Source organism: Streptosporangium lutulentum, from assembly GCF_030811455.1.
Taxonomy (GTDB): Bacteria; Actinomycetota; Actinomycetes; order Streptosporangiales; family Streptosporangiaceae; genus Streptosporangium; species Streptosporangium lutulentum.
Genome location: NZ_JAUSQU010000001.1, coordinates 8,013,523 through 8,128,865 on the forward strand (window position 1 = coordinate 8,013,523; position 115,343 = coordinate 8,128,865).

The following is a 115,343-nucleotide window of genomic DNA, read 5'->3' on the forward strand; positions in this document are numbered from 1 at the left end:
GGGGGGCAACCGCACCTCCGGGCAGGGCAGCGTCCTGGGCGGCAACCAGATCGTGGCGCCGATCAACATCCCGATCAACGTCTGCGGCAACGCCGTGGCCGTCCTGGGTAACGCCTTCGCCGGCTGCAAGGGCGGCGCCGTGGTCAGGAACTCGGGCGGCGGCAGTGGGGCCGGTGGCAACCGTACGAGTGGTGACCGCTCGATCCTGGGCGGCAACCAGATCGTGGCGCCGATCAACGCGCCGATCAACGTCTGCGGCAACGCCGTGGCCGTCCTGGGCGACGCCGCGGCGGGTTGCCTCGGCGGTGCCCACGTCGGCGGCCCGTCCGGGCGTCCCGGCGGTGGCCGGAACGGTGACGGCCCCGGCGACTGGAACGGTGGCGGCCACGGCGGCGACTACGGCCACAGGATCGGCAAGCACAGGACCAGCGGCCTCATGTCCTCCTTCCCCATGGCCTCCGCCTCCGATGCCAAGGACACCGGCAGCGCCTCCCGGCAGGCGTCCGATGTCGCCGCGCTGCCCGCGTTGCCCGCGCTGCCCCTCATCGAGGAGCTGAAGGGCGCGGCCGCCATGCCGGAACTGCCCATCGTGGGAGAAGCGCAGAAGGTGGCGGGTCTGCCCGCCACGCCGGGGAGTGCCGAGGCTCCGACCTCGCGGGACTCCGTGACCGAGTCGGCCCCTTCTTCCCCGCTCGGCGGCGTGGTTCCGCTCGGCGACGTCGGCCTGATGAGCGCCGCTCAGCCCGCCGGTATGACCGGGATGAACTCCGGCGCGCTGTTCGCTCTCGTGCTCGGCGCCACGGCCGCCGCCTCCGCGACGCTCTTCGCGACCACACGCCGCATCCGCTTCGGCAGGAAGTAAGGCATCAGTAACTCACTGGACATGTCTCCTCAAGATCTATGAGGGAGACGCACAGACGCTTTGCCGGTAGCGAGGAAGGGTAGCCGCGTCCCTCGGGGTGCGACAGCCCCTCGACCGGTTGAGCACAGAAGCTTTGCCCGTTCCGGGGGCGCGGCCCGGGGCGGGCAAAGCCATGTTCAGGGTCACATCGTCCTGGCCACACGTATGATCTTGCGACGCAGTCGAACGTCCCGGCGGCCGTCGGGATACAGTCGCAGACGGTCGAGTTCCCAATCACCGTATTCTGCATGTTCGGTCAGTATCCGCCTGGCCGCGTCCCGGGAGGTGCCTCGCGGAAGGTGGAGAACCAAGTAGGAGTAGTCGAGCACAGCGATTAGTCTCCGAGGGTGAGCTGGGGGACGTCGATACTCATAGGGCTTTATTCTGCGTCCTTGCGGCTTTCCTTGGGAGTGCCCCCGACCCAGATCGGGTAACCCGAGTGAAGGAAAACGGGGAACGAATGCGAACAGCGAGGTAGGAAGCAGCGTGCCAGCCAAGAACGGCAACGCCGGCGGAACCCGCCTGGTGATCGTCGAGTCGCCTTCCAAGGCGAAGACCATCGCCGGGTACCTCGGCCATGGCTACATCGTGGAGTCCAGTATCGGGCATATTCGCGATCTCCCCGAGAAGGCCGACGACATCCCGGAGAAGTACAAGGGAGAATCCTGGGCACGCCTGGGCGTCAATGTAGATCATGGGTTCGAGCCGCTCTACGTTGTCAACCATGACAAGAAGGCGCAGGTGAGCAAGCTCAAGCAGCTGCTCAAGGACGCCGACGAACTCTATCTCGCCACTGACGAGGACCGGGAGGGCGAGGCGATCGCCTGGCACCTCCGCGAGGTGCTCAACCCCAAGGTGCCGGTCCACCGCATGGTCTTCCACGAGATCACCCCGCGGGCGATCCAGGAAGCGGTGTCCAATCCGCGTGACCTGAACCTGAGGCTGGTCGACGCCCAGGAGACCCGGCGCATCCTCGACCGCCTCTACGGCTACGAGGTCAGCCCGGTCCTGTGGAAGAAGGTCAAGCCCCGCCTGTCCGCCGGTCGTGTGCAGTCCGTGGCGACCCGGCTGGTCGTGGAGCGCGAGCGCGAGCGCCTGGCGTTCACCAGCGCGAGTTACTGGGACCTGCAGGCGCTGTTCGACACCGGCCGCGACGAGATCCCGCACGAGTTCACCGCCACGCTGACCGGCGTGAACGGCAAGCGCATCGCCCAGGGCCGCGACTTCGCGAGCAACGGCACGCTCAAGGGCGCCGATGTGCTCCACCTGGACGAGCAGGCCGCGCAGGCCCTGGCCGGACGGCTGGGGAGCACCGCGTACAAGGTCGACTCCGTCGAGCGCAAGCCGTACACCCGCAAGCCGTACGCGCCGTTCAGGACGACCACGCTGCAGCAGGAGGCCAGCCGGAAGCTCGGCTTCTCCGCGAAGTCCACCATGCAGGTCGCTCAGCGTCTGTACGAGAACGGCTTCATCACCTACATGCGAACCGACAGCATCACGCTGTCGGAGACCGCCGTCGCCGCCGCCCGCAGCCAGGCCATCAAGCTGTACGGCGCGGCGTACGTGCCCGACAAGCCGCGCGTCTACGCCAGCAAGGTGAAGAACGCGCAGGAGGCGCACGAGGCGATCCGCCCCTCGGGCGAGGAGTTCCGGACGCCGGGCGAGACCGGGCTGAGCGGCGACATGTTCCGCCTGTACGAGCTGATCTGGCAGCGGACCGTGGCCTCCCAGATGAAGGACGCGGTCGGCGAGTCGGTCACCGTCAAGGTGGGGGGCACGTCCAGCTCGGGCGAGCGGGTCGAGTTCAGCGCCTCCGGGCGGACCATCACCTTCCACGGCTTCCTCAAGGCCTACGTCGAGGGCGCGGACGACCCGTCCACCGACCGCGACGACTCCGAGAAGCGCCTGCCCAACCTGGCCGAGAACGACCGTCTCACCGCCGCCGGGCTCAACGTGCTGTCGCACGCGACCAAGCCGCCGTCCCGGTACACCGAGGCTTCGCTGATCAAGGAGCTGGAGGATCGGGAGATCGGCCGCCCGTCGACGTACGCGTCGATCATCGGAACGATCCTGGACCGCGGCTACGTGTTCAAGAAGGGCACGGCCCTGGTGCCGTCCTTCCTGGCGTTCGCCGTGGTCAACCTGCTGGAGCAGCACTTCGGCCACCTCGTCGACTACGACTTCACCGCCGACATGGAGAAGGTCCTCGACGACATCGCCAACGACCGGGCGGAGCGGGTGCCCGAGCTGCACCGTTTCTACTTCGGGGTGAACGGTGACGAGGGCCTGAAGGAAATGGTCACCGACCTCGACGAGATCGACGCCAAGGAGATCAGCTCCTTCTCGATCAGGGGCACCGACATCATGATCCGGGTGGGCCGCTACGGCCCCTACCTGGACCGTGACGGTTCCCGGGTGAACGTGCCCGAGGATCTGGCCCCCGACGAGCTCACGGCCGAAAGGGCCGAGGAGTTATTCTCCCGTTCCACGGGCGATCGGGAGCTGGGCAAGGATCCGGTCTCCGGTCACGTCATCGTGGCCAAGGACGGTCGCTACGGTCCCTACGTGACCGAGATCCTCCCGGAGGAGGCGCCGCCGGCCGAGGGCAAGAAGAAGACGAAGAAGGCCGACGCGGTCAAGCCGCGCACCGGTTCGCTGCTCAAGACGATGAGCTTGGACACCGTCACGCTTGAGGACGCCCTGCGCCTGCTCTCACTGCCCAGGACGCTGGGGGAGCTCGAAGGCCAGGAGGTGACGGCGCAGAACGGCAAGTTCGGTCCCTACATCAAGAAGGGCACCGACTCGCGTTCGCTGGCGTCCGAGGACGAGATGTTCACGATCACCCTGGAACAGGCCAAGGAGCTGTTCGCGCAGCCCAAGGCCCGTGGCAGGGGTCGCGCCGCCGCCGCGCCCCCGCTGCGCGAGCTCGGTGAGGATCCCGTCTCCAAGAAGCCGATCGTGGTCAAGGAAGGGCGTTTCGGCCCGTATGTGACCGATGGTGAGACCAACGCCTCCCTGCGCAAGGACGACGAGGTCGAGAAGATCACCACCGAACGCGCCGCCGAGCTCCTCGCCGACCGCCGCGCCCGTGGCCCGGCGCCCAAGCGTCCTACCCGCGCGAAGGCCGCGAAGGCCAAGGCCTGAGCGGAGGAAACCGGCCGGAGGGGCCGGGCACGCCGGGCGAAAACTGCCGAGCGGGCTCAGCGCTCCAGCCCACGGAAAGACCGCGAGGTCACGAGCTCGCAGGGGCCCAGGGGCCGGTGAAGCCCCGAGGCTCTGCGGTCCCGGAGTCCCGAGGTCCCAGAGCCTCAAGATCGAAAGATCTTGAGGCTCTGGGATTTTGAGGGAACGCATCCGACATCCCGGTCGTTCTTCGCAACGCCGCCGGGTACGGCCGGCGAATGCGAGGGGCGGGTCGTTTCGATGGTGGGCTTCGTGGCGCTGGTCCTCGGGGTGGTCGCGCTGGTCCACTACTACCTGTGGCACCGCCTGATCCGTTCGACCACGCGGCCCGGGCGGATCCGCCGGGTGCTGACGTGGATCCTGGTCGGTCTCGGGGTGCTGGCCCCGGTGACGCTCATCGGTTCCCGCAGCGAGTGGGGGCATTCTCTGGCCTGGCCGGGGTTCTTCTGGCTCGCGGTGATGTTCTACCTGTTCGTGTTTCTGCTGGTTCTGGAGATCCCCAGGGCACTGGCCGTGCTGACTCTGGGAGTGGTCGAGCGCGGGGCCGGCCGCTGGAACCCGTCGGCGGTCGTGGCCCGCCGCATGGCCCGGACCGCGGCCCTCGCCGATCAGTCCGCCCCCGCCGGCCAGTCCGTGCGGGCCGATCAGCCCCTGCCCGCCGAGCAGCCCGTGCCCGTCGCCCACGCGGGGCGACCGGCCGAGGGCTCCGAGGCGGGGCCGGACCTGATGGGCCGCAGGCTCTTCATCGCGCGCACCGCCGCCGTCGTCGCCGGGGCCGGAGCGCTGACCGCGGTCGGGACGGGGATCCGAACCGCTCTGGGCGATCCGGTGATCGAGTCGGTCAAGGTCACGCTGCCCAAACTGGATTCCCGCCTCAGCGGCCTGCGGTTCGCCGTGGTCAGTGACATTCATCTCGGTCCACTCACTGGCACGCGGCACACCGAGCGGATCGTCCGCATGATCAACTCGCTGGAGGCCGACGTGGTCGCCGTCGTCGGGGATCTGGTCGACGGGACGGTGGCCGAGCTCGGTCCGCTGGCCAGGCCGCTGAGGAGCCTCGAATCCCGCTACGGGGCCTACTTCGTCACCGGCAACCACGAGTACTACACCGCCAACGGCCCTCAGGAGTGGATCGAGGAGCTCCGGGGGCTCGGGATCCGTCCGCTCGGCAACGAGCGTGTCGAGATCGCTCACGCGGGGGCCGTACTCGATCTCGCCGGAGTCAACGACGTCAACGGCGCCGCCTCGGGCGACGGCCCCGACTTCGAGCGGGCGCTGGGCGGCCGGGATCGTTCCCGTTCCACGGTCCTGCTCGCCCATCAGCCGGTGCAGGTCGTCGAGGCGGCCAGGTACGGCGTGGACCTCCAGCTGTCCGGTCACACCCACGGCGGGCAGATGGTCCCCTTCAATCTGGTCATCCCGCTGCAGCAGCCGATGGTCTCCGGTCTCGGCGAGATGGACGGCACCCAGGTGTACGTCACCCGGGGCGCGGGCTTCTGGGGCCCGCCCGTCCGAGTAGGATCTTCACCCGAAATCACCCTTTTGGAGATCCAAAACTAGAAATTACCGAAAGCTTGGACGGCGGGGATTTGTTTTCGCTCGCGTGACCTGCGGACTGCGGGCCGAACGTACTACCCTCGTGCGACGACAGCCGGGTATATCCGCCCGGCCAGTGTTTTCACCGCCCGGCGAGCATCTGGATACGCTGACACTATGACCACCCTCGGCCGGAACACCGCGCGTCGCAAGCCCCCCCACGTGCTGGCCAATGCGCCGTTCCGCAAGCTGTGGACGGCCATGTCGGTGTGCAGCCTCGGAGACTGGCTGAACCTCCTGGCCCTGACCGCCCTGGCGGGCAACCTCACCGCCGGGGAGGGCTACACGTTCCAGAGCCTGGCCATCGGCGGCGTCTTCGTCGCGAAGATGCTCCCGGCCATCCTGCTGGGCCCGCTCGCGGGGGTGTTCGCCGACCGGTTCGACCGCCGGCTGACGATGTTCTTCTGCGACCTCCTGCGCTTCGCGCTGGTGCTGTCGATCCCGTTGATCGGCAGCTACCAGTGGGTGATCATCGCCACCTTCCTGGTCGAGTGCGTCAACCTCTTCTGGGTCCCGGCCAAGGACGCCACGGTGCCCAACCTGGTGCCCAAGGAGCGACTGGAGGAGGCGAACCAGCTCAACCTCCTGGTCACGTACGGCACCGCCCCGATCGCCGCGCTGCTGTTCGCGGCGCTGTCGGTCGCCGACGACGCCCTGGCCAACCTGGTCCCGTTCCTCGCGGGACGCGACACCTATCTGGCCCTCTTCATCAACGCGCTCGCGTACCTCGTCTCGGCCTTCATCATCTTCTCGCTCAAGGACATCCCGAAGAGCACCCGAGGCGCCGCGATCTCCACCCCGTCGGTGCTGCGGCAGATCTTCGAGGGCTGGCGGTTCGTCGGAGGCAACCGGCTGATCCGGGGCCTGATCATCGGCATGCTCGGCGCCTTCGCCGCCGGTGGCGCGGTGGTCGGGGTGGCCAAGATCTACGTGGACGCGCTGGGCGGCGGTGACGCGGCCTACGGCGTGGTCTTCGGCGCGGTCTTCGCCGGCATGGCGTCCGGCATGTTCTTCGGGATCAAGCTCCTGAAGGAGCTGTCGCGCCGGCGGCTGTTCGGGTTGTCGATCATCGTGGCGGGGGTGGTCCTCGTCGCGATCGCGCTCGTCCACAACCTGGTGATCGTCGTCCTGCTGACCGTGCTGCTCGGGGCGTGCGCGGGAATCGCCTGGATCATCGGCTACACCATGATCGGGCTGGAGGTGGACGACAACCTGCGGGGCCGTACGTTCTCCTTCCTGCAGTCGCTCGCCCGGGTCACCCTGCTGCTGGTGGTCGCGGTGGCGCCGACGTTCGCGGGCCTGTTCGGCAGGCGCGTGATCCTGGTCGGCCGGGAGCCGGTGTACCAGTTCGACGGCTCCAACCTGGTGCTGGTGGTCGGCGGGCTGCTCGCGGTGGTCGTCGGGATCGTCGCGCTGCTGCAGATGGACGACCGCAAGGGCGTCCCGATCGTCTCCGACCTGATCGCGGCGGTGCGCGGTGAGCGGTTCGTGCCCGAGGAGGCCGAGCAGGCGCGCGGGATGTTCATCGCGTTCGAGGGCGGTGAGGGGTCGGGGAAGACCACCCAGTCCCGGCTGCTCGCGATCTGGCTGCGCGACCAGGGCTTCGACGTCGTGCAGACCAGGGAGCCCGGCTCGACCAAGGTGGGCATGCGGCTGCGCGCGATCCTGCTGGACGCGGTGCACCAGGGCCTGTCGGCGAAGTCCGAGGCGCTGCTGTACGCGGCCGACCGCGCCGAGCACGTGGAGAAGATCATCCGGCCGGCTCTCCACCGGGGCTCGATGGTGATCTCCGACCGCTACGTGGACTCCTCGCTGGCCTACCAGGGCGCCGGGCGGGCTCTGGACCGGGAGGACGTGGTGAAGGTCAACACCTGGGCCACCGGCGGGCTCGTCCCGGACCTCACCGTGCTCATCGACACCCCGCCCTCCGTCGGCCTGGCCAGGCTGGGCGGGGCCGCCGACCGGATCGAATCCGAGCCGCTGGAGTTCCACGAGCGAGTGCGCCGCGAGTTCCGCTCGCTGGCCGCCGCGGCCCCGGACCGCTATGTGATCATTGACGGGACCCTGCCCCAGGACCAGATCTCCCTGCTCATCCACGACCGGGTCCGTGAGCTCCTTCCCGACCCGGTTCCGCAGGAGTCCGAGGACATCACCGGGACCATGCCTGCGATCCGCGACTGACGCCGGCGGTAGGTTAGGCGGGTGGGAGTCTTCGATGACCTTGTGGGGCAGGAGCGGGCTGTCGTAACGCTTCGCCGGGCGGCGGAGGCCGGGGCCGACCTGCTGGCCGGCGGACGCGGGGCGGGGATGACCCACGCGTGGCTGTTCACCGGGCCGCCCGGATCGGGTCGTGAGGAGGCCGCGCGGGCGTTCGCCGCCGCCCTGTTCTGTCCCGACCAGGGGTGTGGTCACTGCGACCTGTGTCACCAGGTGACGATCGGCTCGCATCCGGACCTGGAGATCGTCCGTCCGCAGGGGCTCTCGTACGGGATCAAGGACACCCGCCAGCTCATCCTCCGCGCCGCCGGGGCGCCGACGCTCGGCCGCTGGCGCGTCGTGCTGTTCGAAGACGCCGACCGAGCCACCGAGGGCGCCTCCAACGCGTTGCTCAAGGCGATCGAGGAGCCGCCGCCGAGGACGGTCTGGCTGCTCTGCGCGCCCTCCCCGGACGACATGATGATCACCATCAGATCCCGCTGCCGGTTGGTCACGCTCGTCACCCCCCCGTCCGCCGCGGTCGCCCATGTGCTGGCCACGCGGGAGAACGTGCCGCCGGCGATGGCGGAGTTCGCCGCCCGGGCCGCCCAGGGGCACATCGACCGGGCACGCAGGCTGGCCCTGGACGAGGAGGCGCGCAAGCGCCGTGACTCGGTGCTCGCCATCCCCAGGTCGCTCACCGGGGTGGGGGCGTGCGTCATGGCCGCCGAGCGGCTGGTGAAGACCGCCGAGGAGGAGGCCGCCGCGGTCACAGCGGTGCTGAACGAGTCGGAGATCGCCGAGCTTCGCCAGATCTACGGGGAGGGGTCCTCGGGCAAGGGGCTCAACAAGGGGCTGATCCGGGGTGGAGCCGGGGCGCTCAAGGATCTTGAGGATCGGCAGAAGTCCCGGGCCACCCGGACCAAGCGTGATGTCATCGACTCGGCCCTGCTCGACCTGGTGGCGTTCTACCGCGATGTGCTGGCCGTGCAGTTCGGCGCGCACCTGGAGCTGGCGAACGAGGACCATCGGGCCGACCTGGACGCTCTGGCTCGCTCCTCCACCCCGGAGGAGTCCCTGCGCAGGATCGACGCGATCATGCGTTGCCGCAGGCGGCTGGCCGCCAACGTCAACCCGCAGATGGCGGTGGAGGCGATGACCATCTCGCTGCGGCAACCTTGGCTCTGACCGGGCTCCGGCGATCCTGACCGGCCCGCCGGTGCGCGTCTGGTTCCGGCCCGGCGGTGAAGGCCCGGCTCTGGCCGAGCCGTGAATGCCGCTCTGAACGAGCCGTGAATGCCGTTGCTCCGGCCGATCCATGAGCATCCGGGCTGTGAAGCGCCTCGCTCCGGCGGAGCCGTGAACCGCCCCCGTGCCGATGGGGTGGGATCCGAAACGCCGGGCCGGACGTCGAACCATTCGGTTGAAATTTGAAGTACTGAGTCGGCTTTAAAGCACGTCCGGAGTCGTGCGCGGAAGTGATCCCGAGACGGTTGCCGACTTTCCGGTCTCGGGTTCGGACAATGGCGTCCGGCGTGGCCGTACCCCTCCCTGAGCTCCGGAGGTGACGCGGTGTCCTCTCCCGGTCACTTTCGTGTCGCGCTCCCGGGGTGATCGAGATCCTCTCACGTGCGGTGAGCGGCGAATCGATGCCGCAGAGAGGGTCGAACAGCTCTTATCAACTGATTTCAAGTTAGATGGAACGATTTCTGGCTAATTTCCCTCAAAGTGTCGGTGTGGATCGTTAGAATTCCCAGCGAAAATCGATTCATTCGTTATAAATCAACTTGACAGTGTCCTGCTCCGCGGGGATGAGCAGGGAAGACCGGGGGACTTCTGGTGAACATTGGAGCGCGGCACGGGGGAGCGCCTCCTGAGAGCAGGCGGGCCGTCACCAGCCGAGTGGACGACGACGACACGCTGAGGATCGAGTGGCCGGAGCCGGAGGGTGGAGAGATCACCCTGCGGCACGTGGAGACCGGGGAGGAGCGCGAGGCGGCCGATCTCGGCGCGCTGTCCGCCGGGGTCTGGACGGCGTCGTACCGGGGAGCACCCGTCGCCACCGATGATCCGGGCTTCTCGTTGGATGGGTTGCAGGTCTACGCGCAGACCCGTCGCAGCCGGGAGATCCGCGCGTTTCGGACACCTGCTGGAACCCTTGCCCTGACCGTCCGCGAGGTCGAGCCGTACATCGAGGTGACCGGGGTGGTCTCGGACGGCGGCGTGATCGAGTTCGAGGGCATGATCGCGTACGGCGAGCCGATCCACGGACCGGCCAGGCTCGTGGCCGTGGCGAGGAAGGGGCCGGCGCCGGTGAGCGGCCCGGCGAGTTTTCTCGGACGCCGGTTCGCCGGGAGCGTCCAGATCGCGCCGATGGCCGAGGGACAGGTGAAGCGGCGAGTCTTCTGGGACCTGTACGCGGAGGTCGCCGACGCACGGATGCCGCTGGCCACCCGGCTTGACGACGTCACCGACAAGAAGTCCAGGGTTCGCTTTCCCGCCCAGCGTCTGGAGCGGATAAGGGTGCGGCCCTACTACACCGATACCGACAGCCTCGCCGTCGCGCTCAGCATCGAGGAGGAGAGCTCGTGAAGATTTCCTTCCTGATCCTCAACGCCTACGGCATGGGCGGCACGATCCGGGCCACCTTCGACCTCGCCACCAAGATGTCCGAGCGGCACGACGTCGAGGTCATCAGTGTCTTCCAGCACACCGACCAGCCCTTCCTGCAGCTCGGCTCCAAGGTCCGGCTGCGCTCGCTGGTGGACCTGCGGGAGGACGCCCGGGTCCGCTGGCCGTACACGAAGAGGGCGGCGCGGCTGAGCCCGCAGGAGAGCGTGCTGATCCATCCGGAGGAACGTGCCTACTCCTCCTTCAGCGCCTGGAGCGACGACGTTCTCAAACGCGAGCTGAGACGGCTCCGTACGGACGTGCTGGTCACCACCCGGGCCGGGCTGAACATCATGGCCGCGAGGTTCGCGCGCAAGCGGGTCGTCACGATCGCCCAGGAGCATCTGCACTTCGAGGCCCACCTGCCCGGGATCTTCGAGGAGATCCGGGAGTGGTACCCGAAGCTGGACGCGGTCGTCACCCTCACCGAGGCCGACGCGCAGGACTACCGGGCCATGCTCGGCCGGGCCCCGACGCGCGTGTTCGCCATCGGCAACGGGCTGGCCGGCAGACCGCGTCCCCGCTCCAGGCAGGAGAACCGGATCGTGCTCGCCGCGGGACGGCTGGTGCCGGTCAAGGGGTACGACCGGCTGCTGAAGGCGTTCGCCCAGGTGGTCAAGGAACGCCCGGACTGGAAACTGCGGATCTACGGCGAGGGCCGGGTCAGCGACAAGCTGGTCAAACTGGCCGTCAGGCTGCGGCTGCACAACAACGTCACGTTCATGGGCCCGACCAGCGACATCGAGGGTGAGCTCGCCAAGGCCTCGATCCACGCGGTCAGCTCCCGGTTCGAGGGCTTCGGCATGACCATCATCGAGGCGTTCGCGTGCGGGGTGCCGGTGGTCAGCTTCGACTGCCCCCGGGGTCCCCGCGAGATCATCACTCCGGGCTTCGACGGGCTGCTGATCCCCCCGGACGACGTGGACGCCCTGGCCGGCGGGCTGCTCCAGATGATCGACGATGAGGAGGGGCGCCACCTGATGGCAGAGAACGCCCTCCGGACGGCCATGGGCTACGACATCTCCACGATCGCGGACCGCTGGGAGAAGTCCTTCGCCGAACTCGTACGCTGAAGCGGCCGTGCCGCGGGCACGGAGTCGTGGCTGAGCGGAACGTACGGGGGCATGCGGTGGGACCGAATCGTGTCCGGGCGGAACTCGTGCGTTGAGCGAAGCAGCAAACGGCGCAGCCCGGCGTCTCTGTGACGTGGAAGTCGAACTGCTCTCCTACGGAGAGCCCCTGACCAGGGACCGCGTCGACGTCGCGACGCTGTTCGCCGAACATCACCTCGGCCTGGTACGGCTGGCGCTGCTCATGGTGGGCGACCAGGCCACGGCCGAGGACGTCGTCCAGAAGGCGTTCGCCCGCTCCCACGCGGGCCGGCGCCGCCTGCGGGATCCCGATCGCATGCTGACCTACATCCGCTCGGCGGTGCTCAACGGCTCCCGTTCCGTTCTGCGCCGCCGGGCGGTGGCGTTCCGGCGGCCCGTGCAGCATGAGCCGTCCGTCTGGTCGGCCGAGCACGCGGCACTGCTCGGCGAGGAGCGCCGCGAGGTGCTCATCGCCCTGCGCGCGCTGCCGAGGCGGCAGCGGGAGGCGCTGACGCTGCGCTACTACCTCGACCTGTCCGACCTGGAGATCGCCGAAACCATGGGGGTCGGCGCAAGCACGGCCCGGTCCACCATCGCGCGCGGGCTGGCCGCCCTCGCCCGAGTGCTTGGGGAGGAATCATGACCGCCACCGAGAACCGCCTTCGTGACGCCCTGTCCGCCGCCGCCGGAACCGCCTCGGCCGTCCGTCCGCTGACCCTTCCCGTCCGCCGCCGGGTGCGGGCCCCGGTGCTGCTGGCCGCCGCCGCCGTCACGATGGCCGCGGTCGGGGCCGGGTTCGTGTGGGCGGGGCAGCTGGATCCCCGGACGACCACCGCCGTCCAGGCGGCACCGACGCCTCAGCCCGAGCCGGAGATCTCGATCTTCCTGTGCAAGAAGAACGACCCGTTCCCGCAGTGCAAGGGGGCGAAGGTCGACAAGGCGAAGATCGCCGAGGCGCTGTGGAGCCGGCCGGACGTGGAGTGGCTCAGTTTCGAGGGCGCGGCGGAGGCCTACACGAACTTCAGAGAGCAGAACAAGGACAACAGCGACCTTCTCACCACGATCAAGGTCAAGGACATGCCTGAGTCGTTCCGGATCCTGCCGGAGGAGGGTGCCGACTGGAATGCGATCCTCGCGGACGCCAAGACGTTACCCGGCGTCTCCAACGTCATCGATCAGAGATGCCCGGGCCCCGACGTGGAGTGCTGAAGCAGCGGATGGGCAGGGGCGCGCGTTCTTAAGGCATGGACGGTGAAATCTTGCGGCTGGCGGAGCGGGCACCCCGGGTGTCCGCTCCGCCGGCAGTTTCCCCCGACGCCGGGCTGGTCGCGTTCTACCGCGACCACCGGCTCAACCTTGTCCGGCTCGCCGTGCTGCTCGTCGGTGACAGGGAGACGGCCGAAGACGTCGTGCAGGACGTGTTCGCCCGGCTGCACGGGAAGTGGCGGCCGGGGGTCACGACCCTCGCCTATGTCAGGACCTGTGTGCTCAACGGCTCCCGGTCGATACTGCGCCGCCGGGCGGTGGCGCTGCGCCGGGTCGAGCGGGTCACGGAGTCGGTCGACTCGGCGGAGACCGCCGCACTGATCGGCGAGTCACGGCGAGAGGTGCTGCTCGCGCTGGGCCGGCTGCCGCGACGCCAGCGGGAGGCCCTGGTGCTGCGCTACTACCTCGATCTGTCCGACGCGGAGACCTCCGAGATCATGCGTGTGGGAGAGAGCACCGTCAGGTCCACGACAGCCCGAGCCCTGGCCAGGCTCCACCGCGAGCTGGGAGACACCGTATGAGCATCATCGAGGACCGGCTCCGAGAGGCCATGGCGGCCCGTGCGGAAGCCGTACCCGACGACGACCGGCCCCTGCCCGCGCCACGGGTTCGCCGTGCCGGGTGGACGACCCCGGTCGCGATCGCCGCGGCGGTCCTTCTCGTCGCGGGGACGATCCTCGGGACCGTACGGCTCGGCGAACCCTCCCCGGGCTCGCCGGAGACCATCGTCGCCATGTCCATGGGCGGCACCGAGCCGTCCGACACCCCCGAGGTCAGGGTCTTCCCGTGCAAGGGAGCCGAGCCATGGCAGAACTGCGAGGGCGCGGCTACCGAGGCCGAGAAGGAGGAGATCCGGCGGATGCTCGAAGCCCGGCCCGAGGTGGAGGACGTTGTCTTCCGGGACCAGCGGACGAACTGGGAGTCCTTCCGGCGTGAGAACAAGGACAACGCCACGCTCCTCCAGGTGATAACCGTCGAGGTTATGCCGGAGTCCTTCACCGCCCGGATCAGGCCGGACGCCGACTCCCTGGCCGTGGCACGGGCCGCGGGTGAGCTACCGGGGGTGGCCAACGCGATCGACAAGGACTGCCTCTTCGGACGCCTCTCCCTCCTGTCGAGGATCGAGAGCAAACTCCCGTGGGCAGAGCCGGAGAGGCAGTGCTCATACCCGGAGCATCCGATGCCGCCGGATTCCGACTGAGGCGATGAACAGGGGGGTACGGCTCGCCGCCTCGATCGCGGGCACCTCGGCATACGGCTCGTGCCCGAGATTGTGGATCACCGCGCATCCGTGGGTAGGAAGCGTAGGGTGACCCGCAAGCCGTCCCCCAGCCTTGGAGCCACATGAGCATGATCATGGCGGTGAGCTTCACCCGCTACGGCAGGCTGTACTACCTGGATCCCGGCGAACACAGTCCCAAGGTCGGCGACAAGGTGCTGGTGCCCACCGAGGCCGGGCCTGAGGTGGCCGAGTGCGTGTGGGCGCCGCAGTGGACGAGCGAGGAGGTCGGCGGGCTGCCCGTGTGCGCCGGCATCGCGGGCGAGGAGCACCTGGCACGCGACGAGAGCAACAAGCGGATGCGCGCGGAGGCCCGTAGCGTTTCCAAACGCCTGATCAAACGCCACACGTTGCCGATGAAGGTCGTCGGCGTCGACTACATGGACGCCGACAACGTCTACACGGTCTACTTCTCCGCTCCTCACCGCGTCGACTTCCGCGCCCTCGTCCGCGACCTGGCCCGCAATCTGCGCGCCCGGGTGGAGCTGCGCCAGATCGGCCCCCGCGACGAGGCCCGCCTCCAGGGGGGCATCGGCCCATGCGGCCGTGACCTGTGCTGCGCCACCTTCCTCAAGGACTTCGAGCCCGTCTCGGTGCGCATGGCCAAGGACCAGGATCTGCCGGTCAACCCGCTGCGCATCGCGGGGGCGTGCGGGCGGCTGATGTGCTGCCTGAAGTACGAGCACCCGCTCTACCTGGACGCGCACAGCAGGATGCCTCGTGTCGGGCTGAAGGTGGACACCCCCGAGGGCTCGGGAACCGTGGTGGGGCGCAACATCCCCTCCGACTCTGTCGTGGTCCGGCTGGACGACGGCGGGCGTCGCTGCGCGTGTCCCTCCGCCTCGGTCTGCTCCCCTCGCAAGCAGCACGACACGATGTACGGCGACGCGGTGGCGGCCGCCGAGGGCGGTCCCGCGGGATAGCCGCCCGTCGGTCACCGGTGGCCGCGGGCGGGCATCTGTTCGGCTCACGTGCGCGATGGCGGATACCCGCTTACGGTCCCGGTGGCCCATGGAGCTCCGCTTCCGTGGCGATCTCGGCTGAATTGGGTGAGGGCGGCGGGCGTAGGATGTTATCGATATGCGATTGGTCAATCACTCTGCGCGCCCCGGCTTTCACGCCGGATGGGTGTGCGACCTGACTTACGGAGCGGACAAGGCGTGAGATTCCGTACGGCTGCCCTATGCGCGGCGGTGGTCCTGCTCGCGAGTGCCTGCACCGGAACCACCGAGAAGAAGTCGGCGCTCGACTGGTCGGACTGCGGTGACGGTTTCGAGTGCGCGAAGCTCGCGGTCCCTCTCGATCACCAGAAGCCCACCGGTGAGAAGATCGAGATCAGTGTGATCCGGCTCCCGGCCTCGGGCGAGAAGATCGGTTCCATCCTCGTCAATCCCGGCGGGCCGGGCGCCTCCGGAATCCAGTACGCCCGCGGCGCGGACTCGGCGCTGAGCAAGGCCGTACGGGAACGTTTCGACGTGGTGGGGTTCGATCCGCGCGGGGTCGGTGATTCCACGCCCGTCCGGTGCCTGTCATCGGGTGACCTCGACACCTACGTCGGCCTCGACAGCACGCCCGACTCGCCCGACGAGGTCACGGTGCTGGAGGAGAGCTCGCGGCGATTCGCCTCCGGGTGCCAGGCTCGTTCGGGCGATCTTCTCGCGCACGTCGGCACGGCCGACGCGGCCCGGGACATGGACCTGCTACGCGCCGCCGTCGGGGACTCCCGCCTCACCTATCTCGGCAAGTCGTACGGCACGCAGCTGGGCGCCGTCTACGCCGACCTCTTCCCCGACCACGTCCGCGCGCTCGTCCTGGACGGCGCGGTGGATCCCTCGCTCCCCCCGCTGGAGCTGAACGCCGCCCAGGCTCGCGGTTTCGAGGTCGCACTCGACGCGTTCCTCGAAGACTGTTTCACGGCCCAGGACTGCCCCTTCGAGGGCCCGGTCGCCTTGGCCCGTGCGGAGATCACCAGCCTGCTTCGCCGTGCGGACACGACCCCCCTGTCCAACGCGATGGGGGACGGCCGCCCGGTCGGCGAGGGCTGGACGGCTCTCGGCCTGCTCACCCCGCTCTACGACCGGCAGGCCTGGCCGATCCTCCGCCAGGCACTCGGTCAGGCCCTGAAGGGGGACGGGACCACGCTCCTGCGCATGGCCGACCTGCTGGTCGACCGCCGGGAGGACGGCGGATACACCAATCAGACCGAGGCCAACATGGCCATCAACTGCATCGACGCCAACTATCCCCGTGATCCGGAGGACTTCGCCGCGGCGGCTCAAAAGTCGGTCAAGGAGGCTCCGATGTTCGGCTCGTACGTCATGTGGGGCTCGCTGCCCTGCGCCTACTGGCCGGTCAAGGGAGAGTCGAAGGAGAAGATCGACGCGCCGGGGGCACCGCCCATCATGGTCGTCGGCACCGAACGCGATCCGGCGACGCCGTACGAATGGTCCGAGGCGCTCGCCTCCCAGCTCTCCTCGGGCGTTCTGGTGGGGTTCGACGGCGACGGCCATACCGCCTACCTGACCGGCTCCGCGTGTGTGGATCGCCTGGTGGACGACTATCTGATCGATCTGGCGGTTCCCAAGGACGGAACCAGCTGCCCCAAGATCGGCTGATTACGAGGCGCGGAGAACGCCCTGGAACCTGTAGACTGCCGTAGGCCATGCGAAACCTGCGTGGCACGCCGCCTTAGCTCAGTCGGCCAGAGCACTTCACTCGTAATGAAGGGGTCTGGGGTTCGATTCCCCAAGGCGGCTCCAGGTCAGAGGCCCTCACCGGGTTCCGGTGGGGGCCTCTCTCAATCTTCAGTCGATGCTTGACGGATCAGTCTCGGTTGACGCTTTCCACCCGGCCTGGATCCTGTAGTCGATGTGGCCGCTTGCCCGCAGCCGGTCGACCTCCTTCGTCGGGCTTTCACCGGAGGACGTGGCGAGATTCTGTCCGCCCGGCAGTACCGGCGAGGTTCGGTCGTCCCGCTGGATGACTGTCCCCTGAACCGCGGAGCCCCCAAGGCGGGGCTTAATGATCGCCTTGGCCGGTCTTGAGCAGGTCGAGGACTTTACGGCGGAACTCGGGGCATCCCATCGACTCCAAAAACCCGGGGCACATCACAGGTATCAGAACCATGGATGCGGGACCTCGTCTGAGTCGGCGACGAGGAGCGCCCTGTCTGACCACGTTGCTCCCTATGGGGTTTTGATCACTTCGATGTTCCGATCAGCTCGGCCAGGCCGAACCCATGACGCGCTCGACCATGCCGACGTGACGGAAACCGGGAATGAAGTGCACCAATACGTTCGCACTGATGGTGCCGTAGGTGGTGTCCGGGCGGTCTCGGGTTCCCTCGAGAAGGGCCTGCAGGAACCTGTTCTTGAAGTCGCCGCGCGGATGAACAGCGATGATCTCGTCCACCAGGCCACGATCCAGCTTGTCCAAGCCCACGCCCAGCACGTCGGTCAGCACGCCGTGGTACGTGGCGGCGATCTCCGAGCCCATCCGGCCGGGAATCCCCGGCGTGCTGTGCAGCGCGATCGCTTCCCAGACCACGTCGGCGGCCGTGGCCGGAAAACCGCGGTCGAGCAGGAACTTGCGTGCATGGTCGGCGCCATCGAGCTCGAAGCGCTGCTCCACCTCGGAGAAGGGTGTCAGCAGGCCGAGGTCGTGGAAAACGGCGGACAGGTAAAGCAACTCCGGGTCCGGCCGCAGACCGACCTCGCGAGCGTGAAGCGCGGCGAAGAAGAAGACGCGCCGGGAGTGATGGAAGATGAGGGGGCTGGTCATCCCCCGGATGTGGCGGGTGGCCTCGGCGACCGCCGCCGTTTCGGGAACCTCCACCCCCGCGATAATTTCGGTCATGAGCTGGGCCCTTTCCGGTCTCGGCGTTGCGAGTGGACGGTGCGTCCGTCTGCATCAGAAGGCTGTGGGTTCGAGTTCTCTCGGCCGCGCACAGGCGAAAGGCCCACCACCAGGGGAACCCTGGAGTTCGCCCGCCTGTTCTCCGAGCCCTGATACGGCCTCAGGCCGTGGATTCGACTCGGACGGGGTGGGACAGCACCGGGTGATAGCAGTAGCCCAGGTCGTTCCATGGGACGGTGTCGGGCTGGGTATGACCCTGGTCGTCGGTGGCGCGTACCCGGATGATGTGATCGCCGGGCTCGGGATCCCAGCCGAACTGCCAGCGCACCCACGCGCCCGGTATCTCCGGCGGAGCCAGGGACGCCTTCTGCCAGGAACCCTCGTCGATGCGGTATTCGACCGCCGTGACCCGGTTCTCTCCCGCGAACGCACGCCCCCGGATGACATGCGGTACCGGCCGCAGCCGTGCCGGCCAGGGCAGTTCCACCAGGCTCGACACTGGTATGCCGGTGATCGGCATACCGAGTGAGGGCGCCTGCGCAGGGTAGTCCGGACCGATCAGTACGTAGTCTTCGGTGTTCCACGGAACGTGCAGCGGATGTTCGGAGACTTCGATCCGGCCCACCCACTTGATGCTGGCGGCACCGAGCCATCCGGACACCACGACCCGAGCCGGGTACCCATGATCGAGCGGCAGCGTCTCGCCGTTCATGGCCAGCGCGAGCAGGGTGTCGTCGGCAAGCGCCTTGGCCAGCGGCATGGGCCGGCGGGCCCGGATCTCATCGAGCGCTTCGGGCATGACCTCACGGGCTCTCGGGGTGATCCCCGCCGGTTCGAGCAGGTCGCGCAACCGGACGCCGGTCCATTCGGCGGTGCTGATCGCGCCGCGGCCCCACTGGGTTCCCTCGAACTTGCGTTTGTACTCCTCGCCGAACAGCACACGGCGGTTACCGGCGCACTCGATCGTTCGGACCACTGAGATCAGCGGAAAGTGATCCCACAAATCGGCGTAGGTGTAGGTGATCGGCTCGCGTACCCCACTTCCTTCGATGTGGAGCGACCATCTCGCCGCGTCCAGATGGGGGGTCGGTGCGTGGCTGCGAAGGAAGAAACGGTCGATCGGGGTGATGTAGCCAGGCGTGCGGTCCGGCCGGATCCCGTAGTCCAGACCGGTCCCGGCGTCCTCCATAAGCTCGGGGGGAGTCGGCTTGACGACTTTTTGTTCTGTGACCCCTCCAGGTGAGGGGTGATCAGGATCGCTTCCGTGTAGGGGACCACTCAAGGCGCATCGCCTCCCACGACTGGCTTGAGCCTCTTCCCGAGGCCCCCACCTGGCATAACCTCTTTATCATCGTGTCATAGCGGATTACGGCTTGCCCTGAACGGGTCGCAAAGAGGGCCCAATCGATTGGACGGGGTGCCCGATCGGTGAACGAGTCGTCCATCGCAGCCGGCGATCTCCGGGTTCGCGAGCACCCGGCCAACGAGCGCACTTACCTCGCCTGGCGGCGGACGAACTCGGCCGTGACGGCCCTCGGCCTGGGAGCGGCGATGTTCGGCTCACACAACGAGGTCTACGCATTTGCCGCAGGCGGCGTACTCGTACGCGCGGCAATCGCCGGCTTCGGCTACGCCACCGTCCGTTACTGCGCTTCGGATCCCCTTGCCGTCGGATGACGGGGCAGGTCGCCCGGCCGGGTGCTGTGTACAACAGCGGAATACAGCAACAGACCTCACGCCACCGATCCGTACCTGCCACGTGACCAGGGCGAGGAGCCGTCCACGTCATGACCGGCTCCCGTTTGCAATCAGGCGCTCAATGTGTCGTTTAGCCCCATGTCCACGGATGCGTGGTCGCGAGTCGGCCTGGCCGAAAGAGCCGGCAGGGGTGACACGCCGTGCTTGTGTATCGTGCGCGTCATGACTGCCGGTCAGCACCCGCTCCTGGTGGACGTGTTTCCCGACCTCGTCGCTGACATCGTCGTTCTGCTGCATGCCGAGGACGAGGACGACTCCCTGGCGGACACAGTCGAAACCCTGCTCTTCCATGGCGTATGCACCTGTACCGCTACCTGCACCAACCTCTTGACCGCTCCGCCGGGTTCGTCGGGTTCCTGGATGGTGCAGCTGGAGCGTAATGGTGAGGACGTCATCTGGCTGAGCTTGGATCCCAGCGCGACGGCCATCACCGACATCGAGGTCCTCGACGGACGTGACCTTGGCCCCGCGAGCCGCCGGCCTGCGTAATCACCGAAGCTGCTCAGATCGGCACGCCAGATGATCAGTGACGGATGTCGAAATCAGGAGACATCGAGGTAGCCGCCGGTGAGCTGAGCAATCCGTATGGCAGCGTCAAGATGTGCGGCCCGATGGAGAAGGTCCACAAGGAGGGGCACCCTGAACGGTCGAGAACCGATCTGGTACATGATGATCTCTTCGTCAGGCACCATCTCCACCCAGTGGATCGAGAGTGACCTCAGCTCCTCTGAGAACGCCGCCAGTTCCTCATGTTTGACCAGCAGTTCTTCGTGGCGCAGGCGAGCGAGGATGGGAAGTTTGATGAGCTGTGCCTGTTTCAGCCAGTAGTGAATGATCGTGCTGTTGCTGCCGAGAGCCGCCTCGTAGAGTTCTCGCGGCTCATCAGACCCATCATCGGGCCCGTAGGCGGAGACGGAGTATGACACCTTGCCGAGGGTACCGACCCCTGATTCTCCGCCGATCTTGCTAACACAAACGCTGACAACGGGCCTGGACGACGATGAGCGCTTCCACGCGAGCCGGGTCCTTTCGCCGGCTCGCCGTCCGTAAGGTCGAGGATTCCGCCGACGGGCTTACCGCTCCCCGCCGTCGCACATCGCCGCTCGTTCCGGCGCAAGCCGATGAGTGCCGCCGCGTTGATGCCGCCGACATCCTCGGCGAGGAGATCACAAGCGGGGGGAACAGCCGGGGTGGGTTCCGCAGCCGGAGTTCGGCTCCGAACACGCTGGGGCGCTTGATCGTTCCTGCCGCGGTGGCCATGGCGTCGCGACCGGTCGTCACCCCGGCGAAGGATGCCCACCTGGTCAGGGCTACACGGCCCGTGGCTCCGCCACCGGCTCTGGAACGTTGCGATCAGCCACCCGCTAGGCGTCCGGCCCGGGCGCCGTCGCGGGCTTGTCGGGCACGACGACGAGGCTGACGATGCGACGGGTGCGGCCGTCGTTCTCAGGGCGGCCGACTCGTGCGACGACCGTGCTCTCGATCTCCTCGATCATCGCGGCGAACTCGTCGTCGGTCAGCCATACCGCCGCCTGCCGGTAGACCACGCCGTCCGAGAGGGGATCGGCGTCCTCGCCGGCGAGGTAGCGATCGAAATCCGTCATCAACGACGCCACGAACGTGGTGAACGACCGTTGGTGGTCCTTCCGCGTCATCGCCGCCCGCGCCGCGGGGTCGACCACCGCCTGCTCCGGGCGCACCCGGTAGCTGCGCTCCATCGTGCCGCGCACCCGTTTCTCGCCCACCACCTCCAGCACGCCCGCGTCGGTCAGGACGGCGATGTGCCGGTACATCGTCGCCGGTGCGATGTCGGGCAGGCGGTCACGCAGCTGCGCGGTGGTCATCGGATCGGCGTCGAACAGCGCCTGCAGGATACGCATCCTGACGGGATGCAGGAGGAGGTCCGCGGTTGCCATGAATCAATGTTCTCATATGAGATAAGGTTCTCAATTATGATAACGTTCTCAAAGTTGAGAACGATGGGAGGTGGGACATGCGGGATGTCGACATGTCGGTCACCGCGGACGACGGACTGTCGCTGGCCGGCACGCTGACCCTGCCTGCGGGCCCCGGCCCGCACCCGGCCGTCCTGCTGCTGCACGGATCCGGGCGGCTGGACCGCGACGCCAACACCGGCAGGCTTCGCATGGAGCTCGGACCGCCACTGGCCGCCGCGCTCGCGAAGGACGGGATCGCCACGCTGCGTTATGACCGGCGCGGCGTCGGAGCCACCTCCGGTGACTGGCGCGCGACCGGGTTCGCCGACAACCGGCACGACGCCGCCGCCGCACTGCGCGCCCTGGCCGGACGGCCCGACGTTCGGGCAGACGCCGTCGGCGTGGTCGGGCACAGCGAGGGCGCCGTCCACGCCATGTCCCTCGGCGCGCACCCGCAGGTCGGAGCGGTGGTGCTGCTGGCCGGGTTCGCCCGACTGGGTGAGGACGCGCTGCGCTGGCAGGCCAGGATGATCGCCCGCGATCTTCCCGCGCCCGTGCGGCCGCTGCTGCCGGCGTTGCGAGCCCTGGCCGTCCGGCAACTGGCTCGGATCAGGACAACCAGCACGGATGTGGCACGCGTCGCCGGGATGCCGGTGAACGCCCGGTGGATGCGGGAGATGCTCGACCACGATCCGCGTCCGGACCTGGCGAACATCAAGGTCCCCGTCCTGGCGATCACCGGCGACAAGGACATCCAGGTCGACCCCGCGGACCTGGACGAGATCCGCAGGCTGGTGCCCGGAGGGGTCGAGGTCCACCGGATCCCGGACCTCACCCACCTGTTGCGTCGTGATCCCGGTCGTCCGTCGGTGCGCTCCTATCCCCGGCTGCTGCGCCGGCCGGTCGACAACGACCTGCTGGCGCAGGTGGCCGGCTGGCTCGCCCACCGGCTCCAGGAGATTCGCCCCGCGGAGCGGATGGATTACCCCTGATGGGATGGAGAAGCCCGTAGCGGCCATTCCCACCGGTCGGATGTCGACCGGGCACCGCGTCTGATCAGCGCACTTGTGTCCGCTGCTCTCGGCTCACCGCCGTCGGCGCCGTTCCGCGTCGACTGCCGAGGACGTTTCAGTTTCCGCTCGTCCCCGCGGCAGGAATCGGAGATTCCTTCCCGCGATACCCGTGAAAGGGAAACAGCGTGACCACCACACCCCCCGTTCGCCAGAAAAACGGCCTTGCCCTTTTTTGGGCTGTCACGTTCGCGACGAGCTGGGCTTTCTGGCTTACCGCGATCACACTCGGTGGATCGGCGATGAGTTTCCCCACCGTCGTTCCCCATCTGCTCGCCGGCTTCGGCCCGATGATCGGCGCGATCGTGATCCGAGCGCGCCGCGCCCGCCTCCGCCAGCCCGTCCCCGCTCACACGGTGAGACTCCGGCTGAGCATGCGGCTGTTCTGGGTGCCGCCCCTGCTGGTGACGGCGTCGGCGACCGTGCTGGTGGCCGCGCTGCTCGCACACCTCCTGGGTGGTCCCATGGTGAGCCTGACCTCGGCGCAGAGCCTGATCTCGACCGTCGGCGGACCTGTGCCGTTCCTCATCAGCATGCTGGTCGCCGGCCCGCTGTCCGAGGAGCCCGGTTGGCGTGGCACGGCATATCCACGCCTTCGCGCGTCGTTGAGCCGCCTTCAGGCCGGCCTGCTGCTGGGTGTCGTCTGGGCGGTATGGCATCTGCCGCTGTTCTTCATCCCCGGGACCATCCAGGCCGGATTCGGGCTGTTCAGCTGGAGTGGGCTGCTGTTCACGCTCAGCGTCGTCCCGATGGCGCTGCTGACCGGTTACGCCTACGAGCGTGCCGGGGTCGTGGCGGCGATCGCGGTTCACTTCGGCTTCAACACGACAATGGCCCTGTTGGGCGTCAGTTCGCCCATCACGCTGGCGGTCGTCGTGGCGGTGCAGATCGTTGTCGCGACCACGCTGCTCGCCTGGCGGCGCGATCGCAAGACGGACCTGCCGGTTCAGGCGGACGCTCACCAGGTTGTCCCCGACTCGTCGCCTCGGGTCGGTCAGACCCGAGGTTGATCGGTCCGAGCGGCGAACGGCGCGCCGTTCGCCGTAAGGCCAGAGGTGCCGATCATGTTGTGCTCCTGTTCAGGACCGGCCGGACGGGGGAAGGGCGGTGCCCGACGGTATCCGGCCTCCGGGGTTGAGGGATCGCTCAGTTGCGTCTTCTGACGGCCTCGGCGCCGGGCATCCAAGGGTGTCCTCTCATATGCCACTCACCGGTTCGTGGTTTGTCGGTTTTTTGCCCCGTCAAATGTCGGTTGGGATCCTACGATCTGTCGGTTTTTTATCCCGCCAAATGTCGGTTGGTCTCTATGCTGGTTTGATCGTCGTAGGGGGAGGTTGCCATGTCCGAGTTGGTTTCACGTCGTGTAACCGGTCACGCCGAGGAATTCCTCGATGCCTTCAGGGTGGTGATCGTCAACGGACCGCGGCAGTCGGGCAAGACAACTTTGCTTCAGCAGCTGAACGAAGGAAGAGACGGCACCTACCTCACGTTGGACGACGGTCCGTTGAGATCGGCGGCGCAGGCCGATCCTGCCGCCTTCATCGCCGACGGACCACGTCCGATGATGATCGACGAGATTCAGCGTGGGGGAGACGATCTGATCTTGGCGATCAAAGCGGCGGTCGACCGGCAGGCCGAACGAGGACAGTTCGTCCTGGCGGGTTCCACGAGGTTTCTGTCCACGCCGTCGTTGAGTGAGTCGCTTGCCGGGCGCGCGGGAATCCTTGAGGTCTGGCCCTTCGCCCAGGAGGAGCTTGCCGGAACGGGCGAATCCTTTCTCGTGACAGCCTTCAACGAGCCCGAAGCGTTGCGCTCCTCATCGCTCAGTGACTACGGCCGCAGGGACTACTTCGAACTGGTCTGCCGAGGCTTCTATCCGGAGGCGGTGACGATGAGGTCGGAGTTCACCCGCGACAGGTGGTATCGGACCTATGTTCAGTCGGTCATCGACACCGACATCAGGGAGATGGCGAGGGTTGATGAGCCGAGCAGTCTCCGGCAACTGCTCAACCTCGCCGCGGCGAGTACGGGGCAAGAGCCGAACATGGTCAAGATCGGTAGTGATCTTCAGCTCCATCGGAGTACGGTCAACCGCTACATAGGCCTTTTGGAGACCGTCTTCCTGATCCGGCAGATTCCGGCGTGGTCCCGGAACCTTGTGGCCCGATCGGTTCGCCGACCCAAGCTCCATGTCACCGATACCGGCCTCGCAGCTCATCTGATCGGTGTTGACGCGGACGGTCTGGCTGCCAGGGTCTCGCCCGCACGAGGCCCTCTCATCGAGTCGTTCATCGTCAATGAGATCGCGAAGCAGGCGACATGGGTGCCGTTCAGAGTCGGACTCCATCACTGGAGGATCAGCCAGGGTGCTGAGGTCGATCTCGTCCTTGAACGAAACAACGGACGGATTGTCGGTGTGGAGGCCAAAGCCACCGACTCTGTCAACCAGGACGATTTCAAGGGCCTCATAGCTCTACGTGACAGTCTGGGCGAGGACTTCGTTCACGGGTTCGTTTTCTACACCGGTGTACGGTCGCTGTCGTTCGGAGATCGGCTGACAGCGTTGCCCCTCAGCGCTCTCTGGGACAGGTAGTCCTCTGAAGTCGACCGTGGGCAGGATCGCGCAGGGGGAGCCGATCCGGTCTGAAACCGGCGGCACACGTCCTCGACTTCACGGACACGGCCGTCGACCACGCCCACCGGCTCGCGCGAGGCTGACACTCCCCGGTGCCGATCGTGGAGTCAGGGCAGTGAGGCGGGCAGTCCGAAGGACACGAGGAGGCCGGGGTCGAGGAACGAGGTGATCTCGGAGATTCGCTCGCCGCGCAGGGTCAGCACGTTGATCGACCATCCGAGGTGCGTGCCCGCGTCGTCGTTCCAGAGGTACGAACCCACCGCCGCCTGGCCGTTCGCGCCGGTCGGGAGGTGCCGCCAGTTCCCGCATCCGGTCAGCGGGATTCGTGCGGCGAAGTCGGTGACGGCCTCGATGCCGTGGTACCAGTGCGCCAGCGGCGGCATCGACCAGGTGACGTCCTCGGTGAGCAGCGCGACCAGGGCGTCGGCGTCGCCGCGTTCCAGCGCGGAGGAGTAGCCGGCGACGATCTCCCGCACCCGGGCGTCGTCGATCCGGCGCAGCGTCTGCTGCTGGGTGGGGGAGGGGATCCTCTCGGTCACGATCACGCGGGCCCGTTGCAGGGCGGAGTTCACCGATGCGACCGAGGTGTCCATCGCGGCGGCGATCTCGGCGGCGGAGAAACCGAGGACCTCGAACAGCAGCAGCGCCGCCCGCTGGTTGCCCGGCAGATGTTGCAGGGCGGCGACGAAGGCGAGCTCGACGGCTTCGCGTTGCTCGTAGCGCGCGTGCGGGTCGGCCGGGCCGCCGGCGAGACCGGCGTCGGGGTAGGGGCCCAGCCAGGCGACGTCGGTCAGCGGGGGGTCGCCGACCACGGCACGGTCGCTGGACGGGCCGAGGTCGACGGGCAGGGCCCGCCTGCCACGGGCACCGACGGTGTCCAGGCAGGTGCGGGTGGCCACGGCGTAGAGCCACGAGCGCAGTGAGCTACGGCCTTCGAAACGCGCGAGCCCCCGCCACGCCCGCAGCAGGGCGTCCTGCAGGGCGTCGTCGGCGTCGTGAACGGAGCCGAGCATGCGATAGCAGTGGGCGTGCAACTCCCGGCGCAACGGCTCCACCAGGCGGGTGAACGCCGTATCGTCCCCGTCCCGCGCACTGATCAGGTCGGCCTGCTCCGCCGTCGTTCCCGCGGTCCGCGAAGAGATTTCGCTCACGAACGATGATTCTGCCTTACGGCGGGAGTCTCCCTTCGGCAGAACACGACCGACCCGCAGGAGGACCTCCATGACGCCGACCGGACACCACCCCGCGCCCGCGTGGTTCGACATCTCCACTCCCGACGCCTCGCGGACCCGGCACTTCTACCAGGAGATGTTCGGCTGGCAGGTGAACATCCTGGACGAGACCTACGCGCTGGTGACCGCAGAGGACGGCCGGCCGGCGGGCGCGCCTCGGGAGGCCGCGTACGCTCGCACCACCGGGCTGGAGTTGAGGTAGTGCGTCCACCAGCGGCCGGGGGTCACCCCTTGACGTGGACGGCGGCCAGGGCTCCGCCCCACCGGGGTTCGGCGAGGGGCCGAGGATCAGACGAGCGCCTTGGGACCGTACTGGCTGGTGGGCCGCGGCAGGCCGAAGTGATCACGGAGGGTCGTCCCGGTGTACTCCGTGCGGAACAGGCCGCGTGCTCGAAGGATGGGCACCACGTGCTCGACGAACGTGTCGAACCCGCCGGTCAGGTAGGGCGGCATGACGTTGAACCCGTCCGCGGCGCCGCCGACGAACCATTCCTCGATCCGATCGGCGATCTGTTCCGGGGTGCCCACGGTCACCCAGTGGCCACGGGCGCCGGCGAGCCGGTGCAGGAGCTCGCGGATCGTCGGTCGTTCGCGATCGACGATGTCGAGGACGACCTGGAAGCGGCTGTTGACCTCCCGCTCGCCGTCGGCGGGCACCAGGTCCCTGGGGAACGGCGCGTCGAGATCGTGGCCGGACAGGTCGACGCCGAGCATCTGGCGTAGCTGCCGCAGCGAGTACTCGGGCTGGGTGAGCTCGTTGAACTCGTCGTGCAGACGGCGCGCCTCCGCCTCGGTGGAGCCGATGAACGGGCTGATGCCGGGGAGCACCTTGAGCTGGTCGGGATCGCGTCCCTCCGCCTTGACCCGCGCCTTGATGTCGGAGTAGAACTCGCGGGCGTTGCCTGTGGTCTGGTGGGCGGTGAAGACCGCCTCGGCGTACCGGGCCGCGAAGGAACGGCCGTCCTGGGACGATCCGGCCTGGACGTACACCGGCCGCCCCTGCGGGCTGCGCGGGATGTTGAGCGGCCCCTGGACGCGCAGCAGCCTCCCGGAGTGGTCGACGGGGTGGATCCGTTCGGTGTCGGCGAAGACGCCGCCGCCCTGGTCGATCAGCAGCGCGTCGTCTTCCCAGCTGTCCCAGAGCTTCGTCACCACGTCCAGGTATTCGCGGGCGCGGGCGTAGCGTTCGGCGTGCGGCGGGTGCTCGTCGAGCCCGAAGTTCCTGGCCGCCTGCGGCGCGCCGGTGGTCACGATGTTCCAGCCCGCGCGACCCCGGCTCAGATGGTCCAGCGAGGCGAACAGCCGCGCCAGGTTGTACGGCTCGAGGTACGTCGTCGAGGCGGTCGCGATCAGGCCGATCCGCTCGGTCGCGGCCGCCAGACCGGACAGCCAGGTGAACGGTTCGAGCCGGAACCGGCTCGCGTAGCGGATGTTGTCCGGCAGCGACGGCCCGTCGGCCAGGAAGATCGCGTCGAACTTCGCCGCCTCCGCCCGCCGGGCGAGCTCCTGGTAGTAGGTGAGGTCGAGGAGGCGGTCGGGCGCTGATTCGTGATACCGCCAGGCCGCTTCGTGGTGACCGCCGGGGTAGATGAAGAGGTTCAGGTTCAGCAGTCGTGGTGTGAGGCTCAATTCCGGTTCCGTTCTCCGGTCACGCCGAGCGCGTCCAGCAGGTGTGCGCGGATCTCGGCGAACCTGGGGTCCGCGGAGTTTCGAGGGAGGTCGACGTCGATGAGCTGTTCGGCCGCGATCCGCCCGCTGTCGAGCACGAGCACGCGGTCGGCGAGCACGATCGCCTCGTCGACGTCGTGGGTGACCAGCAGCACCGCCGGCCGGTGCCGGTCGCACAGGCTGCGGAGCAGTGCGTGCATCCGGATGCGGGTGAGGGCGTCGAGAGCTCCGAAGGGCTCGTCGGCGAGGAGGAGTTCGGGCTCTCGGACCAGGGATCTGGCCAGTGCGACGCGCTGCTGCTCGCCGCCTGACAGCTGGTTCGGCCACGCCCGCTCGCGTCCGGCGAGGCCGACCTCCGCGAGGCTTTCGCGGCCGTGTTCCGCCGCGCCGGGCCCGGTGAGCCCGAGGACGACGTTGTCGTGGACCCGCAGCCAGGGAAGCAACCGCGAGTCCTGGAAGACGACGGAGACCGCACCGGGCACGTCGATGAGCCCGGTGCCCGCCACGTCCCCGTCGAGACCGGCCAGCGCGCGCAGCAGCGTGCTCTTCCCCGACCCGCTCTGCCCGAGCAGCGCGACGAACTCGCCCGCGCGGATCTCGAGGTCCAGGCTGTCCAGGATGGTCCGGTCGTCGTAGGAACGCGTCAGCTCGGCGATCCGTACGGCCGGCGCGACGGTGGTCAGTCCGCCAGGGTGCGTCGCCATGAGAGCGCCCTCCTCTCGATGAGGCGGACCGCGCCGTCGGAGAGCAGGCCGAGCAGGCCGTACAGGACGAGACCGACGATGATGATGTCGGTCTGACCGTAGGTGCGTGCCAGCTCCATCATGTAGCCGATGCCGCTGGTGGAGTTGATCTGCTCGACGACCACGAGGAACAGCCACCCCGTCGTGACCGCGAACCGCATCCCGAGCAGGAAGCCGGGCAGCGCGCCCGGCAGGACGACCCGGCGGATGAACGCGCGCCGGCTGAGCCCGACCGTCTCCGCCAGCTCGACGTATCTGCTGTCGATGCCGCGCAGCCCGTTGTGCGTGTGGATGTAGATGGGGACGAAGACGCCGAGGGCGATCGTGGAGACCTTCATGACCTCGCCGATGCCGAGCCAGAGGATCAGCAGCGGCATCAGGGCCAGCGCCGGGATGGCCCGCTTGATCTGGATGGGCCCGTCGATGACGGCCTCTCCCCAGCGGCTGAGCCCGGAGACGAGTGCCAGGACGGTGCCGAGCGCCACCCCGAACCCGAGGCCGAGGGCGACCCGCCGCACCGAGGTCAGGAGGTTGTCCTGGAGCCGGCCGTTCCCGATCAGCTCGCCGGTGGTGGTCACCACGGTCCACGGCGCCGACAGAACCCGTTCGTCCAGCAGACCCGTCGCCGAGCCGGCCGTCCACACGGTGAGCAGCAGGAGTGGCCCGACCGCGGGGCGGAACCGGATCGGCCGGCCGGGCCCCAGCCTGCGCCGGGCTCGCGGGGACGACCGCGCGGGCGCGGACGGGGTGTCGGTGGTCCGGACGCCGACGGTGGTGACCATCGCTAGGCACCGCCCTTCACGGTGTTCACGGCGCTCGCGCCGAGAGACTCGTATCGCAGGTCGTAGAGGTCCTTGGCGTTGAGCACCGGGTTGCCGGTCTCCGCCGCCAGCAGTTCGACGGTCTCCTGGTGCCGGGCGATGACCTCCGACCAGTCGGCGGGAATGTCCGGCTCACCGGCCTGGTCGACCAGATACCGGCCGTCCTCGGGGGTCAGGCCCTGATCCTTGACGTAGTAGCCCTCGATCCACTCCTCGGGATGCTCGTACACCCACCGGGCGGCACGGGCCCAGGCCCGGACGTACTCGCCGATGGCCGCCGCCTTCGCCGGGTCCTCCAGGGTGGAGGTCCGTACGTAGAGATGGCTGGGATCGTCGCGGATGCCGTGCGGGATGGTGGTGCCGCCGTCCCTGCCGTATTTGGCGGAGTAGCGCTTGACGTTGACGCCGCCGATCGGGGCGACGTCGACCTGCTTGCCGGCCAGCGCGGTGACGTAGACGTCGCCGGTGCTGGGCAGTTCGACCAGGGTCACGTCGTTCTTGGTCAGCCCGGCCTTCTTCAGCACCCGCAGCATGAGCGCGCCCTGGGCCTGGCCCGGACTGTAGGCGATCTTCTTGTTCCGCAGGTCGGCGAGCGTCTTCACGCTCACGCCGGGGGCGATTCCCAGCTCGTAGGTGGGATGGTTGATCGGGTCCTTGCGGAGCTTGGATGCGACGATCTTCACGGGCAGCCCGGTCCAGGTCGCGTGGATCGACGGGATCTCGGCCACCGCGCCGACGTCGAGCGCGTCGGCGCGGAAGGCCTCGGTGGTCTGCGGGCCGCCGCTGAGGTTGGCCCACTCGATCTCGAAGGAGAACTTGTCGATCTCGCCGGAGAGGGCGAGCGCCACCTTGACGACGGGATCGCCGACGATGAGCTTGGTGCCCTCGGGCACCCGGGCGGGCAGCGGCGCGTCGGCCGCGAGGGCCGAGGCGGTCTTGTCGGCGCCGGCGCACGCGGGCAGCGAGGTCAGTCCGGTGAGCAGCGCGACGACGAGGAGGGCGGATCGCCGGATGGTTCGGCGGGGGGATGAGTCGGAGGACATGCGATGGTCCTTCGCTGTCAGTGGTTCGTACGCTCGCGCGCCGTCCTGGTCGCGCGGCGGGGAGACGGGCTGACGGAGTCGCCGGAAAAGGAGGTCGCTAGGAAGGACGGCGACATTGGGCGCTGGCGACGCGGCAGAGGTCGATGTGCGCTCGCCGGGTCAGGCGTATGCCCTGGCCTGTCTGGCTCCCCTGGCTCATGGTCACGACGCTAGGCGCGGTGGGATCGTATTGCAATACTTCCTACTGGTTTTACATGAAATACCCCTTGAATGAAGGCGCCCGTCCCGTCTCGCGGCCGTGAGGCGCGTAGGACCCGGCCGCCCGCTTCATGCTCCGAAGGTGCTTGACGGGCAAGGAGAAAGCCCCGGTCGGAGGCTCATTCCGTCTCGGTGAGGGGCGGGGTAGCGGTTCCGCGCCACCCCGGTGACGCGTCACGCCGAAGGCGGCCGGCCGTTCGGGTGGATGACTACTTCTGGGCAAATGGGTACTAAGGCGTCTACGTTTCGCCGATCTTGACAACGATTAGTTGCTAAGTTGGACAACCGAATCACCTTCATGGAATTGGATGACCGATCGCTGAAAGTCCTATTTGTCCGCCCCCGACCATGAGGACCTGATGTCACGTACTACGTTGGAGGTTTTGTTCTATTTCGTGGTGATTTGTGCGCTTATCGCCATAGTTTTGGCGGTACGTCAGTGGCAGATCACCGCGGCCCTGCGTAACCGGAACGCCCTGCTGACGACCAGCCTGCGCATCCGGGACGAGGAGATCCGGCACCTGGCCGGTGCGCGCCTTCCCGCGCTGGTGGAGTCCTTGCACCAGAACGTCGTCGCGGTACCGGGGCCGCTGTACGAGCAGCTGATGGGATCGGAGTACGGCAACAATCTCGAGTCGGTGGTCGATCAGTTCACCCAGAGCCTGAACACGGTCCAGGCTCGCGCGGGCCAGTCGGTGCGGGCCGCCCTGATGGCCGCGATGCGCGCGCTCCAGGGCCTGGCCAGTGAGCAGCAGCTGTCCATCTCGGCGATGCAGGACCGGCACGACCATCCCCAGGTGCTCCAGGATCTGCTGGAGATCGACCACGCGAACGCGCAGTTCGGCAGGCGTGCCCAGGTCATCGCGGTCCTGTGCGGGGCCTGGCCGGGACGGCAGCGGGCCGCCTCCACGGTGGAGGACGTGGTGCGCGGCGCGACGTCGAGGATTCGCGACTACCGGCGGGTCCGGGTCCACGCGCAGATCGACACCGCCGTCATCGGCAGGGTGGTCGAGCCGGTGGTTCTCGCCGTCGCGGAACTGCTGGACAACGCCGCGCGCCACTCACAACCCAACACGTCGGTGGAGGTGAACATCCATGCGATGCACAACGGGGCCGTCATCGTCGTCGACGACGGCGGCGTCGGCATGCACGACCAGGAGACGCGACAGGCGACCTCGCTCCTGTCCGGCGAGAAGGCCGTGGACGTCACCAGGCTCGGCGACCCCCCTCAGTTCGGATTCCTCGTCATCGGCGTGCTCGCCAAGCGCTACGGGTTTCGTGTCTCGGTGGACTCGCACTCTCCCTACGGGGGCGTGCGTGCCGTGGTGTTCCTGCCCAACTCGCTGCTCACCGGTGCCGACGTGAGAGATGCGCCCGCCGTGCCCGTCGTGTCCGCCGTACCCGTCGTGCCCACCGGACCTGTCGGACCTGTCGTGCCCGCCATGTCGCCGGGGCCGTTCGTGTCCGACGCCCCTGAGGCGCCACCGGCGGACGGCACGCTGCCGCAGCGCCGCCGCCGGGAGCCGGTCGCCGAGGCGCGGCCGGCGGTCGAAGAGCCCGCGCCGAGTGCCGTCTGGGACCGTCCGGCGCGGGAGGCCGCCGCTGTCATGGGCGCCTTCCAGCGCGGCACCCGATCCGGTCGTGAGTCCGTCAGGTCCGACCACCGGCCCGGCCGTGAACCCGTCCAGTCCGTCCAGTCCGACCACCGATCCGGCCGTGAGTCCGTCCAGCCCGACCACGAAGGGAATCCCGAGCATGAGTGAAAAGCTGAGCTGGATGCTCAACGACGTCCTGGACGTGCCCGGGGCGCGCCATGCGATTCTGCTCACCGCCGACGGGATGCTGCAGGCGCACTCCCAGGGCATCAGCCGGGACGACGCTGACAAGCAGGCCGCCGCGCTGTCCGGACTGCAGTCGCTCAGCCGCAGTACGGCGGAGTTCTGCGCGGACTCGCCGACCACGTGGCGGCAGACCATGGTCGAGTTCGTCGACGGATACGTCTTTGTCATCGCCGCCGGCCCGGGGGCCTATCTCGCGGTCTCCAGTACCGATGAAGCGGACCTGGAGGTAGTCACCTACCGAATGCAGAAACTCATCGCACGACTTGGTAAGGAGCTGACCAGTCCGCCCCGGCGAGACATCGGCAGTGTTGCATGAGACCCCCCAGACGCGACAACGGGCTGGTCCGGCCGTATGTGATGACCGAGGGACGAGCCTTCCCGACCCGCAACACGTTCGACCTCGTGACCCTGGTGATGGCCGCCAACGACCTGCCGCTGAGCGGCATGGGGCCGGAGAAGCGGCGGCTCATGACGCTGTGCCGGGGAGGCTCGCTGTCGGTCGCCGAGGTCGCCGCGCACCTCGTGCTGCCCGTCAGCGTCACCAAGGTCCTGCTGGGAGATCTCGTGGACAGCGGCCACATCATCACCCGCGCCCCCGCTCCGCCGGCCGAACGTCCCGATATCAAGCTCCTTCAGGAGGTGCTCGATGGACTCCGCGCCCTGGCGTGACGACGCCGTCTATCTGCCCGACACGGTGCGGTCCGCGGTGAAGATCTTGATCGTGGGCCACTTCGCCGTCGGGAAGACCACCATGGTCGGCACCCTGTCGGAGATCACCCCTCTGAGCACCGAGGAGACCATGACCCAGGCCGGGGCCACCGTCGACGACCTGGCCGGGGTCGAAGGCAAGAGCACGACCACCGTCGCGATGGACTTCGGCCGCATCACCCTCAACGCTCACCTGGTGCTGTACCTGTTCGGGGCACCCGGGCAGAAACGCTTCCAGCAGTTGTGGCGGGACATGGCGTACGGAGCCCTCGGCGCGCTGGTGCTGGCCGACACCCGCCGCCTCGACCGTTCCTTCCCCGTCATGGACATGCTGGAGGAGTACGGCCTGCCCTACGCGGTGGCCGTCAACCACTTCGACGACGCGCCCACGTTCGGCGAGAGCGAGCTGCGGGGCGCTCTCGACCTGCTCGACGAGACACCTCTGGTCATGTGCGACGCCCGCGACCGGCCGTCGGCCCTCGCCGCGCTGATCGCCCTCGTCCAGTACCTCCAGACCCGCACCCATCAACAGGAGCGTGTGTGACCAACGATCCCGACCTCGTCTCCGTACCGCCCCCGGGGTGTCCGGCGCACACCGATCACGCTTCCCCCGTCCCGCTGTACGGGCCCCGGTACGCGGCCGACCCCGGTCTCGTCTTCGACCGGCTGCGCCGGTCCGGGCCGGTCGCGCCGGTCGAGCTCGCCCCCGGGGTCCACGCCAAGCTCGTCACCGGCTACTACGCCGCGCTCGGGGTGCTGCGCAGCCCGCAGATGTTCTCCAAGGATCCTCGCCGATGGCGCGCCCTGGCCGAGGGGGAGGTTCCCCCGGACAGCCCCGTCATCCCGATGATGGGATACCGGCCCAACGCCCTGTTCGCCGACGGCACGGCCCACACCCGGCTGCGCCAGGCGATAACCGACAGCCTGGACCGCGTGGATCCCCACGCGCTGCGCGGCTACGCCGAGCGCAGCGCCGACACGCTCATCGACCGGTTCGCTCCCAGGGGAGAGGCGGAGCTGCTCGCCGGATACGCCGGAGTCCTGCCGCTGCTCATCTTCAACCGGCTCTTCGGCCTGGACGACTCCGACAGCGACCGGCTGGTCGCCGCCCTCGCCAAGATGTTCGAGGGCGGCGCGGGCGCGGAGGAGGGGGACGCGCTGTTCGGGCGGTACGTGCAGGACCTGGTCGCCCTCAAACGCGCCAGGCCGGGGCAGGACATGACGTCATGGCTGATGTCCCATCCCTCGCAGCTGACGGACGAGGAGATGCTCCATCAGTGCACGCTGCTCATAGCGGCCGGCACCGAGCCCGTGCAGAACCTGATCGGCAACGCGCTGCGGCTGCTGCTCGCCGACGACCGGTTCGCCGGCAGCCTGTCCGGCGGGAGCATGTCCATCGACGCCGCGCTGGACGAGGTGCTGTGGCTGGATCCTCCGATGGCCAACTACGCCGTCCACTACCCCCTCCGCGACGTCGACCTGGGAGGAGTCCGTCTCAAAGAGGGAGAGCCGGTCGTCGTCAGCCTCGCCGCCGCCAACACCGACCCGGCGCTGACCCACGCCATGCAGAGGTCGGGTAACCGCGCTCACCTCGCTTTCAGCGCGGGCCCGCACACGTGCCCCGCGAGGGACGCGGCCCGTCTGATCGCCGCGGTCGCGATCGAACGGCTCATGGACCGGGTCCCGGACGTCGAGCTGGCCGTTCCCGTCAACGAACTCCAATGGCGTCCCGGACCTTTTCACCGGGCCCTGACGACCTTGCCCGTCCGCTTCACCCCCATTCAGATCGACGAGACATCTGGAGACAGTTCGTGGAATCTTGCCCCATCCGCCTGGATCCGACCGGCCGCGACATCCACGCCGAGGCCTCCCGACTCCGCGACGCCGGCCCGGCGACGCCGGTGGAGCTTCCTGGCGGAGTGGTGGCGTGGGCGGTGACCGGGCATCAGGCGCTCAAGCGGCTGCTGGCCGACCCTCGCGTCTCCAAGGACCCTCGCCGGCACTGGCCCTCCTACGCGGGCGGGGAGATAGCGCCGGACTGGCCGCTGATCACCTGGGTCGCGGTGGACAACATGTTCACCGCCTACGGCGCCGACCACAAAAGGTTGCGGTCACTGATCTCCAAGGCGTTCACCCCGCGCCGTATCGAGGTCATGCGCCCGCGCGTCAAGGAGATCACCGGCGACCTTCTCGACAGGTTGACCGGCACCGCGGCGGGCGAGGCCGTCGACCTGCGTGAGGAGTTCGCCTACCAGCTCCCCATGCGGGTGATCGGCGAGCTGCTGGGCATTCCGGACGGCGCACGAGACGATCTGCGCCGCGTCGTCGACAGCGTCTTCCACACCTCCGCCGACGCGGAGGAGGTCATGGCCACCCAGCGTGACGCGTACGCCATCCTGAGCGGCCTGGTCGCCTCCAAGCGTGAGAACCCCGGCGACGACATGACCAGCGACCTGATCGTCGCCCGCGACGACACCGGCGACTCCCGCCTCAGCGAGGCCGAGCTGATCGACACCCTGTTCCTGATGATCGCAGCGGGTCATGAGACCACCGTCAACCTCATCGACAACGCCGTCCACGCCCTGCTGACCCATCCCGGCCAGCTCGACCTGACGCGCACCGGCGGCGCCTCCTGGGACGACGTGATCGACGAGACGTTGCGCTGGCAGGCGCCGGTGGCCAACCTGCCGCTGCGCTACGCCGTCGAGGACATCGATCTCGACGGCGTCCTGATCGGCAAGGGGGATGCGATCATCGCGGGCTACGCCGCCGTGGGCCGCGACCCGGAGCAGCACGGCGACGACGCCGATCGGTTCGATCTCACCCGTCCGACCCGGCGCGACCACCTCTCGTTCGGCCACGGCGTTCACTACTGTCTGGGCGCGCCCCTGGCACGGCTCGAAGCCGGAATCGCGCTCCCCGCCCTGTTCGACCGTTTCCCCGGCCTCGCCCTCGCCGTTCCCGCGCACGAACTCCTGCCCATGGACTCGTTCATCGCCAACGGACACCGCACCCTTCCGGTCGTGCTGCGACCGGAGCTGTAATCGTCGTCGAGAAGAAACCGGATGCCCGGATGCGAAACCGGCGGGTACGCTGCGCGAGGACCTTTGGAGGGAATCGCGGTGGCGCACGTTGAGGTTGGTCATCTGACGTATGTGTTGCCGGATGGGCGGCCGTTGCTGGACGACGTGTCCTTCCGGATCGGTGAAGGGGTCAAGGCGGCGCTCGTCGGGCCGAACGGTGCGGGCAAGACCACGCTGATGCGGTTGATCGCGGGGGACCTGCAGCCGATCGAGGGCAGCGTCGCCAGCTCCGGCGGCCTGGGGATCATGCGGCAGTTCATCGGGAGCATCCGTGACGGGCGGACCGTGCACGACCTGCTGGTGAGCGTCGCCCCCCAGCGTGTGCGGCAGGCGGCCGAGCGGCTCGACGCCGCCGAGCTCGTGATGATGGAGCGCGAGGACGAGAAGGCCCAGATGCGCTACGCGCAGGCCATCACGGACTACAGCGACGCGGGCGGCTACGACATCGAGGTGCTCTGGGACACCTGCACGATGGCCGCTCTCGGCATCCCGTACGACGACTGCAAGTATCGCGAGGTCAACACGCTGTCGGGCGGTGAGCAGAAGCGGCTGGTGCTGGAGGCGCTGCTGCGGGGCCCCGACCAGACGCTGCTGCTGGACGAGCCGGACAACTACCTGGACGTGCCGGGCAAGCTGTGGCTGGAGCAGGCGCTCCGTGAGACGCCCAAGACGGTGGTGCTGGTCAGCCACGACCGGCAGCTCCTGGCCAACGCGGCCGACCGGATCGTCACCGTCGAGTCCGGCAACATCTGGGTCCACGGCGGAGGCTTCCGCACCTACGCCCAGGCTCGCAAGGACCGCAACGAACGCCTCGACGAGCTCAAGAAACGCTGGGACGAGGAGCACGCGAAGATCAAGCGGCTGGTGCTCATGCTCAAGCAGAAGGCCAAGTACATGGACACCATGGCCGCCGCCTACCACTCGGCCCAGACGCGATTGCGCAGGTTCGAGGAGGCGGGACCGCCCGAGGCGGCGCCGAAGGAGCAGTTCATCAGCATGCGGCTCAAGGGCGGCCGGACCGCCAAGCGGGCGGTGATCTGTGAGGGGCTGGAGCTCACCGGCCTGATGAAGCCGTTCGACCTGGAGATCTGGTACGGCGAGCGGGTCGCGGTGCTCGGCTCCAACGGGTCGGGCAAGTCGCACTTCCTCCGGCTGATCGCCGGGGGCGAGGTCAGGCACACCGGTGTGGCCAGGCTGGGCTCCCGGGTCGTGCCCGGCCACTTCGCGCAGACCCACGCCCGTCCCGAGCTCATCGGCCGGACGCCCTGCGAGATCGTCATGAGTGAGCACGCCCGGCTGAAGAACGAGGCGATGAAGGTGCTGTCCCGGTACGAGCTGGCCGGGACCATCGCCGAGCAGCGTTTCGAGACGCTGTCCGGCGGACAGCAGGCGCGACTGCAGATCCTGCTGCTGGAGCTGTCGGGCACCACGTTGCTGCTGCTGGACGAGCCGACCGACAACCTCGACCTGGCCAGCGCCGAAGCGCTGCAGGAGGGGCTGAACGCCTTCGACGGGACCGTGGTCGCGGTCACCCACGACCGGTGGTTCGCCGATGACTTCGACCGTTACCTGGTCTTCGGCTCCGACGGAAAGGTGTACGAAGCGCCCGAACCGGTATGGGACGAGACCCGGGTGGTTCGTCAGCGCTAAAAAGTTCGCCCGGACTGAGCGTGTCCGCGATGCGGCGGGGTGATTACGGGTTATGACGACTAGGTGACGTACAGTACCCGAATCGTCAGTGTCCTCGCGGTCCTCGCCGCCCTTGTCCTCGCCGGATGCTCCGATGACGACAAGCAGGCCGCCGCCACGCTCAAGCCGCTGGCGGTCAAGGAACAGGCCTCGTCCATCGTCAAAGGCGACGATGGGTATGTGGTGAACTGGGCCGGAGTGCTCGCCAACCGCAACCCGTGGCACTTCGGCGAGCACACGGTGGCCACGGTGGTCGCGAAGGACGCCTCGGGCAAGGAGGTCGTCCGGCTGGACCAGCCGCTGGACGCCGTGCCGCCGGCCGATTCGCTCTCCTTCAGCGGTCATGTGGTCGCCGCGGAGAAGCCGGCCACCGTGAGCATCCAGTACCGTCCGGCGCAGTGGCGTCAGGCGGGGCGGATCGTCTCGTCCTTCCTGCCCTTCCCGATCTCCGACGTGCTGACCGACAGCAAGGAGGGCAGCTACCTGATCACCGGGTACGTCGGCACGCCTTACCGGCGACCGGCCGAAAGCCTGGCGGTCACCGCGCTCCTGCGGGACAAGGCGGGCAAGCTGCTCGGCGGGGGAAGCACGTTCGTGGAAGACGTCCGGGCGGGGGAGAAGCGCCGCTTCATCATGCAGATCAAGAGCGTCGCGGACACCGGCAAGGTCGCCACGGCCGAGGTGACCGCCCGCACCTGGGGATCGAGCAGCCGTCCCTACGAGGAACTGGCCAAGGGCGGTGTCATCCCCCTGCACACGGTCAAGCCGACCACCGCGCCGTTCGCCAAGGACAGGGGCAGGTCGACGCTGCTCAGTGACAGCCGGCCGTGACAGGACCCATGGCGCGTGCCGTACGGCGAGGCGGGGCCGGGGCGCCTCGTCGCGGAAGGTGACCGGCCGGGCGCGACGGCCGTCGAGGCTGTCGAGGATCGTGCCGGTCTCGCTGGCCGTCCTGCTGGCGCCGGGTTGCGGCCGTATCGAGGTCACGCCGGGTGAGATGCCGTCACGGGTGCCGAGCGTCCAGGCGCCCAGCGCCACGGTGATGTCGATTCCCTCGCCGCCGGTGCGGGCGCCCGCCCGCCCCATGCCCGCCCCGAGCGGCAACCTGCCGCCCGAGCGGCCGGTCGCGGCCACCGCCTCCGCCCGGCTCGACACCACGCCTCACCGGCGGTCGTCCGACGCCATCGATTCAGGCAAATAGCTGTTTATCCATATTTTTGAGTGCAGGATATGCGGCGTTTTTTGCTGACTCATTTGACGTAACGAAGATAATTACTGTCACTATATGGAAACGACTGGAACTAGTAGTTACCAATCATTTACCTTCTGTTACATGAATGACAGTGTCCTGGTCGAAGCCTTGCGCGCACGCGATCCGGGTGCCCTCGTCGCGCTCTACGACGCTTATGCCGAGAGCATCTACAGATACTGCTGGTCCATGGTGGGCACTCCCGACGCCGCCCAGGTGGCGCTCCGCGACACACTGATCGCGGCCGAGGCCCATATCCGCGAGCTCTCCGATCCCGATCGGCTGGAGGTGTGGCTGTACGCCCTGGCCCGGGGGGAGTGCGTACGGCGCAACCTCACCATGGGTCTCGACCCCGTGGCCGCGGACCCGGTGTTCACCGGCGGCGGCGACGCCGATCTGCGGGTCATGGCCTGGAACGCCACCCGGAGCCTGTCGCCCAGGGATCGGGAGGTCCTGGAGCTGGCCTGCCGGCACGGCCTGGCCGTCGCCGACCTCGCCGCGGTGCTGCGGGTCACGGCGAAGACCGCCGGCGCGCTGTACGAGCTGGCTCGGGAGCGGCTGCGTGACGTGGTCACCGCCGAGGTCCTGGTCCGCAAGGGGCCGTACGACTGCGTGAGCCGGGCCCAGATGCTGACCGGCTTCTCCGGCGAGCTCACCCCGGAGACGCGCGAGCGGGTGATCCGCCACGTGAACCGCTGTGACACCTGCGCGCCGCACCGGGTCAGGCAGGTCTCCGCGGGCAAGGTCTTCGAACTGCTGCCGGTGATCACGCTGCCGGAGACGTTGCGCGTACGGGTGATGAGCTGTTTCGCCGATCCCGAGCTCGTCCCCTACCGGCGTTACGTCGCCCGCAGAGTCGGCCTTCTCGACGCCGCCGGGTTTCCCGCCGACGGGTTTCGCCGGAAGCGTCGCCGGCCTTATGCGATGGCCGGTGCGGCGGCTGCGGTCGCCGCGGTCGCCGCCATCGCGCTGATCTTCTCCCAGCTCCCCGGCGCGCCCGGGGAGGTGGTCGTCGGCGTGGCCTCGGGCACGCCGCCGGTCGCGGCGGAACCGCCGGGCGTCCGGCTGCCGTGGGCTCCCGGCCCCGACGAGACCCCCATGACGCTGGAGCCCGTCGACGGGAAGGTCCCCGTCCGCCCGGTCGGATCCACCGGGTCGAGAGGGCCGATCGCCGTCACCAGGCCCGCCTTCGACCTCGACCGGCGTGCCCTCGGCCCCGTCCCGACCGGCCGGCCCGCCGGAAACTCCCCCCGGCCCGCGGGCGAGCCGGACGGAGCGCCGACCGGCGGCTCGGGCGACAGGACGGGCGAACCGGCGGAGACACCCGCGGAGCCGTCCCGGCCCCTCGATCCGGCCTGGCCGGCATCGCCGGGACCGACCCGGGCGGGCTCACCGGACGGGCACCACCGGGTGCGCGACCATCAGGGAGGCAGGCACGTCTCCCGTCGCTGCGCGATCACTCCCAGGTCGTCGGGTCCGCGCCCCAGGGGCTCGAAACCGGCCTGGCCCTCCTCCCGGCCGGCTTCGGCCGGTCCGCGGCACCCGAGGAACAAGGCCCCCGGAAACCCGTCCCGGGCGCACCCGAGGCGCGAAACCCCCAGAAAACCGGCCTCGGCCCGCAAGATCCCTAAGAATCCGGCCCCGGAGCGCCCGAGGCACGAAACCCCCAGGCGCCCGGCGAATCCGAACCCGGACTCCCCGCGCCCGCATCTCCCGAACCGGAACGGGAAGCCGGCACCGGACGCTCCCGCCCCGGCGCGCCCGAACCCACCGCGGTCGGCTCCCGCCCCGACGAATCCGAACCCGCCGCAGCCGAACCCGCAGCCCCCCGCCCCCTCGGATCCGCCCGTCCCGTCGGAGAGGCAGACGGCCCCGTCGGCCGGACAGCCGGACGCGACCCCCGATCCGGAGCCGACGACCTGACGGAAAGCCCCTCGGAGCCTGCCCCCAAAATCACGTTGCGTGTGCTACATGTGTGCGGAGAGTGACTGAAGGGAATTGTGGGTAGGCCGGTTGTCGCGCATTAATCCCCAGCGGACCGCATCAATACGTATTGATATGCGGCGGCGCTTAGTGGAATGCGGCAATACGGGAATTCGGGGGGTAAACGTATGCATTTCACGCTCAAAGGGCGTCGTCGCGTCATGGTGGTCGTCGGCCTGGGTCTGTCCTGCTGCCTGATCGCCGGTGCGGGCGTTCCGGCCGAGGCCCTGCTGCGCAGGCCGGGCCCGTCCGCCGACGAGGTCGCCGAAGCCATGGCCAAGGCCCGTGAGCGAAGCAAACAGCTGAGCACGACCACGGTCCTGCTCGCCGAGGCGCAGGCGAACCTCGACGGACTGGTCGCCGAGGCGGAGAAGCTCATCGAGCTCTACAACGGTGAGCGGGTCAAGACCCTCGACGCGCAGAATCTCTTCGAGCAGGCGAACAAGCGGGCCGCCGACGCGGGGGCGGAGGTGGAGAAGGCCCGCGAGGCGGTGGCCGCGATCACCGCCCAGAGCTACGGCGGGCTGGATCTCGCCCAGCCGATGATGGCCATGATGGCCGACCTCGGCGGCTCGATGGATCAGAACTACCTGCATCGGGCCAGCATCCTGGCCCACATGGGCGGGGGCCACGCCGAGATGCTCAGGCAGCTACGCGACTCGCAGGAGGTCTTCGCCATCCTCCAGGGCCAGGCCGAAGACGCCTACGCCCGCCAGAAGGAGGCCGAGGGGCGGGCCGAGACGGCGAAGAAGGCGGCCGAGGAGGCCGTGGCCAGGCAGCTCGCGGCGACTCAGCGGATCAAGCGGGAGCAGGCGCTGCTGACGCGGCAGGCGGACGAGGCGCGCAGCACCGCCGACCGGCTCGCCAGGGAGCGGGCGGCGGAGCTGGAGAGGGCCAGGATCGCCAGGGAGCGCGCCGCGCAGGAAAGGCGCCAGGCCGCGGCGGTGGCGCGTGAGACGGCGCGGATGGGGACGCCGGGGGCGGGCCTGGCGCTCGGCGCGACGTCGTCCAGGGGGGACATCGCCGCCGACTGGGCGCTCACCCAGCTCAACAAGCCGTATGTGTGGGCGGCGGCGGGCCCGGACACCTACGACTGCTCCGGCCTGACCATGCGGGCGTGGGAGCAGGTCGGGATCACGCTGGACCACTGGACCGGCACCCAGTGGACCGCGGGCCCGCATGTGCCGCTCAGCCAGCTCAACCGGGGTGACCTGCTCTTCTTCGGCCGGATCACGCAGAATCCCGGTGACATCCATCATGTGGGGATCTACATCGGCAGGGGGCAGATGGTGCACGCCCCGCAGACCGGTGACGTGGTTCGGGTCGCGCCGGCGTGGCGCAGCGACCTCGTCGGTGCGACCCGCCCCGTCTGATGGCTCAGTGCTTGTCGTGCTCCTGGTCCTGGGCGCGCTTGATGGAGCGCACGATCTCTTCCTCGGCCTCGACCCGGCCGACCCAGTTGGCGCCCTCGACGGACTTGCCGGGCTCCAGATCCTTGTAGACCTCGAAGAAGTGCTGGATCTCCAGACGGTCGAACTCCGGGACGTGATGGATGTCGCGGATGTGCTCCATCCGGGGGTCGGTGGCGGGAACGCAGAGGACCTTGTCGTCTCCGCCCTTCTCGTCGGTCATGCGGAACATGCCGACCGTGCGGCACTTGATGAGGCAGCCGGGGAAGGTCGGCTCCTGGAGTAGTACCAGGGCGTCGAGGGGGTCGCCGTCTTCGCCCAGGGTGTTCTCGATGAAGCCGTAGTCGGCGGGGTACTGCGTGGAGGTGAAAAGCATCCGATCGAGCCGGATCCGCCCTGACTCGTGGTCCACCTCGTACTTGTTCCGTTGCCCTTTGGGAATCTCAACGAGAACGTCGAACTCCACCGCTGTTCCTCCGCTCAAGCCCCCGGGTGCACCCGGTTGGGCGTTAATGTCTCTTAGGCGTTAATAAACACCCGTTGGATACCGATGATGAGAGGCTGGCGGCAAATGCGGCGTGAGCGGTGGGTGGCCGTGGTCACTCTCGTCCTGCTGCAACTGGTCGCCGTCGTGGCCGGTGTCTACCTGCTCGCCAGCGGTGAGCTGGGCACGCAGGGGTCCGAACCGGTCGCTTCGGCCAAGCCGTCTCCCATTCCGATCATCACCGCGGGACCGGTGCTGGCCGCACGGGGGAACGGGCCTCTCCCTGCCAAGGGTACTTTGGCCGGGCGGTTGACCGAGGCGCTGGGGGACCCCGCGCTGGGTGACAGGGTCGGAGCCGTGGTCCTCGACGCAGAGACGGGCGCCACGCTGTTCGACAGCGACGCCGGCGTGGGAATCACCCCCGCCTCCACCACCAAACTCGTCACCGCGGTCGCCTCGCTGGCCTCACTGGGACCCGACGCCAGGCTGAGCACCCGCGTGGTGCGAGGCTCCTCACCCGGCTCGATCATCCTGGTCGGCGGCGGAGACCCCACCCTGGCGGGCCCCAGGTCGTCCGGGGACCCCCTCTACTACCCCCAGCCGACCTCGCTGTCCTCCCTCGCCAGGCTCACGGCCAAGGCGCTCAAGGCGGCGGGGGTCACCAAGGTGACGGTGGCCTACGACGACTCTCTCTACACCGGCCCTCGTACCGCCTCGACCTGGAAGCCCAACTATGTGCCCGAGGGCAGCGTCGCCCCCGTCACGGCGCTCATGGTCGACGAGGGCAGGGTCTCCCCGAACAGCCACCAGCGGGTCTCCGACCCCTCCCGCGTGGCGCGGGGGGCGTTCGTGTCGCTGCTGCCGAAGTACGGCATCACGGTCTCCGGGTCCGCCAGACGGGTCAAGGCCGCGGCGGGCGCTCAGGAGATCGCCCGGGTCGAATCCCCGCCGGTCTACGCCCTGGTCGAGCGCGCCCTGACGCTCAGCGACAACGACCTCAGCGAGGCCCTGGCCAGGCAGATCGCCATCAAGGAGGGCAAACCCGCCTCGTTCGAGGGTGCGGTGGCGGCCGTTCACCAGGTGCTGACCCGGATCGGCGCGGACGAGGGCGTGCGGATCTTCGACGGCTGCGGGCTGTCCCCCAAGAACCGCATCACCCCCGCGGGACTGGCCCGCCTGGTCGCGACGGCGTCCGCCTCGGGCAACCCCCATCTCCACTCGATCATCAGCGGCATGCCCATCGCCGGGTTCAGCGGCACCATCGGGCACCGGTTCGGCAAAAGTCATTCCGTCTACGGTCTGATCCGTGCCAAGACGGGAACCCTGGACGGAGTCAACACCCTTGCAGGCGTGACCACCACGCGCGAAGGCCGTCTGGTGACCTTCGCGTTCATGGCGGACAGGGTTCCACCCGGCTGGGGAAAGGCGGAGGCGGCCCTCGACAGACTCGCCGCGACCGTCGCCTCCAGCTGATTGCCGGTCCGATGCGCGCGACTCGGAAGGAGACCACGTACGGTGGACGGTATGCAGGTGATCGACTGGGATCTTGCCGTAGCGACCGGAACGCGCCTGGTGCGCCCCGGACCGCAAGTGAGCCGAGAGGAGGCCCGGCAGGCGGTCGCGGATTTGCGACGCCTCTCCCGTGTGGCCGAAGGGCATGTTCGTGAGTTCACCCGAATCGACACCGAGACCGCGCCGGAGCCCGCGACCATCGTCGACAGGCCAGGCTGGATCAAGGCCAACGTCGACGGCTTCCGGGTGGTGCTGGAGCCGCTGACCACGCGGATGGCGGCGCGGAAGGACCAGACGCCGGCGATCGTGAGCGCCGTGGGTTCGCGCATCACCGGGGTCGAGGTCGGCGCGGTGCTGGCCTTCCTCGCCTCTCGCGTCCTCGGGCAGTACGAGCTCTTCCTCCCGCCCGACCCGTCGGGTCAGGCGGCCGCCGGCCGTCTCACCCTGGTCGCGCCCAACATCGTGAACGCCGAGCACGAGCTCAACGTCGACCCCCAGGACTTCCGCCTCTGGGTCTGCCTGCACGAGGAGACCCACCGGGTGCAGTTCACCGGGGTCGTCTGGCTGCGGGAGTACGTCCGCTCGCAGATGACCGAGTTCCTTCTCGCCTCCGACATCGACCTGCCCACGCTCCTGGACCGGCTCCGCTCGGCCGCCGACGCGGTCGCGGAGGTGGTCAAGGGCGGCGAGGGCAACCTGATCGACGCGATCCAGACACCCGAGCAGAAGAAGATCCTCGACCGGCTCACCGCGGTGATGACCCTGGTCGAGGGGCACGGCGACTACGTCATGGACGCGGTCGGACCGTCGGTGGTCCCCTCGGTCGCCGACATCCGCGCCAAGTTCCACCATCGGCGCGAGGGCGGTTCCCGCCTCGACCGCACGATCCGCAGGCTGCTCGGTGTCGATCTCAAGATGAAGCAGTACGCCGAGGGCTCGGTTTTCGTCCGCACGGTCGTCGACCGGGTGGGCATGGACGGGTTCAACAAGGTCTGGACCTCTCCCGAGACCCTCCCCGACCAGGAGGAGATCAAGAATCCCGAGCGCTGGATCGCCAGGGTGATCGGCGCGCAGGCCCTTCCGGAGGCCAGCGGCACCGTCGGCTGATCGAGGCCGGACAATGGCGGGATGGGTCCGCATCCCGCAGTCGCCGACGTCCGCCGTGCCGTACGACACGCACTGGGTGACCTGGAACCGGGTGACCTGGTGCTTGTCGCGTGCAGCGGCGGCGCCGACTCCCTGGCGCTGGCCGCCGCGCTGGGGTTCACGGCGCCCCGGACAGGGCTCCGCGCCGGGCTGCTGACCGTGGATCACGGCCTTCAGGCCGGATCCCCCGACCGGGCCGACGACGTCGTACGGCTCGCGCCCGGCCTGGGACTCGACCTCGCGGAGGCGTCACGCGTCTCGGTCGGCACCTCGGGAGGGCCCGAGGCGGCGGCCAGGGAGGCCAGATACGCGGCGCTGTCCGAGGCGGCGGAGAGGCTCGGGGCGGCGGCCGTGCTCCTCGGGCACACCAGGGACGACCAGGCGGAGACCGTGCTGCTCCGGCTGAGCCGGGGGAGCGGCACCCGCTCGCTGGCGGGGATGCCCGCGCGGACGGGAATCTACCGGCGGCCGCTGCTGGAGCTCGGCCGAGAGACGACCGTGGCGGCGTGCGCGGCGCTCGGCCTCCTCCCGTGGGACGACCCGCACAACCTCGACCCCCGCTACACCCGGGTCCGGGTCCGCGAGCGGCTGCTGCCGGTCCTGGAGGACGAGCTCGGCCCCGGGGTCGCCGAGGCGCTCGCCAGGACCGCGAACCTGTGCCGGGACGACGCGGACGCCCTCGACGCCTGGGCCGACGCGGCCTACCCCCGGGCGGTCGTCCAGGATTGCGCTCTTAGCGATATCGGGGCCGTGGCCGTGGCGGTGGCGGAGCTGGAAGAGCTTCCTGTCGCGGTGCGGCGACGGGTGTTGCGGCGTGCGGCGATTGAGGCGGGAGCACCGCCGGGAACCCTCGCGGCGTCGCATATCTTCCAGATCGACCGTCTGGTGACCGCGTGGCGGGGGCAGCGGAGGGTGGAGCTCCCCGGGGGGGTTGGAGCGGTCCGCCGGTGTGGCACCCTGATATTCGCCAGACAGTAAGGACGAACATCCAGCCCCGTCTCGTAAGGAAATCCCAGGTGGACGCAGCCGACATGGGCAAGGACCTCTCGCGGGTCCTCATTCCCGAGGAAGAGCTCCAGATCAAGGTGAAGGAGCTCGCGAGCCGGATCGACGAGGACTACGCGGGCGAGAAGCTGTTGCTCGTGGGCGTGCTCAAGGGCGCGGTCATGGTGATGGCGGATTTGGCCAGGGCGTTGCACGTGCCGGTCGAGATGGACTGGATGGCCGTGTCGTCCTACGGGGCGGGCACCAAGTCCTCAGGTGTCGTGCGCGTGCTGAAGGACCTCGACACCGACATCGCCGGCCGTCATGTGCTGGTCGTGGAGGACATCATCGATTCCGGTCTGACTTTGTCATGGTTGGTGCACAACCTTAAGTCGCGTAATCCCGCCTCGGTAGAGATTTGCACCGCACTGCGCAAGCCGGATGCGATCAAGGTGCCGATCGATGTGAAGTATGTCGGTTTTGACATTCCCAACGAGTTCGTGATCGGTTACGGCCTCGACTACGCAGAGCGATACCGCAATCTTCCCTTCATTGGAACTCTCGCCCCGCACGTATATGGAGCGGGCTGAAAAGTACGCCCTGCGCGAAGCGCGCCTTTCGCGAACGCGACATTGCCCATAGCGGCGGGGAACACTGGCCTACCTGACGTACGTTGGTAGGGCAAAGCCGGTGCTGTTCGAGCGGTTACCCCGCGAGGCGCACCGGTGTACCTTCGGACACCGTAGGGATGGCTTTTCGTCATCTCTGGGTAGTCAGTTGGAGCGGTTAGGGATACCGCGAACCCCGGGCTCGCCCGGGGTTGCCAGGCCATGGTCAGGAAGGGACGGGCCCGCCGGGGTTCCGCATCGGATGGATCTCAAGCGATTTACACGTGGGCCACTGCTGTGGATCCTGGGCATCGTTGTGCTGCTCCTGCTCGTCACCACGTTGTGGAGTAGTGACGGCAACTTCGAGAAGGCCGACACCTCCAAGGTGATCAGCTGGATCGACACAGGTCAGGTCGCCAACGCCAAAATCATCGACTCGGACCAGCGCATCGAGGTCACTCTGACCAATAAGAAGCGCTACTACTCCTCGTGGGTGACCGGCCAGGGCGTCCAGCTCGCCGACAGGCTCGAAGCCGCCTCCAAGAGCGGCAAGCTCGCCGGCGGTTACACCGTCGAGGTGCCGAAGCAGAACTTCCTCGTCGGCCTTCTGGTGAGCTTCCTGCCGATCATCCTCATCGTGCTGCTCTTCCTGTTCATCATGAATCAGATGCAGGGCGGCGGCTCCCGCGTGATGAGCTTCGGCAAGTCGAAGGCCAAACTCATCACGAAGGACACCCCGAAGACCACCTTCGCCGACGTCGCGGGTGCCGACGAGGCCATCGAGGAACTCCAGGAGATCAAGGAGTTCCTCCAGGCTCCGGCCAAGTTCCAGGCGATCGGCGCCAAGATTCCCAAGGGCGTCCTGCTCTACGGGCCCCCCGGAACCGGTAAGACCCTGCTCGCCAGGGCCGTCGCCGGTGAGGCCGGCGTGCCGTTCTACTCCATCTCCGGTTCCGACTTCGTCGAGATGTTCGTCGGTGTCGGCGCCTCGCGAGTCCGCGACCTGTTCGAGCAGGCCAAGACGAACGCCCCGGCGATCATCTTCATCGACGAGATCGACGCGGTGGGCCGCCACCGCGGCGCCGGTCTCGGCGGTGGTCACGACGAGCGCGAGCAGACGCTGAACCAGCTCCTCGTCGAGATGGACGGCTTCGACGTCAAGGGCGGCGTGATCCTGATCGCCGCGACCAACCGGCCCGACATCCTGGACCCGGCGCTGCTGCGTCCCGGTCGCTTCGACCGTCAGGTCACCGTCGACCGCCCCGACCTGGAGGGCCGCAAGGGCATCCTCAGGGTGCACGGCCGCGGCAAGCCGTTCGCCGAGGGTGTCGATCTCGACATCATCGCCCGCAGGACGCCCGGTTTCACCGGTGCCGACCTGGCCAACGTGATCAACGAGGCCGCTCTGCTCACCGCGCGGAACGACCAGAAGCTGATCACGATGGAGCTCCTCGAGGAGTCCATCGACCGGGTGATGGCCGGTCCCGAGCGCAAGTCCCGCGTCATGTCGGACCAGGAAAAGAAGATCATCGCGTACCACGAGGGCGGTCACGCCCTGGTCGCGCACGCGCTGCCCAACTCCGACCCGGTTCACAAGATCACGATCCTGTCCCGCGGTCGCGCCCTCGGTTACACGATGACGCTGCCGATGGAGGACAAGTTCCTCGCGACCCGCTCGGAGATGCTGGACCAGCTCGCGATGCTGCTGGGCGGCCGCACGGCGGAGGAGCTCGTGTTCCACGAGCCCACCACCGGCGCCTCCAACGACATCGAGAAGGCCACCTCCATCGCCCGCCGCATGGTCACCGAGTACGGCATGAGCGAGCAGCTCGGTGCCCGCAAGTTCGGCAGCGGCAACGCCGAGGTCTTCCTCGGCCGTGAGATGGGTCACGAGCGCGACTACTCCGAGAAGGTCGCCTCCACGATCGACGAGGAGGTGCGCCGCCTCATCGAGGCCGGGCACGACCAGGCCTGGGAGATCCTCGTCGAATACCGCGACGTGCTCGACAACCTGGTGCTCGAGCTCATGGAGAAGGAGACGCTCTCCCGCGAGCAGGTGATGCAGATCTTCGCTCCGGTCGTCGTGAAGGAGAAGCGCCCCTCCTACTCCGGCTACGGCAAACGGCTTCCCTCGGACCGCCCGCCGATCCTGACCCCGAAGGAGCAGTCGGGCAACGGCTCGCTCCCCGTGGGTGAGCAGTCCGGAAACGGCGCGCTTCCCGCCGGAGCCGGGCACCCGGACTCCGTTCCCAGGGACGGGAACTGAGCGTGAGTGGCAAGCCGCTTGAGGTCGACTCGGCCCGGATCGAAAAGGCCGTTCGCGAGATCCTGATCGCGATCGGCGAAGATCCGGACCGAGACGGGCTGCAGAACACCCCGGCCCGCGTCGCCCGCGCCTACGCGGAGCAGTTCGCCGGGCTGGGGCAGACACCGGAAGACGTCCTGACCACGGTCTTCGACGCCGGCCACGACGAGATGGTGCTCGTGCGCGACATCGAGGTCTACTCGACCTGCGAGCACCACCTGGTTCCGTTCCACGGCGTCGCTCACGTCGGCTACATCCCGAACGAGAAGGGGCAGATCACCGGTCTGTCCAAGCTCGCCCGCCTGGTCGACGTGTACGCCCGGCGCCCCCAGGTGCAGGAGCGGATGACCTCCCAGATCGCCGACGCGCTCATGAACGTGCTGGAGCCTCGCGGGGTCATCGTCGTGGTCGAGTGCGAGCACCTCTGCATGACCATGCGCGGCGTTCGCAAACCCGGCGCCAAGACCACCACCTCGGCGGTACGCGGCCTGTTCCGCGACAGCGACAGGACCCGCGCCGAGGCGATGGCGCTCATCATCCGCTGAGCTTCTCACCCGCAGAAACCTTGCCTTGTCCAGACCGCTTGCGGGCGGTCCGGACAAGGTTTCTGTGTTATGGGTCGTGGCCCCCGGCGAAAGCCCCCCGACCTGACCGTGGCCGGGCTAATATCGCCACACTCGCCAAGGTCGGGTGTCCCCCGGAAGCCTGATCCGAGCGCTCTCCGATCCGCCGGCCCATCCGCCCACCGCGGCGAGCGGGGCCGTGGGGTCCGGCGGGCTTCGCACCCCCCGAGTGATCTCCAACCCCCCGAGTGGAGGAACACATGGCAGCCAGACGCCCTGAGCGTCGCACCGACCGACGTCCGCCTGCCTCGTGACAGAGGGGCTGGTGGGGCCGGAGGGACCGATTTGTTATGACGCAAGCCGGACCCACGAGACGGCCGACGGATACGGAGCGCCTAGGCTTATCGGCATGACTACGTGGAGTGTGCCGGGGATGCCCGATGTGGGCCGGTGCCTTGTGATGGGCGTGGTCAACGTCACCCCCGACTCCTTCTCCGACGGCGGTCAGTGGTTCGACCCCGCGACAGCCGTACGGCATGGCCTGAAGCTGGTCGAGCAGGGTGCCGACATCATCGACGTGGGCGGGGAGTCCACCAGGCCCGGGGCCGCGCGCGTGTCGCTGGAGGAGGAGCTGGCCAGGGTCGAGCCGGTCATCCGGGAGCTGAGCCGTGAGGGCGTCACGGTCAGCGTCGACACGATGCGGGCCGAGGTCGCCCAGGCGGCCGTGGAGGCCGGGGCGAAACTGGTCAACGACGTCAGCGGCGGGCTGGCCGACCCGGCGATGCCGAGGATCGTGGCCGCGTCCGGGGTGCCGTACGTGGTGATGCACTGGCGCGGGCACAGTCATGCCATGGACCGCCGGGCGATATACGGCGACGTCGTGGCCGAGGTGCGTGAGGAGCTCGCCAAGCGGGTGGCCTCCGTGCTGGCGGAGGGGGTCGCGGAGAGTCAGATCGTGCTCGACCCGGGGCTGGGCTTCTCCAAGAACGCCGAACACAACTGGGCTCTGATCGCGGGCATCGACCAGCTCGGCGAGCTGGGTTACCCGCTGATCATCGGAGCCTCGCGGAAACGTTTCCTGGGGCGGCTGCTCGCCGACACGGACGGTGTCCCGAGGCCTTTCAGCCACAGCGACGACGCCACCCTCGCCGTGACCACCCTCGCCGCGCAGGCGGGGGCATGGTGCGTGCGGGTTCATGACGTACGCCCGAACGCGGACGCCGTCCGTGTGGTGGCCGCAGTTCAGGGAGCGAGATCATGAGCGTCGACACCACCGCCGTCGAGACGGTCAATCAGGCGTTCTACACCGCCATAGAGAACGCCGACCTCGACCGCATGACAGAGATCTGGGCCGAGGACATCGACTCCGTGCAGGTGGGCTGCGTGCACCCCGGGTGGCCGATCGTGAACGGCCGGCAGGAGGTGCTGCGCTCATGGGCACTGATCATGGCCAACACGCCCTACATCCAGTTCGTGCTGACCGACGTCCGCGTCATGGTCCTGGGCGACGTCGCGATCCTCACCTGTGAGGAGAACATCCTCACCGCCGGCGACGAAGGTGATTCCAGCTTCGCGGCGGGCAAGGTGGTGGCGAGCAACACCTTCATCAGGGCGTCGGCAGGATGGCGACTCTGGCTGCACCACGGCTCCCCCGTGCTGCAGGGCGACGACGAAGAGGAAGAGGAGTCCGCGTGAGCGAGGACGGCGACCGTACCCCCGAGGAGGGCGACCCGATCCAGGACTCGATGCAGGATCTGATCAGCAACCCGATGCAAGACTGGGTCAGCGACCCCATCCAGGATCGGATCCACGACCGGATCACCGTGAAGGGCCTGAGGGCCCGGGGGCGGCACGGCGTGTTCACGGCGGAGCGGGAGCTCGGCCAGGAGTTCATCGTCGATGTCACGCTTTTTATGGATACGGCACCCGCGGCGGCCGGGGATGACCTCACCAAGACCGTCCACTACGGCGAGCTCTCCCTGGAGCTGGTGAAGGTGGTGGAGGGAGAGCCCGTCAACCTGGTCGAGACCCTGGCCCAGCGCCTGGCGGACGTCTGCCTGACCTACGAGCTCGTGCGGTCGGTGGAGATCAGCGTGCACAAGCCCGCCGCGCCGATCCCGCTGCCGTTCGACGACGTGATCGTGACGATCACCCGGAGCCGGGCATGAGGGTGGTGCTGGCGCTCGGCAGTAACCTGGGCGACCGGTTCGCCACGTTGCAGGGCGCGCTCGACGCGCTCTTCGACGGACCGGAGCTCACGTTCGTCACGGTGTCGCCGGTCTACGAGACCGACCCTTTCGGCGGCCCGGACCAGGGTCCCTATCTCAACGCCGTCGCGATCGCCGAGACCACCCTGGAACCCTGGTCGCTCCTTGAGCGTGTTCAGGATGTGGAGAACGCCTTCGGCCGGGTCCGCAAGGAGCGCTGGGGGGCCCGCACCCTCGATCTCGACCTGATCACCGTGGAGAACGTCGTCATGAACGACCCCGACCTGACGCTGCCGCACCCCAGGGCGGACGAACGGGCGTTCGTGCTGGTGCCGTGGGTGCGGGCCGACCCGGAGGCGGTCCTGTCCGGGCGCGGGGTGGCCGACCTGCTGGAGGAGCTGGACCAGGACTACGTACGGCCGCGCCCCGATCTGACGTTGAAGGGACCCGCGTGAGGCCGACCCGTCCCGGCGTGCTCGCCGGGCTCTTCGTCGTCTTCACGATCCTCACGTGGGGGCTCCTGAAGCCGTTCTACGCGGACCTGCCGATCGTGCAGTGGACCTCGATCCCGACGGTGCTCCTGCTGGCGATCGGCGAGTTCTACAGCGGGTGGATGACGAAGGCCAGGATCGAGCGCAAGCCCAATACCAAGCCCGTCGAGCCGCTGACGGTGGCCCGCCTCGTGGGCCTCGCCAAGGCCTCCGCGTACGGCGGGGCGATCTTCGCCGGGATCTTCGCCGGATTCGCCCTCTACACCGCGAACCTGCTGGACCAGAGCGTCCCCCGCCGCGACTTCTTCATCACCGGCGGCTCGTTCCTCGCCTGCGTGCTGCTGGTCGTCTCGGCCCTCTACCTGGAGTACTGCTGCAAGGTGCCCAAGGACTCCGACGAGAAAGACCGCTAGAACCGGCCGTCGAAGACGCTCGCCGTACGTCCTGAGGACCGCTTCCATCGCCCCGCCGTCCGTCCACGAGGACCGTCTCCAGCGCGTCGTGGGCGGACCCCGAAGGCGTTTCCGGCGCCCGGTCGTCCGTTTTGGAGGTGATCCGGGGGCCTCCCGCCCGTTTTCCGCGGCGCTCCTAACGCCTCGCGGACCATTTCCGGCCGAACAGCATGATGACCGGGAGCGTGCACAGCAGCGGGCCGACGACGGCCAGGGGCCTTTCCAGCCACCAGAACAGGTCGGGGGGCACCACCTGGCCGGGCGGCTCCCCACCGAGCAGCCACCAGGTCAGCGCCACCCAGATCGCCATGCCGGTCGTGTGGAACAGGAACAGCGGCAGCGCGAACCTGTTGACCGTCTCGTTGACGCGCTGCCACCTCGGGCGCTCCAGCAGGCGCTCCATGGACGGCCTCAGGACCTCCACCAGGCCGATCTGGAAGACCAGCAGCGCCACGATGACGAAGGTCGGCGGCGCCATGTTGGACAGCTTGTCGCCGGGCACGCCCACCATCGAGCCCGGGTAGATGCCCGAGTAGACCAGCCCGAACAGGCCGAACAACCCGGTCCACAGGATGGCCACGTCGAACTGGCGGGGCAGGGCCACCACCCTGTCGTAGAAGAACCCCGCCTGGTGGGCCAGGCCCCAGACGATGATCATGTTGAGCCAGCCCGCGGCCTCGTACCCGTAGCGCAGCCGCAGCACGTCGACGACCAGTGCCGCCCCCGCGAGCCAGATGAGGACCAGCACGTCGAAGCGGCGGTGCAGCCACAGCGAGACGGGGAGCAGGGCGACCAGCACGAGGTAGACGGCGATGAACCACAGCGGGCTGATGATGAGCAGGACGACCCGGTCCATCCAGCCGATCCCGAACGCCCACGTCACGACCGCACCCAGCACGATCCAGGTAATGGCCAGCGCCAGCGCCGGGACCGCGAGGCTGCGGATGCGCCGCGCGACGAAGGTTCCGATGCCCACCCCGCGCTCGCGGGCGCGGTTCCAGGACAGGAGGTGGACGTGCCCGCCGACGTAGAAGAAGAGGGGCAGCACCTGGAACAGCCAGGTGAGGATCCACAACCCCGAGGTGAAGCCCAGCGGGCTCGTCGGCGAGGGACCGTCCGGCCCCCACTGCAGGATCGTGAACGCCCAGTGCCAGAGCACCACGACGAGCAGGCTGACGGCCCGGAGCCAGTCGACGTACTTGTCCCGTTGCCCGCCCGCCGTACGGGGACTCGTGTCCCCATCTTGTTCGCTCATGTGCTCCTGCCGTGCCTCATTTGTCGATGTCCCCGACGACGAAGAACATCGAGCCGAGGATGGCGACCATGTCGGAGATCAGGTGGCCGGGGAGCATCTCCCGCAGCACCTGGACGTTGTTGTAGGAGGCGGAGCGCAGCTTCATGCGCCACGGGGTCTTCTCCCCACGGGAGACCAGGTAGTAGCCGTTGATGCCCAGCGGGTTCTCGGTCCAGGCGTAGGTGTGCCCCTCGGGCACCTTGAGCACCTTGGGCAGGCGCTGGTTGATCGGGCCCTGAGGCAGGTCGAGGAGCCGCTCCACGCAGGCGTCGGCCAGGTCCAGGGAGACCTTCACCTGCTCCAGCAGCACCTCGAACCGGGCGTGACAGTCTCCGGCCGACCGGGTGACGACCTTCACCGGCAGCTCGCCGTAGGCCAGGTAGGGCTCGTCCCTGCGCAGGTCGATGTCCACGCCCGAGGCGCGGGCGATCGGGCCGCTCACGCCGTACTGCATGATCGTCTCGCGGTCCAGGACGCCCACCCCGCGCGTGCGGGCGAGGAAGATCTCGTTGCCGGCGATCAGGTTCTCGATGTCGGGCAGCCGCCGCCGCACGTCCGCGACGGCCTGGGAGACCCGGTTCGTCCATCCCAGGGGCAGATCCTCCTTGAGGCCGCCGACCCGGTTGAACATGTAGTGCATGCGCCCGCCGGAGATCTCCTCCATCACGGCCTGAAGGGTCTCACGCTCCCGGAACGCGTAGAAGACCGGCGTGATCGCACCGAGCTCCAGCGGATAGGACCCGAGGAACATCAGGTGGCTCAGCACCCGGTTGAGCTCGGCCATCAGGGTGCGCGTCCAGACCGCCCTGACCGGCACCTCCATGCCGAGCATCCGCTCCACCGCGAGCACGACGCCCAGCTCGTTCGAGAAGGCCGACAGCCAGTCGTGCCGGTTGGCCAGCACGATGATCTGCCGGTAGTCGCGGACCTCGAACAGCTTCTCCGCGCCGCGGTGCATGTAGCCCACGATCGGCTCGGCCGAGCTGATCCGCTCGCCGTCCAGCGTGAGCCGCAGCCGCAGCACCCCGTGCGTGGACGGGTGCTGCGGCCCGATGTTGAGGATCATGTCCTCGGTCGCGAGCTCCTTGCCGTGCGTGTCGGGCACGGCCTCCGCTCCGGCCCCGATCCCCACGCTTATCGTCCGGGGCGCGCCTTCGGCATGAGGCTCAGTCATAAGACCCATGCTGTCACGTCAGCCGCGTGAGACAAGATCCTGCAAAGCGGTGATCAGGCGGTCGACATGTTCCTCGGTGGTGCCGATGCCGATGGAGGCGCGGACGGCGGAGGCGGTGACGTCGTCGCAGCCCCCGTCGGCGGTGCCGAGAAGGTGGCGGACGAACGGATGGGCGCAGAACTTGCCGTCGCGCACGCCGATGCCGTAGTCACCGGACAGGACCTCGGCGACCTCGCGGGCGGTGAAGCCCTCCACCACGAAGGAGACGATGCCGACGCGGGGGTGATCGGGGCCCCACAGGGAGAGCTCGTGCACGCCCCGGACGGCGGTGATGCCGTCGCGCAGGCGGCTCAGAAGGCGCTCCTCCTCGCGGAGCAGCACGGTCCAGCCGGTGGCGGTCAGGGCGTCGCAGGCGGCGGCCAGCGCGACGGCGCCCAGGACGTTCGGGGTTCCGGCCTCGTGGCGGGTCTCGGGGTCGTCGTGCCACTCGGTCTCGTCGTCGTTCACGGTCTTCACCGCGCCGCCGCCCTTGAGGTACGGCTCCGCCTCCGCCAGCCAGTCCGAACGGCCGATCAGGGCGCCCGTGCCGAACGGGGCGTAGAGCTTGTGACCGGAGAAGACCACATAGTCCAGGTCGAGCGCCGTCAGGTTGAGACGGCGATGCGGGACGAGCTGGGCGGCGTCGACGAGGATGCGGGCGCCGTGGCGGTGGGCGATGTGGGCCAGGGCGGCGATCGGCCAGAGCTCGCCGGTGACGTTGGAGGCGGCGGTGACGACCAGCAGCTTGGGACCGTCGATCCCGGCCAGGGCCTCGTCGGCGGCGCGGACGGCCTCGCCGGGGAAGGCGGGGATCGCGAGCCGTACGGCGGTGCCCCAGGGCAGGAGCGAGGCGTGGTGCTCGGTGTCGAAGACCACGGCGGTGGTCCCCTCGGGCAGGCTACGGGCCAGCAGGTTGGTCGCGTCGGTGGTGTTGCGGGTGAAGATCACCGAGTCGTCGGGGCGGGCCCCGGCGAAGGCTCGGACGGTGTGCCGGGCCTGTTCGTAGCGGGCCGTCGTGAGCTGGGAGGCGTACCCGGCGCCCCGGTGGACGCTGGAGTACGCCGGGAGCGCGGCGGTGACGGCGGCGCTCACGGGCTCCAGACAGGGGGCGCTGGCGGCGTAGTCGAGGTTGGCGTAGGGGATCAGCCTGCCGCCCCTGACCGGGACCTCCAGGTCGGAGCCGAGCACCGGGGGAATCCGCCGCTCCGCGGGCGCGGGGCGCGCCGGGGTGGTCGCGGACGTGGAGGCGGGAGTGAGAATCGTCAATGTGGACACGCCAAGGCTCCTTCGAGGTCATCGGACCCCAACCCATGGCGTTGGTGCGTGGAGCCCGCGCTTGCCCGACGCGCTACGCGTCGGACCAGGTCCTCACCCGGGGCACCCCGCCGCGGACGCGAGGGTTGCCGGCCAGCGAGCCGGGGCTTGTCACTGGCACTCATGACCTACCCGGGAACTATAACCGACGTCCGGCCGTGTCCTGCAAGTACCTACGGGGGGATTGAGGTCGCCTCTCCCGTTCGCGGCGACGGCCGGACGGCGTCCCCCGTGTTGTGAATGTGATCAGCCGTTATTCCCCAGAAGGAACTCATGGGGCTTCCCAGTCGTCCTGGCAGGCAACCGGTGAAACGTCCAGGCAGCCGGGCGACCAAGGAGGAAACGATGGACTGGGTGACCAACCCGGAGATATGGATAGGGTTCTTCACCCTTGTCGCGCTTGAGATCGTCCTGGGGATCGACAACATCATCTTCATTTCGATCCTCGCGGGCAAGCTTCCTCCCGAGCAGCGCGACAAAGCCCGCAAACTCGGCCTCGCCGCCGCCCTGATCAGTCGTCTGGCCCTGTTACTCGGGCTGTCGTGGGTGGTGAGGCTCACGGCCCCGCTCTTCGAGGTCTTCGGGCATGGGATATCCGGGCGCGATCTGATCCTGATACTCGGAGGGCTGTTCCTGCTGGGCAAGAGCGTCTTCGAGATGCACGACAGCCTGGAGGGCAAGTCCGGCCACGCCGGCGGCAAGGTGGCGGCCTCCTTCACCGCCGTGATCCTGCAGATCATGGTCCTCGACGTCGTCTTCTCGCTCGACTCCGTGATCACCGCGGTCGGCATGGTCGACGAGCTCGGCGTCATGATCGCGGCCGTCATCGTCTCGGTCATCGTGATGCTCGTCGCCTCCGGGCCGATCAGCCGCTTCGTGGACCGGCACCCGAGCATCAAGATGCTCGCCCTGTCCTTCCTGGTGCTGATCGGCGTCGTGCTCATCGCCGAGGGCTTCGAGCAGCACATCTCCAAGGGCTACATCTACTTCGCGATGGCCTTCTCGCTTCTGGTGGAGCTGCTGAACATCCGGATGCGCAGCAAGGCGGGCAAGGGGGAGCCTGTCGCGCTGCACCAGCGCTACGGGGCCGAAGGCCAGGCCGGCGAGCGGACCGGCTCTTCTGAGGACAAGGCCGGCGAGCGGACCGGCTCCTCCGAGGCGGACGGCCAGGTGGGTGAGCGGCCCGGCTCTCCCAAGGCCGATAGCCAGGGCTCTCCCAAGGCCGACGGCCAGGTGGGTGAGCGGACCGACTCCTGACGCCAGGTGCTCGCCCGTCCCACGGGCGAGCACCCGGCCGGCGCCGAGGAGGTACCGGCGTGAGCCCGGTCTTCACGAAGGCCGGGCTCACGCCGGTGGCCCGGCTACGGCGGACGTCATCGACCTGTCGATCAGCCCCTTGTTAAAGTCCAGGTGATGCCCCGCCTTGTGGATCTTCCTGGATATCGCAGGTTCTGGGTCGCCTCGACGGTGTCGATCTTCGGCGCGCACGTGACCACCGTCGCCCTCCAGATCTTCGTGGTGGTCGCCCTGCACGCCACCGCCTTCGAACTGGGCCTGATGAACGCGGCCCGATGGCTGCCGTACCTGCTGTTCGGACTGGTCGCAGGGGTGCTCGTCGATCGGTGCCGCCGTAAGCCGATCCTGGTCGGCACCGATTTCGGACGGGCCGCGCTGGTCTGCGTGATCCCGCTGCTGTACGTCGCCGAGCTGCTCACCATGCCGGCGTTGATCGCCTACGTCATGGTCTTCGGGCTGCTGTCGCTGCTGTTCGACGCGGCCAACCAGTCCTTTCTGCCCCGGCTGGTGCCCCGGAAGCTCCTCATCCCGGCCAACGCCCGGCTGGAACAGTCCGACTCCGTGGCCCAGACGGCCGGGCCGCTGCTCGCCGGGGCGCTCATCCAGGTGGTCGGCGCGCCGGTGGCGATGCTGGTCGACGCCGCCTCCTACCTGGTCTCCGGCGTGCTCCTCGCCTCGATCTCCGTCACCGAACGGGCCCAGCCGGCCTCGCGGCGCGACCTGAGGGCCGAGGTGCGCGAAGGACTGTCCTGGATCTACCGCCATCGGACCCTCGCCCCGATGGCCGTGACCTCACATGCCTGGTTCCTGTTCCACAGCATGCTCGGCACGGTCTTCGTGGCCTACGCGCTGGACGCGCGCGAGCTTGACCTCGGGGCGTTCTGGCTGGGAGCCGCCTACGCCTGCGGCGGCGTCGGCGCCTTTCTCGGCGGGGCGCTGGCCGGATGGGCGGGCCGGCGGTTCGACGCCGGTCCGACCGTGATCGCCGCCCATGCTCTGATGGCGCCGGCCTGGGCACTGATGCCGCTGGCCGTACCCGGACTCGCGGTGTTCGTGATGGTCGCTCTCTCCCAGTTCCTGTTCTGGGTGGCCATGGGCGTCACGGGCCCCAACGAGCTCGGCTACCGCCAGTCCGTGACCCCCGATGGGCTGCAGGGCCGGATGAACACCACCATCCGCTCCCTCAACCGGGCCGCGGTCGTCGTCGGCGCGCCCCTCGGCGGGTTTCTGGCCGTCGCGACCGGCTACCGGACGGCACTCTGGATCGGCGTCGCCGGGTTCGTTCTGGTGGCACTGGCAATGGCGGTCTCCCCGTTCCGGCACGCCCGATACGCCGACGCCGTTGACCCCGGCCCCGAGCCGGATTTCACCGTGGGGGTCTGACGGCTGCGACGGCCGCCTTTCTGCGGCCTCGACCAGGAAGATCCCGGTGTATTGGTGGAGTAGTAGGTCAGGATTACGATGCTTAAGTGCTATTTGATCCTTGGAATCCGGAATTTGTCGCCCATCCTTACGACGTCTACGACGAGCTGAGGCGGGAGCGGCCGGTCAGTTTCTTCGAACCGACCGGTCAGTGGCTGATCGCCCGGCACGCCGATGTCAACGCGCTCCTGCGTGACCGCAGGCTTGGCCGCTCCTACCTGCACGTGGCCACGCACCAGGAGTTCGGCAGGCAGGACGACCCCGAGTTCCAGGATCCGTTCTGGCGGGTGGTCAGGGCTGGAATGCTCGACGTCGAGCCGCCGGTCCACACCCGGCTCCGGCGGCTGGTGTCCAAGGCGTTCACCCCTCGCATGGTCGAGGCGCTCCGCCCCAAGGTCGCCCGGATCGCCGGCGAGCTCGTGGACGGCTTCGTCGAGCGCGGCGGCGGCGACCTCATCTCCGAGGTCGCCGAGCCGCTTCCGGTGACCGTGATCGCGGAGATGCTCGGCGTGCCGGAGGCCGACCGGCACCTGCTGCGGCCCTGGTCGGCGGACATCTGCAAGATGTACGAGCTCAACCCCTCGGTCGAGGCCCAGCACACCGCCGTGCGCGCGTCCGAGGAGTTCTCCGACTACCTCATCGGGCTGGCCCGCAGCCGCAGGACGAACCCCGGTGACGACCTGATCAGCGCCCTCGCCCTGGTGGCGGAGGAGGGTGACAAACTCACCGAGGAAGAGCTGGTCGGCACGTGCGTGCTGCTGCTCAACGCCGGGCACGAGGCCACCGTCAACGTCACCGGCAACGGCTGGTGGTCGCTGTTCCGCAACCCGGCCGAGCTGGACCGGCTCCGCGCGGACCACGACCTGCTGCCCACCGCGGTCGAGGAGATGATGCGCTGGGACACCCCGCTGCAGATGTTCGAGCGCTGGGTTCTGGAGGACATCTCGGTGGGCGGGTTCGACATCCCCCGCGGCACCGAGGTGGCGCTGCTGTTCGGCTCGGCCAACCGCGACCCCGAGGTCTTCGCCGACCCCGATCGTCTGGACGTGGGCCGGACGGACAACCCGCACATCTCCTTCGGCGCCGGCATCCACTTCTGCCTGGGCGCGCCACTGGCCAGGATCGAGCTGATCGAGTCGTTCGGCGCGCTGCTGCGCCGGGCGCCGAAGCTGGGACTGGCCGCCGAGCCGTCCTGGGGTCCGGGCTATGTCATCCGGGGCCTGGAATCCCTCCAGGTCCAGGTCTGAGCGCGGGCCGGGTGCGAGCGCGGGCCGATCTCAGGTCCGGCTCTGTTCTCGGGTCGTGTGGGCGGTCTCGGGTCGTGTGCGGGCGGGCCGATCTCACGTCCGGGTCTGGGCGAGCCAGCCGAACCCGCCGAGCCCCTCGGCGGCGATCAGCTCCGCCTCCTCGGAGGCCCTCGTGAGGGCCTGGAGGTAGCCGCGCGGATCGCTGCGGGCGTGTTCGAGGGACGGGCGCGTCCCGGTGACGCCGAGGGCGCGCAACGCCTCCCGCTGGGTGGTCAGGGTCGTCGTGACGGCCCCGGCGCGCTCCCCGGCACGGGCACAGGAGTCGAGGGCCACGTGCGCGGTGACGTCGCACGAGCCGTCCGGCACGGGCGCGACCGTCGTCCCGTCGCGGTATCCGGCCAGGGTGCCGTACGGCGGGCGGTTGTCCGCGAAGTGCGCGTAGTCGATCGCGATCGCCCGGCCACATGCCAGCCGTACGATCACCGACGCCCAGGCCTCGTCGCGGGGCCTGCCGATCTCCGCCCGCTCGCCCGTGGCCCGCATCGGCCACCAGCGGGCCAGCCAGGCCAGATCGTCCTCCTGCGGTCTCCCGCCCAGCCTCTCCTTGCCGTCGGAGACGTTGACCATGACCAGCCGGGGCCCGTCCGCCGTCTGCTCGACGATGTCCACGGGGACGTTGTCCAGCCACTCGTTGGCGATGACCAGCCCGTGGATCGCGTCGGGAACGACTGTCGCCCAGGCGATCTCCTCCGGTAGCGGGGCGGGCCGGGAGGCCAGATCCACCCCGGTGACCCGCAGCCGGGAACGGAGCTCGGGAGGCGCGGCGGCGAGCATGCCGGCGGCCAGCCTGCCCTCACCGGCGCCGATGTCCACGAGATCGACCACCGGAGGGTGGCCGAGCGCGCCGTCCACCGCGATGAGCTCGCGCAGCATGGCCTCGGCGAAGGCGGGAGAGGCGCCGACCGAGGTCACGAAATGACCGGAGGGACGCTCCCGCAGGTAGAACCCGCTCTCGCCGTAGAGCGCCTGCTCCATCGCGGCACGCCAGGTGAGCCACATGAAAGGAGACGCTACCGATCGGAGAAGGGGCGGGCATCGGATCCCCGTGATCTCGGGGCACATGAGTGACTACACATTTTTGTCACTCCACGCTGGTTTCGAACCACCCGCGGCGATCATCGCCCCGGTCCGCCTACCGGCGGCCGACCCGGTCCGCCTCGTGATCGAGGGGATTCCCGGTGGTCGCCAGGCCTGAAACGGCTCGGCACCTGCCATTGTTTTCACCGAGCTTTTCTGGGGATACCCCGGTTTTCGATGCGAGGTGGTTGACACGCATGCCGCGACGCGGCTGAAACAGCCGGGCCCGTTACGCTGGTCACCTGGGCGAAGTGCCCCAGGTGGTCGAAGGGCGGGACACCGTGGCTCCTCTGCTCCCCGAAAGGAATGGCTGCCCGCTTTCCTCGGCCGAGGTGGGCGAAGGACATGCCTTGTCCGTTTCAAACGAAGGAATGCTATCAGTCAGTGACCCCCTCCTGAGGGAGGGAGCTTGAGGCGCAGCGATGCGTTTCGAAGCCCCGCATTGACCAGCCCGAGTCGATCACCTGAGAAGGAGGTGCATTCGATTGACTACGTTTCACGTAAGTGAGCAGACCCACCGGCAGGTGCTTCCTCAGCCTGCCGCTCTGGAATCCGTGGGAGCAGACACCCTCGAGGGTGGGGACGAAACGGCTCACGGACTCCCGGCCTGGCCGGGCACTGGCGTGGAACATGGGCGAGGGGAGACTGCAGCAGAGGGCACCCGTCTGCTGCGGCGTCACCCCGAGGGCGCTTCGGCGTCCGAGGGAGCGGCTCGTGAGAGCCACCCGGTGGTGTTCGTCCTGGACAGGCACGGCCACCCGCTTGACCCGTGCCACCCCGCCCGTGCCCGCCACCTGCCGGCGGCCGGTCGGGCGACGGTGGTCCGGCACACCCCGTTCGTCATCCGGTTGCGCGACCGCGCCGCCGCCGACTCCACCGTGCAGGGTGTGCAGGTAGGTATCGACCCCGGTTCCAAGCACACCGGCATCGCCGTGTTCCGCATCGAGGGCGGCAGCCGTACCGGCCTGTACAGCATCCAGCTTGATCATCGGGGCGAGCGGATCCGCGACAAGCTCATCGCACGCGCCCGGTATCGCCGGCGGCGCCGGTCTCGGAACCTGCGCTACCGGGCACCCCGGTTCCTCAACCGGACCACGCCGAAGGGGTGGCTCGCGCCGTCTCTGCACCATCGGGTGGACGGCACCACGTCATGGGTCGGCCGCCTGTCTCGGTGGGCGCCCGTCACGGCCGTGCACGTAGAGCGGGTCGCGTTCGACACCCACGCCCTGTCGGCCGGTAGGCCGCTCGCAGGAGTGGAATACCAGCAAGGCACCCTGTACGGGTATGAGGTCCGCGAGTATCTGCTGGCCAAGTGGGGTCGCGCGTGTGCGTACTGCGGCATCTCTGGCGTGCCGTTGAACATCGACCACATCCACCCGCGTAGCCGGGGCGGCTCCGATCGGATCAGCAACCTGACCGTGGCATGTGTGGCGTGCAACCAGGCGAAGAACGCCACACCCGGGGTCAAAGCCGGAACACATACCGAGCGAGTCGCGGTTCGTTCCACCGGTAACCTCAACGTCCGCACCCGGCACGGTCTCATGCAGGGCATTCACTACCGCCATGTCCGGCTGCTTCAACGAGCGGACGGCTACGGCTACCTGACCCGTTCAGAAGCGCGGCGCTGCGCCGCGTTTCCTTCCGGCCCTGAAGGACCGGGTTTCCACGCTGGAGGTAGTAGATGAAGCGATTCCCCTGGCGGGTAAACCCGGCAGTCCCCTCGCTAGACCTGATGGGCATCTGATGGACAGAGGCGAGCGCCCGGCACGGCTGGCCGTCGGCGTGATCGGAGCAGGAAGGGTCGGCTCGGCGCTCGGCGTCGCCCTCACAAGAGCGGGCCACCGGGTCGTCGCCGCGAGCGGGGTCTCCGACGCTTCCAGAGAACGGGCCGTCGAGCGGCTCGGGGTCGTTCCCAGCCGCCCCGAGGACGTGGCGGCCCGGTCGGACCTCCTCCTGCTGACGGTCCCCGACGACGCGCTACCCGATCTGGTCGCGGGTCTGGTCGGCACGGGCGCCGACCTGCGGGGCAAGCTGGTGGCCCACACCAGCGGCGCGTACGGCCTGGCGGTGCTGAACCCGGCGATCAAGGCAGGCGCGCTGCCCCTGGCGCTCCACCCGGTGATGACCTTCACCGGCAGGGACGACGACCTGCGCCGCCTCACCGGCATCTCCTACGGGGTCACCGCGCCCGATCCGCTCCGCCCGGTGGCCGAGGCCCTGGTCATCGAGATGGAGGGCGAGCCCGTATGGGTCGAGGACGAGAACCGGGCCCTCTACCACGCGGCACTCGCGGCGGCGGCGAACCACATGGTGACGCTCGTCGCGGAGTCCTCGGAACTGCTGCGGAAGGTCGGCGTGGACCAGCCGGGCCGGATGCTCGGACCGCTGCTCGGCGCGGCCCTGGAGAACGTGCTGCGGCTCGGCATCACCGGGCTGACGGGCCCGGTGGTGCGCGGCGACGCCGCGACCGTCCGCAAGCACGTGGACGCGTTGATCCTGGCCGCCCCCGAGGCCGCCGACGCCTATGTCGCCCTCGCTAGGCTCACGGCGGACCGGGCGCTGGCGGCCGGGCTGCTCAAGCCCGAGGCCGCCGAGCGCCTCCTGGACGCGCTGGGAGGAAACGTATGGACGTGATCGTGGCGGGCGACCGCACCGAGCTGGTGAAGGCGCGCGAGGCCCTGGGGGTCGGCGGGCAGGCCTTGTCGGGGAAGGTCGATCTGGCGCTGGTGCCGACCATGGGCGCGCTGCACGAGGGGCACCGCTCGCTCATACGGCTGGCCCGTGAGAAAGCCGACCACGTCGCCGTGAGCATCTTCGTGAACCCGCTCCAGTTCGGCCCGAACGAGGATTTATCCCGCTATCCCCGGACGTTCGACACCGATCTGGAGATCTGCGCGGCCGAGGGCGTGAGCCTGGTCTTCTCCCCCTCGGCCGAGACCATGTATCTGCCGGACAGGCAGGTGGGCGTCTCCGCGGGAAGGATGGGCACGATCGTCGAGGGGGCATCCAGGCCGGGGCACCTCGACGGCGTGCTGACCGTGGTGCTCAAGCTGTTCAACCTGGTCCAGCCGGATGTGGCGGTGTTCGGGCAGAAGGACGCCCAGCAACTCGCGATGATCCGCCGGATGGCGGCCGACCTCGACCTGCCGATCTCCATCGTCGGCGCGCCCACGGTCCGGGAGGCGGACGGCCTGGCGCTGTCCAGCCGCAACCGCTACCTGTCCCCGCAGGACCGGCGTGCGGCACTGGCCCTGTCCCGGGCGTTGTTCGAGGGGGCCGGGCAGCGGACGCCGGGAGAGATCCGCCGGGTCGCGCGCGCCGTACTGGAGGGTGAGCCGTCGCTGGACGTCGACTACCTGGTGCTGGTGGACCCGGCGACCTTCGCCGAGGTCGGCGAGGACCATGTGGGTGAGGCGATCCTCGCGGTCGCCGCGAAGGTGGGCTCCACCAGATTGATCGACAATGTGACGGTCGTCGTGTGACGACGGCCGGCGAGATCGCTCTCGCCGGCCGCGACGACGAGCTCCGCCGTCGGTGAACGGCCCGCGCCGGGACGGGGCGTGCGGGCGGTGAGGGGAGACGCGGGGTCGCCGGCGGCGCCCCGGGCCCCGGCATCGCGAGCTTCCCCGCGGGCCCGCCGGGCCCCGGCATCGAGAATCCCCTCGCAGGCTCGCAGGCTCGCAGGCTCGCAGGCTCGCAGGCTCGCAGGCTCGCAGGCTCGCAGGCTCGCAGGCTCGCAGGCTCGCAGGCTCGCAGGCGTGCCGGGCTCCGGCGCGGAGAGCTCCCCCGCGAGACCTCCGGCGGCACCCCGGGGAAGAACCGCGGCGCGGCGCCCGTTATCGTCACATTGACGAAATCAAAAGCCTCTCACACCCCTCACAAGGAGGCGGTCATGGCGATTCCTGCCATTCCCCAGAGGTTGACCGCGCCCGCCCCGGGCTGGACGGTCGAGGCGGACGTGGTCGTGGTGGGCTCCGGCATCGCGGGGCTCACCCTGGCGCTGCGATACGCCGCTCTCGATCCCGGCGCGAAGGTCCTGGTCGTCACCAAGGACGTGCTGTCGTCGGGATCCACCCGCTGGGCGCAGGGTGGGATCGCCGCCGTGCTCGACCCGCGTGACACCCCCGACGAACACCTGTCCGACACGCTCGTCGCGGGGGTGGGCCTCTGCGACGAGGAGGCCGTCCGGGTCCTGGTGACCGAGGGGCCGGGCGCGGTGCGCCGGCTGATCGCCGCGGGCGCCCGATTCGACACCGACGACGCCGGAGAACTCCAGCTCACCAGGGAGGGCGGCCACCGGCGCAACCGCATCGTGCACGCCGGTGGCGACGCCACCGGGGCCGAGGTGCAGAGGGCGCTCGTCCAGGCCGTCCAGGAGTCGGCCATCGAGGTGATCGAGCACGCGCTCGTGCTCGACCTGTTCAAGGACGCCACGGGCCGGGCCGCCGGCGTGACCCTGCACGTCATGGGCGAGGGCGAGCGCGACGGCGTCGGCGCGGTCAGGGCGGGGGCCGTGGTGCTGGCCACCGGCGGCATGGGCCAGGTCTACGCCGCCACCACCAACCCCCTCGTCTCCACCGGCGACGGCGTGGCGCTCGCGCTGCGCGCGGGGGCCGTCGTGAGGGACGTGGAGTTCGTCCAGTTCCACCCGACCGTGCTCTGGCTCGGCGAGGACTCCACCGGCCAGCAGCCGCTGATCTCCGAGGCGGTGCGGGGCGAGGGCGCGGTGCTGGTCGACGCCGGGGGCACCCGGTTCATGAAGGACGTCCACGAGCTCGCCGACCTCGCGCCCCGCGACGTCGTGGCCAAGGCGATCATGCGGCGGATGCGGGAGACCGGCGCCGACCACATGTATCTCGACGCCCGCCACTTCGGCGGGGAGAAGTGGCGCACCCGCTTCCCGACGATCCACGCCGTCTGCCTGGAGCACGGCATCGACCCGGTCACCCAGCCGATCCCCGTCGCGCCCGCCGCCCACTACGCCAGCGGCGGCGTCCGCGCCGACCTGCACGGCCGTACCAGCGTGCCCGGCCTGTACGCCTGCGGGGAGGTGGCCTGCACCGGAGTGCACGGCGCCAACCGGCTGGCCTCCAACTCCCTGCTCGAAGGTCTGGTCTTCGCCGAGCGGATCGCCGCCGACATCCACGCGGAGCGGCGGGCCGCCTCCGGCGCGACAGCGGGCGCCGCACGGTCCGTGCCGGGCGAGGCCGGGGGCGCCGTACGGCCCGTGCCGGGTGAGCCGCCGGCCGACGACCGTCCCGCCGGCCTGATCGACCCCCGGGCACGGGCCAGGATCCAGGGTCACATGAGCCGGGGGGCGAGCGTGCTGCGCAGCGAGGAGTCGCTGAGCGAGGTGGCCAAGGCCCTGCTGAGCGTCCGGTGGACCCCGGTGGCGGTCGAGCCGTGCACCGAGTCCTGGGAGACCACCAACCTGCTGACGGTCGCGTCGGTCCTGGTGGCCGCTGCCCGTACCCGCCAGGAGACCCGCGGGTCGCACTGGCGCGAGGACTTCCCCGACCGAGACGATGCCCAGTGGCTGGGCCACCTCGACGTGACCCTGACAGGAGAGGGACTGACCATGAACTACCGTCCGCACGCGAACGTCGCCATGCCCGCGCACACGGTCGACGACCTGGTGGCGGCGGGACTGGATCCCGCCGAGGTGAGCGCCCTGATCGATGCCGCGCTGCGGGAGGACCTGGGGGAGGCCGGCGACGTGACGAGCATCGCCACGATCCCCGCCGGTCAGGTCGCGACCGCCGACGTGGTGGCACGGGCGGACGGGGTGATCGCGGGTCTCGCGATCGCGGAGGCGGTGTTCGCCCGGCTCGGCGTGAGCCGTACCGAACGGCACGTCAAGGACGGCGAGAGGGTGAGCGTGGGAGACGTGCTGATGACCGTCACCGGCGCCACCCGGGACGTGCTGACCGCCGAGCGGACCGCGCTCAACCTGCTCACGCACCTGTCCGGGATCGCCTCGCTCACCGGCAGGTGGGTCCGGGCGGTCGAGGGGACCGGGGCCCGCATCCGGGACAGCCGCAAGACCCTGCCCGGCCTGCGCGCGCTGGAGAAGTACGCCGTCCGCGCGGGCGGCGGTGTCAATCACCGGATGTCGCTTTCGGATGCCGCGCTGATCAAGGACAATCACGTGGTGGCCTCGGGCGGGGTGGCCGAGGCGTTCCGGGCGGTCCGGGACGCCTACCCGGGCCTGCCGATCGAGGTCGAAGTCGATCGGATCGACCAGATCGAGCCGGTGCTGGCCGAGGGAGCGGAGGAGATCCTGTTGGACAATTTCACCGTTGACCAGCTGGCGGAGGCCGTACGGCTGGTGGACGGCAGGGCGCGCCTGGAGTCCAGCGGAGGCTTGACCCTGGCCTCCGCTCGTGACGTGGCCGAAACAGGTGTCGACTACCTTGCCGTGGGCGCGCTCACGCATTCGGCGCCGGCCCTGGACATCGCCTTGGACCTTCGGGGGAATTGATGCTGCTTGCCATTGACGTCGGCAACACCCATACCGTTCTCGGCCTCTTCGAGGGTGAGGACGTGATCGAGCACTGGCGGATCGCCACGGACGCCCGGCGCACGGCCGACGAGATCGCCGTCGTGCTCCAGGGGCTGCTGGGACAGTCGCCGCTGCTCAAGGGGTCCGACGTCGACGGCATCGCGCTCTGTTCCACCGTGCCGTCGGTGCTCAACGAGATGCGCGAGATGTGCCGCCGCTACTACGGCGACGTGACCGCGGTGATCGTCGAGCCCGGCGTCCGCACCGGCGTGCCGGTCAGGATGGACAACCCCAAGGAGGTCGGCAGCGACCGGATCGTCAACGCGCTGGCCGCCATCCAGCTGTACGGCGGGCCGTGCGTCATCGTCGACTTCGGGACCGCGACCTCCTTCGACGCGGTCTCGGCCAAGGGGGAGTACGTCGGCGCGGTGACCGCCCCCGGCATCGAGATCTCGGTGGACGCGCTGGCCACGGCGGGGGCGCAGCTGCACAAGGTGGAGCTGATCCGCCCCCGCTCTGTGATCGGCAAGAACACGGTCGAGGCGCTCCAGTCGGGCATCATCTACGGGTTCGCCGGTCAGGTGGACGGGATCGTCGAGCGGATGGTGACCGAGCTGGCCGACGACCCCGACGACGTCACCGTGGTGGCCACCGGCAGCGCGGCCCCCCTGGTGGTCAGCGAGGCGCGCTCCATCGACATGCACGAGCCGTGGCTCACGCTCATCGGCCTCCGGCTGATCTACCACCGCAACACGGCCTGAGAAGACCTCTGAGAAAAGGCCGATCCGCCGCCGCGGCGGGGAGGCCGCACCGCGGAGCGGAAGGGGGTTCCGCCCGGCATTCGCCCCCGGCGGTCCCTGACGTGGAGCGACGGCTTCCGCGGTGACGGCACTCGCCGCGAAGTGGCGGTTTCCCACGGAGTGGTGGCCTCCTGAGGTTCGCCGCATCGGTACCCTTTGGAACTGTGACCGATGAAGTGACGAACCCCGCCGAGGATCTGCCCGAGCAGATGCGCGTGCGCCGGGAGAAGCTCGACCGCCTCCGCTCAGAAGGTGTCGACCCCTACCCGGTGAATTTCCCGCGCACCGCGACCAACGCCGAGATCCGCGAGAAATATGCCGATCTCGCCGCTGACACCGCGACCGGCGACAAAGTGGGCGTTACCGGGCGCGTAATGCTGTCCAGGACCGGGGGCAAGCTCTGCTTCGCCACGATCCGCGACGGCTCAGGCGACCTCCAGGTCATGATCTCCCTGGACAAGGTGGGCGAGGAGTCCCTGGCCGCCTGGAAGCGCGACGTCGACCTCGGCGACCACGTGGGCATCGAGGGCGAGGTCATCACCTCCCGCCGAGGCGAGCTGTCCATCCTCGCCGACCGTTGGATGATCACCTCCAAGTGCCTGCGGCCCCTGCCGGAGAAGCACGCCGGGCTCACCGACCCCGAGGCGCGGGTCCGCCAGCGCTACGTCGACCTCATCGTCAACGACGAGGCCCGGAAGATGGCCTACACCCGTAGCGCCGTCGTGCGGGCGATGCGCGACTTCTGGCACGGCGAGGGCTACCTCGAGGTCGAGACGCCGATGCTCCAGCCGATCCACGGCGGTGCCGCCGCCCGGCCGTTCAAGACCCACATCAACGCCTACGACATGGAGCTCTACCTTCGCATCGCGATCGAGCTCTACCTCAAGCGGCTCGTGGTGGGCGGCATCGAGAAGGTCTTCGAGATCAACCGCAACTTCCGCAACGAGGGCGCGGACTCCACCCACAACCCCGAGTTCACGATGATCGAGGCCTACGGGACGTACCTCGACTACAACGACATGGCGGACCTGACCCAGCGGATGATCCAGAGCGCGGTCGTGGCCGCGCTCGGCCACTCCGTGGTGACCTACGAGGGTCAGGAGGTCGACCTGGGCCTGGCGGAGTGGCCGAGGATCACCCTCTACGGGGCGGTCTCGGACGCGCTGGGCGAAGAGGTCACGACCGAGACGCCACTGGAGCGGGTCCGGCAGTACGCGGACAAGCACGAGATCCACTGGGACGCCAAGTGGGGGCAGGGCAAGCTCGTCCAGGAGATCTTCGAGGCGCTCGTCGAGCACACGCTCGTCCAGCCCACGTTCGTCATGGACTACCCGCTGGAGACCTCTCCGCTGGCCCGCCAGCACCGTGACAACCCGCTCCTCACCGAGAAGTGGGACCTGATCGGGTTCGGCACCGAGCTCGGCACCGCTTTCTCCGAGCTGGTCGACCCGGTCGAGCAGCGCCGCCGCCTCACCGAGCAGTCCATGCTCGCCGCGGGCGGCGACCCCGAGGCCATGCAGCTTGACGAGGACTTCCTCACCGCCCTGGAATATGCGATGCCGCCCACCGGCGGCATGGGGCTCGGCGTGGACCGCCTCGTCATGGCCTTCACCGGCAAGAACATCCGGGAGACCATCCTGTTCCCGCTGGTCAAGCCGACGGGCTGAACCTGACGGGCAGCGCTGCCAGACCACGCAGCGTGAGGTTCTCCTTGTACGGCGGCGCCGGATCGGCCAAGGTCAGATCCGGCGCCGCCGTCGCCAGGGCGGACAGCGCGACGGCCCCCTCCATCCGGGCCAGCGGCGCCCCCAGGCAGAAGTGGACCCCCAGGCCGAAGGCCAGGTGACGGGCGGGCCCGCGGTCCAGGTCGAGCCGTTCGGGATCGGCGAACACCTCGGGGTCCCGGTTGGCCGCGCCGAGCAGCGCCATCACCGCCTCTCCCCGGCGGATCGGCGTCCCGCACAGCTCCACGTCCTCCAGCGCGAACCTGAGCGTGAGCTGCACGGGCGGGTCGTAGCGGAGGAGTTCCTCCACCGCCTTCGCCGTGTCCCTTTCGTCTCCCCCGCGGAATCGGCGCAGGGCGCCGTGGCGGAGCAGCGCCAAGGTGCCGTTGCCGATCAGGTTGACCGTGGTCTCGTGCCCGGCCACCAGCAGGAGCACGCACGTGCTCAGCAACTCCTCGGTGGTCAGCTCGTCCGCCGTGACGAGGGCGCTCAGCAGATCCTGACCGGGCTCGGCCCGCCGTCTGACCAGCAACTCCGCGAAATAGGCGTGAAACTCGGCGCGGGCCGCGTCACGCTCCGCGAGCATCTTCTCGGGCAGCAGGAAGTCCGGGTCGAGCCCGCGTGCCAGTGACTCGCTCCAGCCCTGGAAACGCGCCTGATCCTCCGCCGGCACCCCCAGCATCTCGCTGATCACCCGGACCGGCAGCGGATAGGCCAGCGCGGAGATCACATCGACCTCGCCGGACATCTTCCCGACCAGCTCCTCGGCGATCGCCGAGACCCTCGGCCGGAGTCGTTCGATCATCCGCGCGGTGAAGGCCCTGCTCACCAGGGCGCGCAGGCGGGTGTGGTCGGGAGGGTCCATGACGAGGAAGGACCGTGTGCCCCGGACGCGTCCCGGGGGCCCCTCTCCATGGCCGAAACGCGGGTCGCGCAGCAACGCGGCACACGGCGCGTATCCCGTGGCCAGCCACATCCCGGCCGGGGTCCGGAACAGCGGGCCCTGCTCTCGTAGCTCGCGGTAGCGCCGGTACGGCGCGCGGAGGAAATCAGGCGCGAAGGGGTCGAACCCCAGCAGGTCAAGGGTGGTCACCGTGCTCAAGAACTGTCTCCGGATCGTATGGCGTGCGACGCGCGGTGGCCGGGCGGGCGACAGCCGGACGGGGGGTCCATCGGCGGGCGGCCGGTCGGCCGAACAATTTCGGCCGAGTTAGTGCATAGTTCAGAAACTCTATTTTGGACATGCTCTATATGGGACGACGCTCGGTATGTGGGACGGGCGCGCCGATCGGCCACGTGCCGAATTCCGCGGGGGAGGCCTCTTCTTTCCCGGGGAGAGCCTCTCCCATTTTCCCATCGCAGGGTGATTCTCTTGGCGTTGTCAAGGCGCTGGGCCGCATCCTCGCCGAAGCGTGTCAGGGCGAAGAGCGTCAGAAAATGATCGTTTTTTCCGAGGAAAAGCGGGGGGACGGCGCCGGCCGGATGGCCGACTCCGGAGGCGATCCCGTCGATCCCAACCCCAGCGAAACCTTGTTCTGCAAGGACTTCGATTACCGCAGTCAGCCGCTGCTTGTGGGGGCCTGCCTTGACTTGGCTGTGACTTAACCACAAAGGCGCCGACATATCATGAGTACTTCACGTAACGAGTACTATGTCAATAGCGGTCAAGCTCTATAGAGAGCGGAACTTGACGACCTTTGAACAAGGCGTTTACCGTTCCTGGCGGGCGGTATTGATTTCTGGCGTGTCCACGCCTGGTTACCTATGAGGGGGGAGTGATTCTAGATGGCTTATCCGGAAGTGGACTCACGCCATGGCGACAGCCCCCTGGGCATGGGCGATATCGGTCTCAGCGACGAGGATCTCGTGCTGTTGGCGGAGCTCGCCAAAGGTGTCACCGTCGACAGGGTGGGACGCCGCCTCGACATCAGCGGCCGGACGGTCCGGCGCAGGCTCCGCGGGATCTGCGACCGCATCGGCGTGGCCACGGCGATCGAAGCGGTGGCCTGGGCCGCCCGCCGCCAGTTGATCTAGACCGTTCCGATCGCCTCAGCGTGGCCGTATCCCGCTCCGACCGGGGCTGACGCTTCTTGACCGTCCCGGCGGCCTCAAGCCTCTCCGGGTCCGCTCAGCCCCGTCCCGGGCCCTTGGGGCGTCGATCCGCCCGTGGCCCGGTCCGCTTCAGTCGGCGATCCGTACGCCGCCCGCGAAGGGCCGGTTCTCGATCGTGGAGACGTGGATGACGTCACCGGTCTGGGGCGCGTGGACCATCATGCCCGCGCCGATGTAGATCCCGACGTGGTGCAGGTCGTTGTAGAAGAAGACCAGGTCGCCCGGTCGCAGCTCGTCTTTGGAGATGTGGGTGCCCGCGGTCCACTGGTTGCCGGTGTAGTGGGGCAGGCTGATGCCGACCTTCTGGTAGGCCCACATGACCAGCCCGGAGCAGTCGAAGGAGTTGGGGCCCTCGGCTCCCCACACGTAGGGCTTGAGCTGCTGGCTGAGCGCCCAGCGGGCGGCCTCGGCGGCCTTGCCGCTGCCCACGATCGGCACGCTGATCTTCACCCGGTTGCCCCGGGTGGTGGCGGCCCGCTCGCGCACCTCGCTGAACAGGTCGCTCTCGACCCGCTTGACCAGGCGCTCGATCTTGGTCCGCTTGCCGGTGATGTCAGCGAGCAGGTCCTTGACCTCGGCGGTTCTGGCCTTGGCGCCGGCCTGCGCCCGCTCGGCGGCCTCGATCGCCCGGCCGACCTGGGCGACCTCCTCGCTCTGCTGCTGCTGGAGGGCGTAGTTGGTGGTGGCCTGGTCGAGGAAGGTGTCGGGGTCGGTCGACTGGGTGAAGGCGAGCGCGGACCCCATCCCGCCCGTCATGTAGTCGCTCTGCGCGAGGAGGCTGGCCTTGCTCCGCCTGGCCTCCAGCTCTGACTCGCTGACGGCGAGGGTCTTCTTCGCGCTCTCGGCGGCGCGCTCCGCCTGCTTGAGCTTGACCCGCTCGCCGTTGTACTGCTCGCTGAGCGTGCCGATCTCGTTGTGCAGCTTCTCGACCTGTTTGGCCTGCTCCTGGAGGCTGGGTTTCGGATCGGCGGTGGCCGCGAGCAGAGGAGTGCCGAGGGTCAGGCAGGCGAACGCCAGCCCGGTGATCGTCATACGGCGGGTGAGTCCGCGGGGGACGTTTCCCCGGCGGCGGACGTCGCCGCCCGTGTGCTTTCCTCCACGCTCGCGCGTGCGCTTCACCAACAGGCTCCTCTCCTCGGTCGCCTACCGGGTTAGCTGACGGGTTCGGGCCGGAGACAGCCCTACCGGGTGCGTGGGGGGCACGTCGGATTCACCCCGGGGGGACGTGGTCGAGGGTGGGTCCCCGGTTCCCCGCGTTTCGGGGATTCGGCGGGTCAGGCTTTTTACATCACTGACAACGAGGACGGACATTAGTGCACTTGGAGGTTCCTGCTCAACCAGAACTGCAAACTCGGTAGAGGTTTCACAACTGAAATGTCACGGAAAGATCACATATCATAATGATCAACATGGGCGTTACGCTGCCTTGATGTCCCCTTGGGACTTCCTTGGTGCGGGTTTTCGCAGGTCCGGTACCGCAAAAAAGACAAGGTCCGACGTATCATCGCCAATCCATGCTCAGCGTGATGGGCGCGCTACCTGGAGTCACGTGATGGTCGTGGGGTGCGAGTTAAGGGTGGGCCGTAATTGGAGAACGCCGAGGACGTACGCTGATCGGTCATGGAGCAGGTTACGGAGCATTCCCCCGTGGCGACCGTACGAGGCGTCGAAACCGGGAAGCGGCGAGCCGAATCCGAGAACGGAGGCGTGGCCGCGGAGCGCGGGGCGCGGAGTCGTCCGGGGTCAGAGGCCGGCACGGCCGGGATCGTGGTGCGGCGCGCCCGCACCCAGGACGTGCGCGCCATCCGGCGGCTCGTCGACACCTACGGGGGAGACGGCCCGCGCCTTCTGAGGAAGGCCACGGTCACCCTCTACGAGGACGTCCAGGAGTTCTGGGTCGCCGCCGACGGGACGGGCGCGGTCGTCGGCTGCGGGGCGCTTCACGTGCTCTGGGAGGATCTCGCCGAGATCCGCACCGTCGCCGTCGATCCCGGCTGCCGAGGGCTGGGCATCGGCCACAGGATCGTCTCCGCGCTCATACGCACGGCGGGCGAGCTCGGCCTGCGCCGGGTCTTCTGCCTCACCTTCGAGGTCGACTTCTTCGGCCGCCACGGATTCCGGGAGATCCAGGGCACGCCCGTCGCGCCGGAGGTCTACGCGGAGCTCCTCGCCTCCTACGACGAAGGTGTCGCCGAGTTCCTCGATTTGGAGCACGTCAAGCCGAACACCTTGGGAAACACCCGAATGCTGCTGCATCTGACACGGGAGCCCGGCTTCCGCGCCCCCGATGCTGACGAAGCGGAGAGATGACTGTTGATATCTGTATCGATACCTTGTGCACCATCAAGCGTGTGAGTCTGACACATGCCACATGGGCAGTTTTAAGTGAGGTGACGCGGTGAGCACCGGACAGCCGCCATATCCGCAGGATGATCCCGAGCGCGACCGCACACCTTCGGGGCAGCCGGAATATGGACGTCACGATGCGGATCGAGCCCCTGGCGAATTCGATCCCGACATGACGATCGTGGGATACCGATTGGAGACCGCGCAGCCCGACACCGGCCCGGGGCAGACCCCGCAGGGCCACGGTCAGCAGCCTTCCCAGCCCGACTACGGCCAGCCCGCCTACAACCAGCAGTCCTCCCAGGAGCAGTCGCCCTATGGGCAGCAGTCTCCCGCCTACGGCCAGCCCGGCTACGGCCGGCCGCCCGTGACCGGCGCCTACGGCCAGCCCTCCCAGGAGCAACCCGGATACGGGCAGCAGCCTCCCCAGCCCGGATACGGTCAGCAACCCGGAACCGGTGCCTACGGCCAGCCGCCCGCCTACGGCCAGCCGCCCCAGGGACAGCCCGGATACGGTCAGCCCGCCTACGGTCAGCCCCCTCAGGGACAGCCCGGGTACGGCCAGCCTCCCGGCTACGGTCAGCCCGCCTACGGCCAGCAGCCCGGTTATCAGCAGCCGCAGGGTTACGGGCAGCAGCCCCCCGCCTACGGCCAGCCCGGCTACGGCCAGCCCTCCCAGGAGCAACCCGGCTACGGGCAGCAGCCTCAGCCCGGATACGGTCAGCCGCCTGCTTACGGTCAGCCCGCCTACGGTCAGCCCCCTCAGGGACAGCCCGGGTACGGCCAGCCTCCCGGCTACGGTCAGCCCGCCTACGGTCAGCAGCCCGGTTATCAGCAGCCGCAGGGTTACGGGCAGCAGCCCCCCGCCTACGGCCAGCCGGGTTACGGGCCCCAGGGCGCGATGCCCCCCGGTGTCCCCGCTCCGCTCGCGGAGTGGTGGGAGCGCCTGGTGGCCCGCATCATCGACGGGCTGATCTACTTCGCGAGCAGCTTCGCGGTCGGCGCCCTCATCACCGCGATCGTCGTGACGCGGCCGGACTTCAACCTCCGGACCGGCATCGAGACGGATGCGAGCGGCTTCTTCCTGGCGGCCCTGCTGACGTCGTTGATCATGAGTGCGCTGTTCATCGGCTACGAGTTCCTCATGCTTCGCAGGGGCGGCCAGTCTCTGGGCAAGCTGGCCATGGGCATCAAGGTCGTTCCCCTGTCGGGCGGCACCCTGGGGCCCGGTGGGCTCACCACCGGCGTGGCCGCCAAGCGGGCCGCGGCCATATTCGGCCCGCTGCTGCTGACCTGGATCCCCCTCGGGTGGATCATCACCGCCGCCGTATACGTGTACTGGATCCTGGCCTTCGTCTGGCAGTTCGTGGACAAGCCCTACCAGCAGTCCCTGCCGGACAAGGTCGCCGCGACGGTGGTCGTCAAGGCCAAGTAGTTCTGAAAATGGCGGGGCCGGCGGTTCAACCGCCGGCCCCGATTTCATGGACGGACGAGAAAACGGAGTCCGATAACGAGGCCGGCCGGTGTGATGGAAGCGCAAAACTCATTCGCGGCGACGAGAGGACCTTATGGGCGGACCCGTACCTCAGATGGCGAAAATCATCGCAGATCGGCCTCACAGCCGCCTACGCGGTCCTATGAGGCGCCGGTGACCCCCTCCGCTCCGGAAGAGAGCGGCTTCTCGCTTCCGTCCGCGAGGGGGGCGAAGGCCAAGCACGACCGTTTCAAACAGTGGACCATAACAGGGAAGTGATTCCCCCGCCGGGTAAACCCTTCCTTCTCCGGACCCGAGGATGCGACCGGTCGCCGGAGGTAGTTACGACATCACTCATCCAATGGTGGGATCGGCCGACCGCTCGCATCCTCGGCCGCGCATCTTCGTGTTCTCTCTTTCGTCTTCTGCGCCGCGTTCCGGTCGGCGGGCGAAGGTCTTCTTGTGGATCCGGGCCTGGGCCCCGTGGTGTTGCCGGGGTTGTCTACAGGGCTGAGCGCGTTTGGTGGTTATACGGTTTACGACTATGTCTCGCAGTCGAAGACCGTCGTACCCTTGGTAAGAAAGCGATGAAGATCCGTCTTGTTCCGTACGGCGACATCGAACTGCGGTGCGGCGCCGTGATGAAGCGAGTGGTTCTCTTCCGAGGTGTTCCGGTGACCGTGGGTATTCCTGTGAAGAAGCTGTCAGTTGCGATCCCGGGCTCCGCGGCGGGGTTGTTCATCCTCGCGGACAAGGCTCCTCAGCAGGGACTTCGCGGCAAGGTGGAGGAGCCCGGCGGCCTGGAACCCGGGGCGACATTGGTTTTCCGGACATGATGATGATCACTTGATCACCCGGCCGGATTTCCCTCCGCGGCTTTACGTAGTGCAACCGGTAAGGCGGCTGGAGAGAAGCATTAAGGTAGAGAGTGGCTGACGCGGCCGCCCCCGAGACACGCGCCGCTTGCCTGTGGCGCTATGGTCGTGTGTGGGTGGATCCAGACTGATCGGGCGGGTCACCTGTGCAGCCCGGGAGTCGCCGCCACATTTCCATGGTCTCCAGAAAGCCATCTCCGGTCCGGATCGAGGACGAATGTACGACGTATTGTCCGCGTTGATACCCCCAACGGTCGTAGGTGGGGCCTTCGTCTACGGAGCCTTCAAGCTTCTTCGGGGTGAAGCGGCCGGCCGCCGTCCGGCAAAACAGAGGGATCAGGCTGAGTCACAGAAGAGCTGATCCACTCGGAGTCTCGGTTGCCGGTAAGAATCGCCGGGCTTCCGGAATTGCCGCTCTCCGATTGCGGGTATATGTTTAGCTAGCGAATGAAACAATACTCCGCGAAAGGATTGCGTAGATGGCCAAGCAGATCCAGGAGATTCTCATCGACGACCTCGATGGGGGCGAGGCCAAAGAGACTGTCGCCTTCGCCATTGACGGCGCCAGCTACGAGATTGACCTGAGTGAGGTAAACGCGAAGAAGCTCCGCGACTCCCTGTCGGCTTTCGTGCAGAGCGCCCGCCGTTCCGGTGCCCTGTCCACTCGCCGTCGTCGCGCAGGTGGCGCGCGGGCTCTCACGCGTGAGAAGAGCGCCGACATCAGAGCGTGGGCGAAGTCGCACGGCCTTAATGTCAGCGAGCGCGGTCGAATCGCCTCCAAGATCGTTGAGCAGTACGAAGCGGCTCACTAGATCACTCACCAGATCAAGTGAATCATGCGGTTATGGCGGTCACGGTGGGGTCCGGTGGCGGCCATGACCGCATGATGTGTTTGAGTGGTTGATAAACGTCGTTCGCTTGCGGCGTAGCGGGAACATCCCACCCCCTGTAAGTAGTTGGATGGAGGGTGAACGCCCTGCTCTCGGGGAACGTCTTCTGCATAGAGCGGTCGCCGGGTCGGGGCTACCATGCGGGATGACAGGGCTCGGATATCCCGGACCTGCCTGACCGCTCTGTGAGGAGCGACGAGATGTTCGAGAGGTTCACCGACCGCGCACGGCGGGTTGTCGTCCTGGCTCAAGAAGAGGCCCGGATGCTCAACCACAACTACATCGGTACGGAGCACATTCTTCTTGGCTTGATCCATGAAGGTGAAGGCGTTGCCGCCAAGGCTCTGGAGAGCCTCGGCATCAGTCTTGAGGGTGTGCGTCAGCAGGTCGAGGAGATCATCGGCCAAGGTCAGTCTGCGCCGTCGGGGCACATTCCGTTCACCCCGCGTGCCAAGAAAGTCCTTGAGCTGTCGCTCCGCGAGGCCTTGCAGCTGGGTCATAACTACATCGGTACCGAGCACATCCTGCTCGGCCTCATCCGTGAGGGCGAAGGGGTGGCCGCGCAGGTGCTGGTGAAGCTGGGGGCCGATCTCAACCGGGTCCGCCAGCAGGTCATCCAGTTGCTCCACGGTTACCAGGGCAAGGAGCCGGCCGCCGCGGGCGGTCCGACCGAGGCCGCGCCGTCGACCTCCCTTGTGCTGGACCAGTTCGGCCGCAACCTGACCCAGGCCGCCCGGGAGGGCAAGCTGGATCCGGTCATCGGCCGAGAGAAGGAGATCGAGCGGGTCATGCAGGTCCTGTCCCGCAGGACCAAGAACAACCCCGTCCTGGTGGGTGAGCCCGGCGTCGGTAAGACCGCCGTGGTCGAGGGCCTGTCCCAGAAGATCGTCAAGGGCGAGGTGCCCGAGACCCTCAAGGACAAGCAGCTCTACACCCTGGACCTGGGCGCCCTGGTGGCCGGGTCGCGTTACCGCGGTGACTTCGAGGAGCGGCTGAAGAAGGTCCTCAAGGAGATCCGCACCCGTGGCGACATCATCCTGTTCATCGACGAGCTGCACACGCTCGTCGGCGCGGGTGCCGCCGAGGGCGCGATCGACGCCGCCAGCATCCTGAAGCCGATGCTGGCCCGCGGTGAGCTGCAGACCATCGGCGCCACCACGCTCGACGAATACCGCAAGCACCTGGAGAAGGACGCGGCGCTGGAGCGGCGCTTCCAGCCGATCCAGGTGGCCGAGCCCAGCCTGAGCCACACCATCGAGATCCTCAAGGGTCTGCGCGACCGGTACGAGGCGCACCACCGGGTCTCGATCACCGACGGCGCGCTGGTGGCCGCCGCGCAGCTGGCCGACCGCTACATCAGCGACCGGTTCCTGCCGGACAAGGCGATCGACCTCATCGACGAGGCCGGCTCGCGCATGCGCATCCGCCGTATGACCGCGCCGCCGGACCTTCGCGAGTACGACGAGAAGATCGCCAACGTGCGGCGCGACAAGGAGTCCGCGATCGACGCGCAGGACTTCGAGAAGGCCGCCGCGCTGCGCGATCAGGAAAAGCAGCTCCAGCTCAAGCGCGAGCGCCGCGAGAAGGAGTGGAAGGCCGGCGACATGGACGTCGTCGCCGAGGTCACCGAGGAGCTCATCGCCGAGGTCCTGGCGACCGCCACCGGCATCCCGGTCTTCAAGCTCACCGAGGAGGAGTCCCAGCGACTGCTCCGCATGGAAGACGAGCTGCACAAGCGGATCATCGGCCAGGACGACGCCATCAAGGGTCTGTCCCGCTCGATCCGCCGCACTCGCGCCGGGCTGAAGGATCCGCGCCGTCCGGGTGGCTCGTTCATCTTCGCCGGCCCCTCGGGCGTCGGTAAGACCGAGCTGTCCAAGGCGCTGGCGGAGTTCCTGTTCGGCGACGAAGACGCGCTGATCATGCTGGACATGTCGGAGTTCATGGAGAAGCACACCGTCTCCCGTCTGTTCGGCTCCCCTCCGGGTTACGTCGGATACGAAGAGGGCGGCCAGCTGACCGAGAAGGTGCGGCGCAAGCCGTTCTCGGTGGTGCTGTTCGACGAGATCGAGAAGGCGCACCCCGACATCTTCAACTCGCTGTTGCAGATCCTGGAAGACGGTCGCCTGACCGACGCCCAGGGCCGGGTGGTCGACTTCAAGAACACCGTCATCATCATGACGACGAACCTCGGCACCCGTGACATCTCCAAGGGCCAGGGGGTCGGGTTCGCCAAGAACAACGACGCCGAGTCCAACTACGACCGGATGAAGTCCAAGGTCCAGGAGGAGCTCAAGCAGAACTTCCGGCCCGAGTTCCTCAACCGTGTCGACGACATCGTGGTCTTCCACCAGCTGACGCCCAAGGAGATCATCAAGATCGTGGACCTGATGCTGGCCCTGGTGGGGCTCCGGCTGAAGGACCGCGACATGGGGATGGAGCTCACGCAGGAGGCCAAGCAGCTGCTGGCCGACCGTGGCTACGACCCGGTGATGGGCGCTCGTCCGCTGCGTCGCACGATCCAGCGCGAGCTGGAGGACAACCTGTCCGAGAAGATCCTGTACGGCGAGCTCCGTCCCGGCCAGATCGTCAAGATCGCGGTCGAGGGCGAGGGCGAGAACGCGAAGTTCACCTTCACCGGTGAGTCCGCGCCGGTCGCCCAGGTTCCCGACTCGGCCGCCGCCATCGCGGAGCCGATCCAGAACTAGGCAGACATGGCCTGACAGGTAAAGGCAGACCCCGCCGTAGGGAGATCTACGGCGGGGTCTGCTTATTTGTTACCAAAGGAGGTATCTCGCCACCATAGGTAGTACTACACTCTGTAGAGCGAGTTCGGTCACGTCTCACCAAGTGCGCCCCAAGTGCGCTCATCACGTGAGGCCGGCGGCGAAGTCAGCCCAGCGACGTACCAGAAGATCAGCTCCTGGAGTGATGTGGAGATCGGTGCCCGCAGGGGACGCTTCGACGAGCCGGGTCGAGTTCCCGGCAGGGAGGATTCCGGTTCACGCCGTCGACGGTGTCGGCGCGGGGCGATCGGGAGCCGCTTACACGGAGTATGCCTTGGAGGCACTGGATGCGTTTGTGGCACAAGGACGGGACGCTCGTTCACCTGTCCTACAACGCGGGCGTCCACCCCGCCGAGGATCTGGAGAACCTGATCGCGCATCTGACGCGATACGCCGTACCGGTGCGCAAGCGCCTGGGTGTGGAGCGGATGGGCGTCGGACTCTGGCTCTCTCCGAGCGTGGCCGACCATCTCACGGCCGACCGGATCGAGCTGGTGCGCCTGCGCCGCTCCCTGGAGGAGCGCGGCCTGGAGGTCGTCAGCCTCAACGGCACCGGCGGTCGCAACCAGGGCGTTCCCGGCCCCGACTGGGCCAAGCCCGAGCGTTACCGCTACACGATGGCGCTGGCCAGGATCCTGGCCTTCCTGCTTCCTGAGGACGTCCGTTTCGGAAGCATCTCCACCATCCCCATCGGCTGGCGCCGTGACTGGCCGGCCGACCTGCACACGATCGCCTCGCGCCGCCTGGAGCGCCTCGCCCGCGAGCTGCGCGGTCTCCACAGCGTCACCGGCAAGACGATCAGGGTCGGCTTCGAGCCGTGGCCCGGTTGCGTGCTGGAGACCACCGAGCAGGCCCTGGACCGGGTCGGCGGCATCGACTCCGAGCACCTCGGGGTCTGCCTGGACGCCTGCCACCTCGCAGGCGGCGCTGAGGAGGCCGGAGCCGCCCTGCGGGGCCTGGCGGCCGTCGGAGCACCGGTGGTCAAGCTCGGCCACGTCCACAACCACATGGCGGCCGTCTGCGGGGAGCTCCCGAGCACCCGCTCGGTCATGGAGGACACCCTCACCGCGATGCTCTCCGGAGCGGTGAACGGCACCGCCCACATCGAGGTCGAGGCCCATGACCTGACCGTGCCCCTGCGGGCCAAGGGCCCCGGCGCGCTGGTCAACGCGATCGCCGAGGAACTCGACTGGGCCCGCTTCAACCTCACTTCCCTCGGACTGCGCCTCGCCGCCTGACGTTCCCTCCCCGGCGGGCCGTCACGCGGTCAACCGGGAAGGCTGTAGGTGCCGTCGTCGAACACCTCGGCCAGACCGTCCGCGATGAGACCGTCGAGGGCGCGCTCGCGCTGGGGGGCGTCGTCCCAGACCACGTCGAGAGCGTCCTTGGGGACGGGGCCGTGCGCCTGGCGAAGGACGGCGAGCAGCCGGCCCCGGCACTGGCGGTCGGTGCCGGCGTAGGTCTGGCCCTTGCGGGCGGGCCCGTCGTAGGCGGGCTTGCCGGCCAGGCGCCAGGCGCACAGATCGCTGATCGGGCAGTCCGCGCAGCGGGCGGCGCGGGCCGTACAGACCAGGGCGCCCAGTTCCATGACGGCGACCGCCCAGACGGGGGCGTGGTCGGCGTCGGGGAGCAGTGACGCGGCGAGCCCGCGCTCGGCGGGCGTGGTGGCCTTCGGTGGGTACTCCTCGCCGCCCACGGCTCGGGCCAGGACTCGCCGCACGTTGGTGTCGAGGACGGCGTGGCGGCCCCCGAAGGCGAAACTGGCCACCGCGGCCGCGGTGTATTCGCCGACGCCGGGCAGGGCCAGCAGGGCGGCGTGGTCGGAGGGGACCTCGCCGCCGTGATGCTCGGTGATCGCACGGGCGCATGCGTGCAGGTTGAGGGCCCGGCGGGGGTAGCCGAGGCGGCCCCAGTGCCGTACGGCCTCACCGGGAGCCTCCGCGGCGAGAGCGGCCGGGGTCGGCCAGCGCTCCATCCACTCGGTCCAGACGGGCAGCACCCTGACCACCGGCGTCTGCTGCAACATGATCTCGCTGACCAGGATCGACCACGGTGAGGCGCCGGGCGCCCGCCAGGGCAGGTCGCGGGCGTTCGCGGCGTACCAGTCAAGAACGGGCTTCAGCAGGCGGTTCGACTCGGGCACCTTCCGACGATAGTGCCGGAGCGGGCCTGCTCGGCCCGTCTTCGCCTGCCCTCGGCGGAGCCGGAGAGGGTCTGCCCGGCCCGTCTTCATGCGCCGTGGGCAGGGCCGGAGCGGGTCCGCTTGACCCGCTTTCGCCCCTCTTCGACCGCTGAAACGGATGAGTGGCGGCGGCGGGTCGTTTCCCATGGCGCGAAAGGACTCTCCATACTGTGTGTATGGATCCGGACACGTTCCGCAACGATATAGGCGTTGACGTCTACTGGCGGCGCCGGATGGCCGCGCTCGTCGGGGTGCTCGTGGTGGTCGCGGTCGTGGCGTGGGCCTGTTCCTCGACGGCCGGGCCCGAGAACGCGTCGGAGGAGAGCGCCTCGATCAGCCGGTCGGCCACGCCGGATCCGTTGCCGGGTGTTCTCACCGTGACGGTCACTCCCTCCCCCAGCCCGACGCCGCATCCGGCGAAGTCCGGAGGCACCCAGGAGGCTTCCCGTCCGAAGCGGCCGGGAGACGTCTGTGACTCTCCCGACCTCGTGCTGAACATGGCGGACCGGGGAGAGGTCTACGCGCCGGGCAGTCAGCCCCGGTTCATTCTCACGCTGGTGAACATCGGCGACGCCATGTGCACGGTCGACGTCGGGCCGCGCGGGGTGGAGGTCCGCATCACCTCCGGCAGCGACCGCGTCTGGTCCTCCGCCGACTGCGTCGGCGGTGCGGTCGACAACATCCACAAACTTGAGCGCGGCATCCCGTACGTCAGGGAGGTCGAGTGGGACCGTCGCCGGTCCGGCACCGACTGCAAGGCGGAGCAGGCCGTCGCCCGCCCCGGCACCTACGTGGCCGTGGCCCGCGCTCCCGGACTCAGGAGTCACAAGACCGTCTTCCATCTCCGCTAGCCGGGCCGTCGTTCCCCTTCCCGCCCGGCCGGTGATTCCGCACGCGACGTCGACCGCCTCTTTCCGCGACCGGAGTCGACCGGCTCTTTCCGCGGCCGGAGCGGCCTCCGGCCGGCGAACCGGCCCGATCGAGGCGCGAAGGACGTCTCCCGAGCTCGGAAGGCACCCGGGTGGCCGCGGCCACCGGACCGGAAGGCGCCCGCTAGACGTAGCGCTCCAGGATGGACGACTCGGCCAGCCTGGACAGACCCTCGCGGATGTGGCGGGCCCTGGCCTCGCCGACCCCGCCCACCTCCTGGAGGTCGCCGATGCTGGCGGCCAGGAGTTTCTGCAAACTGGCGAACTGGTCGACCAGCCGGTCGACCACCGTGCCGGGGAGGCGGGGAACCTTGGCCAGCAGGCGATAGCCCCTGGGACTCACCGCGCCTTCCAGGGCGTCGTTGCCCGAGTAGCCCAGAACCTGGGCCACGGTGGGGAGATCGAGCAGATCGTCGGCGGACAACTGATCGAGGTCGTGCAGGGCCTCGGCGAACTTGCGCGGCCGGCGGCCCGCCGTGGGCAGGTAGTCGCGCACGATGAGCTCGCGGTCGCTTTCCGTGCCGGCCACCAGCTCGTTCAGCTGCAGGGAGAGCAGCCGGCCGTCGGTGCCGAGCTCGATCACGTAGCCGGCGATCTCGTCGGAGATGCGCCTGACCATCTCCAGGCGCTGGGCGACCACCGCGACGTCGCGGACCGTCACCAGATCCTCGATCTCCAGCGCCGACAGCGTGCCGGAGACCTCGTCCAGCCGCAGCTTGTAGCGCTCCAACGTGGCCAGGGCCTGGTTGGCCTTGGAGAGGATCACCGCGGACTCCTCCAGCACGTAGCGGATGCCGTCCAGATAGAGGGCGATGATCCGCATGGACTTGCTGAGGGAGATGACGGGGAAGGCCGTCTGCACCGCCACACGCTGGGCGGTGCGGTGCCGGGTTCCGGACTCGTCGGTGGGGATCGACGGGTCGGGCATCAGGTGCACGGCCGCGCGCACGATTTTGAGATCGCCCGCGTTGAGGACGATGGCGCCGTCCATCTTGGCCAGCTCGCGCAGTCGCGTCGCGGAGAACTCGACGTCCAGCTCGAACCCGCCGCTGCAGATCTCCTCGACCGTGCCGTCGTAACCCAGAACGATCAGGCCGCCCGTGTGCCCGCGAAGGATGCGTTCCAGGCCGTCGCGCAACGCGGTGCCCGGGGCGACCGCGGCCAGAATGCCTCTTCGGCGTTCGTCAAGACCTCTATAGATTGCTGCCACATGACCCCCGTGGTCCGCGTATCACGCTCAGCCTACCGGCGAAGGTTCCGTGAGACCGGAATCATCACCAGATCACACCCAATACGGTGACCGAGGCTTCCGGCCGGAGCTTCCGTCATCACCTGACCGGCCGGTGAACTCCTCGCGCGGGCGGTGCGAGGAGACGGGCCGCGTCGAACGACGATCGCCTCGTGAAACGGCGGGCGAGGTCCTTCGTGGGCAGGTCACGTGACGTGGGTGAGCGCGTCCCAGACGTTCTGCGCCTCGACGACGTCGAAGCCGGGCGCGAAGTTCGCGGCGCGCCCACCGACCGGAACCAGGGAGTTCTGGCCGTTGCGCTTGCTGCCCGTGTCGAGGGAGCCCGTGGGGACCAGCGCACGGGTGAAGCCCAGTCGCGCCGCCTCCGACAGGCGGCGCCGTACGTCACGCACCGGGCGCAGCTCTCCTGCCAGGCCCACCTCGCCCAGCACGACCAGCCCGGACGGCAGCGCCTTGTCTCCGGCGGCGCTGGCCACCGCGAGCATCACCGACAGGTCGATCGCGGGATCGCTGAGCTTGATGCCGCCCACGGTCGCGGTGAACACGTCGCAGCCGCCGAGTTTGGCGTTGAGCCGCCGCTCCAGGACGGCCAGCACCATCGTCACCCGGTAGGTGTCGAGCCCGGAGGAGGAACGGCGGGGCTGCTGGGCCTCGGTGCGGGCGACCAGGGCCTGAACCTCGGCCGGCAGCGGCCGGGTGCCCTCCAGGGTGACCGTGACGCACGTGCCGGGGACGGGCTCGGCACGGTGGGAGACGAACAGCCCGCTGGCGTCGGCGATGCCCTCGATGCCCCCCTCGTGCAGGTCGAAGCAGCCGACCTCGTCGACCGGGCCGTAGCGGTTTTTGATCGCACGGACCATGCGGAGCCGGGAGTGCCGGTCGCCCTCGAAGTGGAGCACGACGTCGACCAGGTGTTCCAGCGTGCGAGGACCGGCGATCGAGCCCTCCTTGGTGACGTGGCCGACCAGCACGGTGGACATGCCGCGCTCCTTGGCCAGCCGCACCAGGTTGCCGGCGACCTCCCTGACCTGTGTGACCCCGCCGGGCACGCCGGTCGCGAGAGCGGAGCCGATGGTCTGCACCGAGTCGACGATGAGCAGGTCGGGCTGGACCTTCTCGACGTGCGTCACCAGCGCGCTCAGGTCGGTCTCGGCCGCCAGGTAGAGCCGGTCCTGGATCGCGCCGATCCGGTCGGCCCTGACCCGCACCTGGGCGGCCGACTCCTCACCGGTGATGTAGAGGACGGTCTGCTGCCGGGCGGTCTTGGCCGCGGCCTCCAGCAGGAGCGTCGACTTGCCGATGCCGGGCTCACCGGCCAGCAGGACGACCGCGCCGGGCACCAGGCCGCCGCCGAGGGCCCGGTCGAGCTCGGGGACCCCGGTGCTGCGCGCGTGCGCGACCTCGGCCTTGACCTGCCCGATCGGGACAGCCGGAGCCGACACCGCCCCGGCCGTGGCCACGTGCACGCCTCCGCGGGCGTTCTCCTCGGCGACAGTGCCCCAGGCCTGGCACTCGCCACAGCGGCCGACCCACTTGGCGGTCTGCCATCCGCATTCGGCACAGCGGTAACCGACCTTCTTCACCATGGCCGAACGGTACCGGCAGGGACCGACAACTTTCACCCGGTACGGCATGCCGTACCCGGTGAAAGTCGCGAAGATCTCACCCGGCCCGGGTGCGGGCGGGTTCGGCGGCCAGGCTCGACCTTCCCCGCGGGAGGGGCGATACGCCGAGCATGGGCCGGTGGTTCGACGTTTCCGTGGGCGGGGGCGATCCGGGAGCGGTCGCGACTAGATGTGGCCTTCGATGTCGGCGAGGAGCAGGCGCTTGGGCTTGGCGCCCATGATCTGCTTGACCACTTCGCCACCCTTGTAGAGGTTGAGCGTCGGCAGGCCGAGGACGCCGTACCTGGCGGTGATCTCGGGATAGTCGTCGGCGTTGAGCTTGGCGATCGTGACGCGGTCGCCGTACTCGGCCTCGATCTCCTCCAGGACCGGCGCGATCATCTTGCAGGGCCCGCACCAGTCGGCCCAGAAGTCGACCAGAACGGGCTTGTCGCTCTCCAGCACCTGCTCGGCGAAGTTCTCGGCGTTCAACGTGATCATGATTCTCCCACTTTCCTCAATACGCATCCGGGACAGGCCGTGGTCAGCTGCGCGGCCACCTCCGCCCGCCGGGCGAGCAGCATGCGGATCTCGTCGTCGATCTCGGTCAGCTTGCGCTGGTAGACGGCCACCGACTCGGGGCAGGATCCTCCGGACTCGTGCCCGGCCCGCAGGCAGGCCACGAACGGCCGGGCGTCCTCCAGGGTGAACCCGACGCCGAGCAGCGACCGGATCTCGGTGACGAGTTTGAGGTCGGCCTCGCTGTACTCCCGGTACCCGTTGGCCGTCCGCCGCGCCGTGATCATTCCCTGCTGCTCGTAGTAGCGCAGCGCACGGGTGCTGACCCCGGCCCGTCGTGCGAACTCCCCGATCCGCATTCGGCCCTCCCTTCGTCCCCACGGTAAACGTTGACGCCAATGTCAACGTCAAGCGCCTGCCGGGATCCGGTTGTTCCCCCTCGCCGGGCCCTCGCCGGGCCCGGCGAGGTCGTGTCCCCGCCGTGCTCGCCCCCGCGTTCGCCGTCGTGGGCCAAGCGGTCAGAACGACTTCCAGCGCAGGATGTTGGGGTAGGCGAGTTCCAGGCCGGGGGTCTCCGCGATGGCGAGTTCCGCGATCGCCGAGGTGAACTCGATGCGGAGCACCGCCTCCAGGTCGGCGCGGCGGTCGAAGGACATGCGCAGGTCGAGGCGCTGGGCGTGCCAGCCGTGACGGCTCCAGAAGTTCTCGACGGATCTGGCGGAGTAGGCGGGGATGGACTGGCTGAACCAGCGGCCGAAGGCGCCGCGGGTGGAGTCGAGGTCGATCACGAAGGCCGCGCCGCCTCGCCGTACCACCCGGGAGAGCTCGGCCAGTCCCGGTTCGCAACCGGGGCCGAAGAAGTAGGCCCAGCGGGCGACGGCAACGTCCACCGAGGCGTTGGGGAGCGGGAGCGCCTGGGCGGTGGCCTCGTGGATCTCGACGTTGGACAGGGACCGGCAGCGCCGCCTGGCCAGGCTGACGAGGTTCGTGTGCGGCTCGACGCCGATCACGCGGGCGGCCGTGGCGGACAGGGACGGCAGGTGGTAGCCGGTACCGCAACCGATGTCGAGCACGGTCGCCCCGTTCCACGGCCGGATGGCCGCCATCGCGGCCTCGACCCGGCCCTCGGGGTCCACCGCGCGGTTCTCCAGCTCGTAGATCTGGGGCGTGTTCCAGATGTTGGGGCTGGGGATGGCGCCCTTCATCGGGTTTCCTCGACGGAGACACCGGGGCGTCCCGGCCGGGTTCGTCCCGAGGGCGGTCGTCGGCGGGTCGGGGAGGCCGGCCCATAAGGGCTGGAACTCTTCCGCTCCGACCGGGGGGAGGATGTCAGGGACCGCAGCATACCATCACCATAGCCACGCGTGACCAGGTGTATGCCGTCACCGTGAGGGTGTGATCTCCGTTGCATCAGTGAGGCTGCACGCCACTCTTCTTCGGACGCGCTTAGGCTGGCAAACGTGAGTGAGCGAAGCGAGCGAGCCGACGGGCATGGCGGCGTTCGCGAACGCGGGCTCCGAGCCGTCGGGCGAGGGGGCCGTGTGAGTGGGCGAGGCGAGCGAGCCGGTGGGCATGGCGGCGTTCGCGCGCACGTACTCCGAGCCGGAGACAAGGAAGCAGTATGAGCGTCATCCGAGTACCTGGGGCGAAGATCGCGCTGTCCACCGCGTCGGTGTACCCCGAACGCACCCCGGACGCCTTCGAGCTGGCCGCGCGGCTGGGATACGACGGCGTCGAGATCATGGTGGGCGCCGATCCCGTGAGCCAGGACGTGGATGTTCTGGAGCGGTTGTCCGACCACTACCAGCTGCCGATCCTGGCCATCCACGCGCCGTGCCTGCTGGTCACCCAGCGGGTCTGGGGCAGGGATCCCTGGGCCAAGCTCCAACGGGCGCAGAAGGCCGCCGAGCGGGTCGGCGCCAAGACGGTCGTGGTGCATCCGCCGTTCCGCTGGCAGCGCGACTACGCGCGTGATTTCGAGGTCGGCCTGGCCAGGATGCGGGACGAGACGGACGTGATCTTCGCGGTGGAGAACATGTTCCCGTTGAAGGCCCGGGGCAACGAGGTCGTCCCGTACTCACCCGACTGGAATCCGGTCGACCACGATTTCCCGCACGTCACGCTGGATCTCTCCCACACGGCGGTGTCCGGTTCCGACGCCCTGGAGATGTTCACCAAGCTCGGTGACCGGCTCGCCCACCTGCACCTGGCCGACGGCGTCGGGGTGCAGAACAAGGACGAGCACCTGGTTCCCGGCCGGGGCAGCCAGCCCTGCGCCCCGATCCTGGAGCGTATGGCGGGCAACGGGTTCGGCGGGCTGGTCGTGCTGGAGATCAACACGCGCAAGGCCGCGAGCCGTACGGAGCGGATCGACGACCTCACCGAGGCGCTGGCCTTCGCACGCCTGCACCTCGCCGCGTCGTCCAACGCGTGAGATCCTCCATCGCGGGGAGAACGGCATGCGTGTGAGGAGTCCGTCCGCGCGCGGGTGATCGAACCATCCGTACGGTGGAACGTGTCAGCCGAACCATCCGTATGTTGGCAGCGCGCCGGCGCGTGAGCCGACCGTCCGTAAGCGAGCAGGACATCAGCGAGCACGACATGAGCGAACCTCCGACCGGATCTCCCGCGAGCGAGCCCTCCCCGGGCGAGCCGGCGACGGCGGTCAGAAGACGTCCGGGACGCAGACCGGGGACGGCCGACACGCGGGGGCAGATTCTCGCGGCGGCGCGCGAGACCTTCTCGGAGAAGGGGTTCGACAAGGCGACCATCCGGGGCATCGCCCGCCGGGCGGGGGTGGACCCGGCGCTGGTCCACCACTATTTCGCCGGCAAGGAGGGCGTGTTCGTCGCCGCCATGGAGCTGCCGATCACCCCCGACAACGTCATCCCGGCGATTCTCGCGGGGCCGCGAGAGGAGATCGGTGAGCGGCTGGCCCGGTTCATCCTGACGATGACCTCGGACGCCGAGGCCCGCCAGCCCGTACTGGCGCTGCTCCGCACCGCGATGACCAACGATCAGATGGTCGTCATGATCCGGGAGTTCATGACGCAGGCGTTGCTGAACCGGGTCGCGGAGATCCTCCAGATCCCGCCGATCCGGATGGAGGTGGCCTTCGCCCAGATGTTCGGCGTGATCCTGATGCGGTACGTCGTCAAGCTCGAACCCCTGGCCTCGGTCGAGATCGAGGAGCTGGTCGAGCTGCTCGCACCCACGATCCAGCGCTATCTCGATCCACCTGACTGATCTCCGCCCCGGTCTTCCGTCCGGAGCACGGGTCCTTCGGCCAGGCGTCTCCCCGATTTCTCGGGGCTTCGGGCGATCCATGATGCATGCAGCGGTATACAGAGCATTGTTCTGGGTACCGGATTGACCGTATGGTGACTACGTCACGACGGTCCCGTCCCGGGGAGAAAGTTACTCACGGGTAGGATCTGTGGTGACCCGTCGTCGCCGTGGATGATCGGCGGCCGTACGCTGGCAGCCAACGCCGTCTTGGGAGGATCTGTGCTCTGGGTAGCGATCATCGGGCTGATCATGACAGCCGTCGCGGTCACGCTTGCCGCGCGCCGTGTGCTGTTCCTCTACAAGCTCGCGACCATCGGGCCGGCCGCGCCCGAGCGGATCGAATACGCCAGGAACAACGTCGGCGAGGAGATCAAGGCCCAGCTGGTCGAGGTCCTGGGGCAGAGGAAACTGCTGAAGTGGACGGCCTCCGGCGTCGCGCACGCCTTCGTGATGTGGGCGTTCCTCATCCTGGCGACCGTCTACCTTGAGGCGTACGGCTCCCTGATCCAGGGCGCGATCACCGGCACTCCCGACTTCCACATCCCGCTCATCGGGACCTGGGCCGTTCTGGGCTTCCTGCAGGACTTCATCGCCGTCGCGGCCTTCTTCGGCCTGGTCGCCTTCGCGGTCATCAGGATCAAGAACTCGCCGAAGAAGCTGGGACGCAGGTCCCGCTTCTCGGGATCGCACCTCGGCGGCGCCTGGCTCGTCCTCTTCATGATCTTCAACGTGATCTGGACGATGCTCCTCTTCCGCGGTGCGGCGATCAACACCGGCAACCTCCCCTACGCCTCCGGGGCGTTCGCCTCCGAGGCCGCGGCCGCGGTGCTGCGACCGCTGGGCGACTCGGCCAACGAGGTGATCGAGCACGTCGGGCTGCTCCTGCACATCGGCGTCATGCTGGTGTTCCTCGTCATCGTGGTGAACTCCAAGCACCTGCACATCTTCACCGCGCCGCTGAACGTGATGTTCTCCCGCCGTCCCGACGGCATGGGCGCGGCGCAGCCGCTGCGGATCGACGGCAAGGTCGTCGACTTCGAGGACGAGAACCTCGACGGCGACAGGCTCGGCCGGGGCAAGATCGAGGACACCACCTGGAAGGGGTTCCTCGACTTCTACACCTGTACCGAGTGCGGGCGCTGCCAGGACCAGTGCCCGGCCTGGAACACCGACAAGCCGCTGTCACCGAAGATGCTCATCCTCGAACAGCGCGACCACGCCTTCAAGGTCGCGCCGTACCTGATGGCCACCGAGGAGCAGCGCGCCGACCTGCACGAGGACGTCCTCTCCCTGCTGAACAAGCCCCTGGTCGGCGAGGACGGCGTCATCCACCCGGACGTGCTCTGGTCCTGCACCAACTGCGGCGCCTGCGTCGAGCAGTGCCCGGTGGACATCGAGCACATCGACCACATCCTCGACATGCGCCGCTACCAGGCGATGGTGGAGTCGAACTTCCCGTCCGAGGCCGGCGTCATGGTCAAGAACCTGGAGAACAAGGGCAACCCGTGGGGGATGTCCGAGATGAAGCGGGCCGACTGGATCGAGGAGCTCGCGAGCCGCGACGACGATCCGATCGAGATCCAGCTCATCGACGAGAAGATGCCCGAGGACACCGAATACCTGTTCTGGGTCGGCTGCGCGGGAGCCCTGGAGGACCGGGCCAAGAAGACCACCAAGGCGGTCGCGGAGTTGCTGCACATCGCGGGCGTCAAGTTCGCGGTGCTCGGCCCGATGGAGGCCTGCACCGGTGACCCGGCCCGCCGCCTGGGCATGGAGTACCTCTTCGACATGCTGGCCAAGCAGAACATCGAGACGCTGAACGAGGCCGGGGTCAAGAAGATCGTCGCGACCTGCCCGCACTGCTTCAACACCCTCGCCAACGAATACCCGCAACTCGGCGGCACCTACGAGGTGGTCCACCACACCCAGCTGCTGGCGAAGCTGGTGGACGAGGGCAAGCTGATCCCGGTCACCCCGATCGAAGAGAAGATCACCTACCACGACCCGTGCTTCCTCGGCCGCCACAACAAGGTGTACTCCCAGCCGCGGGACATCATGGCCAAGGTCCCCGGAGTGCAGACCCAGGAGATGCACCGCCACAAGGATCGCGGCTTCTGCTGCGGCGCGGGCGGCGCGCGGATGTGGATGGAGGAGCGGCTCGGAAAGCGCATCAACACCGAGCGTGTGGACGAGGCGCTGACCACCGACCCGGACACCATCTCCACCGCGTGCCCGTTCTGCCTGGTCATGCTGGGTGACTCGATCAACGAGAAGAAGAGTTCGGGCGAGGCCAAGGAGACCCTGGAGGTCGTGGACGTCTCCCAGCTTCTGATCAAATCCATCAAGGGGCAGCCGGTCGGAGCGTCCTGAGCACCGGTTCGATGACGGTCGGGTTACGGCTCGCGCCTCGCGGCCGTACCTGACATTCGGTCAAGTTTATGGGAAAAGGACGTTTGGTTCGAAAACCTTTCTCCACATAACGGGAAAATCACGGTAGCCTCAACGTCGCGTAGCTCATTCGACGGGGAGGGGGCGTGGTAGTGCGCGTTGTCGTCATTGATGCCGAGGTAACTCTGGCCGACGTTCTGTCTCTTCGGTTGTCCGTTGACGAACCGCTCGCCGACGGCACGGAGCTGATCCTGCGCCACCGGGCCACCGCCGTCGAACGCCGGGTGGTGCTGGGCGCTCCGGGTGCCGGAGCGCGCGACGCCACGCTCGCGGTCTCGCTCGCGCCCCTGGAACTCGACCCCGGACGCTGGGACACCTACCTCGCGCAGGACGGCACACGCACGCGGCTGCTCAGCGTGGACCCCGGATTCTCCCTCGACCACCTCGACGCCTACGCCCTGAGCCGCCGCACGCTGGCCTATCGCGCCTACCGGACCCGCAACGGCTTCCTGGCCTTGAAGATCGACGATGCCCGGCCGGCCGCCGAGGTCCGTTCCGTGTGGTTCAGGGAGGGCCGTTTCGAGGTCACCGGGCTGCTGGCCTTCACCGGTTTCGACGACGACGAGTCCCGGCACGAGGCGCGGTTCGCGCTGCGCCACAGCTGGTCCGACGCCGAACTGAGCGCGGTGGCGACGGTCCAGGGGGTGCGCTTCCACGCCGCGCTCTCCCTGTGCGACGTGCTCGACGCGGCCCCCGAGCAGCCCGGGACCTGGGAGCCGTCCCTGCGGGTGGACGGCCTGGACACGCCGCTCCGCCTGGGCTCCCGGCTGGACGACGTGGACGGCAAGCGCCGCCGCCTGCACTACCCGGCCACGCAGATCGACGGAGTGCCGATCCGCCCCTGCTACACCGCGGACGACGAGCTCAGGATCGAAGTGGGAGGGTGAAGATCTGCCTGCTCATCCCCTCCGTCTCTGGAATGCGCGGTGACGTCCGTTCCGTGGTCAACCTCGCGGGGGAACTCGCGGAACGCCACGACGTCGAGATCCTCAGCGTTCGGCGTCACAGGGAGAAGCCCTTCTTCCCCGTGGCGCCCGGGGTGGAACTGTCCTGGGTGGTCGACGCGTATTCCGGTGCGCGCCGCCTGCTCCCGCGGGGCCAGATGAGCACCGAGGTCGCCCTGTGGCGGCGGCTGCGCGCGATCAAGGCCGACGTGCTGATCAGCACCCGGCCGGGGCTCAGCGTCCAGGTGGCCAGGCACGCGCCGCGCGACATGGTGCGCATCGCGCGTGAGTGGGGTCGACCGCCGGTGCCGGGACCGATCAAGAAGTTCTATCCGCGTCTGGACGCGGTCGTCACCGCCACCGAGACGAGCCGCAAGGAGTGGGAACTCCTGCTGGGCGAGGGCGTCGGGGTCCAGCTGATCCCGGACGCGCTGCCCGCCGGGCCCTGGCCGCGCTCGCGGATGGACAACCGCATCGTCGCGGCGGGCGGGCGCTGGGTGCCGCTGAAGGCCCACGACCGGCTGATCCGCGCGTTCGCCGTCATCGCCGACAGGTGCCCCGACTGGCGGCTGCGCCTGTACGGCGGAGGCCCGGAGGAAAAGCATCTGCGGGCCCTGGTCCAGGACCTGAACCTGCACAACCACGTCTACTTCATGGGGACGACCTCCGACCTGACCGGCGAGTTCGCCAAAGCGTCGATCGTGGCGACGACCTCCAGGGCGGAGGTGCTCGGGATGACCGTGATCGAGGCGATGGCCAGCGGGGTTCCCGTGATCGGGTTCGACAGCCCGAGAGGGCCGGGCGAGTTCGTGGCCGACGGCCGCAGCGGGGTTCTGGTCCCCGAGGGCGAGGGTGAGATCGAGGCCTACGCCTCCGCGCTGCTCGAACTCATCGACGACGAACGCCGGCGCCGGGAGCTCGCGGTGGGGGCGCTGAGGGCCGCGGCCGCCTACGAGGCGTCCTCGGTGGCCGACCGGTGGGAGAAACTGATCGCGGCCACTTCTCACCGTGTCTGACACAGGTACCGTTGGGACATGCATGGGTACAGCGGGGACAAGCAGGCTTATCTGACCCGGCTACGGCGGATCGAGGGACAGATCAGGGGCCTGCAGCGGATGGTCGAAGAGGATGCCTACTGCATCGATGTGCTGACACAGGTGTCGGCTGCCACGCGGGCGCTCCAGGCGGTGGCGCTCGGCCTGCTGGAAGACCATATCGGCCACTGCGTGGCCGATGCCATCAACACCGGTGGCCCCGAGGCGGAGGAGAAGGTCAAGGAGGCGTCGGCGGCGATCGCCCGCCTCGTCCGGTCGTGACTAGTCACCGGACTATCTTTTCCGATCACGTCCCGGACTCCCCTGAGGAGTCCGGGACCAGATCGTCGAAACGGTTCTCTCAACGGCCTCAGCAGATCGCCGAAGCACTCAATCCGAGCGCGTTGTCGAGCTCCACCAAGGTGAGCGGCCGTTCGCTGATGGCGACGGCGGTAAGCACCTCGGCATAGAGCGCGATCTCGTCCAACGCGACACGGTCGTGGACTCTAGAGTCCAGGTCGTCGTGCCCCACCGCGTCGTCCTTCCTTCCGCAGCCCACACCCACTTCGAGGTTACGGCGGGCGGTCTTTCGTGCCCATGGCCCATCGGGACCATTCCTCGCGCCGCCACCGCGCCCTCAAAAGGATCATTTCCCGATTTCGAGATCACAATTCAGGCAATTGTCCGATACCCGAAGGGCCAGAAGGATATGGGGGCGGTAAGGATAAAATGACTATATTTGTGGTTTAACCATGCTGGCGCTTGTCAGAAGTGGCGCGGGTAGGTTCCCGATCCCCCTGGGGCGGGGTCGTCCCGCTCATGCGTCAGGCGGTGCACGAGCGCGGAAGCCGTGGCGAACCCGCGGTCAGGCACCGCGGTCCCGGTGAGGCGGCACCACGCGAGCCCCGTGGCGTAGGCGGCGCCCAGCAGGGCCGCGGCGCCTGCCCGGTCGGGCGGATGGAGCGCCGAGGGCAGCGCGCCCGAGCGAGGCCAGCACCCTCGCAGCGGGTGCGACGGGTCGGTGAGCACCACGTGGAGGATGTGGCGCAACTCCGAGTCCAGCCACGAATAGATCCTGTCGGCCGCCCCGGGCGCGAACGCCGCCAGATCCGCGGCGAGCAGCGAGGCGGCCACCGCCCGGGGGTCGGCACCCTTGGGCGCGAGGAACGCCAACGCCTGGACCAGGTCGTACATCGCGTGCTGGAAGTACTCGCCCGGCGAGGAGTCGGGCAGCGTCACGTGGGGTGGGCGGCGTGAGAGCCACGCCTGCCGTACGGCGTCGTCGCCGTGGTGGGCGACGGAGTGGTCCTGGGCGATCCGGCGGAGCAACGGGTCGAGCATGGTCAGCAGGGCGTCCGCCCGGTGGCGGAACCTGGGGTCGTCCCTCACCGCGCCGGCGGTGTCGGCCATCAGCGCGGCCAGCCGGAGGGCGGCCTCGGGGTGCCCCGCCCTGACCCGCTCGCCGTACAGCGCGGCCAGGTCGTCCAGCGAGGCGGCCGGCAGCCAGCGGACCCACTCGTCGCCGGGCAGCGGGCGGGCCAGGAACTCGCCGAACATCGACAGCAGCACCTCGTTGCCGTCGAAGGCGGGGGCGTAGGCGCACCACATGAGGGTGCCCCAGATGGCGGCGACCGGGCTGGCCACCTCCTTGGCGAAGATCTCGGTGAACGACCCGGTGAGCGGGAAGTCCTCCGGGCGCCTGCCGCGCTGGGCGATGACCAGGTCGCGGACCCGCTCGGTGATCTCGTAGGGCACGTCGGGGCCGACGAAGCCCTGAACGGACCCCCGGTCGGTGGTGAAGTCGGGACCGGTGGGAACCAGGTGGGGCAGGATCACCGAGGTGACCTGGACGACCCGTACGGCGGCGCGGAATCCCCGGTCGGCGGGCGGGGCGGTCAGGTGCCAGCGGCCGTCGGCCGGGTCCTGGCGGTACCACCGGGCGTGCGCGCCGAACAGCCAGCGCCCGCCGTCGGGGGCGGACAGAGTGCGCAGCGCGATGGCCTGGGCGCGCGCGGGCGCCGGGAGCGCCGCCCACCTGGGATCGGCGACCATGGTGCGCACATCGCTCTCGATGGCGTCGAAACCGTCCCACTGCCACACGGCGGTCATGTTACCGACGGCTCACCGGATCGTCAGCGATCCCTGTCCCGCGGGCGTCCCAAAAGGCCGAATCAGCACATCATCGACATGCCGGTCGGGGTTCCCGCCCCGGGGACCGGGTCTCCTCGTCGGAAGGGCGGGCGCGAGGCCCGGGGCGGGACGAGTCCCTCACGCTTGAGGGACGCCGGTCGTGGTTCTCATGCCGGGGGGACGGTGGTCGCGGCCCGGTGTCGCGCGGCCTTGGCCATGTAGGTGGCGGAGGTCCGGGCGAAGGAGGCGCGGTCGTCGTCGGTGAGCTCACGGACGATCCTTCCGGGGACGCCCGCGACGAGCACCCCGGCCGGGATCTTCTTGCCCGGGCCCACCAGGGCGCCGGCCGCGACCAGCGAACCCGCGCCGATCCTGGCGCCGTTGAGCACGATCGCCCCGATGCCGACGAGCGCGCCGGCCTCCACGTGGGCGCCGTGCACCACGGCCCTGTGTCCCAGGCTCACCCTTTGTTCGAGCAGGACGGGCTCTCCGGGGTCGGTGTGCAGGCAGCACAGGTCCTGGACGTTGCACTCCTCCGCGATCTCGATGGCCTCGTTGTCGCCGCGGACGACCGCTCCGTACCAGACGCTGGCGGCACGGCCCAGCCGTACCCGGCCGACGATCGTCGCGCCCGGGGCGACGTAGGCGTCCGGATGGATCTGTGGGATCGCGTCGCCGTCGAGGGCGGCGATGTACGGCTCGTCGTTCATGAAACTGATGGTAAGGGGGGTGGGCTTGTCCTATATTTCCGCACGCAGGTCGCGCGTTCAGGTTGCGGACCGGGGCAGTAAGCAGGAAAGTCGTTACGTCTCCTTTCCCGCCACGCGACCTCCACGGGCAGTGTCATGACAAACCAGCACGAGAGCTTTCCCGACCTGATGCATGAGGACTCGTTCGAGGTCGTCATGCGCGGCTACAGCCGTCGTCAGGTTCACGACTACATGAACCGCAACCGCAACCAGATCCGTGATCTTGAGGAGCGGCTCGCGCGCGCGATTGATCAGACAGAGCAGAGCCGGATCGAGTTGTCCGAGGCCAGACGGAGACTTTCCGACTCCCCGCAAGACTATGACGAGCTTGGCCAGCGGCTCAGCCAGATCCTGAAGTTGGGCGAGGAGGAGGCCGCCTCCAAGAGGTCGGTCGCCGACGCCGAGGCCACCAAGCTCCGCGACGACGCCGCGGCGGAGGCCGAGCGACTGGTCACCTCCGCACGTGAGCGGTCCGAGGGGATACTGAACGCCGCCCAGCAGGAGGCCGAGCGCCGGGTCGCGGAGGCCACCGCCGCCGCCGAGCAGATGTTCGCCCAGGCCACGGCGGCCTCCGAGCAGATGCTGGCCCAGGCCGGCGGAGACGCCGAGGAGACCCTCAACGCGGCTCGCAGCGAGGCCGAAGAGACCTTGCGCAGCGCCCGCACGGAGGCCGACCGGATGGTCACGTCGGCCAAGAACGAGGCCGAGCGGATGGTCGAGGGCGCTCACTCCGAGGCCGAGGCCACGCTGAACAGCGCCAGGTCCGAGGCGCAGTCGACCGTGGCCTCCGCCAACGCCGAGGCGTACTCCACGCTGACGGCCGCCCAGCAGCGCGCCGCCGCCCTGGACGAGACCACGGGCCGCCGGGTCTCCTACCTCACCGACACCCACCACGAGGTCATGCGCCGTCTCAACGAGATGGGCGCCGTCCTGGGTGATCTGATCCACCGCGAGAACTCCGCCGGGGCGCTGGTCGACGAGGCCTCGGTGCTCCCTCCCGCCCGCGTCCAGCCGTCTATCGCCGTCCCCGACGCTCCCGCGTTGGTCGCGGCGCCGGAGACCGCGTCCGAGGCCGCTCCGGAGGCTCCCTTCGACGGCGAGCCGGAGACCGTGCGCGCGTCCGACGACGCGGACGCCTCCGCTGACGTCTCGTCCGACATCGAGGCCGTCCGCGTGATCGTGGACGAGGAGGACGACAGGGACCGGAACGACGACCGGCACGTCGAGGTCTACGACGACACGACCGTGGTCCGGGCCATCGGGAAGGACGACGAGGAGGCCGGGGAATACGTGGCTCCCCGCCGCAAGTAGGGCCTGCCGGCCGCACGTAGGGCCTGCCCGTCACGCGTGGGACCTGCCTGCGTAGGTGGGACCTGCCCGTCACGGGTGGGGGCCGCCCGCCGTACGCCGGGGTCATATGCCATGCTCCGGCGACCCCGTAGGTCAACCGGAAGTCGGGCGGAAGCCCCCGCCCCCGATAGGGTCGGAGGCTTCCGCGATTGGGGGCCCGGCGCCGGGGCCGCGTGGAATCCGCAGACCCCGGCACCGGGCGGTCTGTCAGGTATCCGTCTCGCCGGAACGTTCCTGTCGCTCGCGCAACTGCTCCTGGCCGTGCAATCGCTCTCGCAACTCCGCCGGGTCGTCCGCGTCGATGGTCATCGCGCATCCGAGGTCACGCTGGGCGGAGGTCAGCGGGTGGTGGCGGGTAGCCCACCACCTGCCCGCGTCGCTCCGCCAGATCGTCCAGTCGGGAAACTCCCGGGCGATTTCCGCGAGGTGTCGATCGAAGGACATCCGTGCACCTTCCCCGCGCCCAGGCCCGCCTCTGTGACGTTCCACCTTCGACGGTGCGTCAGTTCTCTAGAGAAATCAATGATCGCGGGGGACAGGTCAACCTATCGGTTGACGGATGGCCTTGATCTATGAGTCGAAGTCGTACTGGAGTACATAAGAGGCCGAGTCAAGGACCATCTCGTTGACCTCGACGGGGACGCCGGCCGCGGTGTAGGCGATCCTGCCGATCACGATGACCGGAGTGCCGGCGGGAAGGTCGAGCTGGACGGTCTCGTGAGGGTGGGGCATGCGAGCACGCACCTCCTCGGTGAAGTGCGCCGGGGCGAGACCGAGATCGCCAAGGCGCGCGTAGACGCCTCCCGGGCCGGTGTTCTCCTGTGTGATCGGTGTGTCCTGGACCAGGTCGGCAGGGAAATGGGAGACGGCGAGTTGGACCGGCCGCCCGTCCACCGAGTAGCGGCGCCGCCGTACCCACACCTCGGTGCTGTTCAGCACCCTTGCCACGAAGTCCTCCGCCACCTCCTTGTCGATGTTCACGTCGTCCACGGTGTAGGGGCGGCCTCTGGTGTCGGAGTCCCAGATCGCCTGGCCGCGTTCCCACTGTTCGCGGGAGAGCCGCCGCGAGCCGTGCCGCCTGATGGGGCGGAACTGCCTGACGTACACTCCCGAGCCGCGCTTGGGCACGGCCAGCCCTTCGTTGATCAGCACGGACAGCGCCTGCCGGGCGGTCGCACGGGCTATGCCGTACTGCACCATCAGGGCGTTCTCTCCCGGAAGCCGATCCCCGTCTTGGAGATCACCGGCCAGGATCGCTTCGCGAAGCCCATCGGCGATGCGCCGATAAATCGGGGATTCGGGAGGTACGGGGGACTGCTGCACGTTCGATCACCCTCTGTCACCAACCGGGTTTGGCGTCTCCAGAGAACTTGCCCCGTCTTGTCCACGATCGCACAGATACGGAGGTCGGTAACGCGCTTCTTTTGGGAGGATCGTGCCCCCGTGGTGATCTTCGGGGGTTTTCTCAGTCCGTTATCGTGGAACGGTCCTAGCCGCTATTCGCGAGACCCACCATCGGCGCGTGACGATCGCGGCCAGTGCGGCACCCGCCGTGTTGACCAACACGTCGTCGACGGAGCTCACCCGGCCGAGGCGCAGGCCGTACTGGAGGAGTTCCACGGTGAGTGAGGCGGCGGCCGCCACGCCTGCGATCCGGGCGAGCGAGGCGAACCGCGCCGAACGGACGGGCAGCATCGCGCCGAGTGCGGCGAAGACCAGGAGATTGCCTCCCACCTGCACGAAGGCCGTCTCGACCGGCCCTTGTAGCATCGCTGAAAGGTCCTTCAACGGGATGAGACTGAGGCCCGCCTCGCCCTTTCCCGGGGTGAGGATCATCCACAGCCAGGGGGCGGTTCCGATCACCATGACCACATCGGCGACGGCGGTACGGGCGGGGAACGGATATCCGTTTCGGATGCGATGAAAGGTGAGAAGGTAAATACCTATGAGGGCCACCGGTATCGCCAGAAAAGCCGAAATAATGATATTTCCCCACACATACCATGCCTGTTGCATGGGCTAATTATGGCGGGATAAAGGATTCCTTCGAGGAGGGCCTGAGGTTACGGGAAGGTGACCTCCGAGCAAGGTCCTTTCGCCCGGGGAATCCGGGTCCCACAGGCCGACACGCGTTCAGGGGGTGCATGCATGAGCGATCAGCCCGCCGGGCCGGCTCGGCATCCCGGCGCGACGTCCGGCCGTGATCCACATGAGCCTCGCCGGACGGTCACCCCGCTGGAGATCTTCTTCGACCTCGTCCTCGTGGTCGCCGTGTGGCAGGCGGCGGAGAGCCTCCACCGCGCGATCGTCGAGGACCACGTGCTGGAAGGCGTGGCCGGTTACGCGGCGGTGTTCTTCGCCATCTGGTGGGCGTGGGTCAGCTGGACGTGGTTCTCAAGCGCCTTCGACAACGACGACACGATCCACCGGGTCTCCGCCTTCGTGCAGATGTTCGGGGCACTGGTGCTCGCAGCCGGGGTGGCACCGGCCTTCGCGGGGGATTCCGGCATCGCGGTGAGCGGCTATGCGATCATGCGGTTCGCCATGGCCGGCCAGTGGTTGCGCGTGGCGGCCGTCGACCCCGGCATGCGTCCGGCGGCCCTGCGGTTCGCCGTGGGCATCGCCGGGGTCCAGATCCTCTGGATCGCTCGCCTCGCGGTTCCCGGGGTGTGGGGCGCGGTGGCGTTCGTCCTGCTCTGTGCGGTGGAGCTGGCCATTCCATGGTGGGCCGAGCGGGAACGGATCACGCCCTGGCACCCGCGCCACATCGCCGACCGTCACATGGTCTTCACCATGATCGTGTTAGGCGAGACGGTGCTCGCCTCGACGATCGCGTTCAGGGCGGGGATGGCGGCCGGGGCTTCCTTCTCCGTCCTGTTTCTTGGGGGACTCAGCGGGTTCGCCCTCGTGTGCTCGATGTGGTGGCTCTGCAACGTCCCGCCCGCCCGTCGCCTCCTCCACGACAACCGCCACGCCTTCGTCTGGAGCTACGGCCACTACTTCGTCCTCTCCTCGATCGCGGCCTCCGGGGCCGGGCTCGCGGCGATCATCGCGCTCAAGGTCGGCCCGTTGAGCGATTTCTCCGTGATGGCGGTCAGGGGGGCCGTCGCGATTCCGGTCGCTCTCTTCCTGCTGAGCGTCTGGTTCGTGCACATCCGGCCGCACCGTCCCCGCTCCGCCCTCAGCGCCTCGTATCCGGTCACGGCCCTGCTGGTGCTGCTCGTCGTGTTCACGCCTCTGCCGCTGGAGCTGACCGCTCTGATCATGGTCGGCGCCGTCTTCGCCGTGGAGGTCACCCAAGGCGACCCGGATTGACCGTCGATGCTCACACGCGTCACGTCCCGGGGGCCGGCCGGACCTCGGCCGGTGGGGTCGCCGGGCGGAGCGTCGCCGGGACCCGGCCTGCCGCGGGGAATCCTGCGCCATAACCACCCGATACTCCGATATGTGCTGATACAGGATGATAGAAGGATTGGTAAGCGTCTACCCCGGAGATGATCTGTGGCCATCAGCCGCGCGGAGTGCGTCGCACTCGACGTCGACGATCCCGTCAAGCACTTCAGGGATGATTTCGTCCTTCCCGACGGGACGATCTATCTGGTCGGAAACTCCCTCGGCGCCCCGCCGAAGGCCGCCCTGGCCGCGGTGACGCGGACCGTGGAGGAGGAGTGGGGAGGACGCCTGGTCTCCGGCTGGAACGTCTCCGGCTGGTTCGACCTGCCGCTGACCACCGGTGACCGGCTCGCTCCGCTGATCGGTGCTGGTCCCGGCCAGGTCGTGGTGGGCGAGACCACCTCGATCGCGATCGTCAAGGCCGTCTCCGCCGCCCTGGGTCTCCGCCGGGACCGCCGCGTGATCATTTCCGACCTGGCCAGCTTCCCGACCGACCGGTACATGGTCGAGGGACTGGTCAAGGCGCTGGGCGGCTACGAGATCCGCGACCTCCGTGACCTCCGCGACGGCGAGGACCTCGGAGACGTGCTCTCGGGCGCGCTCGCCGACGACGTCGCGTGCGTGCTCCTGTCGCAGGTGGACTACAGGACGGGAGTCCGCCACGACGCGGACGCGGTGACCGCGCAGGTCCAGGCGGCGGGCGCGCTGATGATCTGGGACCTGTGCCACAGCGCCGGAGCCATGCAGGTGGACATGTCCGAGGCCGACTTCGCCGTCGGATGCACGTACAAGTATCTCAACGGCGGCCCGGGAGCCCCCGCGTTCATCTACGTCCACCCCCGCCACCAGGCCGAGGCGGAGCACATGCTGACCGGCTGGCACGGTCATGCGGCGCCGTTCGCGTTCGAGCCCGGCTTCCGCCCCGCCGACGGCATCCGCCGCTTCACCGTGAGCACCCCGCACGTGCTGTCCTACGCTCCGCTCAACGCGGCGCTGGACATCTGGGAGCGGGTGGACATGGCCGAGGTGCGAGCCAAGAGCGTGGCGCTGACCTCGCTGTTCATCGAGCTCGTCGAGGAGTTCTGCGCGCCGTACGGCCTCACGCTGGTCTCGCCCCGCGATCCCGGGCGCCGCGGCAGCCAGGTCGGGTTCAGCCACCCCGACGGCTATCCGATCATGCGCGCCCTGATCGACCGCGGCGTGCACGGCGACTTCCGCGCTCCCGACGTGCTCCGGTTCGGTTTCGCGCCGCTCTACATCCGGTTCGCCGACGTCTACGACGCGGCCGCGACCCTGGCCGAGGTGCTGGAGAAGGAGCACTGGCGAGACGAGCGGTATCAGCGGCGCCTCGCCGTCACCTGAGGACGGCGTTCCGTCCGTGAAGCCGTACCGGCGAAAAACACCCGTTCCGGGGGTTCGCCGGTACGGGACGGATCAGAGTCGGCGTCCTCGGAACATCGGGTATTTGGTCTCCCAGTACTTCCAGCCTTCCACCCTCGCCGGGACGTTGGCTATTCCGGCGGTGACCCTGCGCACGTCGCAGGTGGTGATCCTGCGCCACGCCGTGAAACCGAGCCTGTAGCCGAAGACGCGGTACCACATGTTGCCGTACATGCCCTTGGTGATCGGCTGGGTGTACTGGTGCCCGGTCTCGACGATGTACTCCTCGGCGAGCAGGGGGCTGTCCATGTCTCGTATCCGGAACAGCCGTCTGGCCGCGCGGACCACGTCGTCCCTGGTGATCTCCGTGTTTCTCTCCACCTCGGGATTGATTTCCCGCTCAAGCTCGATCTCGGCGTACACGCGGTGCTGCCGGTTGACCGACACGTTCATCTCCCCGCCGGGACCGTCGATGAAGCGGGTGCGAGGGACGAAGAAGTTCTTCGGCTGGGCGGAGTGGAACTTGAAGTAGAGCCTCGGCCTGCACAACCTTCTGTGCCTGCCCGTCGTGGTGGTGGCCTCGGCGGTGGGCGCGGCCGTGGGAGGCGCGGTGGGAGGCGGCTGCAGGCGGGAGACGATCGGGGTGAGCGCCGGCCTCTCGGACGAGAGCAGGTTGTCGCGCTGGGATGCGCCGGCGGATGAAGACAGGGTGGCGGCGAGGGTCACGGAGAGAGAGCCGGCCAGGGTCAACGTCGCCAAACCCTTGTGGGACCGGCCGTCCTTCGGCCGGATACGCGTGTTCGCGGAATCCGTTCGGGAATTAGGCGTGGACATAGAAATACCATTCCTTTCGGAACGCGGCCCGTGACCGCGACTAACCCATTGACCGCAACACGGTCCATATCCATGGGCCGGGCGACTCAGCGTGACAATATAGATACTTACAGTCGCAATGAGTCGGCTCTGTGACGCCACGCCGATGTGGAGCCCACTTGACAGGGAAAGCACCGGTTAAGAGACGGTGACGCCAATTGGTCGCCGGTCACTGGCTATGGGCATGTTGCTCACGCCCGATTCCGCCGAATGTGTTCGGGTGTGAGCGCGTGACGAGCCCCGGCCCCGCGGGAAATCGTCCTGGGTTAATCGTGTATTTCGTGAATTCAGTTGATCTACGGTATTTTCTCCGGCGCTGTAGCTCTCCGCACGCCTAGGGCAATGAAGTGATAGGTGAGGAAAGCCCGACTTGATCGGGAGGTGAGTGGAATGCGCGGAGCGTCAACCGGTGGCGTCGAGCTCGGCGACGAGCTTCTTGGGCGCGATCGCCCGGTAGCTCTCCTCGACCCAGTCGAGCAGCACCTCGGTCTCCGGCAGCTCGCCCATCAGCGGAATCGTCACCCACCCCGCCTTGCCGAGCCCGTACCCCGAGGGTTTGACGCCCTCGGCGGCAAGCGCGTGGCCACCTGACTCCGGCAGCTTCACCCCGGCGCTCGGGCTCCACTTCTCGGTCGGCTCCTCGACGCCGAGAAACAGGAAGATCTTCTTGTTGACCTTGACGACGGTCTCGCCCCACGGATGGTCCTCGTAGGCCCCCGGCAGGCCGAGTGCGAACTCGCGCAGCGTCTGACGGACCTCACGCCATTTATCCATGCGGCACATTGTGCCCCGGGGCACCGACGTTCGTCCGCCAGCGATCGAGCACCCGGTCGATGGTCGCCCGGATCCGCTCCCTGGCCTCGGCGCGGGGCACCCCCGACATCAGCAGCCGGTCGTAGTCGGTGTCGAGGTGCCGCACCGAGGCGACCACGGCCAGCGTGATCGCGTTCTCGTCGAACACCTTGGCGGCGGCGGTCCGGCCCACTCGGCCGCTGCCCCGCAGGCCGGCGTGCCGGGCGATCTCCTCGGCCCGTTCGGGCGGGCAGCCGGGGAACATCCGGGTGATCTCCACGGCCATCCTGTCCTGGAACTCCACGTCCTCTCCGGCCCGCCGTTCCCGGTCGCGCTCCCGGCGGCGCAGCCGTACCTCCTCGTCGGCCAGGCACCGCTCCTCGGCCGACTCCAGCGCGCTCTCCTCGACCAGAACGCCCAGCCGCTCGTAACGCTTGCGCCGCGCGTTGAACCGGACCACCACGGCGGCCAGCCCGCTCTCCTTCTTGGCCCGGCGGCTGAGCGCCGCGTCACCCGCGGGGAGGAGGAGCAGGTGATCCATGTCCGCGCAGGTCAGGCAGTGCGGTCCGGCACTCTCCATGATCAGGTAAGGGCCGGTGCCGCCGCAGCCCGCGCATTCCCAGCCCTTCGGCTGCTCGACCACCATCAGGTCGGGAGCCTTGCTCTGCCGCTCGGCGAGCTGCCGCCGCCGGGCCTCGCTCAGATCCGGTGAGACCCAGTGGGTCCGGAAGGCGCTGTCGTCCCCGTCGGAGACGAACCGCAGTTCCCCGCGATCGCGGCCGCCCGAGACGTACGGGGTCTCGCTGGGGGTGAGCCCCTTGGCCAGCGCCCAGCGCCGGAGCATCGCCACCGCGTCGGTCATCTTGGCGCCGTCCACGGCCGCGAGCTCCTCAAGCACGGGGGCCCTGCCCTGCCGCCAGACGTCCACGTGCCTGGCGTACAGCCAGCCGACCCCGGTCAGCACGTCGAGCGCGGTCACGAATTTCCGCTGCGCGAGCGCGGCCTCCGCCGCCTCCACGATCCGGCGTTCGAGTTTGCTCACCCCGCCAGCTTGCCGTATCCGACGGTCCGCCGTGGCCCGCGTGGCCGCCGGGGGTCATGGGGGTTCGGCACGGCGATAAGGGGCGTGGCGATCAGGGGCGTGGGGGGTCGGCGCGGCGGTCGGGGTCACCTCCCGGCGGTGGTGACCCGGGGCTCTCGGTGCGCTCCCCGGCGGTGGTGACCCGGGGCTCTCGGTGCGCTTCCCGGCGCTGGTGACTCGGGGCTCTCGGCGCGGCGGCTTGGAAGGTCGGGCGGGGCCTTCGGCGCACGGCGGCGCACCTTGAGCCCCGGCCCTCAGACCGCGGTCGTCGTCTCTTGACGGAAGTGCTCGATCAGATGCCGCGAAACCGCCTCCGGCTGCTCGACGTTGGCCAGGTGGGCCGCTCCGGGCAGGACGGCCAGAACGGAGCCGGGAATGCCGGAGACGATCCGCTCCGCGTGCTCGGGGGGCGTGGCGGGGTCGTCGGCGCCGGCCAGCACGAGCGTGGGCGCCTTGATCAGGGGGAGGTCGGAGCGGAGATCCATGCCCCCGATCGCCTCGCAGCAGGCGGCGTAGCCCTCGGCGGAGATGCCGGCGAGCATCGCGATGTACGGCTCCCGCCCGCCGTACCCGGGGGTGAACCACCGGGCGGTGATCGCCTCGGCGATCGACGCTGTGCCTCCCTCGCGGACCGCGTTCGCCCGCTCGGACCAGAACTCGGGGGTGCTCAGCTTGGCCGATGTGCACAGCAGCGCGAGCCGGTCGATCCGTTCGGGCGCGTGCGCGGCCAGCCACATGCCGAGCATGCCGCCGAGTGAGAGCCCGGCGAAGGAGACCACGGGCAGCTCCAGACGATCCAGTAGTTCCAGCACGTCACCGCCCAGGTCGGCGATCGAGCACTCCCCGTTCGCGGGCGACCGCCCGTGCCCTCGGTGGTCGAACCGGATGACCCGGAAGTGCTCGGTCAACGCGTCCATCTGCGGGTCCCACATTTCCAGCGTGGTGCCCAGCGAGCTGGAAAGCATGATCGGTCGCGCCTTAGCGGGACCGGCGATTTCGTAATGCAGCATGCATACCTGCCGAATAGAAGTTTTTATCAGACAAAGCTTAGCCGATAGGCCGATTTCGACATATAAGGACCCCTGCATTGCTGGAAATCGCCACATCTCTGATGGGTAACGCCTAGCATTCGGGCACGGAACTGGAAGGGAGCTCATGATCGGGTTTAATTCTGCGACCACGCCTGATTACGTATTCGACAATAATGGGGACCATTCGGTCGATCAGCACCGTTATCTGGCCGAACTCCTGGATCCCCTGACGTTCGAGCGCCTCAGGCAGACCGGCGTCACCGATGGCTGGAACTGCCTGGAGGTGGGTGCCGGCGGAGGCAGCGTGGCCCTGTGGCTGGCCGAGCGGGTGGCGCCGACCGGGAGTGTGCTCGCCACCGACATCAAGCCCGGTCTCATCCCCCGTCGTCCCGGGCTCACCGTCGCCCAGCACGACATCGTGAATGATCCGTTGCCGGAGAGCGCGTTCGACCTGATCCACGCCCGGCTCGTGCTGAGCCATCTGCCGCGGCGCCGGCAGGTGCTGGAGCGCCTGCGCACCGTGCTGCGGCCGGGCGGGTGGCTCCAGATCGACGAGATCGACATCACGCACTGGGTCGCACCGCCGACCCTCGGCCCGCGGGTGAGAGACCTGTACGGGGCGTACGTCGCCGCCATGACCCGGGTCCTGAGCGCCGCGGGCAGCGATCCGACCTGGGGCAGGTCCGCCGCGCGGGACATGAAGGAGGCGGGGCTGGTCGAGGTCGATCCGGTGTGCTGGACCGAGATGTGGGGACCGGGCTCTCCCGGGGTCGGTCTTCTGATCAGCAACAGCCTTCATCTGGAGGACCGTCTTCTGGAGGCGGGGATGACCCGGAGCCGGCTCCGGGAGGTTCGCGAGGTCATGGCGGATCCCGAGTTCAGGACGCCGTCCTTCGCCGTCCACTCGATTCTCGCCCGCGGACCGTCGTGAGCCGAGGGGGAGGACGCCGGACCGTGTCGTCCCCTGCTCGCCGGGCTGCTCGTGCCGTACGCCCGTGGCCCTGACCGTCCGGGTCGCGTGCCCGTGGGGCTGGGGTGTTCGTGCTGTGGGTGGCCTCGGATCGGTGACGAAAAAGCCGTCGCGGCACATCGCCAGAGGTCTCATAGGCGATGTTTTCCGAGTGGTCTCACCGTACTCGTGGTCCGTTGATGTCACACCGAGCTCAAAGATCCGATAGTGTTCCTTTCATCGACGCGGGGTGGAGCAGCTCGGTAGCTCGGCGGGCTCATAATCCGCAGGTCGCAGGTTCAAATCCTGTCCCCGCTACAAAATGAAAACACCCGCCTTCCCGAAGGAAGGCGGGTGTTTTCATTTCTCGGCCCTTCATCGACCACCCCGGCCGCGCTCACCGCGCTCACCGCACTTCCGGGCAGGCCGGGTGAAGAACGGGTCGCGGGCCGTGCCCCGGTTCGGGCCATCGGTCACGAGTCACCTCACGCCGTCTCGCGCCGTCTCGCGCCGTCTCCGAGAGACGGCAGGAGCGCCGCCTTGCTCGGCGCGGGAGTCACAATGCGGTCGGTGCGTCGGTGCGTCGGTGCGGTCGGTGGCGGGAGGAGTGCCGGCTGTCACCGGCTGTCACCGGACGTTTCCCTGTTGCCGACCGGATAGTCTCGACCTCACTCAATTCCGATCGGTGAGCTGAGCGCGGCTTTCGCGGAGGTCGGCATTGTGGCGGTAGTCCGGTGGGCTACGGGTAGAGCTCGGAGCATGATGGTCACGGGTTTTACCGGGCGGGTCGCGATGGCCTGGTCACGGGCTCGCCGTCGCCATGGCTGGCTGGATCATCTGGTACGCGCCGTCGTGCGCTACGACGAGGTGGACGCCGGGCGCCTGTCGGCCGCGCTCACCTATTACTCGTTCTTCGCGGTGTTCGCGCTCGGGCTCCTCGGTTTCGCGATCATCGGGCAGGTCCTGGACGACCCGGAAGTGCTGCGCACGGTGCAGGGTTACCTCGCGGAGAACCTTCCCCGGCTGGACGTGCAGGCGTTGCAGGACGCCAGGAGCACAGCCGGGGCGATCGCCTTCGTCGGTCTTCCGCTCACCGGGCTGTTCTGGATGGACGCCCTGCGCTCGGCGATCAGAGCGATCTGGCGGATCGAGGAGTATCCGGGCAGGTTCTTCGTCCGGCAGCTCATCGACCTGGGGGTGATGGCCGGACTCGGGCTGTTGCTGTCCGCCTCGCTCGCGGTGGCCTTCGCGGCCGAGACGTCGCTGAACTGGTTGCTGCTGCACACGGTGGGCGTCGAGGACACGTCGTCGCAGTGGCTCCTCTCCGCGGTCGCCTTCGTGCTCGGTCTCGGAGTGAACACCCTGCTGGCGATCGCCCTGCTCTGTGCGCCGCCACGCCTGCGGCTGTCACTACGCCGGGTGCTCGGGCCCGCGCTGCTCATCACCTTCGGGCTTGAGATCCTCAAGACCATCGGCCAGTTCTACCTCGAACTGACCGCGGCCAACCCCGCCTACCAGGTTGTCGCCGGCGCCGTCGGGATGCTCGTCTTCCTCAAGATTCTCAACCAGCTCATCCTGTTCGCCGCGACGCTCACCGCCACCAGCACCAAGGGCCGGATCACCGACCTGGCCGACCGCACGCCGTCCGCGACGAGCCCGGAGTCGCCCTCCACACCGTCCGCGACGAGCTCGGAGCCGTCTTCTCCGTCGTCTCCGTTGTCCGCGACGAGGCCGTCCCAGTCGTCCTCGCTGTCCGCGACGAGCTCGGAGTCGCCGTCCCTGTCGTCTCCGTTGTCCGCGACGAGGCCGTCCCAGCCGTCCCCGTCGGCCCCGTCGTCCCCGCCGTCGTAACCGAGTGACGCCCTGGTCGACGAGGTGACGAGCCCCGGCGGTGAGGCGTGACCGATGGCGCCGCCGGGTGCTGGCGGTGCGCGCGCTCATGCCGCATGATCGTCTGTAGTGAGGGCGGACGCTTACCCCTTCCGATGCTGAAACTCTGATATTTCGGCCATTTACGGGCGCTGTGATCTGTGCCACTCTCCATAACAAAGATCTAGAAGCTGATTCTAGATTTTGGCCACAGGAGGGAAGGGATAGGGAATGGTCGACACGCCCACTACCGAACGCCTGAAGCTTGGAGCGCCTCGTGGCGGGGTGATCAACTTCAAGTCCCCCACGCCCTACGGGTGGGCGCCGCTGGCCGTGCTCATCCTGGTCGGGCTGGTCGATCGCATCGAGTTCGGCCTGCTGTCCGGTGTGTTGCCGCTGGTCCAGGCCGAATGGGGCTTCAGCGACACCGTCGCGGGCTCCATCCCGACCGCCTCCGCCCTGGCCGCCGCGCTCTTCTCACTTCCCGCCGGTTATTTCGCCGACCGCCACAACCGCACCCGGATCATCGCCGTCGTCGTCTTCCTCTGGGCTCTGGCCACGCTCGGCTCCGGTCTGGCCACCGGGTTCGCGATGTTCTACGCGATGCGGGTCTTCCTCTCCGCCGCGGAGAGCATCGACAACCCGGCCGCCGGCAGCCTGCTCGCGGACTACTACCCGCCGGCCACCCGGCCCCAGGCCTACGGCTGGACCCGCGTCACCACCTACCTGGGCGGCATCGGCACGATCCTCGGCGGGGTTCTCGCCGAGGCGTTCGGCTGGCGCTCCGCCTTCCTGTTCATGGTCATCCCCGGCGTGCTCACCGCCCTCATCGTCTGGCGGCTCCACGAACCCGCCAGGGGGCAGATCGACCGGATGATGGCGGGCGTCACGGCCGAATCCGCGGCCAAGGCCGTCCCCAAGCCGCCGTTCGTCCGCCAGATCCGTGAGGTCCTGGCGATCCGCACCCTGCTCGTGGTCACCGTCGGCCTGGCGCTGCTCAGCCTGGGCCTGGCCGGTGTCTTCTACTGGCTGCCCTCGTTGATGGTGCGCAACTTCGGCGTCGGAGCCGGCACGGCCGGTTCCCTGAGCGGCCTGATCACCATCGTCGGCGTGCTCGGCGGCACCCTCATCGGATCGCGGCTGGGCCGGATCTGGCATGAGACGCGCAAGGGCGGCCGGCTCCTGGCCGGAGGCGGAGGCATCACGATCGGCTCGGTCGTCCTGGCCGTCGGCCTCATGATGGACACCATCGTCCTGTACTGCCTGTTCATGCTGATCGCCAGCCTGCTGATGTCGATGGCCATTCCCAACCTGACGGCCTCGCTCGCCGACGTCGTGGGCGCGTCCTCCCGGGGTCTCGGCTTCGCCGTACTCCAGGTGTTCCTGACGGCGGGGGCGGCGTTCGGGCCGCTGATCGTCGGCATCGTCTCCGACAGCACCGGGTCGCTCGTCTCGGCCATGTACGCCCTCATCGTGCCCATGGTGCTCGGAGGCCTGATCACGCTGGCCGCCCGCGGCTCCTTCGAGCGCGACTCCCGGCGGGTGCTGGAGGAGGCCGGTCGATGACATCCGCGCCGCGCTGAAGGACGGTGCTCCCCCTCCGCCGCACATGTGGCTTCGAGGGGGTTCGCACCTCCTCGCGCGCCGCCGGAACGAGTTCGGGTCCTGCCCTCGCTCCGCGGTCGTTCGGTCCGGCCTGCGACCGGGGTTCCGGTCACCGGGCCGACGTCCCGGCGGTGGACCGTCCCGCACGGGCGGGTCCACCGCCGGGGCGGCCACCGTCCATCGCCCCTGTGAGGGCGCCGCCGAAGCCGGTGAACCGGCGGTCGATCCCTCCGAAGCACTCGCTGTGCCCGGCGGCCCCGTGCCGCGACCTGCCGACGAATGGCGATCAGCGATGAATCACAGCTAATCATCCTTAATGTCAGGACTATCCGTTCATATCATCAACTGATGTGATTTGACCGTTTCTTATGGTTTTGCGGGGCGGCATCCTGGGCCAGTGCCGCGAACATCGATCCTTAATTTTCGCTTTAGTAGCTTGATGCTCGTTCTGTCCCATGGGCATAGTGTGTCGAATCACACGCGCACCAGTCGCGGCGTGCGACCGCGGGGTTGACCGCCGCCTGCGGCTGTCGACTATGCGCAGGAACCCGCGGAATTGGACAAGATGCATGAGCGCCCCCCTGCCGATCCGCTCGAAGATTCTTCGAATTCTCCTGGTCCCGCTGGTCGCGCTGGTCGGCCTATGGGGATTCGTCGCCTATTCCACTGTCGCGCCGATCACCGGCATCTCCCAGACCCAGGATCGATGGCAGGAAATCGGAGACCCGGGCCGGCAGCTCATCGTCGAGCTCCAGCGGGAACGTCAGCTCTCCGCACAGGCCGCCGGTCGGACGGCGATCGACAAGCCGCTGGAGGCTCAGCGCCAGGCCACCGATCGCATGGTGACGCGCCTGCGTGAACTGATCGGGTCCATCGGCCTCCAGGCCGAGGCCGGCATCGCCCCCGCCAACGTCCACGCCCTGACGGAGGCCCTGACCGGGGTCGGCGAGCTGCGCGCCTCCGCCGACAGCGGGAAGGCGACCCCGCTCCAGGTGACCGTGGCCTACAACACGCTCGTCAGCGTCGCCACCAAGCAGATCGGCAGCTCGCCGCCGCTCGCCGACGTGTCGTACTACCGCGTGCTGCAGGGGCTCACCGCCTACATCACCTCCGCCGAGTTCCTGGCCAGGGAGCACGCCGTACTCACCGCCGCGCTGGTGCGCGGTGAGATGACCCAGGCGGAGCAGACCGCTTTCGTCGCGGCGATGACCAGCCGCAGGGTCTACCTCACCAACGCGGAGCGGGACATCGGCCCCGACCTGATGGGGCACTACCGGGAGCTCGCCGGGAGCGCCGCCTACCAGCGGATCCAGGTGGCCGAGGACAGGATCTTCGTCTGGGACCACACCGGAGCGCCTCCGGTGGACGCCGCTACGTGGAACCAGGACGCCGGGATCGTCATGAACACCCTTGAGCGGCAGGGGCAGCAGGATCTGCTCCGTGCCGTGGCGAAGGGGCACGCTCTCAAGGCGGCGGCCCTCTGGAAGATCGTGCTGGTCGTGGGAATCGGCCTGCTCATCGTCGTCGTGTCGATCCTGGTCTCCTACCGGTTCGGGCGTTCCCTGGTCAGGGAGCTGCTGCGGCTCCAGGCCGCGG

105 protein-coding genes, 2 tRNA genes and 2 riboswitches (2 of these 109 only partly in view) are annotated in these 115,343 nt (G+C 68.6%); of the genes, 74 read left to right on the plus strand and 33 right to left on the minus strand.

All coding sequences use genetic code 11. The features are described 5' to 3' along the window. Positions 1-862, plus strand: the end of a protein-coding gene (locus J2853_RS36095; RefSeq protein WP_307565265.1) for a chaplin family protein. 1,418 nt of this gene lie to the left of the window's left edge; the window shows 862 of its 2,280 coding nt (coding positions 1,419-2,280); the start codon falls outside the window, past its left edge; it ends in the stop codon at positions 860-862. Positions 863-1,044: 182 nt separating this feature from the next. Here J2853_RS36095 and J2853_RS48175 read toward each other — a convergent pair whose 3' ends face one another. Further along, entirely contained in the window at positions 1,045-1,461 is a 417-nt protein-coding gene (locus J2853_RS48175; RefSeq protein WP_442480522.1) for a DUF5703 family protein, read from the minus strand. On the opposite strand from J2853_RS48175, the gene topA reads away from it, so the two are divergent. From topA to J2853_RS36165, 13 genes are all read left to right on the plus strand, one after another. Beyond that, on the plus strand, positions 1,388-4,045 hold the full coding sequence (topA, locus tag J2853_RS36105) for a type I DNA topoisomerase (RefSeq protein ID WP_307565269.1): 2,658 nt from the start codon (positions 1,388-1,390) through the stop codon (positions 4,043-4,045). The two genes, J2853_RS48175 and topA, sit on opposite strands and share 74 nt — an antisense overlap. 279 nt (positions 4,046-4,324) lie before the next feature. Next, positions 4,325-5,644 carry a metallophosphoesterase gene (locus J2853_RS36110; protein WP_307565271.1) on the plus strand — a complete coding sequence of 440 codons (1,320 nt, stop codon included), beginning with the start codon at positions 4,325-4,327 and terminating at the stop codon, positions 5,642-5,644. A gap of 153 nt (positions 5,645-5,797) precedes the next feature. Next, positions 5,798-7,861, plus strand: a complete 2,064-nt coding sequence (gene tmk, locus J2853_RS36115; protein WP_307565273.1) for a dTMP kinase — start codon at positions 5,798-5,800, stop codon at positions 7,859-7,861. Positions 7,862-7,882: 21 nt separating this feature from the next. Further along, positions 7,883-9,064, plus strand: a complete 1,182-nt coding sequence (locus J2853_RS36120) for a DNA polymerase III subunit delta' (RefSeq protein WP_307565275.1) — start codon at positions 7,883-7,885, stop codon at positions 9,062-9,064. Between the two features lie 651 nt (positions 9,065-9,715). Next, positions 9,716-10,468 (plus strand): hypothetical protein, encoded by a 753-nt coding sequence (locus J2853_RS36125; protein WP_307565277.1) that lies wholly within the window; start codon positions 9,716-9,718, stop codon positions 10,466-10,468. Next, entirely contained in the window at positions 10,465-11,619 is a 1,155-nt protein-coding gene (locus tag J2853_RS36130; RefSeq protein WP_307565279.1) for a glycosyltransferase family 4 protein, read from the plus strand. The genes J2853_RS36125 and J2853_RS36130 overlap by 4 nt, the downstream gene beginning before the upstream one ends. Positions 11,620-11,752: 133 nt before the next feature. Then, the gene (locus tag J2853_RS36135; protein ID WP_307565281.1) at positions 11,753-12,280 is read left to right on the plus strand and encodes a SigE family RNA polymerase sigma factor; all 528 of its coding nucleotides are present in this window, start codon (positions 11,753-11,755) and stop codon (positions 12,278-12,280) included. Then, positions 12,277-12,846 (plus strand): permease-like cell division protein FtsX, encoded by a 570-nt coding sequence (locus J2853_RS36140; RefSeq protein WP_307565284.1) that lies wholly within the window; start codon positions 12,277-12,279, stop codon positions 12,844-12,846. Before J2853_RS36135 ends, J2853_RS36140 begins: the two co-directional genes overlap by 4 nt. 35 nt (positions 12,847-12,881) lie before the next feature. Beyond that, a complete protein-coding gene (locus J2853_RS36145) occupies positions 12,882-13,424 on the plus strand; it encodes a sigma-70 family RNA polymerase sigma factor (RefSeq protein ID WP_307565286.1) in 543 nt (180 codons plus the stop codon). Then, positions 13,421-14,104 (plus strand): permease-like cell division protein FtsX, encoded by a 684-nt coding sequence (locus J2853_RS36150; RefSeq protein WP_307565288.1) that lies wholly within the window; start codon positions 13,421-13,423, stop codon positions 14,102-14,104. The genes J2853_RS36145 and J2853_RS36150 overlap by 4 nt, the downstream gene beginning before the upstream one ends. Positions 14,105-14,253: 149 nt before the next feature. After that, a complete protein-coding gene (locus tag J2853_RS36155) occupies positions 14,254-15,105 on the plus strand; it encodes a PSP1 domain-containing protein (RefSeq protein ID WP_307568935.1) in 852 nt (283 codons plus the stop codon). A gap of 201 nt (positions 15,106-15,306) precedes the next feature. Beyond that, a complete protein-coding gene (locus tag J2853_RS36160; protein WP_370879478.1) occupies positions 15,307-16,797 on the plus strand; it encodes an alpha/beta hydrolase in 1,491 nt (496 codons plus the stop codon). Between the two features lie 67 nt (positions 16,798-16,864). Next, positions 16,865-16,941 (plus strand) — tRNA-Thr (locus J2853_RS36165). A 457-nt stretch (positions 16,942-17,398) separates the two neighbouring features. Here J2853_RS36165 and J2853_RS36170 read toward each other — a convergent pair. Beyond that, positions 17,399-18,037 carry an HD domain-containing protein gene (locus J2853_RS36170; protein WP_307565292.1) on the minus strand — a complete coding sequence of 213 codons (639 nt, stop codon included), beginning with the start codon at positions 18,035-18,037 and terminating at the stop codon, positions 17,399-17,401. 160 nt (positions 18,038-18,197) lie between these two features. Continuing rightward, the gene (locus J2853_RS36175; RefSeq protein WP_307565294.1) at positions 18,198-19,226 is read right to left on the minus strand and encodes a sulfite oxidase; all 1,029 of its coding nucleotides are present in this window, start codon (positions 19,224-19,226) and stop codon (positions 18,198-18,200) included. A gap of 239 nt (positions 19,227-19,465) precedes the next feature. Here J2853_RS36175 and J2853_RS36180 point away from each other — a divergent pair, with 239 nt between their 5' ends. Next, positions 19,466-19,714 carry a DUF202 domain-containing protein gene (locus J2853_RS36180; RefSeq protein WP_307565296.1) on the plus strand — a complete coding sequence of 83 codons (249 nt, stop codon included), beginning with the start codon at positions 19,466-19,468 and terminating at the stop codon, positions 19,712-19,714. A gap of 243 nt (positions 19,715-19,957) precedes the next feature. Beyond that, the gene (locus J2853_RS36185; protein WP_307565297.1) at positions 19,958-20,284 is read left to right on the plus strand and encodes a hypothetical protein; all 327 of its coding nucleotides are present in this window, start codon (positions 19,958-19,960) and stop codon (positions 20,282-20,284) included. A gap of 53 nt (positions 20,285-20,337) precedes the next feature. On the opposite strand, the gene J2853_RS36190 is transcribed toward J2853_RS36185, so the two are convergent. Continuing rightward, positions 20,338-20,721, minus strand: coding sequence for a hypothetical protein (locus tag J2853_RS36190; RefSeq protein ID WP_307565298.1), 384 nt, complete (start codon positions 20,719-20,721; stop codon positions 20,338-20,340). A 438-nt stretch (positions 20,722-21,159) separates the two neighbouring features. Beyond that, on the minus strand, positions 21,160-21,711 hold the full coding sequence (locus J2853_RS36195) for a helix-turn-helix domain-containing protein (protein WP_307565299.1): 552 nt from the start codon (positions 21,709-21,711) through the stop codon (positions 21,160-21,162). A 77-nt stretch (positions 21,712-21,788) separates the two neighbouring features. On the opposite strand from J2853_RS36195, the gene J2853_RS36200 reads away from it, so the two are divergent. The 3 genes from J2853_RS36200 to J2853_RS36210 all read left to right on the plus strand — a co-directional run bounded on the left by J2853_RS36200 (position 21,789) and on the right by J2853_RS36210 (position 25,395). Then, complete coding sequence (locus J2853_RS36200) at positions 21,789-22,724, plus strand: alpha/beta hydrolase (RefSeq protein ID WP_307565301.1); 936 nt, start codon at positions 21,789-21,791, stop codon at positions 22,722-22,724. 320 nt (positions 22,725-23,044) lie between these two features. Further along, positions 23,045-23,812 carry a CPBP family intramembrane glutamic endopeptidase gene (locus J2853_RS36205; protein ID WP_307565303.1) on the plus strand — a complete coding sequence of 256 codons (768 nt, stop codon included), beginning with the start codon at positions 23,045-23,047 and terminating at the stop codon, positions 23,810-23,812. 329 nt (positions 23,813-24,141) lie between these two features. Continuing rightward, positions 24,142-25,395 (plus strand): ATP-binding protein, encoded by a 1,254-nt coding sequence (locus J2853_RS36210; RefSeq protein ID WP_307565305.1) that lies wholly within the window; start codon positions 24,142-24,144, stop codon positions 25,393-25,395. A gap of 149 nt (positions 25,396-25,544) precedes the next feature. Here J2853_RS36210 and J2853_RS36215 read toward each other — a convergent pair whose 3' ends face one another. Then, positions 25,545-26,588, minus strand: a complete 1,044-nt coding sequence (locus tag J2853_RS36215) for a sigma-70 family RNA polymerase sigma factor (RefSeq protein ID WP_307565307.1) — start codon at positions 26,586-26,588, stop codon at positions 25,545-25,547. 70 nt (positions 26,589-26,658) lie between these two features. On the opposite strand from J2853_RS36215, the gene J2853_RS36220 reads away from it, so the two are divergent. Next, positions 26,659-26,871, plus strand: coding sequence for a VOC family protein (locus J2853_RS36220; RefSeq protein ID WP_307565309.1), 213 nt, complete (start codon positions 26,659-26,661; stop codon positions 26,869-26,871). 86 nt (positions 26,872-26,957) lie between these two features. Here the strand turns inward: J2853_RS36220 and J2853_RS36225 are convergent, their stop codons facing one another. The 5 genes from J2853_RS36225 to J2853_RS48050 all read right to left on the minus strand — a co-directional run bounded on the left by J2853_RS36225 (position 26,958) and on the right by J2853_RS48050 (position 31,143). After that, positions 26,958-28,298, minus strand: coding sequence for an LLM class flavin-dependent oxidoreductase (locus J2853_RS36225; RefSeq protein ID WP_307565311.1), 1,341 nt, complete (start codon positions 28,296-28,298; stop codon positions 26,958-26,960). After that, the gene (locus J2853_RS36230) at positions 28,295-29,041 is read right to left on the minus strand and encodes an ABC transporter ATP-binding protein (protein WP_307565313.1); all 747 of its coding nucleotides are present in this window, start codon (positions 29,039-29,041) and stop codon (positions 28,295-28,297) included. The genes J2853_RS36225 and J2853_RS36230 overlap by 4 nt, the downstream gene beginning before the upstream one ends. Beyond that, positions 29,017-29,862 carry an ABC transporter permease gene (locus J2853_RS36235; RefSeq protein ID WP_307565315.1) on the minus strand — a complete coding sequence of 282 codons (846 nt, stop codon included), beginning with the start codon at positions 29,860-29,862 and terminating at the stop codon, positions 29,017-29,019. Before J2853_RS36235 ends, J2853_RS36230 begins: the two co-directional genes overlap by 25 nt. Before the next feature lie 2 nt (positions 29,863-29,864). Continuing rightward, positions 29,865-30,944: an ABC transporter substrate-binding protein gene (locus J2853_RS36240; protein WP_307565317.1), complete on the minus strand. Its 1,080-nt coding sequence runs from the start codon at positions 30,942-30,944 to the stop codon at positions 29,865-29,867. 97 nt (positions 30,945-31,041) lie between these two features. Continuing rightward, positions 31,042-31,143 (minus strand): putative leader peptide, encoded by a 102-nt coding sequence (locus tag J2853_RS48050; RefSeq protein WP_370879479.1) that lies wholly within the window; start codon positions 31,141-31,143, stop codon positions 31,042-31,044. Positions 31,144-31,627: 484 nt separating this feature from the next. Between J2853_RS48050 and J2853_RS36245 the strand changes: the two genes are divergently transcribed. The 11 genes from J2853_RS36245 (at position 31,628) to J2853_RS36295 (ending at position 43,128) form a co-directional block, all read left to right on the plus strand. Continuing rightward, positions 31,628-32,965 carry an ATP-binding protein gene (locus J2853_RS36245; RefSeq protein WP_307565319.1) on the plus strand — a complete coding sequence of 446 codons (1,338 nt, stop codon included), beginning with the start codon at positions 31,628-31,630 and terminating at the stop codon, positions 32,963-32,965. Next, entirely contained in the window at positions 32,958-33,359 is a 402-nt protein-coding gene (locus J2853_RS36250; RefSeq protein WP_307565321.1) for a roadblock/LC7 domain-containing protein, read from the plus strand. Before J2853_RS36245 ends, J2853_RS36250 begins: the two co-directional genes overlap by 8 nt. Beyond that, positions 33,356-33,712 (plus strand): DUF742 domain-containing protein, encoded by a 357-nt coding sequence (locus J2853_RS36255; protein WP_307565323.1) that lies wholly within the window; start codon positions 33,356-33,358, stop codon positions 33,710-33,712. The genes J2853_RS36250 and J2853_RS36255 overlap by 4 nt, the downstream gene beginning before the upstream one ends. Beyond that, a complete protein-coding gene (locus J2853_RS36260) occupies positions 33,690-34,295 on the plus strand; it encodes a GTP-binding protein (protein WP_307565324.1) in 606 nt (201 codons plus the stop codon). The genes J2853_RS36255 and J2853_RS36260 overlap by 23 nt, the downstream gene beginning before the upstream one ends. Next, positions 34,292-35,689, plus strand: coding sequence for a cytochrome P450 (locus J2853_RS36265; RefSeq protein WP_307565325.1), 1,398 nt, complete (start codon positions 34,292-34,294; stop codon positions 35,687-35,689). Before J2853_RS36260 ends, J2853_RS36265 begins: the two co-directional genes overlap by 4 nt. Then, on the plus strand, positions 35,686-36,795 hold the full coding sequence (locus tag J2853_RS36270) for a cytochrome P450 family protein (RefSeq protein ID WP_307565326.1): 1,110 nt from the start codon (positions 35,686-35,688) through the stop codon (positions 36,793-36,795). Before J2853_RS36265 ends, J2853_RS36270 begins: the two co-directional genes overlap by 4 nt. Positions 36,796-36,873: 78 nt before the next feature. Continuing rightward, entirely contained in the window at positions 36,874-38,484 is a 1,611-nt protein-coding gene (locus J2853_RS36275; RefSeq protein ID WP_307565327.1) for an ABC-F family ATP-binding cassette domain-containing protein, read from the plus strand. A gap of 63 nt (positions 38,485-38,547) precedes the next feature. Then, positions 38,548-39,354 (plus strand): hypothetical protein, encoded by an 807-nt coding sequence (locus tag J2853_RS36280; RefSeq protein ID WP_307565328.1) that lies wholly within the window; start codon positions 38,548-38,550, stop codon positions 39,352-39,354. A 100-nt stretch (positions 39,355-39,454) separates the two neighbouring features. Continuing rightward, positions 39,455-39,724, plus strand: coding sequence for a hypothetical protein (locus J2853_RS36285; RefSeq protein ID WP_307565329.1), 270 nt, complete (start codon positions 39,455-39,457; stop codon positions 39,722-39,724). 132 nt (positions 39,725-39,856) lie between these two features. Beyond that, positions 39,857-41,695 carry an RNA polymerase sigma factor gene (locus tag J2853_RS36290; protein WP_307565331.1) on the plus strand — a complete coding sequence of 613 codons (1,839 nt, stop codon included), beginning with the start codon at positions 39,857-39,859 and terminating at the stop codon, positions 41,693-41,695. Positions 41,696-41,883: 188 nt separating this feature from the next. After that, positions 41,884-43,128 carry a C40 family peptidase gene (locus tag J2853_RS36295; RefSeq protein ID WP_307565333.1) on the plus strand — a complete coding sequence of 415 codons (1,245 nt, stop codon included), beginning with the start codon at positions 41,884-41,886 and terminating at the stop codon, positions 43,126-43,128. Between the two features lie 4 nt (positions 43,129-43,132). Here the strand turns inward: J2853_RS36295 and J2853_RS36300 are convergent, their stop codons facing one another. Further along, positions 43,133-43,630 carry an inorganic diphosphatase gene (locus J2853_RS36300; RefSeq protein WP_307565335.1) on the minus strand — a complete coding sequence of 166 codons (498 nt, stop codon included), beginning with the start codon at positions 43,628-43,630 and terminating at the stop codon, positions 43,133-43,135. A gap of 105 nt (positions 43,631-43,735) precedes the next feature. On the opposite strand from J2853_RS36300, the gene dacB reads away from it, so the two are divergent. The 11 genes from dacB to J2853_RS36355 all read left to right on the plus strand — a co-directional run bounded on the left by dacB (position 43,736) and on the right by J2853_RS36355 (position 53,877). Then, positions 43,736-45,121, plus strand: coding sequence for a D-alanyl-D-alanine carboxypeptidase/D-alanyl-D-alanine endopeptidase (dacB, locus tag J2853_RS36305; protein ID WP_307565337.1), 1,386 nt, complete (start codon positions 43,736-43,738; stop codon positions 45,119-45,121). A 51-nt stretch (positions 45,122-45,172) separates the two neighbouring features. Beyond that, positions 45,173-46,267 carry an Rv3626c family coenzyme F420 biosynthesis-associated protein gene (locus tag J2853_RS36310; RefSeq protein WP_307568936.1) on the plus strand — a complete coding sequence of 365 codons (1,095 nt, stop codon included), beginning with the start codon at positions 45,173-45,175 and terminating at the stop codon, positions 46,265-46,267. A 21-nt stretch (positions 46,268-46,288) separates the two neighbouring features. After that, on the plus strand, positions 46,289-47,284 hold the full coding sequence (gene tilS / locus J2853_RS36315) for a tRNA lysidine(34) synthetase TilS (protein ID WP_307565339.1): 996 nt from the start codon (positions 46,289-46,291) through the stop codon (positions 47,282-47,284). 38 nt (positions 47,285-47,322) lie between these two features. Further along, positions 47,323-47,880 (plus strand): hypoxanthine phosphoribosyltransferase, encoded by a 558-nt coding sequence (gene hpt, locus J2853_RS36320; protein WP_307565341.1) that lies wholly within the window; start codon positions 47,323-47,325, stop codon positions 47,878-47,880. Positions 47,881-48,160: 280 nt separating this feature from the next. Further along, complete coding sequence (gene ftsH / locus J2853_RS36325; RefSeq protein ID WP_307565343.1) at positions 48,161-50,164, plus strand: ATP-dependent zinc metalloprotease FtsH; 2,004 nt, start codon at positions 48,161-48,163, stop codon at positions 50,162-50,164. 2 nt (positions 50,165-50,166) lie between these two features. Continuing rightward, positions 50,167-50,748, plus strand: coding sequence for a GTP cyclohydrolase I FolE (folE, locus tag J2853_RS36330; RefSeq protein ID WP_307565345.1), 582 nt, complete (start codon positions 50,167-50,169; stop codon positions 50,746-50,748). A 427-nt stretch (positions 50,749-51,175) separates the two neighbouring features. After that, a complete protein-coding gene (gene folP, locus J2853_RS36335; RefSeq protein WP_307565347.1) occupies positions 51,176-52,027 on the plus strand; it encodes a dihydropteroate synthase in 852 nt (283 codons plus the stop codon). Then, positions 52,024-52,461: a nuclear transport factor 2 family protein gene (locus tag J2853_RS36340; RefSeq protein ID WP_307565349.1), complete on the plus strand. Its 438-nt coding sequence runs from the start codon at positions 52,024-52,026 to the stop codon at positions 52,459-52,461. The genes folP and J2853_RS36340 overlap by 4 nt, the downstream gene beginning before the upstream one ends. 74 nt (positions 52,462-52,535) lie before the next feature. Continuing rightward, positions 52,536-52,934 carry a dihydroneopterin aldolase gene (gene folB, locus J2853_RS36345; protein ID WP_307568938.1) on the plus strand — a complete coding sequence of 133 codons (399 nt, stop codon included), beginning with the start codon at positions 52,536-52,538 and terminating at the stop codon, positions 52,932-52,934. Next, positions 52,931-53,428 (plus strand): 2-amino-4-hydroxy-6-hydroxymethyldihydropteridine diphosphokinase, encoded by a 498-nt coding sequence (gene folK / locus J2853_RS36350; protein ID WP_307565351.1) that lies wholly within the window; start codon positions 52,931-52,933, stop codon positions 53,426-53,428. The genes folB and folK overlap by 4 nt, the downstream gene beginning before the upstream one ends. Beyond that, positions 53,425-53,877 (plus strand): DUF3180 domain-containing protein, encoded by a 453-nt coding sequence (locus tag J2853_RS36355; protein ID WP_307565353.1) that lies wholly within the window; start codon positions 53,425-53,427, stop codon positions 53,875-53,877. The genes folK and J2853_RS36355 overlap by 4 nt, the downstream gene beginning before the upstream one ends. Positions 53,878-54,052: 175 nt before the next feature. On the opposite strand, the gene J2853_RS36360 is transcribed toward J2853_RS36355, so the two are convergent. Genes J2853_RS36360 through J2853_RS36370 form a run of 3 tightly spaced genes read right to left on the minus strand, consistent with a single transcriptional unit; the run spans position 54,053 to position 57,698 of the window. Further along, a complete protein-coding gene (locus J2853_RS36360; protein WP_307565355.1) occupies positions 54,053-55,171 on the minus strand; it encodes an acyltransferase family protein in 1,119 nt (372 codons plus the stop codon). 16 nt (positions 55,172-55,187) lie between these two features. After that, a complete protein-coding gene (locus tag J2853_RS36365; RefSeq protein ID WP_307565357.1) occupies positions 55,188-56,384 on the minus strand; it encodes an NADH-quinone oxidoreductase subunit D in 1,197 nt (398 codons plus the stop codon). 18 nt (positions 56,385-56,402) lie between these two features. Next, entirely contained in the window at positions 56,403-57,698 is a 1,296-nt protein-coding gene (locus tag J2853_RS36370; protein WP_370879480.1) for an aminotransferase class V-fold PLP-dependent enzyme, read from the minus strand. 52 nt (positions 57,699-57,750) lie between these two features. Then, positions 57,751-57,866: riboswitch (SAM riboswitch) on the minus strand. Between the two features lie 216 nt (positions 57,867-58,082). Between J2853_RS36370 and J2853_RS36375 the strand changes: the two genes are divergently transcribed. From J2853_RS36375 to J2853_RS36385, 3 genes are all read left to right on the plus strand, one after another. Further along, the gene (locus J2853_RS36375; protein ID WP_307565359.1) at positions 58,083-58,994 is read left to right on the plus strand and encodes a TerC family protein; all 912 of its coding nucleotides are present in this window, start codon (positions 58,083-58,085) and stop codon (positions 58,992-58,994) included. Between the two features lie 156 nt (positions 58,995-59,150). Next, positions 59,151-60,416 (plus strand): MFS transporter, encoded by a 1,266-nt coding sequence (locus J2853_RS36380; RefSeq protein ID WP_307565361.1) that lies wholly within the window; start codon positions 59,151-59,153, stop codon positions 60,414-60,416. 86 nt (positions 60,417-60,502) lie between these two features. Then, the gene (locus tag J2853_RS36385; protein WP_307565363.1) at positions 60,503-61,702 is read left to right on the plus strand and encodes a cytochrome P450; all 1,200 of its coding nucleotides are present in this window, start codon (positions 60,503-60,505) and stop codon (positions 61,700-61,702) included. Positions 61,703-61,795: 93 nt separating this feature from the next. On the opposite strand, the gene J2853_RS36390 is transcribed toward J2853_RS36385, so the two are convergent. Beyond that, on the minus strand, positions 61,796-62,761 hold the full coding sequence (locus J2853_RS36390; protein WP_307565364.1) for an SAM-dependent methyltransferase: 966 nt from the start codon (positions 62,759-62,761) through the stop codon (positions 61,796-61,798). A gap of 701 nt (positions 62,762-63,462) precedes the next feature. Here J2853_RS36390 and iscB point away from each other — a divergent pair. The 6 genes from iscB (at position 63,463) to lysX (ending at position 71,808) form a co-directional block, all read left to right on the plus strand. Next, positions 63,463-64,524: an RNA-guided endonuclease IscB gene (gene iscB / locus J2853_RS36395; RefSeq protein WP_307565366.1), complete on the plus strand. Its 1,062-nt coding sequence runs from the start codon at positions 63,463-63,465 to the stop codon at positions 64,522-64,524. A 58-nt stretch (positions 64,525-64,582) separates the two neighbouring features. After that, a complete protein-coding gene (locus J2853_RS36400) occupies positions 64,583-65,473 on the plus strand; it encodes a Rossmann-like and DUF2520 domain-containing protein (RefSeq protein WP_307565368.1) in 891 nt (296 codons plus the stop codon). Further along, entirely contained in the window at positions 65,464-66,321 is an 858-nt protein-coding gene (gene panC, locus J2853_RS36405; protein ID WP_307565370.1) for a pantoate--beta-alanine ligase, read from the plus strand. Before J2853_RS36400 ends, panC begins: the two co-directional genes overlap by 10 nt. Positions 66,322-66,731: 410 nt before the next feature. Then, the gene (locus J2853_RS36410) at positions 66,732-69,320 is read left to right on the plus strand and encodes an L-aspartate oxidase (RefSeq protein WP_307565372.1); all 2,589 of its coding nucleotides are present in this window, start codon (positions 66,732-66,734) and stop codon (positions 69,318-69,320) included. Next, positions 69,320-70,102 (plus strand): type III pantothenate kinase, encoded by a 783-nt coding sequence (locus tag J2853_RS36415; protein WP_307565374.1) that lies wholly within the window; start codon positions 69,320-69,322, stop codon positions 70,100-70,102. The genes J2853_RS36410 and J2853_RS36415 overlap by 1 nt, the downstream gene beginning before the upstream one ends. Positions 70,103-70,350: 248 nt before the next feature. After that, a complete protein-coding gene (gene lysX, locus J2853_RS36420) occupies positions 70,351-71,808 on the plus strand; it encodes a bifunctional lysylphosphatidylglycerol synthetase/lysine--tRNA ligase LysX (RefSeq protein WP_307568942.1) in 1,458 nt (485 codons plus the stop codon). Here lysX and J2853_RS36425 read toward each other — a convergent pair. Continuing rightward, positions 71,792-72,958, minus strand: a complete 1,167-nt coding sequence (locus J2853_RS36425) for a cytochrome P450 (protein ID WP_307568943.1) — start codon at positions 72,956-72,958, stop codon at positions 71,792-71,794. The two genes, lysX and J2853_RS36425, sit on opposite strands and share 17 nt — an antisense overlap. Positions 72,959-73,101: 143 nt before the next feature. On the opposite strand from J2853_RS36425, the gene J2853_RS36430 reads away from it, so the two are divergent. Both J2853_RS36430 and J2853_RS36435 read left to right on the plus strand, forming a co-directional pair. After that, on the plus strand, positions 73,102-73,470 hold the full coding sequence (locus J2853_RS36430) for a hypothetical protein (protein ID WP_307565376.1): 369 nt from the start codon (positions 73,102-73,104) through the stop codon (positions 73,468-73,470). Between the two features lie 180 nt (positions 73,471-73,650). Then, positions 73,651-73,899: a helix-turn-helix domain-containing protein gene (locus tag J2853_RS36435; protein ID WP_370879481.1), complete on the plus strand. Its 249-nt coding sequence runs from the start codon at positions 73,651-73,653 to the stop codon at positions 73,897-73,899. A 147-nt stretch (positions 73,900-74,046) separates the two neighbouring features. Here J2853_RS36435 and J2853_RS36440 read toward each other — a convergent pair whose 3' ends face one another. Then, a complete protein-coding gene (locus tag J2853_RS36440; protein ID WP_307565378.1) occupies positions 74,047-75,096 on the minus strand; it encodes a C40 family peptidase in 1,050 nt (349 codons plus the stop codon). Positions 75,097-75,101: 5 nt separating this feature from the next. Beyond that, positions 75,102-75,259: riboswitch (cyclic di-AMP (ydaO/yuaA leader) on the minus strand. 485 nt (positions 75,260-75,744) lie between these two features. Between J2853_RS36440 and J2853_RS36445 the strand changes: the two genes are divergently transcribed. The 6 genes from J2853_RS36445 to J2853_RS36470 all read left to right on the plus strand — a co-directional run bounded on the left by J2853_RS36445 (position 75,745) and on the right by J2853_RS36470 (position 83,586). Beyond that, positions 75,745-76,287: an amino-acid N-acetyltransferase gene (locus J2853_RS36445; protein ID WP_370879553.1), complete on the plus strand. Its 543-nt coding sequence runs from the start codon at positions 75,745-75,747 to the stop codon at positions 76,285-76,287. Positions 76,288-76,495: 208 nt separating this feature from the next. Continuing rightward, the gene (locus tag J2853_RS36450) at positions 76,496-77,758 is read left to right on the plus strand and encodes an RDD family protein (RefSeq protein WP_307565382.1); all 1,263 of its coding nucleotides are present in this window, start codon (positions 76,496-76,498) and stop codon (positions 77,756-77,758) included. A gap of 626 nt (positions 77,759-78,384) precedes the next feature. Further along, positions 78,385-78,633 (plus strand): hypothetical protein, encoded by a 249-nt coding sequence (locus J2853_RS36455; protein ID WP_307565384.1) that lies wholly within the window; start codon positions 78,385-78,387, stop codon positions 78,631-78,633. Positions 78,634-79,151: 518 nt separating this feature from the next. Next, positions 79,152-79,484 carry a histone-like nucleoid-structuring protein Lsr2 gene (locus tag J2853_RS36460; RefSeq protein WP_307565386.1) on the plus strand — a complete coding sequence of 111 codons (333 nt, stop codon included), beginning with the start codon at positions 79,152-79,154 and terminating at the stop codon, positions 79,482-79,484. A 278-nt stretch (positions 79,485-79,762) separates the two neighbouring features. Continuing rightward, on the plus strand, positions 79,763-82,270 hold the full coding sequence (locus J2853_RS36465; RefSeq protein ID WP_307565388.1) for an ATP-dependent Clp protease ATP-binding subunit: 2,508 nt from the start codon (positions 79,763-79,765) through the stop codon (positions 82,268-82,270). A gap of 365 nt (positions 82,271-82,635) precedes the next feature. Then, positions 82,636-83,586 (plus strand): TIM barrel protein, encoded by a 951-nt coding sequence (locus tag J2853_RS36470; protein WP_307565391.1) that lies wholly within the window; start codon positions 82,636-82,638, stop codon positions 83,584-83,586. A gap of 29 nt (positions 83,587-83,615) precedes the next feature. Here J2853_RS36470 and J2853_RS36475 read toward each other — a convergent pair whose 3' ends face one another. After that, complete coding sequence (locus J2853_RS36475; protein WP_307565393.1) at positions 83,616-84,491, minus strand: HhH-GPD family protein; 876 nt, start codon at positions 84,489-84,491, stop codon at positions 83,616-83,618. A 215-nt stretch (positions 84,492-84,706) separates the two neighbouring features. On the opposite strand from J2853_RS36475, the gene J2853_RS36480 reads away from it, so the two are divergent. Beyond that, positions 84,707-85,381 (plus strand): hypothetical protein, encoded by a 675-nt coding sequence (locus tag J2853_RS36480; RefSeq protein WP_307565394.1) that lies wholly within the window; start codon positions 84,707-84,709, stop codon positions 85,379-85,381. Between the two features lie 202 nt (positions 85,382-85,583). Here J2853_RS36480 and disA read toward each other — a convergent pair whose 3' ends face one another. The 5 genes from disA to J2853_RS36505 all read right to left on the minus strand — a co-directional run bounded on the left by disA (position 85,584) and on the right by J2853_RS36505 (position 90,036). Then, positions 85,584-86,669, minus strand: coding sequence for a DNA integrity scanning diadenylate cyclase DisA (gene disA, locus J2853_RS36485; RefSeq protein ID WP_307565396.1), 1,086 nt, complete (start codon positions 86,667-86,669; stop codon positions 85,584-85,586). Positions 86,670-86,893: 224 nt separating this feature from the next. Then, a complete protein-coding gene (gene radA / locus J2853_RS36490) occupies positions 86,894-88,294 on the minus strand; it encodes a DNA repair protein RadA (RefSeq protein ID WP_307565399.1) in 1,401 nt (466 codons plus the stop codon). A gap of 204 nt (positions 88,295-88,498) precedes the next feature. After that, the gene (gene trxA / locus J2853_RS36495; RefSeq protein ID WP_307565401.1) at positions 88,499-88,813 is read right to left on the minus strand and encodes a thioredoxin; all 315 of its coding nucleotides are present in this window, start codon (positions 88,811-88,813) and stop codon (positions 88,499-88,501) included. After that, positions 88,810-89,190, minus strand: coding sequence for a MerR family transcriptional regulator (locus J2853_RS36500; RefSeq protein WP_307565403.1), 381 nt, complete (start codon positions 89,188-89,190; stop codon positions 88,810-88,812). Before J2853_RS36500 ends, trxA begins: the two co-directional genes overlap by 4 nt. A gap of 159 nt (positions 89,191-89,349) precedes the next feature. Beyond that, positions 89,350-90,036: a class I SAM-dependent methyltransferase gene (locus J2853_RS36505; protein ID WP_307565405.1), complete on the minus strand. Its 687-nt coding sequence runs from the start codon at positions 90,034-90,036 to the stop codon at positions 89,350-89,352. A 416-nt stretch (positions 90,037-90,452) separates the two neighbouring features. On the opposite strand from J2853_RS36505, the gene J2853_RS36510 reads away from it, so the two are divergent. From J2853_RS36510 to J2853_RS36535, 6 genes are all read left to right on the plus strand, one after another. Then, the gene (locus tag J2853_RS36510; protein WP_307565407.1) at positions 90,453-91,265 is read left to right on the plus strand and encodes a sugar phosphate isomerase/epimerase family protein; all 813 of its coding nucleotides are present in this window, start codon (positions 90,453-90,455) and stop codon (positions 91,263-91,265) included. Between the two features lie 167 nt (positions 91,266-91,432). Next, entirely contained in the window at positions 91,433-92,077 is a 645-nt protein-coding gene (locus tag J2853_RS36515) for a TetR/AcrR family transcriptional regulator (RefSeq protein WP_307565410.1), read from the plus strand. A gap of 261 nt (positions 92,078-92,338) precedes the next feature. Beyond that, positions 92,339-94,489, plus strand: coding sequence for a heterodisulfide reductase-related iron-sulfur binding cluster (locus tag J2853_RS36520; RefSeq protein ID WP_307565412.1), 2,151 nt, complete (start codon positions 92,339-92,341; stop codon positions 94,487-94,489). Between the two features lie 227 nt (positions 94,490-94,716). Further along, on the plus strand, positions 94,717-95,454 hold the full coding sequence (locus J2853_RS36525; protein ID WP_307565414.1) for a hypothetical protein: 738 nt from the start codon (positions 94,717-94,719) through the stop codon (positions 95,452-95,454). A gap of 32 nt (positions 95,455-95,486) precedes the next feature. Next, positions 95,487-96,527, plus strand: coding sequence for a glycosyltransferase (locus J2853_RS36530; RefSeq protein WP_307565416.1), 1,041 nt, complete (start codon positions 95,487-95,489; stop codon positions 96,525-96,527). 18 nt (positions 96,528-96,545) lie between these two features. Further along, positions 96,546-96,827 (plus strand): metal-sensitive transcriptional regulator, encoded by a 282-nt coding sequence (locus J2853_RS36535; protein WP_089210077.1) that lies wholly within the window; start codon positions 96,546-96,548, stop codon positions 96,825-96,827. A gap of 483 nt (positions 96,828-97,310) precedes the next feature. Here the strand turns inward: J2853_RS36535 and J2853_RS36540 are convergent, their stop codons facing one another. Together J2853_RS36540 and J2853_RS36545 are read right to left on the minus strand one after the other, a co-directional pair. Beyond that, positions 97,311-98,654, minus strand: coding sequence for a hypothetical protein (locus J2853_RS36540; protein WP_307565421.1), 1,344 nt, complete (start codon positions 98,652-98,654; stop codon positions 97,311-97,313). A 188-nt stretch (positions 98,655-98,842) separates the two neighbouring features. Next, on the minus strand, positions 98,843-99,385 hold the full coding sequence (locus J2853_RS36545; RefSeq protein ID WP_307565422.1) for a gamma carbonic anhydrase family protein: 543 nt from the start codon (positions 99,383-99,385) through the stop codon (positions 98,843-98,845). Between the two features lie 135 nt (positions 99,386-99,520). Between J2853_RS36545 and J2853_RS36550 the strand changes: the two genes are divergently transcribed. Then, positions 99,521-100,735: a polarized growth protein Scy-related protein gene (locus tag J2853_RS36550; protein ID WP_307565424.1), complete on the plus strand. Its 1,215-nt coding sequence runs from the start codon at positions 99,521-99,523 to the stop codon at positions 100,733-100,735. A 246-nt stretch (positions 100,736-100,981) separates the two neighbouring features. Here the strand turns inward: J2853_RS36550 and J2853_RS36555 are convergent, their stop codons facing one another. The 3 genes from J2853_RS36555 to J2853_RS36565 all read right to left on the minus strand — a co-directional run bounded on the left by J2853_RS36555 (position 100,982) and on the right by J2853_RS36565 (position 102,790). Beyond that, a complete protein-coding gene (locus tag J2853_RS36555) occupies positions 100,982-101,218 on the minus strand; it encodes a hypothetical protein (protein WP_307565426.1) in 237 nt (78 codons plus the stop codon). Between the two features lie 126 nt (positions 101,219-101,344). After that, on the minus strand, positions 101,345-102,097 hold the full coding sequence (locus J2853_RS36560; RefSeq protein ID WP_307565428.1) for a GntR family transcriptional regulator: 753 nt from the start codon (positions 102,095-102,097) through the stop codon (positions 101,345-101,347). Between the two features lie 150 nt (positions 102,098-102,247). Then, positions 102,248-102,790: a VanZ family protein gene (locus J2853_RS36565; RefSeq protein ID WP_307565430.1), complete on the minus strand. Its 543-nt coding sequence runs from the start codon at positions 102,788-102,790 to the stop codon at positions 102,248-102,250. Between the two features lie 132 nt (positions 102,791-102,922). Between J2853_RS36565 and J2853_RS36570 the strand changes: the two genes are divergently transcribed. Both J2853_RS36570 and kynU read left to right on the plus strand, forming a co-directional pair. Next, positions 102,923-104,089, plus strand: coding sequence for a low temperature requirement protein A (locus J2853_RS36570; protein WP_307565432.1), 1,167 nt, complete (start codon positions 102,923-102,925; stop codon positions 104,087-104,089). A gap of 186 nt (positions 104,090-104,275) precedes the next feature. Further along, the gene (gene kynU / locus J2853_RS36575) at positions 104,276-105,529 is read left to right on the plus strand and encodes a kynureninase (RefSeq protein ID WP_307565434.1); all 1,254 of its coding nucleotides are present in this window, start codon (positions 104,276-104,278) and stop codon (positions 105,527-105,529) included. Between the two features lie 72 nt (positions 105,530-105,601). Here kynU and J2853_RS36580 read toward each other — a convergent pair whose 3' ends face one another. The 4 genes from J2853_RS36580 to pcaD form a co-directional block, all read right to left on the minus strand. Then, positions 105,602-106,306: a hypothetical protein gene (locus J2853_RS36580; RefSeq protein WP_307565436.1), complete on the minus strand. Its 705-nt coding sequence runs from the start codon at positions 106,304-106,306 to the stop codon at positions 105,602-105,604. A 516-nt stretch (positions 106,307-106,822) separates the two neighbouring features. Then, the gene (locus tag J2853_RS36585; protein WP_307565438.1) at positions 106,823-107,194 is read right to left on the minus strand and encodes an MmcQ/YjbR family DNA-binding protein; all 372 of its coding nucleotides are present in this window, start codon (positions 107,192-107,194) and stop codon (positions 106,823-106,825) included. Further along, positions 107,187-108,254: a DUF2293 domain-containing protein gene (locus J2853_RS36590; RefSeq protein ID WP_307565440.1), complete on the minus strand. Its 1,068-nt coding sequence runs from the start codon at positions 108,252-108,254 to the stop codon at positions 107,187-107,189. Before J2853_RS36590 ends, J2853_RS36585 begins: the two co-directional genes overlap by 8 nt. Before the next feature lie 293 nt (positions 108,255-108,547). Continuing rightward, positions 108,548-109,303 carry a 3-oxoadipate enol-lactonase gene (gene pcaD / locus J2853_RS36595; RefSeq protein ID WP_307565442.1) on the minus strand — a complete coding sequence of 252 codons (756 nt, stop codon included), beginning with the start codon at positions 109,301-109,303 and terminating at the stop codon, positions 108,548-108,550. A gap of 145 nt (positions 109,304-109,448) precedes the next feature. On the opposite strand from pcaD, the gene J2853_RS36600 reads away from it, so the two are divergent. From J2853_RS36600 to J2853_RS36620, 5 genes are all read left to right on the plus strand, one after another. Next, positions 109,449-110,255, plus strand: a complete 807-nt coding sequence (locus J2853_RS36600; RefSeq protein ID WP_307565444.1) for a class I SAM-dependent methyltransferase — start codon at positions 109,449-109,451, stop codon at positions 110,253-110,255. Positions 110,256-110,517: 262 nt separating this feature from the next. Beyond that, positions 110,518-110,591: transfer RNA gene (locus J2853_RS36605), tRNA-Met, on the plus strand. 441 nt (positions 110,592-111,032) lie between these two features. Further along, positions 111,033-112,124, plus strand: a complete 1,092-nt coding sequence (locus J2853_RS36610) for a YihY/virulence factor BrkB family protein (RefSeq protein WP_307565446.1) — start codon at positions 111,033-111,035, stop codon at positions 112,122-112,124. Between the two features lie 249 nt (positions 112,125-112,373). Continuing rightward, on the plus strand, positions 112,374-113,708 hold the full coding sequence (locus J2853_RS36615; protein ID WP_307565448.1) for an MFS transporter: 1,335 nt from the start codon (positions 112,374-112,376) through the stop codon (positions 113,706-113,708). Positions 113,709-114,316: 608 nt separating this feature from the next. Next, positions 114,317-115,343, plus strand: the start of a protein-coding gene (locus J2853_RS36620) for a sensor histidine kinase (protein ID WP_307565450.1). 1,352 nt of this gene lie beyond the right edge of the window; the window shows 1,027 of its 2,379 coding nt (coding positions 1-1,027); the start codon lies at positions 114,317-114,319; the stop codon falls past the right edge of the window.

Bases quoted from the DNA above. Each gene is read 5' to 3' on its own strand.
- J2853_RS36145 (WP_307565286.1), top strand. From the start codon at position 12,882: ATGGACGGTGAAATCTTGCGGCTGGCGGAGCGGGCACCCCGGGTGTCC.
- radA (WP_307565399.1), bottom strand. From the start codon at position 88,294: ATGGTGAAGAAGGTCGGTTACCGCTGTGCCGAATGCGGATGGCAGACC.
- J2853_RS36365 (WP_307565357.1), bottom strand. From the start codon at position 56,384: ATGACTGAGCCTCATGCCGAAGGCGCGCCCCGGACGATAAGCGTGGGG.
- J2853_RS36155 (WP_307568935.1), top strand. From the start codon at position 14,254: ATGATCATGGCGGTGAGCTTCACCCGCTACGGCAGGCTGTACTACCTG.
- J2853_RS36360 (WP_307565355.1), bottom strand. From the start codon at position 55,171: ATGAGCGAACAAGATGGGGACACGAGTCCCCGTACGGCGGGCGGGCAA.
- J2853_RS36200 (WP_307565301.1), top strand. From the start codon at position 21,789: ATGCGGGATGTCGACATGTCGGTCACCGCGGACGACGGACTGTCGCTG.
- J2853_RS36260 (WP_307565324.1), top strand. From the start codon at position 33,690: ATGGACTCCGCGCCCTGGCGTGACGACGCCGTCTATCTGCCCGACACG.
- J2853_RS48050 (WP_370879479.1), bottom strand. From the start codon at position 31,143: ATGAGCCAGGGGAGCCAGACAGGCCAGGGCATACGCCTGACCCGGCGA.
- J2853_RS36185 (WP_307565297.1), top strand. From the start codon at position 19,958: ATGACTGCCGGTCAGCACCCGCTCCTGGTGGACGTGTTTCCCGACCTC.
- J2853_RS36465 (WP_307565388.1), top strand. From the start codon at position 79,763: ATGTTCGAGAGGTTCACCGACCGCGCACGGCGGGTTGTCGTCCTGGCT.
- J2853_RS36220 (WP_307565309.1), top strand. From the start codon at position 26,659: ATGACGCCGACCGGACACCACCCCGCGCCCGCGTGGTTCGACATCTCC.
- folB (WP_307568938.1), top strand. From the start codon at position 52,536: ATGCAAGACTGGGTCAGCGACCCCATCCAGGATCGGATCCACGACCGG.
- J2853_RS36210 (WP_307565305.1), top strand. From the start codon at position 24,142: ATGTCCGAGTTGGTTTCACGTCGTGTAACCGGTCACGCCGAGGAATTC.
- J2853_RS36600 (WP_307565444.1), top strand. From the start codon at position 109,449: ATGATCGGGTTTAATTCTGCGACCACGCCTGATTACGTATTCGACAAT.
- J2853_RS36175 (WP_307565294.1), bottom strand. From the start codon at position 19,226: ATGGAGGACGCCGGGACCGGTCTGGACTACGGGATCCGGCCGGACCGC.
- J2853_RS36455 (WP_307565384.1), top strand. From the start codon at position 78,385: ATGAAGATCCGTCTTGTTCCGTACGGCGACATCGAACTGCGGTGCGGC.
- J2853_RS36380 (WP_307565361.1), top strand. From the start codon at position 59,151: ATGCCCCGCCTTGTGGATCTTCCTGGATATCGCAGGTTCTGGGTCGCC.
- J2853_RS36415 (WP_307565374.1), top strand. From the start codon at position 69,320: ATGCTGCTTGCCATTGACGTCGGCAACACCCATACCGTTCTCGGCCTC.
- J2853_RS48175 (WP_442480522.1), bottom strand. From the start codon at position 1,461: ATGGTCTTCGCCTTGGAAGGCGACTCGACGATCACCAGGCGGGTTCCG.
- J2853_RS36150 (WP_307565288.1), top strand. From the start codon at position 13,421: ATGAGCATCATCGAGGACCGGCTCCGAGAGGCCATGGCGGCCCGTGCG.
- J2853_RS36255 (WP_307565323.1), top strand. From the start codon at position 33,356: ATGAGACCCCCCAGACGCGACAACGGGCTGGTCCGGCCGTATGTGATG.
- J2853_RS36555 (WP_307565426.1), bottom strand. From the start codon at position 101,218: ATGTCCTTCGATCGACACCTCGCGGAAATCGCCCGGGAGTTTCCCGAC.
- J2853_RS36240 (WP_307565317.1), bottom strand. From the start codon at position 30,944: ATGTCCTCCGACTCATCCCCCCGCCGAACCATCCGGCGATCCGCCCTC.
- J2853_RS36230 (WP_307565313.1), bottom strand. From the start codon at position 29,041: ATGGCGACGCACCCTGGCGGACTGACCACCGTCGCGCCGGCCGTACGG.
- folK (WP_307565351.1), top strand. From the start codon at position 52,931: ATGAGGGTGGTGCTGGCGCTCGGCAGTAACCTGGGCGACCGGTTCGCC.
- J2853_RS36615 (WP_307565448.1), top strand. From the start codon at position 112,374: ATGGTCGACACGCCCACTACCGAACGCCTGAAGCTTGGAGCGCCTCGT.
- J2853_RS36550 (WP_307565424.1), top strand. From the start codon at position 99,521: ATGACAAACCAGCACGAGAGCTTTCCCGACCTGATGCATGAGGACTCG.
- J2853_RS36310 (WP_307568936.1), top strand. From the start codon at position 45,173: ATGCAGGTGATCGACTGGGATCTTGCCGTAGCGACCGGAACGCGCCTG.
- J2853_RS36450 (WP_307565382.1), top strand. From the start codon at position 76,496: ATGACGATCGTGGGATACCGATTGGAGACCGCGCAGCCCGACACCGGC.
- J2853_RS36435 (WP_370879481.1), top strand. From the start codon at position 73,651: ATGGCTTATCCGGAAGTGGACTCACGCCATGGCGACAGCCCCCTGGGC.
- J2853_RS36250 (WP_307565321.1), top strand. From the start codon at position 32,958: ATGAGTGAAAAGCTGAGCTGGATGCTCAACGACGTCCTGGACGTGCCC.
- J2853_RS36545 (WP_307565422.1), bottom strand. From the start codon at position 99,385: ATGAACGACGAGCCGTACATCGCCGCCCTCGACGGCGACGCGATCCCA.
- J2853_RS36110 (WP_307565271.1), top strand. From the start codon at position 4,325: ATGGTGGGCTTCGTGGCGCTGGTCCTCGGGGTGGTCGCGCTGGTCCAC.
- J2853_RS36585 (WP_307565438.1), bottom strand. From the start codon at position 107,194: ATGGATAAATGGCGTGAGGTCCGTCAGACGCTGCGCGAGTTCGCACTC.
- J2853_RS36610 (WP_307565446.1), top strand. From the start codon at position 111,033: ATGATGGTCACGGGTTTTACCGGGCGGGTCGCGATGGCCTGGTCACGG.
- J2853_RS36570 (WP_307565432.1), top strand. From the start codon at position 102,923: ATGAGCGATCAGCCCGCCGGGCCGGCTCGGCATCCCGGCGCGACGTCC.
- tmk (WP_307565273.1), top strand. From the start codon at position 5,798: ATGACCACCCTCGGCCGGAACACCGCGCGTCGCAAGCCCCCCCACGTG.
- J2853_RS36205 (WP_307565303.1), top strand. From the start codon at position 23,045: ATGAGTTTCCCCACCGTCGTTCCCCATCTGCTCGCCGGCTTCGGCCCG.
- ftsH (WP_307565343.1), top strand. From the start codon at position 48,161: ATGGATCTCAAGCGATTTACACGTGGGCCACTGCTGTGGATCCTGGGC.
- trxA (WP_307565401.1), bottom strand. From the start codon at position 88,813: ATGATCACGTTGAACGCCGAGAACTTCGCCGAGCAGGTGCTGGAGAGC.
- J2853_RS36460 (WP_307565386.1), top strand. From the start codon at position 79,152: ATGGCCAAGCAGATCCAGGAGATTCTCATCGACGACCTCGATGGGGGC.
- J2853_RS36530 (WP_307565416.1), top strand. From the start codon at position 95,487: ATGCGCGGTGACGTCCGTTCCGTGGTCAACCTCGCGGGGGAACTCGCG.
- tilS (WP_307565339.1), top strand. From the start codon at position 46,289: ATGGGTCCGCATCCCGCAGTCGCCGACGTCCGCCGTGCCGTACGACAC.
- J2853_RS36375 (WP_307565359.1), top strand. From the start codon at position 58,083: ATGGACTGGGTGACCAACCCGGAGATATGGATAGGGTTCTTCACCCTT.
- dacB (WP_307565337.1), top strand. From the start codon at position 43,736: ATGCGGCGTGAGCGGTGGGTGGCCGTGGTCACTCTCGTCCTGCTGCAA.
- J2853_RS36505 (WP_307565405.1), bottom strand. From the start codon at position 90,036: ATGAAGGGCGCCATCCCCAGCCCCAACATCTGGAACACGCCCCAGATC.
- panC (WP_307565370.1), top strand. From the start codon at position 65,464: ATGGACGTGATCGTGGCGGGCGACCGCACCGAGCTGGTGAAGGCGCGC.
- J2853_RS36295 (WP_307565333.1), top strand. From the start codon at position 41,884: ATGCATTTCACGCTCAAAGGGCGTCGTCGCGTCATGGTGGTCGTCGGC.
- J2853_RS36515 (WP_307565410.1), top strand. From the start codon at position 91,433: ATGAGCGAACCTCCGACCGGATCTCCCGCGAGCGAGCCCTCCCCGGGC.
- J2853_RS36510 (WP_307565407.1), top strand. From the start codon at position 90,453: ATGAGCGTCATCCGAGTACCTGGGGCGAAGATCGCGCTGTCCACCGCG.
- pcaD (WP_307565442.1), bottom strand. From the start codon at position 109,303: ATGCTGCATTACGAAATCGCCGGTCCCGCTAAGGCGCGACCGATCATG.
- J2853_RS36500 (WP_307565403.1), bottom strand. From the start codon at position 89,190: ATGCGGATCGGGGAGTTCGCACGACGGGCCGGGGTCAGCACCCGTGCG.
- J2853_RS36290 (WP_307565331.1), top strand. From the start codon at position 39,857: ATGAATGACAGTGTCCTGGTCGAAGCCTTGCGCGCACGCGATCCGGGT.
- J2853_RS36535 (WP_089210077.1), top strand. From the start codon at position 96,546: ATGCATGGGTACAGCGGGGACAAGCAGGCTTATCTGACCCGGCTACGG.
- J2853_RS36390 (WP_307565364.1), bottom strand. From the start codon at position 62,761: ATGTGGCTCACCTGGCGTGCCGCGATGGAGCAGGCGCTCTACGGCGAG.
- J2853_RS36540 (WP_307565421.1), bottom strand. From the start codon at position 98,654: ATGACCGCCGTGTGGCAGTGGGACGGTTTCGACGCCATCGAGAGCGAT.
- J2853_RS36235 (WP_307565315.1), bottom strand. From the start codon at position 29,862: ATGGTCACCACCGTCGGCGTCCGGACCACCGACACCCCGTCCGCGCCC.
- J2853_RS36470 (WP_307565391.1), top strand. From the start codon at position 82,636: ATGCGTTTGTGGCACAAGGACGGGACGCTCGTTCACCTGTCCTACAAC.
- lysX (WP_307568942.1), top strand. From the start codon at position 70,351: ATGCGCGTGCGCCGGGAGAAGCTCGACCGCCTCCGCTCAGAAGGTGTC.
- J2853_RS36565 (WP_307565430.1), bottom strand. From the start codon at position 102,790: ATGCAACAGGCATGGTATGTGTGGGGAAATATCATTATTTCGGCTTTT.
- J2853_RS36170 (WP_307565292.1), bottom strand. From the start codon at position 18,037: ATGACCGAAATTATCGCGGGGGTGGAGGTTCCCGAAACGGCGGCGGTC.
- J2853_RS36140 (WP_307565284.1), top strand. From the start codon at position 12,277: ATGACCGCCACCGAGAACCGCCTTCGTGACGCCCTGTCCGCCGCCGCC.
- J2853_RS36400 (WP_307565368.1), top strand. From the start codon at position 64,583: ATGGACAGAGGCGAGCGCCCGGCACGGCTGGCCGTCGGCGTGATCGGA.
- J2853_RS36410 (WP_307565372.1), top strand. From the start codon at position 66,732: ATGGCGATTCCTGCCATTCCCCAGAGGTTGACCGCGCCCGCCCCGGGC.
- folP (WP_307565347.1), top strand. From the start codon at position 51,176: ATGACTACGTGGAGTGTGCCGGGGATGCCCGATGTGGGCCGGTGCCTT.
- J2853_RS36195 (WP_307565299.1), bottom strand. From the start codon at position 21,711: ATGGCAACCGCGGACCTCCTCCTGCATCCCGTCAGGATGCGTATCCTG.
- J2853_RS36340 (WP_307565349.1), top strand. From the start codon at position 52,024: ATGAGCGTCGACACCACCGCCGTCGAGACGGTCAATCAGGCGTTCTAC.
- J2853_RS36480 (WP_307565394.1), top strand. From the start codon at position 84,707: ATGGATCCGGACACGTTCCGCAACGATATAGGCGTTGACGTCTACTGG.
- J2853_RS36160 (WP_370879478.1), top strand. From the start codon at position 15,307: ATGGGTGTGCGACCTGACTTACGGAGCGGACAAGGCGTGAGATTCCGT.